Source organism: Idiomarina sp. 017G, from assembly GCF_004362265.1.
Classification (GTDB): Bacteria; Pseudomonadota; Gammaproteobacteria; order Enterobacterales; family Alteromonadaceae; genus Idiomarina; species Idiomarina loihiensis.
This window is the reverse complement of record NZ_SNWT01000005.1, coordinates 1-113,778: the sequence shown is the minus strand read 5'-3', so window position 1 is coordinate 113,778 and position 113,778 is coordinate 1. Positions and strand designations below refer to the sequence as shown.

Annotated in this window: 118 protein-coding genes, 11 tRNA genes, 1 pseudogene and 1 other annotated feature (1 of these 131 only partly in view); of the genes and pseudogenes, 81 read left to right on the top strand and 49 right to left on the bottom strand. The window is 46.9% G+C overall.

Annotated features, from left to right (window positions below; all coding sequences use genetic code 11):
- The 4 genes in view from hisB to hisG are tightly spaced (at most 2 nt apart) and all read right to left on the bottom strand, a layout consistent with a single transcriptional unit that may run on beyond the window.
- On the bottom strand, positions 1-218 hold the 5' end (the start) of the coding sequence (hisB, locus tag DEU30_RS08495; RefSeq protein ID WP_110014266.1) for a bifunctional histidinol-phosphatase/imidazoleglycerol-phosphate dehydratase HisB. It extends 859 nt beyond the left edge of the window; 218 of the gene's 1,077 nt are visible here — the first part of the coding sequence; its start codon is at positions 216-218; its stop codon lies beyond the left edge, outside the window.
- Positions 215-1,288, bottom strand: coding sequence for a histidinol-phosphate transaminase (gene hisC / locus DEU30_RS08490; protein ID WP_114981994.1), 1,074 nt, complete (start codon positions 1,286-1,288; stop codon positions 215-217). The genes hisB and hisC overlap by 4 nt, the downstream gene beginning before the upstream one ends.
- On the bottom strand, positions 1,285-2,613 hold the full coding sequence (hisD, locus tag DEU30_RS08485) for a histidinol dehydrogenase (RefSeq protein WP_114981993.1): 1,329 nt from the start codon (positions 2,611-2,613) through the stop codon (positions 1,285-1,287). The genes hisC and hisD overlap by 4 nt, the downstream gene beginning before the upstream one ends.
- Positions 2,614-2,615: 2 nt before the next feature.
- Entirely contained in the window at positions 2,616-3,509 is an 894-nt protein-coding gene (hisG, locus tag DEU30_RS08480; RefSeq protein WP_114981992.1) for an ATP phosphoribosyltransferase, read from the bottom strand.
- Between the two features lie 337 nt (positions 3,510-3,846).
- On the opposite strand from hisG, the gene DEU30_RS08475 reads away from it, so the two are divergent.
- The 11 genes from DEU30_RS08475 to DEU30_RS08425 all read left to right on the top strand — a co-directional run bounded on the left by DEU30_RS08475 (position 3,847) and on the right by DEU30_RS08425 (position 13,306).
- A complete protein-coding gene (locus tag DEU30_RS08475; protein WP_114981991.1) occupies positions 3,847-4,119 on the top strand; it encodes a hypothetical protein in 273 nt (90 codons plus the stop codon).
- Positions 4,120-4,168: 49 nt separating this feature from the next.
- Positions 4,169-6,121, top strand: coding sequence for an ATP-dependent DNA helicase (locus DEU30_RS08470; RefSeq protein WP_114981990.1), 1,953 nt, complete (start codon positions 4,169-4,171; stop codon positions 6,119-6,121).
- A complete protein-coding gene (gene tsaB, locus DEU30_RS08465; RefSeq protein WP_114981989.1) occupies positions 6,099-6,782 on the top strand; it encodes a tRNA (adenosine(37)-N6)-threonylcarbamoyltransferase complex dimerization subunit type 1 TsaB in 684 nt (227 codons plus the stop codon). The genes DEU30_RS08470 and tsaB overlap by 23 nt, the downstream gene beginning before the upstream one ends.
- Positions 6,783-6,848: 66 nt before the next feature.
- Positions 6,849-7,148 carry a hypothetical protein gene (locus DEU30_RS08460; RefSeq protein ID WP_114981988.1) on the top strand — a complete coding sequence of 100 codons (300 nt, stop codon included), beginning with the start codon at positions 6,849-6,851 and terminating at the stop codon, positions 7,146-7,148.
- Positions 7,149-7,160: 12 nt separating this feature from the next.
- Positions 7,161-7,739, top strand: a complete 579-nt coding sequence (locus DEU30_RS08455) for a Slp family lipoprotein (RefSeq protein WP_011235061.1) — start codon at positions 7,161-7,163, stop codon at positions 7,737-7,739.
- 11 nt (positions 7,740-7,750) lie between these two features.
- A complete protein-coding gene (locus DEU30_RS08450; protein ID WP_114981987.1) occupies positions 7,751-8,620 on the top strand; it encodes an alpha/beta hydrolase in 870 nt (289 codons plus the stop codon).
- An 88-nt stretch (positions 8,621-8,708) separates the two neighbouring features.
- On the top strand, positions 8,709-10,379 hold the full coding sequence (gene fadD / locus DEU30_RS08445) for a long-chain-fatty-acid--CoA ligase FadD (RefSeq protein WP_114981986.1): 1,671 nt from the start codon (positions 8,709-8,711) through the stop codon (positions 10,377-10,379).
- Positions 10,376-11,551: a ribonuclease D gene (gene rnd, locus DEU30_RS08440; protein ID WP_114981985.1), complete on the top strand. Its 1,176-nt coding sequence runs from the start codon at positions 10,376-10,378 to the stop codon at positions 11,549-11,551. The genes fadD and rnd overlap by 4 nt, the downstream gene beginning before the upstream one ends.
- Positions 11,552-11,573: 22 nt before the next feature.
- On the top strand, positions 11,574-11,834 hold the full coding sequence (locus DEU30_RS08435) for a YcgL domain-containing protein (RefSeq protein ID WP_114981984.1): 261 nt from the start codon (positions 11,574-11,576) through the stop codon (positions 11,832-11,834).
- Positions 11,821-12,858: a lytic murein transglycosylase gene (locus tag DEU30_RS08430; RefSeq protein ID WP_114981983.1), complete on the top strand. Its 1,038-nt coding sequence runs from the start codon at positions 11,821-11,823 to the stop codon at positions 12,856-12,858. Before DEU30_RS08435 ends, DEU30_RS08430 begins: the two co-directional genes overlap by 14 nt.
- 16 nt (positions 12,859-12,874) lie before the next feature.
- On the top strand, positions 12,875-13,306 hold the full coding sequence (locus tag DEU30_RS08425) for a YcgN family cysteine cluster protein (RefSeq protein WP_114981982.1): 432 nt from the start codon (positions 12,875-12,877) through the stop codon (positions 13,304-13,306).
- 18 nt (positions 13,307-13,324) lie between these two features.
- Here DEU30_RS08425 and dsbB read toward each other — a convergent pair whose 3' ends face one another.
- Entirely contained in the window at positions 13,325-13,870 is a 546-nt protein-coding gene (gene dsbB, locus DEU30_RS08420) for a disulfide bond formation protein DsbB (protein ID WP_114981981.1), read from the bottom strand.
- A 143-nt stretch (positions 13,871-14,013) separates the two neighbouring features.
- On the opposite strand from dsbB, the gene fadR reads away from it, so the two are divergent.
- The 4 genes from fadR (at position 14,014) to DEU30_RS08400 (ending at position 17,287) form a co-directional block, all read left to right on the top strand.
- The gene (fadR, locus tag DEU30_RS08415; RefSeq protein ID WP_114981980.1) at positions 14,014-14,724 is read left to right on the top strand and encodes a fatty acid metabolism transcriptional regulator FadR; all 711 of its coding nucleotides are present in this window, start codon (positions 14,014-14,016) and stop codon (positions 14,722-14,724) included.
- Between the two features lie 416 nt (positions 14,725-15,140).
- Positions 15,141-15,629, top strand: a complete 489-nt coding sequence (locus tag DEU30_RS08410; protein WP_114981979.1) for a hypothetical protein — start codon at positions 15,141-15,143, stop codon at positions 15,627-15,629.
- A gap of 123 nt (positions 15,630-15,752) precedes the next feature.
- Positions 15,753-16,082 carry a hypothetical protein gene (locus DEU30_RS08405; RefSeq protein ID WP_114981978.1) on the top strand — a complete coding sequence of 110 codons (330 nt, stop codon included), beginning with the start codon at positions 15,753-15,755 and terminating at the stop codon, positions 16,080-16,082.
- A 98-nt stretch (positions 16,083-16,180) separates the two neighbouring features.
- Positions 16,181-17,287, top strand: coding sequence for a hypothetical protein (locus DEU30_RS08400; RefSeq protein WP_114981977.1), 1,107 nt, complete (start codon positions 16,181-16,183; stop codon positions 17,285-17,287).
- Between the two features lie 379 nt (positions 17,288-17,666).
- Here DEU30_RS08400 and DEU30_RS08395 read toward each other — a convergent pair.
- Positions 17,667-18,242, bottom strand: a pseudogene (locus tag DEU30_RS08395) (hypothetical protein).
- 125 nt (positions 18,243-18,367) lie between these two features.
- Here DEU30_RS08395 and DEU30_RS08390 point away from each other — a divergent pair.
- From DEU30_RS08390 to DEU30_RS08325, 13 genes are all read left to right on the top strand, one after another.
- Positions 18,368-18,928, top strand: a complete 561-nt coding sequence (locus DEU30_RS08390) for a hypothetical protein (protein ID WP_110014280.1) — start codon at positions 18,368-18,370, stop codon at positions 18,926-18,928.
- A gap of 140 nt (positions 18,929-19,068) precedes the next feature.
- Positions 19,069-19,857: a hypothetical protein gene (locus DEU30_RS08385; protein WP_051018808.1), complete on the top strand. Its 789-nt coding sequence runs from the start codon at positions 19,069-19,071 to the stop codon at positions 19,855-19,857.
- A 143-nt stretch (positions 19,858-20,000) separates the two neighbouring features.
- Positions 20,001-20,255 carry a type II toxin-antitoxin system ParD family antitoxin gene (locus tag DEU30_RS08380; protein ID WP_034822973.1) on the top strand — a complete coding sequence of 85 codons (255 nt, stop codon included), beginning with the start codon at positions 20,001-20,003 and terminating at the stop codon, positions 20,253-20,255.
- Complete coding sequence (locus DEU30_RS08375; RefSeq protein WP_034822972.1) at positions 20,255-20,551, top strand: type II toxin-antitoxin system RelE/ParE family toxin; 297 nt, start codon at positions 20,255-20,257, stop codon at positions 20,549-20,551. The genes DEU30_RS08380 and DEU30_RS08375 overlap by 1 nt, the downstream gene beginning before the upstream one ends.
- Positions 20,552-20,614: 63 nt before the next feature.
- Positions 20,615-20,962 carry a DUF3024 domain-containing protein gene (locus DEU30_RS08370; protein ID WP_034822971.1) on the top strand — a complete coding sequence of 116 codons (348 nt, stop codon included), beginning with the start codon at positions 20,615-20,617 and terminating at the stop codon, positions 20,960-20,962.
- 58 nt (positions 20,963-21,020) lie between these two features.
- Complete coding sequence (locus DEU30_RS08365; protein WP_034822969.1) at positions 21,021-21,245, top strand: DUF6429 family protein; 225 nt, start codon at positions 21,021-21,023, stop codon at positions 21,243-21,245.
- 62 nt (positions 21,246-21,307) lie between these two features.
- The gene (locus tag DEU30_RS08360; RefSeq protein WP_133493656.1) at positions 21,308-21,598 is read left to right on the top strand and encodes a hypothetical protein; all 291 of its coding nucleotides are present in this window, start codon (positions 21,308-21,310) and stop codon (positions 21,596-21,598) included.
- Positions 21,599-21,804: 206 nt separating this feature from the next.
- Positions 21,805-22,149: a hypothetical protein gene (locus tag DEU30_RS08350; protein WP_114981976.1), complete on the top strand. Its 345-nt coding sequence runs from the start codon at positions 21,805-21,807 to the stop codon at positions 22,147-22,149.
- A gap of 127 nt (positions 22,150-22,276) precedes the next feature.
- Positions 22,277-22,873, top strand: a complete 597-nt coding sequence (locus tag DEU30_RS08345) for a DUF5610 domain-containing protein (protein ID WP_114981975.1) — start codon at positions 22,277-22,279, stop codon at positions 22,871-22,873.
- 177 nt (positions 22,874-23,050) lie between these two features.
- The gene (locus tag DEU30_RS08340) at positions 23,051-23,371 is read left to right on the top strand and encodes a hypothetical protein (protein ID WP_114981974.1); all 321 of its coding nucleotides are present in this window, start codon (positions 23,051-23,053) and stop codon (positions 23,369-23,371) included.
- Complete coding sequence (locus DEU30_RS08335; protein WP_114981973.1) at positions 23,368-23,604, top strand: hypothetical protein; 237 nt, start codon at positions 23,368-23,370, stop codon at positions 23,602-23,604. The genes DEU30_RS08340 and DEU30_RS08335 overlap by 4 nt, the downstream gene beginning before the upstream one ends.
- Entirely contained in the window at positions 23,601-23,915 is a 315-nt protein-coding gene (locus DEU30_RS08330; RefSeq protein ID WP_114981972.1) for a hypothetical protein, read from the top strand. Before DEU30_RS08335 ends, DEU30_RS08330 begins: the two co-directional genes overlap by 4 nt.
- Before the next feature lie 41 nt (positions 23,916-23,956).
- Positions 23,957-24,724 carry a M90 family metallopeptidase gene (locus DEU30_RS08325; protein ID WP_034822957.1) on the top strand — a complete coding sequence of 256 codons (768 nt, stop codon included), beginning with the start codon at positions 23,957-23,959 and terminating at the stop codon, positions 24,722-24,724.
- 33 nt (positions 24,725-24,757) lie between these two features.
- Here DEU30_RS08325 and DEU30_RS08320 read toward each other — a convergent pair whose 3' ends face one another.
- Positions 24,758-27,118 (bottom strand): DUF748 domain-containing protein, encoded by a 2,361-nt coding sequence (locus DEU30_RS08320; RefSeq protein ID WP_114981971.1) that lies wholly within the window; start codon positions 27,116-27,118, stop codon positions 24,758-24,760.
- 216 nt (positions 27,119-27,334) lie between these two features.
- Between DEU30_RS08320 and blaOXA the strand changes: the two genes are divergently transcribed.
- The 5 genes from blaOXA to DEU30_RS08295 all read left to right on the top strand — a co-directional run bounded on the left by blaOXA (position 27,335) and on the right by DEU30_RS08295 (position 31,662).
- Positions 27,335-28,138, top strand: a complete 804-nt coding sequence (gene blaOXA, locus DEU30_RS08315; protein ID WP_114981970.1) for a class D beta-lactamase — start codon at positions 27,335-27,337, stop codon at positions 28,136-28,138.
- Positions 28,139-28,185: 47 nt separating this feature from the next.
- Positions 28,186-28,560, top strand: coding sequence for a hypothetical protein (locus tag DEU30_RS08310; RefSeq protein WP_114981969.1), 375 nt, complete (start codon positions 28,186-28,188; stop codon positions 28,558-28,560).
- A gap of 23 nt (positions 28,561-28,583) precedes the next feature.
- Positions 28,584-30,041: a hypothetical protein gene (locus tag DEU30_RS08305; protein ID WP_114981968.1), complete on the top strand. Its 1,458-nt coding sequence runs from the start codon at positions 28,584-28,586 to the stop codon at positions 30,039-30,041.
- A gap of 7 nt (positions 30,042-30,048) precedes the next feature.
- On the top strand, positions 30,049-30,543 hold the full coding sequence (gene lepB / locus DEU30_RS08300; RefSeq protein WP_114981967.1) for a signal peptidase I: 495 nt from the start codon (positions 30,049-30,051) through the stop codon (positions 30,541-30,543).
- A 123-nt stretch (positions 30,544-30,666) separates the two neighbouring features.
- Positions 30,667-31,662, top strand: a complete 996-nt coding sequence (locus DEU30_RS08295) for an alpha/beta hydrolase (RefSeq protein WP_114981966.1) — start codon at positions 30,667-30,669, stop codon at positions 31,660-31,662.
- 51 nt (positions 31,663-31,713) lie between these two features.
- Here DEU30_RS08295 and DEU30_RS08290 read toward each other — a convergent pair whose 3' ends face one another.
- Positions 31,714-32,295, bottom strand: a complete 582-nt coding sequence (locus DEU30_RS08290) for a Fe-Mn family superoxide dismutase (RefSeq protein ID WP_034821902.1) — start codon at positions 32,293-32,295, stop codon at positions 31,714-31,716.
- 201 nt (positions 32,296-32,496) lie between these two features.
- Here DEU30_RS08290 and DEU30_RS08285 point away from each other — a divergent pair, with 201 nt between their 5' ends.
- Positions 32,497-32,835: a Grx4 family monothiol glutaredoxin gene (locus DEU30_RS08285; RefSeq protein ID WP_011235037.1), complete on the top strand. Its 339-nt coding sequence runs from the start codon at positions 32,497-32,499 to the stop codon at positions 32,833-32,835.
- Positions 32,836-32,994: 159 nt separating this feature from the next.
- Positions 32,995-33,600, top strand: coding sequence for a peroxiredoxin C (locus tag DEU30_RS08280; RefSeq protein ID WP_011235036.1), 606 nt, complete (start codon positions 32,995-32,997; stop codon positions 33,598-33,600).
- 67 nt (positions 33,601-33,667) lie between these two features.
- On the opposite strand, the gene rnt is transcribed toward DEU30_RS08280, so the two are convergent.
- Complete coding sequence (rnt, locus tag DEU30_RS08275; RefSeq protein ID WP_011235035.1) at positions 33,668-34,315, bottom strand: ribonuclease T; 648 nt, start codon at positions 34,313-34,315, stop codon at positions 33,668-33,670.
- A gap of 128 nt (positions 34,316-34,443) precedes the next feature.
- Between rnt and DEU30_RS08270 the strand changes: the two genes are divergently transcribed.
- Positions 34,444-35,340 carry an OmpA family protein gene (locus DEU30_RS08270; RefSeq protein ID WP_011235034.1) on the top strand — a complete coding sequence of 299 codons (897 nt, stop codon included), beginning with the start codon at positions 34,444-34,446 and terminating at the stop codon, positions 35,338-35,340.
- 5 nt (positions 35,341-35,345) lie between these two features.
- On the opposite strand, the gene nth is transcribed toward DEU30_RS08270, so the two are convergent.
- The 7 genes from nth to rsxA are packed head-to-tail and all read right to left on the bottom strand — an operon-like array spanning position 35,346 to position 41,205.
- Positions 35,346-35,981, bottom strand: coding sequence for an endonuclease III (gene nth, locus DEU30_RS08265; protein WP_011235033.1), 636 nt, complete (start codon positions 35,979-35,981; stop codon positions 35,346-35,348).
- A 25-nt stretch (positions 35,982-36,006) separates the two neighbouring features.
- Positions 36,007-36,687, bottom strand: coding sequence for an electron transport complex subunit E (locus DEU30_RS08260; RefSeq protein ID WP_011235032.1), 681 nt, complete (start codon positions 36,685-36,687; stop codon positions 36,007-36,009).
- Positions 36,684-37,325 (bottom strand): electron transport complex subunit RsxG, encoded by a 642-nt coding sequence (gene rsxG, locus DEU30_RS08255; protein WP_011235031.1) that lies wholly within the window; start codon positions 37,323-37,325, stop codon positions 36,684-36,686. Before rsxG ends, DEU30_RS08260 begins: the two co-directional genes overlap by 4 nt.
- 1 nt (position 37,326) lies before the next feature.
- Entirely contained in the window at positions 37,327-38,379 is a 1,053-nt protein-coding gene (gene rsxD / locus DEU30_RS08250; protein WP_011235030.1) for an electron transport complex subunit RsxD, read from the bottom strand.
- Positions 38,376-40,046 (bottom strand): electron transport complex subunit RsxC, encoded by a 1,671-nt coding sequence (gene rsxC, locus DEU30_RS08245; RefSeq protein ID WP_011235029.1) that lies wholly within the window; start codon positions 40,044-40,046, stop codon positions 38,376-38,378. Before rsxC ends, rsxD begins: the two co-directional genes overlap by 4 nt.
- Complete coding sequence (gene rsxB, locus DEU30_RS08240) at positions 40,043-40,624, bottom strand: electron transport complex subunit RsxB (protein WP_011235028.1); 582 nt, start codon at positions 40,622-40,624, stop codon at positions 40,043-40,045. The genes rsxC and rsxB overlap by 4 nt, the downstream gene beginning before the upstream one ends.
- On the bottom strand, positions 40,624-41,205 hold the full coding sequence (gene rsxA, locus DEU30_RS08235) for an electron transport complex subunit RsxA (protein ID WP_011235027.1): 582 nt from the start codon (positions 41,203-41,205) through the stop codon (positions 40,624-40,626). The genes rsxB and rsxA overlap by 1 nt, the downstream gene beginning before the upstream one ends.
- A gap of 194 nt (positions 41,206-41,399) precedes the next feature.
- Here rsxA and DEU30_RS08230 point away from each other — a divergent pair, with 194 nt between their 5' ends.
- Together DEU30_RS08230 and DEU30_RS08225 are read left to right on the top strand one after the other, a co-directional pair.
- Positions 41,400-41,909, top strand: a complete 510-nt coding sequence (locus DEU30_RS08230) for a phosphatase PAP2 family protein (RefSeq protein ID WP_011235026.1) — start codon at positions 41,400-41,402, stop codon at positions 41,907-41,909.
- Positions 41,906-42,937, top strand: a complete 1,032-nt coding sequence (locus DEU30_RS08225; protein ID WP_011235025.1) for a glycosyltransferase family protein — start codon at positions 41,906-41,908, stop codon at positions 42,935-42,937. The genes DEU30_RS08230 and DEU30_RS08225 overlap by 4 nt, the downstream gene beginning before the upstream one ends.
- 17 nt (positions 42,938-42,954) lie before the next feature.
- On the opposite strand, the gene DEU30_RS08220 is transcribed toward DEU30_RS08225, so the two are convergent.
- The 3 genes from DEU30_RS08220 to DEU30_RS08210 all read right to left on the bottom strand — a co-directional run bounded on the left by DEU30_RS08220 (position 42,955) and on the right by DEU30_RS08210 (position 45,036).
- A tRNA-Asn gene (locus DEU30_RS08220) sits at positions 42,955-43,031 on the bottom strand.
- Between the two features lie 22 nt (positions 43,032-43,053).
- Positions 43,054-43,130, bottom strand: a tRNA-Asn gene (locus tag DEU30_RS08215).
- Between the two features lie 718 nt (positions 43,131-43,848).
- Complete coding sequence (locus DEU30_RS08210) at positions 43,849-45,036, bottom strand: pyridoxal phosphate-dependent aminotransferase (protein ID WP_011235024.1); 1,188 nt, start codon at positions 45,034-45,036, stop codon at positions 43,849-43,851.
- A gap of 133 nt (positions 45,037-45,169) precedes the next feature.
- On the opposite strand from DEU30_RS08210, the gene DEU30_RS08205 reads away from it, so the two are divergent.
- From DEU30_RS08205 to DEU30_RS13670, 5 genes are all read left to right on the top strand, one after another.
- A complete protein-coding gene (locus DEU30_RS08205; protein ID WP_011235023.1) occupies positions 45,170-46,528 on the top strand; it encodes an MATE family efflux transporter in 1,359 nt (452 codons plus the stop codon).
- Positions 46,521-48,554 carry an excinuclease ABC subunit UvrB gene (gene uvrB / locus DEU30_RS08200; protein WP_011235022.1) on the top strand — a complete coding sequence of 678 codons (2,034 nt, stop codon included), beginning with the start codon at positions 46,521-46,523 and terminating at the stop codon, positions 48,552-48,554. Before DEU30_RS08205 ends, uvrB begins: the two co-directional genes overlap by 8 nt.
- Positions 48,555-48,653: 99 nt before the next feature.
- Positions 48,654-48,872, top strand: coding sequence for a DUF2061 domain-containing protein (locus DEU30_RS08195; RefSeq protein WP_011235021.1), 219 nt, complete (start codon positions 48,654-48,656; stop codon positions 48,870-48,872).
- Positions 48,802-49,308: a DUF2919 family protein gene (locus DEU30_RS08190; RefSeq protein ID WP_081423227.1), complete on the top strand. Its 507-nt coding sequence runs from the start codon at positions 48,802-48,804 to the stop codon at positions 49,306-49,308. The genes DEU30_RS08195 and DEU30_RS08190 overlap by 71 nt, the downstream gene beginning before the upstream one ends.
- A 72-nt stretch (positions 49,309-49,380) precedes the next feature.
- Positions 49,381-51,645 carry a GGDEF domain-containing phosphodiesterase gene (locus DEU30_RS13670; protein ID WP_227016349.1) on the top strand — a complete coding sequence of 755 codons (2,265 nt, stop codon included), beginning with the start codon at positions 49,381-49,383 and terminating at the stop codon, positions 51,643-51,645.
- Here the strand turns inward: DEU30_RS13670 and DEU30_RS08180 are convergent.
- The 7 genes from DEU30_RS08180 to DEU30_RS08150 form a co-directional block, all read right to left on the bottom strand.
- Positions 51,642-52,019, bottom strand: coding sequence for a YchJ family metal-binding protein (locus DEU30_RS08180; RefSeq protein WP_011235017.1), 378 nt, complete (start codon positions 52,017-52,019; stop codon positions 51,642-51,644). The two genes, DEU30_RS13670 and DEU30_RS08180, sit on opposite strands and share 4 nt — an antisense overlap.
- 44 nt (positions 52,020-52,063) lie before the next feature.
- Positions 52,064-52,669 (bottom strand): DUF502 domain-containing protein, encoded by a 606-nt coding sequence (locus DEU30_RS08175; protein ID WP_011235016.1) that lies wholly within the window; start codon positions 52,667-52,669, stop codon positions 52,064-52,066.
- Between the two features lie 51 nt (positions 52,670-52,720).
- Positions 52,721-53,434 (bottom strand): SIMPL domain-containing protein, encoded by a 714-nt coding sequence (locus DEU30_RS08170; RefSeq protein WP_016341372.1) that lies wholly within the window; start codon positions 53,432-53,434, stop codon positions 52,721-52,723.
- A gap of 157 nt (positions 53,435-53,591) precedes the next feature.
- Positions 53,592-54,209: an outer membrane beta-barrel protein gene (locus tag DEU30_RS08165; protein WP_011235014.1), complete on the bottom strand. Its 618-nt coding sequence runs from the start codon at positions 54,207-54,209 to the stop codon at positions 53,592-53,594.
- Positions 54,210-54,305: 96 nt separating this feature from the next.
- Complete coding sequence (locus DEU30_RS08160; protein ID WP_011235013.1) at positions 54,306-54,989, bottom strand: DNA-3-methyladenine glycosylase I; 684 nt, start codon at positions 54,987-54,989, stop codon at positions 54,306-54,308.
- A gap of 13 nt (positions 54,990-55,002) precedes the next feature.
- Positions 55,003-55,692: an aspartate/glutamate racemase family protein gene (locus DEU30_RS08155; RefSeq protein WP_011235012.1), complete on the bottom strand. Its 690-nt coding sequence runs from the start codon at positions 55,690-55,692 to the stop codon at positions 55,003-55,005.
- 87 nt (positions 55,693-55,779) lie between these two features.
- Positions 55,780-57,060, bottom strand: coding sequence for an acetyl-CoA hydrolase/transferase C-terminal domain-containing protein (locus tag DEU30_RS08150; protein WP_011235011.1), 1,281 nt, complete (start codon positions 57,058-57,060; stop codon positions 55,780-55,782).
- Positions 57,061-57,247: 187 nt separating this feature from the next.
- Between DEU30_RS08150 and DEU30_RS08145 the strand changes: the two genes are divergently transcribed.
- Positions 57,248-59,086 carry a methyl-accepting chemotaxis protein gene (locus DEU30_RS08145; protein WP_011235010.1) on the top strand — a complete coding sequence of 613 codons (1,839 nt, stop codon included), beginning with the start codon at positions 57,248-57,250 and terminating at the stop codon, positions 59,084-59,086.
- A 64-nt stretch (positions 59,087-59,150) separates the two neighbouring features.
- On the opposite strand, the gene fghA is transcribed toward DEU30_RS08145, so the two are convergent.
- Positions 59,151-59,987 (bottom strand): S-formylglutathione hydrolase, encoded by an 837-nt coding sequence (fghA, locus tag DEU30_RS08140; protein ID WP_011235009.1) that lies wholly within the window; start codon positions 59,985-59,987, stop codon positions 59,151-59,153.
- A gap of 11 nt (positions 59,988-59,998) precedes the next feature.
- Positions 59,999-61,117, bottom strand: a complete 1,119-nt coding sequence (locus DEU30_RS08135) for an S-(hydroxymethyl)glutathione dehydrogenase/class III alcohol dehydrogenase (protein ID WP_011235008.1) — start codon at positions 61,115-61,117, stop codon at positions 59,999-60,001.
- A 131-nt stretch (positions 61,118-61,248) separates the two neighbouring features.
- Between DEU30_RS08135 and DEU30_RS08130 the strand changes: the two genes are divergently transcribed.
- Positions 61,249-62,160: a LysR substrate-binding domain-containing protein gene (locus tag DEU30_RS08130; protein WP_011235007.1), complete on the top strand. Its 912-nt coding sequence runs from the start codon at positions 61,249-61,251 to the stop codon at positions 62,158-62,160.
- Between the two features lie 13 nt (positions 62,161-62,173).
- On the opposite strand, the gene DEU30_RS08125 is transcribed toward DEU30_RS08130, so the two are convergent.
- A tRNA-Val gene (locus DEU30_RS08125) sits at positions 62,174-62,249 on the bottom strand.
- A gap of 35 nt (positions 62,250-62,284) precedes the next feature.
- Positions 62,285-62,360: transfer RNA gene (locus DEU30_RS08120), tRNA-Val, on the bottom strand.
- 192 nt (positions 62,361-62,552) lie between these two features.
- Here DEU30_RS08120 and gltX point away from each other — a divergent pair.
- The 6 genes from gltX to DEU30_RS08090 all read left to right on the top strand — a co-directional run bounded on the left by gltX (position 62,553) and on the right by DEU30_RS08090 (position 65,234).
- Positions 62,553-63,959, top strand: coding sequence for a glutamate--tRNA ligase (gltX, locus tag DEU30_RS08115; protein ID WP_011235006.1), 1,407 nt, complete (start codon positions 62,553-62,555; stop codon positions 63,957-63,959).
- 65 nt (positions 63,960-64,024) lie between these two features.
- The gene (gene can / locus DEU30_RS08110) at positions 64,025-64,675 is read left to right on the top strand and encodes a carbonate dehydratase (RefSeq protein WP_011235005.1); all 651 of its coding nucleotides are present in this window, start codon (positions 64,025-64,027) and stop codon (positions 64,673-64,675) included.
- A 141-nt stretch (positions 64,676-64,816) separates the two neighbouring features.
- A tRNA-Ala gene (locus DEU30_RS08105) sits at positions 64,817-64,892 on the top strand.
- A 47-nt stretch (positions 64,893-64,939) separates the two neighbouring features.
- Positions 64,940-65,015: transfer RNA gene (locus DEU30_RS08100), tRNA-Glu, on the top strand.
- 32 nt (positions 65,016-65,047) lie between these two features.
- A tRNA-Glu gene (locus tag DEU30_RS08095) sits at positions 65,048-65,123 on the top strand.
- Between the two features lie 35 nt (positions 65,124-65,158).
- Positions 65,159-65,234: transfer RNA gene (locus DEU30_RS08090), tRNA-Glu, on the top strand.
- Positions 65,235-65,279: 45 nt separating this feature from the next.
- Here DEU30_RS08090 and DEU30_RS08085 read toward each other — a convergent pair.
- Positions 65,280-65,897, bottom strand: a complete 618-nt coding sequence (locus tag DEU30_RS08085) for an arylesterase (protein ID WP_011235004.1) — start codon at positions 65,895-65,897, stop codon at positions 65,280-65,282.
- Positions 65,898-65,900: 3 nt separating this feature from the next.
- Between DEU30_RS08085 and DEU30_RS08080 the strand changes: the two genes are divergently transcribed.
- The 6 genes from DEU30_RS08080 to DEU30_RS08055 all read left to right on the top strand — a co-directional run bounded on the left by DEU30_RS08080 (position 65,901) and on the right by DEU30_RS08055 (position 72,113).
- Complete coding sequence (locus DEU30_RS08080) at positions 65,901-66,581, top strand: ABC transporter ATP-binding protein (RefSeq protein ID WP_011235003.1); 681 nt, start codon at positions 65,901-65,903, stop codon at positions 66,579-66,581.
- A complete protein-coding gene (locus DEU30_RS08075) occupies positions 66,571-69,075 on the top strand; it encodes an FtsX-like permease family protein (protein ID WP_011235002.1) in 2,505 nt (834 codons plus the stop codon). The genes DEU30_RS08080 and DEU30_RS08075 overlap by 11 nt, the downstream gene beginning before the upstream one ends.
- A 22-nt stretch (positions 69,076-69,097) precedes the next feature.
- Positions 69,098-69,988, top strand: a complete 891-nt coding sequence (locus tag DEU30_RS08070) for a TIGR01777 family oxidoreductase (protein WP_011235001.1) — start codon at positions 69,098-69,100, stop codon at positions 69,986-69,988.
- 63 nt (positions 69,989-70,051) lie between these two features.
- The gene (locus DEU30_RS08065) at positions 70,052-70,459 is read left to right on the top strand and encodes a septal ring lytic transglycosylase RlpA family protein (protein ID WP_011235000.1); all 408 of its coding nucleotides are present in this window, start codon (positions 70,052-70,054) and stop codon (positions 70,457-70,459) included.
- A 105-nt stretch (positions 70,460-70,564) separates the two neighbouring features.
- Complete coding sequence (locus DEU30_RS08060) at positions 70,565-71,047, top strand: hypothetical protein (RefSeq protein WP_011234999.1); 483 nt, start codon at positions 70,565-70,567, stop codon at positions 71,045-71,047.
- Positions 71,034-72,113 (top strand): MBL fold metallo-hydrolase, encoded by a 1,080-nt coding sequence (locus DEU30_RS08055; RefSeq protein WP_011234998.1) that lies wholly within the window; start codon positions 71,034-71,036, stop codon positions 72,111-72,113. Before DEU30_RS08060 ends, DEU30_RS08055 begins: the two co-directional genes overlap by 14 nt.
- 47 nt (positions 72,114-72,160) lie before the next feature.
- Here DEU30_RS08055 and DEU30_RS08050 read toward each other — a convergent pair whose 3' ends face one another.
- From DEU30_RS08050 to DEU30_RS07995, 12 genes are all read right to left on the bottom strand, one after another.
- A complete protein-coding gene (locus DEU30_RS08050) occupies positions 72,161-73,288 on the bottom strand; it encodes a DSD1 family PLP-dependent enzyme (protein WP_011234997.1) in 1,128 nt (375 codons plus the stop codon).
- 25 nt (positions 73,289-73,313) lie between these two features.
- Positions 73,314-74,576, bottom strand: a complete 1,263-nt coding sequence (locus tag DEU30_RS08045; RefSeq protein WP_011234996.1) for an MgtC/SapB family protein — start codon at positions 74,574-74,576, stop codon at positions 73,314-73,316.
- Between the two features lie 41 nt (positions 74,577-74,617).
- Complete coding sequence (locus DEU30_RS08040) at positions 74,618-75,466, bottom strand: alpha/beta fold hydrolase (protein ID WP_114981965.1); 849 nt, start codon at positions 75,464-75,466, stop codon at positions 74,618-74,620.
- An 18-nt stretch (positions 75,467-75,484) separates the two neighbouring features.
- Positions 75,485-75,787 carry a YciI family protein gene (locus tag DEU30_RS08035; RefSeq protein WP_114981964.1) on the bottom strand — a complete coding sequence of 101 codons (303 nt, stop codon included), beginning with the start codon at positions 75,785-75,787 and terminating at the stop codon, positions 75,485-75,487.
- Complete coding sequence (gene ispZ, locus DEU30_RS08030) at positions 75,787-76,329, bottom strand: septation protein IspZ (protein ID WP_011234993.1); 543 nt, start codon at positions 76,327-76,329, stop codon at positions 75,787-75,789. Before ispZ ends, DEU30_RS08035 begins: the two co-directional genes overlap by 1 nt.
- 20 nt (positions 76,330-76,349) lie before the next feature.
- Entirely contained in the window at positions 76,350-77,159 is an 810-nt protein-coding gene (trpA, locus tag DEU30_RS08025) for a tryptophan synthase subunit alpha (protein ID WP_114981963.1), read from the bottom strand.
- Positions 77,156-78,379: a tryptophan synthase subunit beta gene (trpB, locus tag DEU30_RS08020; RefSeq protein WP_011234991.1), complete on the bottom strand. Its 1,224-nt coding sequence runs from the start codon at positions 78,377-78,379 to the stop codon at positions 77,156-77,158. Before trpB ends, trpA begins: the two co-directional genes overlap by 4 nt.
- Positions 78,376-79,830 (bottom strand): bifunctional indole-3-glycerol-phosphate synthase TrpC/phosphoribosylanthranilate isomerase TrpF, encoded by a 1,455-nt coding sequence (gene trpCF / locus DEU30_RS08015; RefSeq protein ID WP_011234990.1) that lies wholly within the window; start codon positions 79,828-79,830, stop codon positions 78,376-78,378. The genes trpB and trpCF overlap by 4 nt, the downstream gene beginning before the upstream one ends.
- On the bottom strand, positions 79,823-80,836 hold the full coding sequence (gene trpD / locus DEU30_RS08010; RefSeq protein ID WP_011234989.1) for an anthranilate phosphoribosyltransferase: 1,014 nt from the start codon (positions 80,834-80,836) through the stop codon (positions 79,823-79,825). Before trpD ends, trpCF begins: the two co-directional genes overlap by 8 nt.
- Positions 80,833-81,468, bottom strand: a complete 636-nt coding sequence (locus tag DEU30_RS08005; protein WP_011234988.1) for a gamma-glutamyl-gamma-aminobutyrate hydrolase family protein — start codon at positions 81,466-81,468, stop codon at positions 80,833-80,835. Before DEU30_RS08005 ends, trpD begins: the two co-directional genes overlap by 4 nt.
- Positions 81,468-83,066 (bottom strand): anthranilate synthase component 1, encoded by a 1,599-nt coding sequence (locus tag DEU30_RS08000; protein ID WP_114981962.1) that lies wholly within the window; start codon positions 83,064-83,066, stop codon positions 81,468-81,470. Before DEU30_RS08000 ends, DEU30_RS08005 begins: the two co-directional genes overlap by 1 nt.
- Before the next feature lie 52 nt (positions 83,067-83,118).
- Positions 83,119-83,223 (bottom strand) — a sequence feature (Trp leader region).
- Between the two features lie 115 nt (positions 83,224-83,338).
- On the bottom strand, positions 83,339-84,874 hold the full coding sequence (locus DEU30_RS07995; protein ID WP_011234986.1) for a carboxypeptidase: 1,536 nt from the start codon (positions 84,872-84,874) through the stop codon (positions 83,339-83,341).
- A gap of 122 nt (positions 84,875-84,996) precedes the next feature.
- Between DEU30_RS07995 and DEU30_RS07990 the strand changes: the two genes are divergently transcribed.
- The 8 genes from DEU30_RS07990 (at position 84,997) to DEU30_RS07955 (ending at position 92,562) form a co-directional block, all read left to right on the top strand.
- Positions 84,997-85,695 (top strand): hypothetical protein, encoded by a 699-nt coding sequence (locus DEU30_RS07990; RefSeq protein WP_016341371.1) that lies wholly within the window; start codon positions 84,997-84,999, stop codon positions 85,693-85,695.
- A 70-nt stretch (positions 85,696-85,765) separates the two neighbouring features.
- Positions 85,766-87,787: an NADPH-dependent 2,4-dienoyl-CoA reductase gene (locus DEU30_RS07985; protein WP_016341370.1), complete on the top strand. Its 2,022-nt coding sequence runs from the start codon at positions 85,766-85,768 to the stop codon at positions 87,785-87,787.
- A complete protein-coding gene (locus DEU30_RS07980; protein WP_011234983.1) occupies positions 87,787-88,614 on the top strand; it encodes a PHP domain-containing protein in 828 nt (275 codons plus the stop codon). Before DEU30_RS07985 ends, DEU30_RS07980 begins: the two co-directional genes overlap by 1 nt.
- An 18-nt stretch (positions 88,615-88,632) precedes the next feature.
- Complete coding sequence (locus DEU30_RS07975) at positions 88,633-89,256, top strand: L-threonylcarbamoyladenylate synthase (RefSeq protein WP_011234982.1); 624 nt, start codon at positions 88,633-88,635, stop codon at positions 89,254-89,256.
- Positions 89,257-89,283: 27 nt separating this feature from the next.
- Entirely contained in the window at positions 89,284-90,099 is an 816-nt protein-coding gene (locus tag DEU30_RS07970; RefSeq protein WP_114981961.1) for a ScpA family protein, read from the top strand.
- Entirely contained in the window at positions 90,080-90,652 is a 573-nt protein-coding gene (gene scpB / locus DEU30_RS07965) for an SMC-Scp complex subunit ScpB (RefSeq protein WP_011234980.1), read from the top strand. The genes DEU30_RS07970 and scpB overlap by 20 nt, the downstream gene beginning before the upstream one ends.
- On the top strand, positions 90,652-91,512 hold the full coding sequence (rluB, locus tag DEU30_RS07960) for a 23S rRNA pseudouridine(2605) synthase RluB (protein ID WP_011234979.1): 861 nt from the start codon (positions 90,652-90,654) through the stop codon (positions 91,510-91,512). The genes scpB and rluB overlap by 1 nt, the downstream gene beginning before the upstream one ends.
- The gene (locus tag DEU30_RS07955; protein ID WP_011234978.1) at positions 91,513-92,562 is read left to right on the top strand and encodes an agmatine deiminase family protein; all 1,050 of its coding nucleotides are present in this window, start codon (positions 91,513-91,515) and stop codon (positions 92,560-92,562) included.
- On the opposite strand, the gene DEU30_RS07950 is transcribed toward DEU30_RS07955, so the two are convergent.
- A complete protein-coding gene (locus DEU30_RS07950; protein WP_114981960.1) occupies positions 92,559-94,403 on the bottom strand; it encodes a diguanylate cyclase in 1,845 nt (614 codons plus the stop codon). The two genes, DEU30_RS07955 and DEU30_RS07950, sit on opposite strands and share 4 nt — an antisense overlap.
- Before the next feature lie 71 nt (positions 94,404-94,474).
- Positions 94,475-95,194: an SIMPL domain-containing protein gene (locus DEU30_RS07945; RefSeq protein WP_011234976.1), complete on the bottom strand. Its 720-nt coding sequence runs from the start codon at positions 95,192-95,194 to the stop codon at positions 94,475-94,477.
- 50 nt (positions 95,195-95,244) lie between these two features.
- On the opposite strand from DEU30_RS07945, the gene DEU30_RS07940 reads away from it, so the two are divergent.
- The 9 genes from DEU30_RS07940 to DEU30_RS07900 all read left to right on the top strand — a co-directional run bounded on the left by DEU30_RS07940 (position 95,245) and on the right by DEU30_RS07900 (position 102,555).
- Positions 95,245-95,712: a regulatory protein RecX gene (locus DEU30_RS07940; protein ID WP_011234975.1), complete on the top strand. Its 468-nt coding sequence runs from the start codon at positions 95,245-95,247 to the stop codon at positions 95,710-95,712.
- 81 nt (positions 95,713-95,793) lie between these two features.
- The gene (alaS, locus tag DEU30_RS07935) at positions 95,794-98,391 is read left to right on the top strand and encodes an alanine--tRNA ligase (RefSeq protein ID WP_011234974.1); all 2,598 of its coding nucleotides are present in this window, start codon (positions 95,794-95,796) and stop codon (positions 98,389-98,391) included.
- 147 nt (positions 98,392-98,538) lie between these two features.
- On the top strand, positions 98,539-98,727 hold the full coding sequence (gene csrA, locus DEU30_RS07930) for a carbon storage regulator CsrA (RefSeq protein ID WP_011234973.1): 189 nt from the start codon (positions 98,539-98,541) through the stop codon (positions 98,725-98,727).
- A 162-nt stretch (positions 98,728-98,889) separates the two neighbouring features.
- Positions 98,890-98,982 (top strand) — tRNA-Ser (locus DEU30_RS07925).
- 21 nt (positions 98,983-99,003) lie between these two features.
- Positions 99,004-99,080: transfer RNA gene (locus DEU30_RS07920), tRNA-Arg, on the top strand.
- Between the two features lie 21 nt (positions 99,081-99,101).
- Positions 99,102-99,178 (top strand) — tRNA-Arg (locus DEU30_RS07915).
- Positions 99,179-99,354: 176 nt separating this feature from the next.
- On the top strand, positions 99,355-99,618 hold the full coding sequence (locus DEU30_RS07910) for an oxaloacetate decarboxylase subunit gamma (RefSeq protein WP_011234972.1): 264 nt from the start codon (positions 99,355-99,357) through the stop codon (positions 99,616-99,618).
- Positions 99,615-101,426 carry a sodium-extruding oxaloacetate decarboxylase subunit alpha gene (oadA, locus tag DEU30_RS07905; RefSeq protein WP_011234971.1) on the top strand — a complete coding sequence of 604 codons (1,812 nt, stop codon included), beginning with the start codon at positions 99,615-99,617 and terminating at the stop codon, positions 101,424-101,426. Before DEU30_RS07910 ends, oadA begins: the two co-directional genes overlap by 4 nt.
- A 1-nt stretch (position 101,427) precedes the next feature.
- Positions 101,428-102,555 (top strand): sodium ion-translocating decarboxylase subunit beta, encoded by a 1,128-nt coding sequence (locus tag DEU30_RS07900; protein ID WP_011234970.1) that lies wholly within the window; start codon positions 101,428-101,430, stop codon positions 102,553-102,555.
- On the opposite strand, the gene DEU30_RS13585 is transcribed toward DEU30_RS07900, so the two are convergent.
- Together DEU30_RS13585 and DEU30_RS07895 are read right to left on the bottom strand one after the other, a co-directional pair.
- Positions 102,552-102,725 carry a hypothetical protein gene (locus DEU30_RS13585; RefSeq protein WP_011234969.1) on the bottom strand — a complete coding sequence of 58 codons (174 nt, stop codon included), beginning with the start codon at positions 102,723-102,725 and terminating at the stop codon, positions 102,552-102,554. The genes DEU30_RS07900 and DEU30_RS13585 overlap by 4 nt on opposite strands.
- 9 nt (positions 102,726-102,734) lie before the next feature.
- On the bottom strand, positions 102,735-105,335 hold the full coding sequence (locus tag DEU30_RS07895; RefSeq protein WP_011234968.1) for a response regulator: 2,601 nt from the start codon (positions 105,333-105,335) through the stop codon (positions 102,735-102,737).
- A 168-nt stretch (positions 105,336-105,503) separates the two neighbouring features.
- Here DEU30_RS07895 and gshA point away from each other — a divergent pair, with 168 nt between their 5' ends.
- Positions 105,504-107,117 (top strand): glutamate--cysteine ligase, encoded by a 1,614-nt coding sequence (gshA, locus tag DEU30_RS07890; protein ID WP_011234967.1) that lies wholly within the window; start codon positions 105,504-105,506, stop codon positions 107,115-107,117.
- Between the two features lie 128 nt (positions 107,118-107,245).
- Complete coding sequence (locus tag DEU30_RS07885) at positions 107,246-107,884, top strand: hypothetical protein (protein ID WP_011234966.1); 639 nt, start codon at positions 107,246-107,248, stop codon at positions 107,882-107,884.
- Here the strand turns inward: DEU30_RS07885 and DEU30_RS07880 are convergent.
- On the bottom strand, positions 107,881-109,179 hold the full coding sequence (locus tag DEU30_RS07880) for an HlyC/CorC family transporter (RefSeq protein ID WP_034821761.1): 1,299 nt from the start codon (positions 109,177-109,179) through the stop codon (positions 107,881-107,883). The genes DEU30_RS07885 and DEU30_RS07880 overlap by 4 nt on opposite strands.
- Before the next feature lie 68 nt (positions 109,180-109,247).
- On the bottom strand, positions 109,248-110,042 hold the full coding sequence (gene ccsA / locus DEU30_RS07875) for a cytochrome c biogenesis protein CcsA (protein WP_011234964.1): 795 nt from the start codon (positions 110,040-110,042) through the stop codon (positions 109,248-109,250).
- Positions 110,043-110,199: 157 nt separating this feature from the next.
- Between ccsA and ffh the strand changes: the two genes are divergently transcribed.
- From ffh to rplS, 5 genes are all read left to right on the top strand, one after another.
- On the top strand, positions 110,200-111,564 hold the full coding sequence (gene ffh / locus DEU30_RS07870; RefSeq protein ID WP_011234963.1) for a signal recognition particle protein: 1,365 nt from the start codon (positions 110,200-110,202) through the stop codon (positions 111,562-111,564).
- A 119-nt stretch (positions 111,565-111,683) separates the two neighbouring features.
- Entirely contained in the window at positions 111,684-111,932 is a 249-nt protein-coding gene (gene rpsP / locus DEU30_RS07865) for a 30S ribosomal protein S16 (RefSeq protein WP_011234962.1), read from the top strand.
- A gap of 28 nt (positions 111,933-111,960) precedes the next feature.
- Positions 111,961-112,485, top strand: a complete 525-nt coding sequence (gene rimM, locus DEU30_RS07860; RefSeq protein WP_011234961.1) for a ribosome maturation factor RimM — start codon at positions 111,961-111,963, stop codon at positions 112,483-112,485.
- 11 nt (positions 112,486-112,496) lie between these two features.
- Entirely contained in the window at positions 112,497-113,243 is a 747-nt protein-coding gene (gene trmD / locus DEU30_RS07855) for a tRNA (guanosine(37)-N1)-methyltransferase TrmD (protein ID WP_034821906.1), read from the top strand.
- A 32-nt stretch (positions 113,244-113,275) separates the two neighbouring features.
- Entirely contained in the window at positions 113,276-113,635 is a 360-nt protein-coding gene (gene rplS / locus DEU30_RS07850) for a 50S ribosomal protein L19 (protein WP_011234959.1), read from the top strand.
- Positions 113,636-113,778: the final 143 nt, after the last annotated feature.

Below are 113,778 nucleotides of genomic sequence, written 5' to 3'. Positions count from 1 at the left end.
GGCGCGTCAAAATCAGCCTGCGGAAAGCTGTCTGTACCCAGACCGTCCTGGTTGGACACCATCACCAGCTGATAACCCGCCTGTTGCAGTTTCAGCAAAGCCGGTACCACGTTCGGTTCAAACACCAACTTTTCAACGCTGTCCAGCTGTTTGTCAGTGGCTGGTTCTTCAACCAGGGTGCCGTCACGGTCAATGAATAAAATAGGCTTCTGGCTCATGAAAAATAGTCCTTCAACTGTTGAATCAGTTCGTCATTTTCGGCGGCGCTGCCAATGGTTATGCGAACAACGTTTTCCAGCCCCCGCTGCGCCGACTGATTACGTATTAATAAGCCGTTATCGGCAAGTGATTTCACTAAACCAGCGGCATCTTCACACTGATACAGTAAAAAGTTCGTGTCACTTTCCGATACCAGGGTCAGTGGTGTTTGTTCTAAGGCTGTTTGCACCCGATCGCGCTCGGCTAATAAGGTTGCTACCTGTTGCTGCAGCCGTTCAAGCGAGCTTGTCTGCAAAGCCTGAACCGCAATTTGCACTGTCGGGTCTGGCAAAGGGTACGGCGCCAGAACTTTCTGCAGTAACTCAATAATGTCGTCATTCGCCAGCAAAAAACCGCAGCGAATGCCGGCCAGAGCAAAGGCCTTCGATAAGGTGCGTAACACCACCAAGTTCGGATAACGTTGCAACCAACTGACAACGCTGTCACCAGAGCTGAACTCAATATAGGCTTCATCAACTACCACCATAGAACGTGGCGAGTGTTGCAGCACCTGTTCAATATCATCGGTATTTAGCGCATTGCCCAGCGGGTTTGAAGGCGAACAGAGAAAGATGACTTTGCACTCAGCAGCAGCTTCTATAACCGACTCCGTATCCAACTGCCAGTTGTTCACCTCTCTGCTATTTAGTAAGGGAACCTCAGTAACACCAACCGCAAAGGTTTTAGCCGAAATAGCGTACATACCGTAAGTGGGCGGGCAAATCAGTACCTTGTCCTGCGCCGACTCACAAAAAGCTCGTATCAGTAACTCGATACCCTCATCCGAACCTCGGCTGCTTAACACCTGTGAGGCATCAACTCCGGCGTATTCAGCGTAGGCCTGATTCAGCGGCTTAGACTGAAACTCCGGGTAACGGTTAAGTTTGCTGTCATCAACGGTGTACGAGTTACTGTACGGAGACTCGTTAGCGTTCAGCCAGATATTGCCACCGCTCATACTTCGCCGTGCAGAGGCATAGGGTGTTAGCTGTTTCAGGTGCTGGCGCTGTAACTGCTCAACAATGCTCATAGTTTGCTCTCCGTACTTTTAGTTTCCGTACGAATAGTCACAGCACGTTTGTGCGCATCTAAACCTTCAACGTCAGCCAAAGTAGTAATGGCTTCTGCTAACTGGCGTAGTCCGTCGTGACTGGCTTCCTGGACCGTATAACGACGGTAGAAGTCGACCAGCCCAAGGCTGCTGTAATTGCGGGCATAGCCATACGTTGGCAAAACGTGGTTGGTACCGGTGGCATAATCACCGCCGGACTCTGGTGTGTAGTGTCCGACAAAGACAGAGCCTGCACGGGTTAACTGTGGCAGCAGCTCACGCGCGTTATCCGTCTGAATAGAAAGGTGTTCGGGCGCATAGGTTTCGCTAATGGCTATGGCTTCATTCATATCGGCAACTACCAGCAGACGACTGGCCTGTAAGGCCTGCTCGGCAATATCGGCGCGACTTAGTTGAGCGCATTGTGCCATCAGCTCCTGCCGTACGTTTTCTGCGACCGTCATTGACGGCGTAAGCAAAATAACCTGAGAGTCCGGCCCGTGCTCAACCTGCGAGAGTAAATCCGCCGCCACATAAGCCGGGTTTGCACTGTCATCAGCAATAACCAACAGCTCTGAGGGGCCTGCCGGTAAATCCATGGCACAGCCGCTGTCATTCTGGCTAACCTGTTGCTTGGCTTCGGTAACAAAGCTGTTACCCGGGCCAAAGACTTTACCTACAGCAGGCGATGACTCTATGCCGTAGGCCAGCGCGCCAATTGCCTGAGCGCCGCCACACAGCAGAATATCGGTTACGCCGCAACGCTTTGCAGCGTAGAGCAGGGCGGCTGGTAATTCGCCCTGTTTATTAGGCGGGCTGACCATAACCACACGCTGACACCCGGCAATTTGCGCGGGCACACCCAGCATTAATGCGGTGGAGGGCAAGGTTGCGCTGCCACCGGGAATGTATAAACCGACGGCGTCTAACGGCGCATAACGCAATTCACACTGCACGCCTGGCGCGGTTTCAATGCTTAAATTCTGCGGACGTTGCGCTTCGTGAAAGCGATAAATAGTTTGATACGCGGTATCTATAGCGCGTTTTACTTTGTCATCTAAACTAGCAACGGCGGATTCCACCTGGTCATCACTCATTCGCAGTGAGGTCGCATCCGGGTTATCGAACTGGCGGGTATAATTCAGTACCGCGCGCTCACCGTTATCACGAACGTCACTTAGAATTACCGCGACTTTTTCACGTAAAGATTCGGCCTGAGCCCGTCCGGGGCGCGCTAAGCGTTGAGCTTGCTCCGCTGACGACAGGCTCTGCCATTGTTCAATGGGTATCCGTAATTCACTCATGATCACCCCATCATTTTTTCAATAGGTAATACAAGTATTGAACTGCAGCCCATAGATTTAAGATCTTCCATGGTTTCCCAGAATAGCTTCTCGGTGCTGACCATGTGCACGGCAACCTGCTCGTCGGTGTGGCTAAGCGGCAAAATGGTTGGTGTTTCTGCGCCGGGTAATAGCTCTACTACCTGCTCTAATTTGTTCTTTGGCGCGTGCAGCATAATGTATTTGCTTTCCCGTGCCATTTGCACGCCGTCTATGCGTGGCAGCAACTGGTCTATCATGGCTTGTTTTTCTTCCGACAGGCTGTCAGCGCGTTGTATTAGCTGCGCCTGAGAACGGAATATCACGTCTTTTTCGACTAACCCGTTTGCTTCCAGCGTAGCACCGGTGGAAACTAAGTCACATATTGCTTCGGCAAGGCCCGCACGGGGAGCAACTTCCACAGAACCGGTCAGCATAACCGTACGCGCATTCACGCCGTTGTCTTTCAGGTAACGCTTTAGCAACTGCGGGTAAGTGGTCGCGACTCTTAAACCCTCTAAATCTTGTAGCGACTGGTACTGGCTTTCTCTTGGCACCGCCAGCGACAAGCGGCACTGACCAAACTCAAGTCCGCGTAATGGCTGATAGGCCGCGACAGAATCGGTTGCAATGCGCTCTAACCGGGCTTCTTCCAGCACGTTTTCGCCAACCAGGCCTAAATCAACCACGCCGTCCATAACCAGACCCGGGATGTCGTCATCACGTACGCGCAGCAAATCGATAGGGTGACTGGTGCTGTGCGCAATTAAGCGTGCTTCGTTAACACTAAATTTCACACCGCAGGCATTCAGCAATGCCATAGATTCTTTACTCAGTCGTCCCGATTTCTGTATCGCAATGGTTAAACGGTCAGTCATAACAGCTCCTAAAATGAAAAACCCCCGAAGGTATATGCCTTTCGGGGGTTGTATAGTCAATCGAAAGGCTAGCGTTTATACGGCTAGCCCAAACATTAAGTTCACGGCTAGGCCATACAGTTCCAATGATGATGGTGGTGGCTGTGAACAAAACGCATAATTAACACTCCAATAAAAATAGTTTTACTTCGTAAAGTTGTATAGCACTATAACAGCTGAGAAATGTAATGCAAGAGTAAACTTATTGGTTATTTAGTCGATATAAGCTTATTATTTAACCAGTGGTTGTATAGTCAAATAACAGAATTCATTCTCTGCGAGGCGAAAGACAACAACAATGGCTAACTTTGATGCAATGGTTCCGTTGATCCCCAAAGACACTCGCGTGCCTGTGGACTTCGCCCGTGAGCAGATGAAAATAAACCAGATTGAGAAGATACACGAACTCAACGCTGTAGATGAAGACGAAGGGGCTACCATCGAAGATGATCAAAAAAGAGAAAGTAGCCAACAGCATCAGCATCAACAATCGTCGGCTCAAACGGACGTTGAAGAGGTTGCTGATAACGATGAAACCTTATCTTCAGGACATATAGACACCTACGCCTGAGCAAACATCTATGTCATAATACGTGCCTATTTCTTCGGCGGTATAGGTTATGGCGACGGTTTTATCAGTATTTAAGCCAACAGGCGAGCTCGCACAAGCAATTACAAACTTCCAGCCACGAGCCGCTCAGCAGCAAATGGCAGAAGCCATAGCCGCTACCGTTAAGAAAAAAGGTGAGTTAGTGGTTGAAGCCGAGACCGGCACCGGCAAAACTTTTGCGTATTTGGCTCCTGTGCTACTGGGCAAAGGCAAAGCGATTGTTTCTACCGGCACTAAAAACCTGCAGGAACAGCTGTTCCACCGCGACTTACCCATGTTAAGAAAAGTGCTGGCGCCGGAAAAAGTTGTCGCTTTATTAAAAGGCCGTTCAAATTATTTGTGTCTGCACCGCATGGAGCAGGCAACCCAACAGGCCGGACAGTTCAGTAAAGACATTCAAAACCAGCTTATTACGGTAAAGCGCTGGGCGACATCCACACGCAGTGGTGACGTAGGCGAGATGAACGCCTTAGCAGAAGACGCCTCGGTATTACCGCAGGTAACCAGCACTCAGGACAACTGCCTGGGGCGGGACTGTCCGGTGTACGAAGACTGCCACTTAGTCAAAGCCCGCAAAGAAGCTATGGAAGCCGATATTGTGGTGGTCAACCATCATCTTTTCTTTGCCGATATGGCGCTAAAAGACACCGGTTTTGGTGAATTGATTCCCAGCGTGGATACGGTGGTCTTTGACGAAGCTCATCAAATTCCGGACATTGCCAGCCAGTACTTTGGCGAAACGGTTTCCAGTCGGCAACTGACAGAAATGTGCGAAGAACTGCAGCGCTTGTGTATGACCGAGCTGAAGGATTTGTCGCAGGCCAGCGCAATGGCACGTACGTTATTGCAAACGCTGAAAGACTGGCGCTTGTTGTTTCCGCGGGACCCTATGCGCGGCAACTGGAGAGACTGGCGCAAAAAGCCCGACGTTGCCGAGGTGGCTGAACGGGTGCAGGAGCGTTTAACCCTGCTGACCGACGTTATGAAAACCGCTATAGGCCGTAATAAAGATTTTGATAATTTACACGAACGCGCTGAACAGCACCTTTATATTTGGCGTCAACTAATGGATGTCGACCGTACCGGTTACAGTTTTTGGTTTGAAACGACGCCCCGTCACGTCAGCTTGCATCAAACGCCGCTAAGCGTTGCCAAGACTTTCGGTGGCTATATTAAGCGCAACAAAATGAGCTGGGTATTTACCTCGGCTACTTTGGCGGTTAACGGTAAGTTTGACTACTTTACCAAGCGTTTAGGCATAGATGACGCCGATACCTTGTTGCTGGAAAGCCCCTTTGACTTTGCGAAGCAGGCCAAGCTGTGTTTACCGCGTTATTTGCCCGAGGCGAACGACCCGAACCGGCATCAGATGCTGACCGAAATTGCGGAGCAGTGCGTTAAGGTGAACCGGGGCGGCACTTTTCTGCTGTTTACCAGCCACCGAATGTTGCAGCAAATGGCGGCAATATTACGCGATCGGCTGGATCGCGACATTTTGGTGCAGGGCGAGTCCGGGAAAACAGAGTTACTGGAAACCTTCACCAAAAAAGGTAATGCCGTGCTGTTGGGTACTTCTTCCTTTTGGGAAGGGGTAGATGTGCGGGGTGAAGCCTTGCGTTGCGTTATTATCGACAAACTGCCGTTTGCCTCGCCGGACGACCCTTTGCTGAATGCGCGTGTTGAAGATGCCCGCTTGCGTGGTGTCGATGCGTTCAGCACGATACAATTACCGCAGGCAATAATTGCGCTGAAACAGGGCGCAGGACGATTAATTCGCGATAAAGACGACTCCGGTGTGTTAATTGTTTGCGACAGTCGTTTAGTAACGCGCCAATACGGTAAGCAATTTTTATCCAGCTTGCCTGCTATGTCACGAACCCGGGATTTAAATGAAGCGCTGAGTTTTTTAGCGCAGGTTGCAGAGAAAGATGAAACCAATAATGACGAACTTATTAGCAGTTGATACGTCGACTGAAAATTGCTCAGTGGCTATTCGCTGGCAGGATAATTTCTTTAGCGAAGCAATAGAAAGCCCGCGGGAGCACTCGCAGCGTTTACTGCCTTTTGTTGAACAAATGCTGCAGCAGGCAGAAACCGAATTAAGTCAGCTGGACGGGCTGGTCGTTGGCGTAGGGCCCGGCAGTTTTACCGGTGTACGCATCGGGGTATCCATGGCGCAGGGTCTTGCTTTTAGTGCCGAGTTACCAGTATATCCGGTCAGTAGCCTGCATGCGTTAGCGCAGCAAGCCATTCGTAAACACAATGCAGAAGCGGTTGTGGCCTGTATTGATGCGCGCATGGGTGAAATTTATTACGCCTTGTACCGTAATAATAATGGTCTTGCCGAACAAATAACGGAGCCCGCCGTTGCTGAACCCTCTGCCAGTTTATTCGCAAAGCATAATGTCCAGGGCTTTCATACTGCGGGAACTGGCTGGGACAACTACGCCGGTACCCTGGACCCTAAGCAGGAATTAAAGCACAGCATGGATTGCCGGTTACCGCTGGCGGAAGACATGCTGACAATAGCAACTAAAGGTTGTGTTTCTGCGGTCGATGCAGAGAACTTAGAACCTTTGTATGTTCGTAATGAAGTGACCTGGAAAAAATTGCCGGGTCGATAACTTGTAGAATGGCACTGAACTCGCCATAATAAAATCAGTCTTACTAACAGATGAGTCATCGTTGACGTGCGAATTAATCCGCAAGCGGTTCAGCCGCTAAACAGCCAACAGCAAGGACCTCAAAGGTCTGCGCCGGAAGATCAGCAACGTCAGGAGCAGAACCCGGCGAAAGTTGCTGATACCCGGCAGGTAGTGCCTGATGTCCGGCAAAGTCAGCGGCGCGCAGAACGGTGGGAATCACTTAATACGTTTTACGATGAGCCACCACAACGTTCTCAAAAAGCACTTAATGCTTATCAAAACATAGCGTTAAGCGAGAAAAGAGAGCAAATTACGTCAATGTTTGGTGTTGATGTTTACGCCTGAGTGAGGTCTGTTATGAAAATGATATTTGCAGTATTAAGCGCAATGGTGCTTGCTGGTTGCACTTCGGTTCCGGATGAGCTTGCCACTGATAATGAAGAGGCTTTGGTGAGTTACAAGGTTGCCAAGCATCAGGGCGATGAAGTAGCCGGTGAACCAGCCCGTTGGGGCGGTGTCATTGCCGATGTTCGCAACGCCGAAGATCATACCGTGTTGGAAGTTGTCAGCTTCCCGCTAAAACGCTGGGGACGCCCTGAGGTTAGTGATAACAGCGACGGGCGTTTTTTAGCGGTAGTTAATGACTTTGTTGATCCCGATGTATATCAGCAAGGCCGGTCAATCAGTTTTGTTGGTACGATAGGTCAAACCCAGCAGGGCAAAATTGACGAATACGTTTATACCTACCCGGTTATTGAAGCAACGGGTTATCACTTGTGGAAGATTGAAAAACAAAACAACCAGGTAGAAATTGACTATTCGCCATTGTGGTTCCGTCATAACTTCTATTCGCCTTATTATCCTTACCGTTATCCGGTTCCGGTGCGCGTTCGCGTACAGGACAACTCGGGTACTCCGGCTAAAAACCGCAACTAATTCGTTCTTTAATGGATTATAGAGAAACAGCAGAGCAGGCTACCCCAGTCAGTTATCAGCTGGACTGGGGTTCCGTTCGGGGGTTGTGCTGGGGCGATCCTAACGACATAAGAGTTGTTGCAACTCATGGTTGGTTAGACAACAGTCACAGCTTTTTACCTATAGCCCGGTACTGGTCACCTGAAAAAGGTGGTTTTTTAGCGCTTGACTGGCCCGGTCACGGGCACAGTGATCACCGTCCGGTGGGCAACTATTATCATTTTATCGACTATGCTTATGACTTATGGCAGCTGATTCAACAGCAGGACTGGCAGAATTTAACCTTGCTCGGTCACTCTATGGGGGGCTTTGTCAGCAATGTGGTTGCAGCATTATGTCCTGAGCGTATTCAGCAACTGCTATTAGTTGAAGCCTTTGGGTTACTGGTGTCTGACGGAACGAATGCGCAGGAGCAATTGAAACAGGGCTTTTTAAGTCGCAAAAAACTACACACACCACGCTGGCGAAGCTACGCGAATTTCGACTCGGCGGTAGAGGCCAGAGCCGCTCAGGCTGACTTCTCAGCCAATTTAGTCCGGTTAATTGTTGAGCGTGGCTGCGAGCATGGTGAAGATGGCCGCTGGCACTGGCGAGCCGATGCCAGGGTAAAAACAACATCGGCCTACAGGTTACCGAGTTCGGCAGTGGATGACTTGTTTGAAAAGTTGACCATGCCAGTGACCGTTGTGCGGGGAAGCCGGGGTTATGATCAGTTAGATAGCGCATTTAAGCGATGGCAGGATAAAGTTTCTGGCTTAAGTTGCAAGACATTGGAAGGTGGACATCACGTACATATGGAACAACCTGAGAAAATAGCTGAACTGCTTAAATCGTACGTTTAGCGGCTGGTAACGACTAGGATTAACTGGTCGGATATGCGATGATTGCGCCACTGAAAATAACTATAAATAGTGAGAGGCGGAGCCTTTTATGGATAAAATTTGGTTGGAAAACTACCCAGCGGGAGTACCGGAAACAATTGACCCGGATCACTTTGCGTCGTTGGTTGATATACTTGAACAGTCCATTGAAAAGTACGGCGAGAAAACGGCTTTCGTAAACATGGACTCAGAAATGAGTTTCAAAGAACTGGGTCTGAAAACTCGCGACTTTGCCGCTTACTTGCACAGTACCGGCCTTAAAAAAGGCGACGCTGTTGCGGTTATGATGCCAAATTTGCTGCAATACCCTGTGGCGTTATTCGGTATTTTACGAGCCGGTATGACTGTAGTGAACGTCAACCCACTTTATACTCCGCGCGAGTTAAAGCATCAGCTGGTAGATTCTCAGGCAAAAGCTCTGGTTATTTTAGAAAACTTTGCTCAAACCTATGAAAAAATAAAAGAAGAAGCTCCGCTCGATTTAGTTATTACCACACAAATTGGCGATCAGTTACCTTTGCTTAAACGCTATCTGGTTAACTTTGTGGTTAAGTATATAAAACGTATGGTGCCTTCTCATAAGCTAAAAGGTACTGTTAGTTTTAACCAGGCGCTGGCCAAAGGAACTATGGTTGACTATAAACGCCCTGAAGTGACCGGCGATGATATTGCCTTTTTACAGTACACCGGTGGAACAACGGGTGTGGCCAAAGGCGCTATGCTGTCGCACCGCAATATGGTTGCTAACCTCGAGCAAGTTTCCTCGGTTATTACTCCTATAATGAATGACGGCGAAGAGACCATTATTACTGCGTTGCCGCTTTATCATATCTTTGCGTTAACCGCGAACTGCCTTACCTTTATTAAGCACGGCGGCAAGAACGTCTTAATTACCAACCCGCGCGATATGCCTAACTTTGTGAAAGAGCTGAATAAGTATCCTTTCTCAATGATTTCAGGGGTTAACACGCTGTTTAATGGTCTGTTGAACACTAAAGGCTTTAAAGACGTTAACTTCTCTAATTTAAAAATTGCCCTGGGCGGCGGTATGGCGGTTCAGCGTGCAGTGGCCGAAGAGTGGGAGCGGGTAACCAAGTCTCGTTTGCTGGAAGGTTATGGTTTAACCGAGTGTTCTCCGGTGGTTACCGTTAACCCTTACGATATTGAACATTACACGGGCAGTATTGGTTTGCCGGTACCAAGTACCGACATGCGTATTGTTGACCCTGAAACGCGCGAAGAAGTGGCTTTAGGTGAACCGGGCGAGCTGGAAGTGAAAGGCCCGCAAGTTATGGTGGGTTACCTGAACCGTCCTGACGCGACAGCAGAGTCAATTAAAGACGGCTGGTTTGCAACGGGTGATATGGCCACTGCTGATGAGCGTGGTTATTTCAAAATTGTGGACCGCAAAAAGGACATGATTTTGGTTTCGGGTTTTAATGTTTATCCGAATGAAATTGAAGACGTGTTAGCTGAGCATCCTAAGATTCTTGAGTCGGCAGCCATAGGCGTGCCGCATGAATCGTCCGGTGAAGCGGTAAAAGTCTTCATTGTGGCAAAAGATAAGTCATTGACCGAACGTGAAGTTATCGACTTTGCGCGTGAAAACCTGACCGGTTACAAAGTACCTAAACTGGTTGAGTTTCGTGACGAATTGCCTAAATCCAACGTCGGCAAAATAATTCGCCGTGAATTACGCGATGAAGAGGACGACGCTTGACTCTGCCGTTAGAATTACCCGAGTCGGTACAACAATACCGGCTCGTTACCACCACTCACGATTTACAAGACCTCTGCCAGCAAGCAAAACAATGCGGCTGGTTCGCTATCGACTCCGAGTTTGTGCGCGAACGCACTTACTACGCTCAGCTAGGCTTATTACAAATTCACGCTAACGGTACAACGGCTGTTATTGATCCGCTGGCGGATATTGATTTAGAGCCTTTATGGCAGCTGATTTCCGGCGATGAAGTCGAAACCGTATTGCATGCCGGTGGCGAAGATATTGAACTGTTTTTCCAGCAAAGCAATGGCCGCCAACCCAAACAAATTTTTGATAGCCAGATAGCCGCAGGTTTTTGTGGTCTGGGTGACTCAATGGGTTACGCTCGCCTCGTCGACGCGTTGTTTGACGGAGTTGAGCTGGACAAGAGCTTGTCACGCACCAACTGGCTGAAACGCCCGTTAAGTGACGAACAATTGGACTATGCCGCTGCCGATGCCAGTTATCTGGCGATAATGTATCCGTACCTTAAAGCTCTGTGTGAAGAAAAAGGTGTGCTGGATATTGTGTACGAAGAGTCACAAATTCAGGTGCGTAAACGCACACAAAGCTGGCCGGATGATCTGCTCTATTTAGGCGTAGGCAATGCCTGGCAGCTGAACCCGCGGCAACTGGCGGCGCTGAAAATTCTGACGCCCTGGCGTTTACACAAAGCGCGTGAGCGCGACATCCCGCTGGGGTTTATTGCCAAAGACGGGGTCTTGCTTGAGCTAGCCCGAAGAATGCCAAAAAGCGACGACGAGCTAAGCCGAATTCCCGATTTAGCGCCTATGTCACGTAAGTATTCAGGGCGGGACATTATTCGCTGTATTCAGCAGGCTGAACAAGTGCCTGAAACGGAACTGCCGAAAACTCTTGAGCGCCTGGACGATATGGACGGTTATAAACCAACCTTTAAGGCTATAAAAAAAGCGGTTACCGAACTTGCCGAAAGCCTGCAGGTCCCGGCGTCGTTAGTGGCTTCGCGTAAGCAAATTAACGACATTATTAACTTTCACTGGCAGTATTCAACGCAACAACAGCAACGTTTGCCGCAACCTGACTTAATGGTGGGTTGGCGCAAGCAGGCAATTGGGGCAGAATTACAGGCTATTGTTAGTCAGGCCTAAGCCCATATTCAGGAGAACAGCCATGCTGTGTGATGTTTATCGCAGCTCGAAGAAAACGGATACCTATTTGTACCTGCCTCACGGTGACGAATTTACCGAAGTACCTGACGTTTTGCGCGAGCAGTTTGGTCGCGCAGAAAAAGTTCTGACATTAAACCTGGCGGGCCGTGAACAGTTGGCTCGTTTAACGGTCGAAAAGTTACAGGAACATTTGCATAACGATGGCTACTACTTGCAGTTGCCGCCGAAACGAGAGGAACTTCAATTCAATGTTAACAAATAAAATAAAAGTGGCAGGGCTGGCCTTTTGTCTGGCTTCTTCATTTGCGCTCAGCGCGACGGCTTCTGCGTATCAGGAAGCTGAGGATAATGCGAAGAAAGAATCCAGCGAAGAAGTTAATCAACAGTTTGCCACCTACGTTGAAGCTCTGAAAGCCGAAGCCATTGAAAGCGGCTATAAGCAGGACACACTGGATAAAGCGTTTGCTAAAGTTAAGTATTACGAGCGGGCAGTTGAGCTGGATAAAAACCAGCCGGAATTTAAGCTAACTCTGGATACCTACCTGCCACGTGCAGTACCGGACTGGAAAGCCGAAAAGGCACTGGAAAAGTACAACGAACACAAAGAGCTGCTGGAAGAAATTGGTAAAGAGTACGGTGTACAGCCGCGCTTTATTGTGGCGCTGTGGGGCATTGAAACCAACTTTGGTTCGTTCACTGGTGGTTTTGATGTGGTTTCTGCATTAACTACGCTGGCTTTTGACGGGCGTCGCGAAGAGTTCTTTAAAAAGCAATTGTGGGAAGCTTTAACCATTATTGAAGACGGCCACATTGAACCGGAGCAAATGAAAGGTTCATGGGCTGGCGCTATGGGTCAGACTCAGTTTATGCCCAGCTCTTTCATGAGTTACGCCGTAGACTACGACGGCGACGGTAAAAAAGACATTTGGGGCAGCTACCCGGACGTATTTGCGTCAGCCGCTAACTACCTGAGCTCGGTTGGCTGGAAAGACGACGTAACCTGGGGACGTCAGGTACAACTGCCTGAAGGTTTTGATGAGTCATTAGCCGGGCTGGACACTAAGAAAAAGCTGGGCGAGTGGGCTGACTTAGGCGTTACACGCTTTGACGGCTCTGAGTTGCCATCGCGCGGCGATATCGATGCATCAATAGTGATTCCGGATGACAAAGAAGGCCGCGTTTACCTGGCTTATGCCAACTACGACGCCTTAATGCGCTGGAACCGTTCACATTACTTTGTGGCTGCCGTGGGTTATTTGTCCGACCGCATTCGTTTTCCAAGGTAATGACTTGTCGGTATTAATGAAATGGTATGAGCAGCCGCTGCATACGCTCAGCCATGCACAGTGGGAAGCCCTGTGCGACGGCTGTGGGCAGTGCTGCTTAAACCAATTGCAGGACGAAGAAGACCACCTTTATTCCACCGACGTTGCCTGTCGGTTATTAGACACCGATACCGCGTGTTGCAGCGACTACGCTCACCGCAGTGAACGTGTACCCGCCTGCGTAACCTTAACTCCTGACAACCTCGACGAGGTTTACTTTATGCCAGCCAGTTGCGCGTATCGGCTGCGGGCAGAAGGGCAGCCTTTGCCTGAATGGCATCCGTTAAGGCACGAAGGAAGCAAAGAGCCAATGAAAAAAGCCGGCTATCATGTAGCCGGCCATTGCGTTAGTGAGACGAAGTTTAAGGGCGACTTAGAAGACAGGATAGTGACCTGGCCTTTGTCTTAGCCCTGGCATTAAAACGGATTATTTGTGGTAAAGCACCAGCCCGTCTTTTTTTGTGAACGATGAAATAATGTGGCAAATAGTCACAATAATACCGATGAGCAATAAGCCTGCAAAAATTACCGTCATCCAGCCCGGCATACCTAACCCCAACCATTGCCAGTCAATGTCGCCGCATAACCCCGGTGCCGCAAAGAGCCCCGGCATCCATTCGTGCAGTGGAGCCCAGTCAGGAAAATTAGGCGCACTTTCACACACCGCAAAGAACGCGTTTTTCGAGGTTTGGAGATCCCAGTGGTCGTAGGCAATTAATAAGCCCTGATAACTGCTGTAAAGCCAGCCAATTAAAGCCGCCCAGCGCGTTAACCAAAGCCCCGAACCAAACAGGCCGACAATAGCAAACAAGCCAATACCGACAACCGCCATACGTTGATAAACACACTTTACGCAGGGCTCTAAGTTAAGAACCATCTGGAAGTAAAGCGCGGCGCCCAACAGGCCTGAACATCCTAAAAATAACAGTAACCAGGCAAAAGGTTTGTTAGGCCACTGACCCACAGACAGCATGATGATTTTCCTTAAGAAACTGTAAAAACGTAGAAACCATACCCAAATAGCGTGGTGTTGTCGATATAAAGCCAGAAGTTATCTTGTCCGACCTCACACAAGGCTGCTAGAATCCTTTTATTAGTTAGTTCACAGGCGGGAATATGATAATAAAAGCTAAAAGTCCGGCGGGTTTTGCCGAGGAGTACATCGTAAAATCTATCTGGAACGGGCATTTTGCACCGGGCACTATTCTACCCGCTGAACGAGAACTGTCAGAACTCATTGGCGTAACGCGAACCACTCTGCGCGAAGTGCTGCAGCGTCTGGCGCGCGACGGCTGGTTGACCATTCAGCACGGCAAACCCACTAAGGTGAACAACTTTTGGGAAACCTCAGGCCTGAATATTTTAGAAACCCTAGCGCGCCTCGACGAAGACGGCATGCCGGAGCTAGTCGACCAGCTGTTGTCTGCACGCACCAATATTAGCGCTATTTATATTCGCGCCGCCATTCGCCATAACCCTAAGCGAGTTATGGAGCTACTGGAACCCACCAGCGAGCTGGAAGACAACAAAAAGACCTTTGCCGAGTTTGACTACCAGTTAAACCACGACTTAGCTATGGCTTCGGGCAACCCCATTTATGTGCTGGTACTAAACGGCTTTAAAGGCCTGTACTCGCGTATTGGACAATATTACTTTTCGTCGTCTGAAGCCCGCCAACTGGCCCGCGATTACTATGAAAACCTAATAGCCGTAACCCGCGAAGGCGACTACAACGAGTCCGTTAACTTGATCCGCCGCTATGGCTACGAGTCTGCTGAAATTTGGCATAGCCTGCGTGGTGATATGCCGGATGATTTGGTGGGTTGATTAAGCTGGTTTTCCGGTTTTCTCGATAGAATTAAATTTAGTTTGTTAATTAAAACCTGATGGCTCTTTTCGAGTTATCAGGCTTTTTTTTGTGCGCTTTGTTTCTAATGGGCCACAAGGAGCTCCCTTGTTTTCATCGATAGATATGGCTCGCTTTTGCCTGCTAAATTGCATGTTTTATTGTTGCTTTTAGTTTTTAACCCGTTTAGTGTCAATTACATACGTAAATTGTAAAGACTGATATTGTGCACTTTAAAATAGTTAAATGAGCACGCTTACTTTGTTTTTGCCTTTTACTGCTATTTTTTAGTGAAAATATTTTATTTATTAAATGATTGCGAAAGAAAATGCTGCCATTTAATGAATGACAAATTGCGCATGCACAATATATAAATGTTATATGCCAAGGGGGAATCATGCTTTTTAAGAAAAAGTTAGTTGCATCCGCACTAGATGATGCCGACTTTAAGTCATTTTCAAAGAAGTACGGTAGATCGCTTTGCAAGGATCTTGCGGAGTGGGTGAGACTGATAGTGGAAGAGGGAGTGTCTGAAGCGGGTTTCAAGCGGCTACACAATTTGGCATGGTATATATTTGTTGAACGTCAGGGGGCTCATTTTGGAGAGAAGAAACGATTTACCGTTGACGATAAGATGGTGGCATACCAAGAACTAATATATTCGTTAAATGTTTTTGAAACTATCGGCGTTCCGTATAAAGAATGGCACCCAGTCGTAGAAGCACTTTTTGATGCTTTGCGGGTGTCAATAACGAAGGGTGATCTCGATTTACAGAAAGAACATTTCAAGGCTGTGCAATTAATGTCACAGGATTTTCTGGGGCGCATTTCCAACGATCCAGTTTATCAACATCAATACACCGACTATTTAAATGGCGCTCTTTAAAATTGCATATAACAAGTTGCTCAACCACCGCTCCGGCCAAAAAGCGGCCTCCACTGGACAGCCAAACCTGCGGTTCGTCTGCCGGTTAGCAAGGCGTTATGCACTTAGAAAAGTGAGAAGAAAATGGAAATAGAATCAATAGGTGCAATTCAAGATTGCATGGAAGATCTTGGCTTTCATCCGAGCGAGGCTCGAATGTTTGATGCGCAAGCAAAAATTGTGAACCTCCTCAACGAAAGAAAGAGAGGGCGCATAAAGGTCACCTTCCAAAGCAACTGGCATTCAGGGGATGGACCCTATATAGAAATGGACGAGGCGATCAAAGGGTTTGGCATTCAATATTCATGCTTTAAGCCTAAGTGGCAGAGGTTTAAGTATGAACCTTCTTGCCGTACTCTAAAAGTGGAAGGTGATGGATATAGCTTCACTTTAGAGTTTAATAGTGGCGCATAACAAGGCCATCAAAAATCGCCCACAAAAAACTGTGGGCTGGACGCTCGCAAGCTCGCGCCTCTTATGGCGACGTTATATCAAATATCGAGTAAGGGTTAATGAATAAAGACCAGATCGAGTTTAATAAAACTCTGGCTAAGAATAGGAAAGAATCTGCAGTAAAGTTGTGCCTATGGGGAGATGATGGGAATAGCGAATGTTCTAATAAAATTATCGCTGCACATTCTATCCAGCGTGGAAAAATTTTATCTTCCATTGCTGAGTCAGGACGTGTCTATTATCTGGGGCTAGAACCAAGTGATGATATGACAGGATTAGAGCCGATTTTCAAAAAAGAGGGCATTAAGAAGTTTAGTACATTTAGCGGGTTCTGTGGTGAACATGACAAGAAAATATTTCTGCCTATTGAGGATAAACCTTTTGATGGTACAAATGAGCAGATGAATATTTATGCCTATCGTGCCACTACAAAAGAACTTCATGCCAATCTTGAATCTTGTCAGCTAATAAAAAACTTGCTGGGTGATAAATTGGAAGAAAATGATTTCCCCCCACATTTTGAGGCAACGCTCCCGGATATCATTGAGGGAGAAATAGTTGTGCCTGACTTCATTAAAGAGAGAATGATTGAAGGCTATAAGAATGAACAATTGAGAATCAGGCTAAAAAGCGTAGATCTGAGTATTTCAGAGCTTCGTCTTCTATCCAATCATTTAAAAAGCGTAATAAAAAAAGAATGTGATTCCGAGATTGAACACAAATATTATCAATTTAGTTCAGAATATCCTATAGCTTGTTGCTCTAACTTTATCCCGTATTTCGATCATGATGGCAATCAAATCCTAGATCAGAAAGTAATAGTCAGGCTAGCTCATAGCGAAACTCAAGCTATTGCTGATTCAAAAAGCGTTTCGCTAAATATTTTCCCTGAGAATGAATGTACTCATGTAGTATTTTCTTTTTCAGAGAACAATGCCGAATTCAAGAGTGCAATTGTGAAGCTATTCGACAGCGATATAGATTCTATAAAAGTTGGGCTATCAAACATGATTTTCAATCATGTAGAGAACATTGCGTTAAATCCTACCTATGTTGAAGATAGATTTGATATTCATGAACATGATTCCATAAAACAAGCTTTTGCGAACAATATTGTCGAAACCGACTTGTATACAAAGGTTGGGATTAATCTATTTAGGCAATGATATAACAAGCGCATGTTGTCGGACTGGTTTTCCGCTGCGCTCCAAACCAGCCGCAAATGCAGGCGTTGGTATGACTCCCTTTGTCAACTCTGAACGCGTGCAGCCCTGGCTCTTTTCAACCATAATCAGTTCTTTCTATTCTCAAATAAATTGAGCTAACGCACCAGATGAGGCAGTAATGTCGTCGGTTGCTATGCTGGTATCCGTGGATTATTTATCTTGTGATAAACAGCGCCTACCTTACTCACTCCGCCGTAGCTCCTTCTCATCAGTCTATGCTCGTGGGTCAATAACGAATTAGGTTATTGCCATCATAACGCCGTCGTAGGTTGTGCCACGTCCGCGGCCTGATCCGAATGCGTTAGCTCAAACTCGTTTATCATGCGGGTACCCGACTTAATCGAAGCTTTGGATTAACTGGCGTGAGTACCACTTCTCTGGCAATGGCCCAGAGATAAGCTGCCATCTCCCTTGCTATGGCGGTGATGATAAGATTGTAATGTTTGCCTTTTTTATTCATACGTTGATAGCGCTTGCACAGCCTGAGCTGAGTTTTCCAGGCGATATCTACAATATCTTTGGGTAACCCTTCCTGGCTAAGTTGTAAGTCCTTCGACACGTTGGCGGGGTAGCGATAACTGTGCGCTCCTTCAACCAGTTCGCCGTGCCCTCATAATTAATATTTTTTCTGAGCAGCAGAGCTTTCAGTTGGTATTTCGCGTTCTTTAAGTCTTTCATCGCCGTTTCGCGAACCCGGGATAAATCACGGACGGCTTCGTCTTCAGGCACAGGCACACAAATCGGGGTGAGATCCTCTGAATTTAAAAGCTTCACCAACTTCAGCGCATCACGGCGGTCGGTTTTAAATCGCTCCCCGTTGCTCTTCACAATAGGCGACTTCGTGAAACTCTTTATGAGTATCCAACCCTAGAAAAATCATGCTATGTTTGTTCATGCTAGCCTCCAAATGATTTAGTCTTGAACAAACTAATTATGGCACTGGCTTTTAGCTAACCTAGGAAAATGCGGAGGCTAGCATTTGGCAGGGAGTCATTGTGTCTATACACAAAAGGAGATTCAGTGCATTTTCCACACTGGCAGCATTTTTTATCGTTAGAAAGAGATTTCATCGAAACGATTGAGTTTGTTGAGCTTAACCAATCAAATGATGGCGCTTTCTCGGTAGCATATACAAAGCTATTCCTAGCCATATGCTCGGAGATCGACGTTGTTGCCAAGCTGGTTTGCAAGAAAATAAATGCTTCATCGTCAGCAAGAAATATTGGTGATTATTGCTCGGAAATTATTGGAAAGTATCCATCATTTCATACAGTGGAGTGCATGATTCCTCGCTACGGCATCAATATTCAGCCTTGGGCAAGTTGGTCAGGCTCTAGCAACCCTTCTTGGTGGCAAGATCACAACAAGGTTAAGCATCAGCGCGATACTCATTCGACATTAGCAAATCAAAAAAACGTTAAAGAGTCGCTGTGCGGATTATTTTGTTTGCTCTTGTACTTGTATCAGCCGGAGCTGTACTCGGCAACATTAAATCCGCTTCCTGTACTTTTGGATTATGAGCGCATGCCGGGGCATTTATCGGTAAACCCGGGGGCGGTTCTCCCCGATATACCAAGGTAAATGCGTATATAACAAAGTTATCAACCCGACCTCCACTGCGTTGCTTCGTTTGCGCTTAAACGCTACGCTAGCGCAAACAAACCAACTCCGTTTAGGCGGGTTATAACGGCGCTAGCAGCGCAAGAATCGAAGAGAATCGTATGATCAAGTTACACAATATTGGCGATGATGAGTGGGTTTTTGAGGACAGCCTAGTTGATTTCTCTGTGCATGAGAGGTTAGATGATGCAATAGACCTGTGGCATTCAGGAAAGCCAGATAAAGCTGAAAGCTTAATCAAAGATATTATAGAGAAAAATCCCTATCACATAGATGCCTACCATCATGCATCAATGATATATGAGGAAAATGGGCTCGATTTTGAAGCTTACCTTTGCTGTAGAGAGGGCGTACGAATAGGTTTGTCTGCGGTTCCTGAAGAATTTTCATGGGCAACGTCAAAAATGGAATGGGGTCACCTTGAGAATCGTCCTTTTTTAAGGGCCTATCATAATCTCGGTCTTTGGTTGGAAAAACGAAATGAAGTCAATGAGGCCATTAAAGTGTATTCAAATATGCTTTCTGCATGCCCAAATGACAACATTGGGGTTAGGTATGTTTTGCCTAAGCTATGGATGGAAACTGGTGATTTTCTTTCTATTGTGCGTCTTAATAAAGAATATCCAGACGACTACTCTCCAGAACTCATGTATACGCATTCGTTAGCGTTAATTATGCTAGGTGAAATTGATCAAGCAAGAACACTACTTAATGATGCCAAGACTGCTTTTCCTCTGGTAGCAAAAGAACTAAAAAGGAAGCGTCACCCAAAGCCAAAATCGAGTTTCTCAGAGGGCATCATTGTCGGAGGCGCTGATCAAGCTTATGAATATTGGAAGCAATATGGCAAGTATTGGAGCAATTCAGAACAAGCCATGAGTCTGTTGTAAACCGTGAATAGGCAGCTAACAAAACCATTCAGCGGACGCGCCAAAGGTGCTCTGCGCTGATGGGTGGCAATAAATGAGGTATTGATTCAGTTTAAGAAAGCGGTATGATATTTTCATACTGCTCTTTTCGAGAGGCACTATCTATGAGCATGCACAGGAAAACAATCACGCTGACTGAGCAGCAGGACGACTGGGTGAAAACTCAGATTGAAAGCGGTCATTTTGGCAATGATAGTGAGTATATCCGCGATCTCATTCGAAGAGACCAGCAAGCCAAGGAACGTCTTGCCGCCCTAAGACAGGCACTTACTGATGGTGAGTTAAGCGGAAAACCTAAACCATTGGATATATCTTCTATCAAAGCGGCTGGGCGTAAACTGATGAAGGCGGCTGATTAGTGCTGAAGCTAAGCGTTACACCGAAGGCAGAATCTGACCTGACCGCGATTTGGCTGTACACCTACGAAGAGTGGGGAGCTGAGCAGGCTGATAAATACTTAGATCATCTTGAGGCAGGCATGAAACAGCTTCTTAGCCATCCGTTGCTTGGCGCTGACTATGCTCATGTACTTGTCGGCTATCGCAGATTGTACGTAGAGCATCATGCGGTTTTCTATCAAGTGTTGAAGTCAGAGGTGCTTATTGTTCGTGTTCTGCACGAAGACATGGATGCGCCCCAAAGGCTTTTGGATTAGCGGGCGTTGGTATGACTTCTTTCGCTAACTCTGAGCGAGTACAGTTCTGAACTGGAGGAATATATGGCTCTAACTGAATTTGAGGTCAAAAAAATAGAGAAAGCCGGAGAAGCATTTCTTGCTAAACACCGGCCACCGCCAAGTATAAGAAGTGATCTAGATATTGGTTGGCGCCTGGAAAAGCAATCTATTTATATTTTTGAAACTCGACCAGTTTGGAATAATCCATCTGAATATCAGAATTTGGATATCGCAAAATCTACCTTTGTTCGCAGTCAGGGTGTTTGGAAAATTTACTGGATGCGGAGTGATTTAAAGTGGCATGCCTACGAGCCTAAAAGCCAGGTAAAAACAATTGACCAAGTTTTTAAAGTTGTAAGTGAAGATGAGTTTTGTTGTTTTTTCGGATAAGCCGTATAGGAAACCGCTAAGTTCTCCATTAAACAAAGCCATCATTGGAGGATGATCTATGGCAATTGACGAAGATAAAATCGATGAGTCCGTTTTGGCTTTGCTATATCTAGCATTGCATGATGACAGTCGGGCTTGGAAGTCTTTTGACTGGGATGCAATGAACCGACTTCACGAAAAAGGACTCATTGGTAACCCGGTCGGTAAGGCAAAGTCTGTTGTGTTCACCGAGGAAGGATTAAAAGAGTCAGAGCGCTTGTTTCGGGAGTTGTTTACCACTTGATTACTAAATGTCCACTAAGTGTCCACCCGTATGTTCAAAGGTTATGAGTTAAGGAGCTATTATTGAATTCAATGGATCTTAAACGGGCGGAAAAACTGTCTTTCAACTTACTCATAGCATCCGTAGCGCTGGCCGTGCTTATTTTTCTAGTAGTAAGTTTGACTGGTGACGGTTGGGCTCAAATTGCTGGTTTTTTTATGGGATTTTGCGTTGGCGGCTTTTTGGCTGTAGTTCCTGCACTATATTCTGGTTATATTCTAATAAAAACGAATGCGAGTTCAGCTAACCTAAAGTCAGTTTTAGCACTCTCAGTTGTGTGGTTTATGACAGTATGCGCTTTATATGTCTTTTAGAAGATAACAAATTATGACAACCCTTATAACCGTAATTGCCGTTTTGCTACTCGCAGCAGTATTAAACTTCCGGAGGTTTCGGTGATTGTCAGGAAAATGGAAGAGAGGGATCTTGAAGCTGTAAGCGCCATCTGCCTAGCCTCGTTTCTTCAATCTGTAGCTGATAGCTTGTCTGATGAGAGCTACAAAAAGAAAAGGAGTATCGAATGGAGTATTTTTACTTACTAAGCTTATTAGGGCCGCTTTCATTAGTTGTTGTTCTTTTTATGCTTCGCTCATCGCGTTTAAATAATCCCGAACATGTTTTGCAAGAAACGGGAGATTCTGTACGGATTCTTCATACTCCTTTGGCCAGGGTCGTGCCCTCTCTGGGGAAACTCATTAACAAACACAAGGTAGCTCGTATTCAGAAAGCTGACAGAATTGTGACTGTTTTCAATCAGAGCTCAAATGCAATTGATATCACTCTGTCGAAAAAGCACCCCGACGTGGTGTTTAACCGAGCTGGTTCGTTATTTCCAAATGCTGAGAAAGTGGTTATCAATAGCTAGTAATGAGCATACTTGGGCTGGTCAATGCTGCTGTGGAAAAAGATTAAACTTTAACCAGTAGCTGCCGTTAACAAGTTACGGGCTATACTAAAATTAAGCTATAGCCGAACTTTTCAGGAGCAATATTATGTCAATTACTACAGGTAATAGCACCTCCGTAACGGGTTCTGGCAAGCAGAACAGTCCGGCAAAAACCGACGACAACCGTAACAGTATGAAAGAGATGGCGGCGCAGTCTAAGCAGGCAAACAATGCCGGTATTTTGCGCGCTCATGAACGGGTATCGCTGAACAGTAATAATGATTCGCTCAGCTTATTGTACAAAACGGCGCTGGAAGGCATTAACGCCGAGCTGGAACCGGTAATGGGCAAAAACGCCACGCAGAAAATTTACGACTCCGGCGTTGATACTTCTCCTGAGGCCACGGCTGATCGCATTGTTTCTTTTGCGACCAATTTTTATGGCCGCTACAAGGAAATGAACCCGGGCGAATCGGAAGAAGAAACTCTGAATAATTTCATGGAAGCTATTACTGGCGGTATCGAAAAAGGCTTTGATGACGCCAAAAATATTCTTACAGGCTTGCAAGCCTATCAAGGCGAAGTCGAAAGTGGTGTCGACAAAACCTACGATTTAGTCATGAAAGGCCTGGACAGTTTCCGTGAAAAAATGCTGGAACTGGCAGCCGAATCAGAAGAGTCTGAAAATAGTGCTGAGGACTAACCTCAGCGCTTTGCTCCCCGAATACACCTCGGCTAAGTACTTTCGATAAGTTCAGCATCTAACCTTTGAATTGTTGATGTATAGAGTCATCAAGTTAAGTAAATGTGCTGGTAATGTTTTAATTTCAAAAGGTAGTATAGTCTCCTCAATACCCTATGGAATACAAAGGACAAACTGTTGGCTCCCCCTGATCACAACACAGATATTGTAGGAAAGTTTATTGATGTGTCTTTGTATCGGGAGCTTGCAGAGACAATACCGGATGAAAATCTGGAAATTATTGAACAGATTCCCCAGAAAGATAAAGAGCAGATAGTTAATGCTTACAAACCCTACCTGAATGGCATGGAACTCAGCCCTTTTGCCGTCACCTTAGGCGATAACGTGCTTTTTACAAATTCTGTTGGTACTGTCTACTACGTTGATTTTGACTTTGGTGTTTTCGATATGGGTAGATCTCTCGATGAGTTTGTTGCTGAGTTGAAGAGTGGGTTATGAAACACGAACTATGGACTGAAGGTGAAAAATCACAGACGTTTTGTCTTTCCGGCCCTCGGGGTGATAGTGCCCGGGGTTTGTTAGGGCCTGGAGCGAAACTAGCCTGGACCTGCGAAGCTTCATCTTACTTTGAAGCTATGACCAAATATTACGAGTATATGGGTTGGGGAGAATACAAAAGTGGCTTCCCGGAGCAGGATAAAAAAACATATAAAGAGCTGGGCTGGGAATGAAACTGAGTATTGGAATAATCATCGCTATTTTCCTGGTGATATCGGGTCTATGGGCTGCCGATATTGCTAGTGATCGTGGCAATAAAGTAAAAATTACGGAAGCTGTGTCGGCATACAGCAATTGGGAATGTGGCTACTCCAATAAGTCGGGGTGCAGCGTTGTATTCGATGTTCCGGCCGGAACTGACCATGACGTTAAACGGATACGATACGGCAAAGACTTTATGGCCATTCAGATTAACCAGGATGGTTTAAGCGGCTGGGTGTTTTCAGGGAAAGGAGTGCAAACTCTTGCGAAACCAAGTAGTTAATCAACTTCACTATTGCGTTTCTGTTCAACGCCGAGGACGTTATGTTTAAGCGATTACGCAATTGGTTTGAGAACAGACGCATTAGAAAAATGGGGTTCACGATAAGTGAGTGGGAGTCAGCGGTAGCTGACTGGCCGGTAATGGCGCGCTATCAAGGCGCGGAGCGCGATGCTCTGCGAGATATGGCGTTCCGTTTTCTGGTTCGTAAAAACTTTGCGTCAGGCGGGGATTTTCAGTTCACCGATGCGATGTGCCTAAAAATAGCAACCATGGCTTGTGTGCCCGTTTTGCACCTTGGGTTAGATTGGTACGATCATTTATACACCATTATTCTTTACGAAGGGGACTTTGTTCCTAATCGTCCGTATCGTAGCGACGACGGCGTTGTTCACCCTCAAAGCCCTGGGTTAAGCGGTGAAGCATGGCTGCGCGGTCCGTTAATTCTCTCCTGGCAGTCGGTTTGCCAAACCGGGCCTCATGCTCGTCATGGAAAAGCCAGTAATGTTGTTATTCATGAGTTTGCCCACAAACTCGATATGTTGCGCGATGGTGCTAACGGTGCGCCGCCTATGCATCCGGATATGAAGCCCGGCGAATGGCACGATATTTTTTCGGCTGCCTGGGAAAGGCTGCAGAGCGATTCTATCCATCATAGGCCGTTACCGCTTGATGGCTATTCGTTAACCAGCCCGGCTGAATTTTTCGCGGTATGTAGCGAAACCTTTTTTGAAGACCCTCAGAACATGAAAGAGCACATGCCCGAGGTTTACCGGTTGTTATGTCAGTTCTATCGACAGCGTCCTTGCTGACGAATATTGCTGTGCTCCAACAGCGCGGGCGGCTTAATCCGTTGTAACAGCAAGTTCCATGGCAATCCGTTCGCCTTCTACTGAATCGACTTCCTGAGGCTCTTTAATACGCACCCGCCCAGAGAGTATACCGCTCTCCGAACTGTTGACCAAGGCGTCGCGTACGGCCTCTGCACGTGCATTTGCAATGGCTTTGAGTTCCTCATTTGTAATCGATTGTGCGGCTATTACCTTTTCAGCTAAGTTATTGCGATAGGCCAGAGCGTCGAACTTCGCTTCATTGGATGCTTCACTTGGTTTTTCAGTGAAGCGGTCTTTCAGGGCTTCGAGTTCTGTGTCCGGGTAATGAGAGGAGAATATTGCTTCCATAGCGGCCTGATTCGACTCGCTTGTCAGGCTTGGCTCCTCTATCTCGCGTCCTTCTTCCGCCAGACGTTGTTGTAATACTTTCATCGCTTTATCTTCTTTCAGAGCAGGAGCATCGAAAGCCCGGTTGAATGGACCTGCTAGCCCCAGAGCAAGAGCTGGCCGCTTGTTGAGCGCCTCGCGAAGCTTAGCGATGCGTTCGCGCTGGGGAGGGAGTAAATTGGTACGTCCCTCCGGAAATTCAACTTTACCCATTTCTTCTGAGTCCGCGCCTACAAGATTAGCTAAAAAGCTGAAAGGTGCGGTAACGACAGACTTAATAGCGTCTCCCACAGCCTGTTGGATAACTTTGCCAAAGTCGAACTGCGGGTTGCCAACATCTCCACTCACCGGCAGATTTAGGTCAATGACACCGTCGCTGTCCTGCAGCAATGCAATGGCGAGGTCCAGCGGTAGATCCATAGCGTCGCTGGATTCCATTTTTTCGCCGAGTTTCAGGTCATGTAGCACCAAGTTATTCTGTCCGTCTAGCTTTTCCTCATTAACGGTGTAATCGAGATCAAGATCCATCGTGCCGTCTGCTATTTTTCGGCCAGCGAAGTTCACAGTGTAAGGAGAGTATTCCGGGATCTGAAGGTTACGGAATCTAACATTAATAGTAGTCTGGCGCGTTGGATGCCAGGCGTGAACGGTGCCGTTTACCTGTGCCAGGCCAAATTCTGCTACCTCACCTTCAAGCTTCACCCGTGCAGCCTCAGACGAATCTGAACTCAAAGTAGACACTTCTCCGCTTAGCGTATGAATACTTGTAGAGAAGGGCAGCGGCAGAGAGTTATCGGAAAACTGAACGTCTCCGTCAGAGAGCTCAACACCTTCTATAGTGATACCGAACGGTTCGGTTTCCTCGCTTTTATTTGTATCGCCTTTTGTGTCGGCTGGCGCATGAACGACAAGTTGTCCGAAGTTAGTGGTTTTGTCCTGGTTAATGACCACCCGGCCAGACAAGCCTTTAACGACAATGGGCGCTGTTTCAATCTCTTTGCTTGCTATGTTCAAATCAAACTGTTCGGTTTGAAGGCTATCCCATCCAAGGAGAGTCTCGTCGTTAGAGGCTTCTTTGATATTCAGCGTGTTAATACTGGCAGAGCCTTTAAAAGTAAAAGGTTGTTGTGCATTGGTACTCATTTGCCCATTCAGAGTCAGTGTTCCGTTTTCGAGTTGCACGTTCATAAACTGCTGTAGGTAAGGGGCTGCCTGCTTAAGCGCCAACTCATTAATTTCGGCATTTCCTTCCAGAGCTGGGCTCGGCAATAATTGAAAAGTTCCGTCGAAGGCGAGTTTACCGCCCTTTGTAAGTTGACCATTCAGGCGCAGCGGGAAGCTGGCGTCATTTTGCAGGGTGAAATCTTTTACCCAGAGGCCGATGTTCTGCAAAGCCAGTGATACCTGTTTGGGCTCAGCGTCGTCAGCAGCTGTTACGTCTTTTAGATTGTCAGCAAAACGCAGAACGCCGTTTTCCAACTTAAAGTCTCTGATGCGTAAGGCAGACATTTTCGCAGACTCTTCTTTCCCTGATTCTTTTTTCTCCGATTCTGGATCAGAGCTTTCGGCGGCGAGACGGGATAAGCGCGTTTCACCTGAGATAAAGCGTTCTTCCTGAATCATTAGCTTGTCTATGCGAATTGCGTCGAAAGTCCAGGTTTGGTCAATAATGCTCGACCATTCCAGGTTGACGAACAGATTGCCCCAGCCAAGTAACCGCCGGTCATCTTTGTCATTTAGCGTAACGCCGTTCATTCTAAGCGTTAGTGTATACGGGTTGGTTTGCACCGACTCTATGCGCAACTCACGGCCAAAATCTTCTTTAGCCGTATTCACCGCAACGTACTGGATTACCCAGGGTAGGGCAAAAAAGCCCAGCAAGGTGTAGAGAATAATCAGTACCAACAGCCAGAACCGAACGCGACGCGGGGAGGCCCATTTTTCTCGCAGATAGTTGCCGAATTGACCAAGTGAGCTGCCGTGCATAATAGAGCCTCCGTTAAAGCGAGTAATAATGCACAGTGTAGCCGCCCGAGCGGCCAGCGTCACTTTCGTGTAACGTAAATTTTATTGCGGTACTCTTGCTGGCTATGGTGTAGTAAATAGTTGTGGAACCTAAGGACTGTCGAAGCACCATTTCCACAGATGCCAGTAAAGTAAGCCATAGAATCAAAACGTAGCGCCAGACCTTTTGGAGACAACATGAAATTTAGCTTAATCATGCTTTTTATATTGAGCTTTGCCGCTCCCGTGTGTGCGGAGACTCAGGAGCGCTCTGATTGGGGAAGCGTATTCGAAGAATATGAAGTTCAGGGCACTATTGTCGTAGTCGATGGACGTGAAAATGACCAGACGACATTTGTGTTCGATAAAGAAAGAGCTGCAAAACGGTTTTCACCTGCGTCAACATTTAAGATCCCACACACGCTTTTTGCCCTTGATGCAGGCGTCGTTCAGGACGAGTTTGAGGTGTTTAAGTGGGATGGAGTGGAACGCAGTTTTGCAGGACACAATAGTGACCAGAACCTGCGCTCGGCTATACGTAACTCAACTGTTTGGGTTTATCAGCAGTTCGCAGAAGGCATAGGAGCCGAAAAAGCGAAAAGCTATTTAAAGCGCATTGATTATGGAAATGCAGCTCCGTCTGACGATATCCGTAATTATTGGCTGGATGGGAAGTTGGCTATTTCTGCCAATGAACAGATTGCCTTTTTGCAAAGGCTTTACCGTAACGAATTGCCTTTTGCGGTAGAACATCAGCGGCTAATAAAAGATCTGATGATTGTTGAAGCTGAGCGGAACTGGATTTTGCGGGCAAAAACCGGCTGGGAAGGCAGTTTTGGCTGGTGGGTAGGCTGGGTCGAATGGCCTGAAGGTCCGGTATTTTTCGCATTGAATATCGACACGCCGAACCGCATGGCGGATCTTGGCAAACGTGAAAAAATCACACGTGAGATTTTGACTTCTATTGATGCCTTACCGGGCCGTACAGCTGAAAAGAAATAGTCAACGTCGTTGAAGTGGCGCAACAGAAAAAGTATAAGAAATGAAATATGAACATTGAAATTGAAAGTTACTATGAGTTGTTGGCCTTACATAAGACGCTAATGGCCGTTAAGTTCGACGAATACTCTTCTCTCAAAGACGCGCAAGGTAGCCCTTTGACGGCAAGTCTGGCTTTTAAGGTGTTCGATTTACTCGTCTCATCCAGTTTCGACGACGGCCAGAAAAATCGAGCTCAAGACTGGCTCGATTGGCAGCGCGCCGACAGGAAACGACTGGAAACAAAGTTACTTCTTAAGCATATAGCTGACTCAGCTTGGTGGGGCGAGGCCGCTCCCCAGGAACGAGAAGAGTACGTACGGGACTTCATGGCTCCGCTGATATTGAGCGATGACGCATTTAATGAAATTCTCAAACATGAATAACAACCCTTTGAGGCTTGCACTTAATGGTATTCGAAAACTTTCTTGAGGCAGTTGAAGGCCCTGATCGAGACTTAAACTTTGCGATTAAGTCCGGTAGCAAAAAAACATTAGGCATTATTGGTAAGCTCTCGCAGAACGTGAATGCTTATGATGATGAAGCAAAGCATATACTCGTACGCCAGTTGTTCTCATTGGCTGCCAATATTGACCTTCGTGACAAGAAAAGTGGTCAGCTTATTGCGGCTATTGGAACCTACTTTTTAAAAGCGGCTAAATCGGCAGAGAGTGCGAAATTTATATTTAACGAGTGGTCTAGGCGACTGCTTTATCTGGACTATAACAAGAAAGAAGAGTGTCAGGCGGCGTACCAATGGTTGCTGTTACTAAACCAAAGCGACGGAAGCGCACCGAGCCCGCGTGAGCTGGTAAAAGTATTTGATGAGTCGCAACCTATTCTCAGCGAAATCTACGAGAAAATATCAGCGGTTTCTAATGCCGAAGGTTTGCTGGTTGATAAATCAGGCCTTCAGCCGGGTTACAAGCTCGTCGAAACCTTTTTAACGACTTGTTTTTATCATTCAGACAACTGCCCCTCCAATTATGAGTTATGGGTGCTTAGCTGTGTCGAAAGAGACATTAACTTCGGTAATGGCTTGATTCTGTCTGTATTACAACGCTCCGATGAGCATCCTCAGGTTGTGGCACGGCTCATTGATTTATATATAACCTCTATGGTTGATGAAAACGATGGTGGCATGGCCTGGCGGCTTTTCTTTGATTTATTCGATTCTGAGGAATACCCGGCTCAGCAGCTAAATCAAATAATCGTTTATCTGGAGCCTAAAGTCAGACAGTGGACTGATGAGCAAAACGAGCACGCAATTAATTGTCTATTTGCTCCTGAGCAGGACGAAAATGACTCGGCTAAAAAATTACTCACTGGCTCAAAAGGGGCCGGGAAGCTGGCGAAATTACTGACCTCCAATGGAAGCGGTAGTGGAGCTAAGCAATTATCGGGTCTGCTGGCGCGGGATTTGAGCCCGGCATACAAGCTTCCTACCGGCGGTGAAGCTCAGTTCGAAGATTTGAATTTTAAATTAATGGTTATTGATGAGCTCATGTACATTCATAAGTTGTTGTCTCCTGAATTTAATTTAAGAGACTTCGCTAAAGCCTATGACGCGAGAGAAATTTCAGTTTCAGGTTATGAAAGCATACCTGAGGCTCTGGATTACATGAGGGGGCTGGCTATTCCGAAGGAGCTACTGTCCCGTATTACTCATTTAAGTTATGACGCTTCAAGAGAAATTTACGGTCAGCTAGTACCTTTCTGGGATGGTGAAGATGACCGTTTTGGGGTGTCCTCATTAAGCGACTTAGATAAGTTGGAAAATATTCAGAAAATAGAAGGTTTCAACGAACAGCTGGTTGATTCATTTTCACCAGTTATTGAAAGCAAAAATATAACAGTTATTAAGTAGCTTAAAGATGAGAAAAAATGTTCTTTTAATAATTACGATATTGTTTAGTGTATCTGCTTTTAGCCGTGAATTCGTTCAAAATGGTTCCTCAATGGAGCCGACAATAAAAGCCGGGCAGACAGTTGAAATAGGGATTCTTTCGTCTTTCGGCTATGAACCCAGCCGCTGGGATGTGGTTGTCGTGAAAAATCCTCAGCAATTTAATCTTTTGGTTTTCAGAATTGTAGGTCTTCCTAATGAAACGATTCAGATCGAAGAAGATGGTGTCTATATAAATGATGAGAAAGTAAAGCTACCAGATAAGCTGATTGAGTCTGGAGTGCAGTATTTGCCGGCATCTGCAGTGATAAAAGATAAAAAATATTCTAATAGCTTATATACAACAGGCGAAGAAGAATATTTCCTTCTTGGTGATAACACGGTTAATTCCAACGATAGCCGCTTTGAACTTGGTATTATCCATCGCAGCTTGATACTTAATAAAGTTGAGGGTGATCTCTGATACTGACCTATTCCGCTAGCTTGGAGTGTACTCTTGAGTTTTGCAGATGTCGTAGAAAGGAACTATCGTGTCTAAATGCTGACCGAGATAGTAACGACTATAAGTTAAACTAAGGATTTGCACATGCGTACCTGGATTTATACCGTGTTTACCGTTTTTCTTTTGGGAGCAATAGCTCCTGCTTCTGCTGACGACCATTCGCCGGAATATGATGCCCGCTTAAGTGGCTATTCTTACCCTTTTGAAGTTCATACCTTTGAATTTGACAGCCAGCGACAGAAACTGGAAATGGCTTATATGCACTTACCGGCGAAAGGCGAACAGCCGACGGTTTTGTTGCTGCATGGAAAAAATTTCGCAGCCGACTACTGGGAGAAAACCGCTAACTATCTTCACGAAAAAGGCTACGGGATACTTATGCCGGACCAAATCGGTTTTGGGAAGTCCTCCAAACCGAAGCATTATCAGTTTTCCTTCGAAGCTTTGGCAGATAACACTAAAGGGTTAGTGGAGTCGCTTGGAATCGATAAGCTTGTTGTGATGGGTCATTCTATGGGCGGCATGCTGGCTACCCGCTATGCCCTGAACCATGCCGACAATGTCGAGAAACTGGTGCTGGTTAACCCGGTAGGCCTGGAAGACTATCTGCGTTATGTGCAATACAAAGATCCGGCCTTCTTTTATGAGAACGAGCAGGGCAAAACCATTGATAAAGTCCGGGCCTACCAGAAGAAAAATTACTATGACGGTAAATGGTCAGAGGATTACGAAGCGTTAATTAAAATTCACGAAGGCTGGATAAACGGCGATGACTGGAGCTTGGTTGCCTGGAATAACGCGTTGACTTACGACATGATTTTTACCGGTAATGTATCTAACGAGTTTGACCAATTAACGGTACCAACGCATCTAATTCTGGGAACCCGGGACACCACCGGCCCCGGGCGTGGTTGGAAAAAAGACGGCGTAGACTATGAGCTGGGCCGCTACGACCAATTAGGCGAAATAGTGGTTGAGCAAATTCCTGATGGTTATTTGTATGAGCTGGAAGGCCTTGGTCATATGCCGCAGTTTGAAGCGTTTGACCGTTATCGCGAGCAGTTGGATAATATATTTTAGTAACAAAAAAGGCGCCAAACGGCGCCTTTTTTAATCATTCACAAGTTTGCCTTAAGCAAAGTTCTTGTTCACGAAGTCCCAGTTTACCAGCTTCCAGAAAGCTTCTAAGTAGTTAGGACGAGAGTTACGGTAGTCGATGTAGTAAGCGTGTTCCCACACATCAACAGTTAACAGTGGCTCTACGCCATCGTGCGCGACTGGGGTATCTGCGTCGTCAGTGTTGAACAAATCAACAGAACCGTCAGATTTTTTCACCAGCCATGTCCAGCCAGAACCGAAGTTGCCGGCAGCGCTTGCGTTGAACTCTTCTTTAAATTTCTCGAAAGAGCCAAACTTTTTGTTAATAGCTTCAGCTACTGGGCCTGTTGGTTCGCCGCCGCCGTTCGGGCTTAGGCAGTTCCAGTAGAAAGTGTGGTTCCATACCTGTGCAGCGTTGTTGAACAGGCCGCCTTTTTCAGACTTAATAATGTCTTCCAGAGACTTGCTTTCAAGGTCGGTACCTTTAACCGCATCGTTCAGTTTGCTCACGTAAGTCGCGTGATGCTTACCATAATGGTATTCCAGAGTTTCTTCTGAAATGTGCGGTGCCAGAGCGTTTTTCTCGTATGGAAGAGCCGGTAGTTCAAATGCCATAATTTTTTCTCTCCGTTCTTTATGAGTGCAAATGTGCGACCTGCACGTTAACTTGTGCAGGTTCTTTCTTGTTATACCTTACGATATATAGGGCTGACTGGATTGCTTTTCAAGGAAATCTTCCAATTTAGGACAAAACTTTATAGGCTGTGTTAAAATACCTGAGTGTTTTAATCAACCATTATATTAAGCAGAGGTGTTATGGAAACGGTTGACAGAATTAAGCAGCAAATCGAAGAAAACCCAATCCTGTTGTACATGAAAGGCTCTCCGAAGTTGCCTAGCTGTGGTTTCTCTTCACAAGCATCACAAGCCTTAATGGGCTGTGGGCAGGCGTTTGCTTACGTCGATATCCTGCAAAACCCGGATATCCGTGCAGAATTGCCTAAATACGCAAACTGGCCGACTTTCCCGCAGCTTTGGGTTGAGGGTGAACTGGTTGGCGGTTGTGATATTATTATGGAAATGTTCCAGAACGGCGAACTGCAAGAATTGGTTTCTGAAGTTGCAGAGCGTCATCCGGAGCCTTCGGCTGAATAAAGAGCCTTCAGCGGAATAAGTAGCCTTCAGCTGAATAGAATTTAAGCAAATAGTAGACAGTCTGTAGTGAATGTCGTGAGTGACCTTGTTTTTTCGTTGAGGCATCCCCATCACTACAGGTGAAGATTTAACACACTCAACATTAAATGGAGAGAATCGATGTCTGTATTAGTAGGTCGTAAGGCACCTGATTTTACTGCAGCAGCAGTATTAGGTTCAGGTGAAATTGTTGAAGATTTCAAACTGTCAGATGCCATCAAAGGCAAAAAAGCAGTGGTTTTCTTCTATCCGTTGGACTTCACTTTCGTATGTCCTTCAGAGCTAATTGCTTTTGACAAACGTTTAGACGAATTCAAAAAACGTGGCGTAGAAGTCATCGGTGTATCAATTGACTCTCAGTTTACTCACAGCGCATGGCGTAATACGTCAACCGACGCTGGTGGTATTGGTCAGGTGAAATACCCGTTGGTTGCTGACGTTCGTCACAGCATTTGTAAAGCGTACGACGTTGAACACCCACAAGCTGGCGTTGCGTTCCGTGGTTCATTCTTAATTGATGAAGAAGGCATGGTTCGTCACCAGGTAGTTAACGACTTGCCATTAGGCCGTAACATCGACGAGATGCTGCGTATGGTTGACGCACTGAACTTCCACGAGAAGCACGGTGAAGTTTGCCCAGCAGGCTGGGAAGAAGGTAAAGAAGGCATGAAAGAAAACGCAGAAGGCGTTGCTTCTTACTTGTCTAAAAACGCTGACAAACTGTAAGCGTTTACTGAATTGAGAAAGCCGCTCGTTTGAGCGGCTTTTTTATGTCTGAATTTCGTATGTAAAGTTAACTTTTATCCTGACGCGATTCCGGCGGCCAGCCACCCAATTCCTTCCAGCGGTTAATCATCCAGCAATAGAGCTCTGCGGTGCGTTCGGTGTCATACAAGGCTGAGTGTGCTTGTTTGCTGTCAAACTCAATACCGGCTGCCTGGCATGCTTTAATCAGTACAGTTTGCCCTAAGGTCATTGCCGCAAGCGACGTGGTGTCAAAACTGACAAAAGGATGAAACGGGTTACGTTTTAAATTGGCACGCTCAGCGGCGGCCATCATAAAGCCGTGATCAAAGTTTGAGTTATGTCCCACTAAAACACTCCGCTGACAACCTGCAGCTTTCTGCGCTTTTCGTATAGGCTTGAAAAGCTCACGCAGCGCTTCACCTTCCTCTACGGCGCCGCGCAAGGGGCAGTGCGGATCAATGCCGTTAAAGTCGATAGCTGCCTGTTCAATGTTGGCACCTTCGAAAGGTTTTACGTGGTAATGAACCGAGTCGACCGGCTTGAGTATTCCGTCGTCATCGAAATCCAGCAAGACTGCAGCTATTTCCAGTAACGCATCGGTTTTTGCGTTAAACCCCGCTGTTTCGACATCGACGACTACCGGCATGTAGCCGCGAAAACGTTGTTTCATAAGCGAGTTAGAGCTGTCTGACATAGAATTTCCGTAGTGAATAAAACATAACGCCATTATGCCAAAGATAACGGAGTTCTGCTTGCAGAAATACTAAAGCAACCGCAATGCTTGCCGATAACAGACGTATCAGAAATAAATCAGGGGCGCTTATGAAAAATTGGCCGATGTTGACTGCTGTTTCAGCCTCGCTGCTGCTATTAAGCGGGCAGGCACAAGCAAACTCAGTCAGGCACTACAGTGCAAACCTGGATAACTCCGCCTGGCAGATCAGTGAAAAGAACCGCTTAGCCTGTGAGATGGAACATGAAATTCCTCGTTACGGTAAGGTGCGGTTTCAAAGTGAAGCCAGCAAAGAGCTCAATTTGCGCATGAAAATGGAGATGCAGAAGTTACCGGACAGCTATGGTGTGTCTGCTATTGAGTCGGTGCCGCCGCGCTGGCAGCCCGGTGAGTCCAGTTACCGCATTGGTAATATGCAACTGTATAAGCAGTTTGATGGTGAGCTGCAAAAACAACTGGCATGGACTTTGTTAAGCGAGCTGGAGAAAGGGCGGTATCCCACGTTTTTCTATGATGACTGGTACAACAACCGTGATCAGGTGGCAGTGTCTTTGTCGTCGGTGAATTTTCGTCGTACTTATGATGACTTTATGAGCTGCGTAAATGCGTTATTGCCTTTCAGCTTTGATGATATTGCGTACACGGTGCTTAACCATGAAGCCGACAGCGAAAAGCTGACTTTGTCCTCGCAGCGAAAGCTTAAACAGATTAGCGATTATCTTCAGGTGGATAATGAGCTGGAACTGGTTCTGGTGGATGCCTATACTGACTCGCTTGGTGCGCGTGGGCCGAACCAGGAATTAACCGAACAGCGCGCGAAAGAAATTCAGCAGTTTTTTGTTGAGCGTGGTATAGACGCCGAGCGGATTAAAACCGTTGCTCACGGTGAAGATCGTCCGGTTAAATCCAATGACAATGAGATAAACCGTCAGATTAACCGCCGCGTTATTGTGCAACTGACAAAACCGTCGTCGATTGAGCTGTAATAAGCTCAATCGCTGGTTTTTTCTTTAAACTCGCACAAGTCTTCAATAACGCAGGAACCACAACGTGGCTTGCGGGCTATGCAGGTGTAACGGCCGTGCAAAATTAACCAGTGGTGCACATCGACCTTAAACTCAGCCGGTACCACTTTTATCAGTTTTTCTTCTACTTCTTTGACGTTTTTTCCCGGTGCCAGTTTGGTGCGGTTAGACACGCGGAATATGTGCGTGTCTACGGCAATAGTCGGCCAGCCGAAGGCGGTATTTAACACCACGTTTGCGGTTTTACGACCAACACCAGGCAGGGCTTCCAGTGCAGCTCTGTCTTCCGGTACTTCGCCGCCATATTCTTGAACCAGAATTTTGCAGGTTTTGTAAGCGTTTTCGGCTTTGGAATTAAACAGGCCGATGGTTTTTATGTATTCTTTTATGCCATCCACACCCAGAGCTAGCATTGTTTCTGCGGTAGGTGCTGCGGGAAAGAGCTTACGAGTGGCTTTATTAACACCAACGTCGGTAGCCTGAGCGGATAACAAGACCGCAATCAGTAACTGAAAAGGTGAGTCATATTCCAGTTCTGTGGTTGGGTTGGGGTTGTTGTCCCGTAGTCGGCTTAAAATTTCGTAACGCTTGGTTTTATTCATAATAAGTCATTTGTTGTTATATTTTTCAGGCAGTAACCCGTGCACGGGTAACGGTTTTCTTTTCAGCGCGGGCGCTGCGTACTGCATCAATTTTATTTTTCAACGCAATAATAAAACCCATACCAATAAAGGCTCCGGGTGGCAGTATCGCCAGCAATAATGGGTAATTCACCGTGAATAGCTCAATTCGCAATTGTGCAGCCCAGTCACCTAACAAGAGTTCTGCGCCATTAAACAGCGTGCCGTTACCGATAATTTCGCGCATTGCGCCCAGCACAACCAGTACTAAGGCAAAGCCTGCGCCCATTGCCAACCCATCGAAGGCGGCCCGTTGCCATGGGTTTTTCGAAGCGTAAGCTTCGGCGCGGCCAATAATGGCACAGTTGGTCACAATGAGCGGAATGAAAATACCCAGTGACTGGTAAAGCTGAAAGACATACGCATTCATCAACAACTGAATAATGGTGACAAAAGTGGCGATAACCATAACAAAGACCGGAATACGAATTTCCGATGGCACAAATTCGCGTACCAGAGACACGGTAATGTTAGAGCCAACCAGAACAAACAAGGTGGCCAGCCCAAGACCCAGCGCATTGGTCACCGAAGCGGTAACTGCTAATAAAGGGCATAAGCCTAATAGCTGAACTAATGCTGGGTTATTGTCCCATAAGCCTTGCTTGGTTAAGTGTTTGTATTCATTCATTCCTGAACCTCCTGACAGTGAGGTAAGTCGGCATTAAATAGAACGTCAGCTTGTTGCTGAAGTTCTAAAGTCGCACGTTTTACTGCCGAAACCACGGCGCGAGGCGTAATGGTGGCGCCGGTAAACTGATCAAACATGCCGCCGTCGCGTTGCACCGCCCAGCGGTCATCGTCTGCGCCGCGAACTTGCTTCTCAGCAAAGCTTTTTATCCAGTCGCTTTTTTCAACTTCAATTTTGTCGCCTAAACCGGGGGTTTCCTGATGGCGCAGAGTTCTCACGCCCAGGACTTCCCCGCCGGGTTTAATGGCCACTAATAAACGAATAGCGCCGGAGTAGCCGTCGGGTGCAATAACTTCTGCTGCCAGCGCAGTTGGCTCTTCGTTAACCCAGGCGCGGTACAAGGGTTGCGGCTTGCTGCTGCCTAATGCCGGATTCTCCAGTAAACGACAGGACTGATACAAGTCGTTGTCGTGCATGGTCGGTGGTATCAGCTGGTTCAAGGTGCGCAATACCTGCTGTTGCTGCTGCATGGCAATTTTGTCTTCGGTCAGCACCTGCACACCAATAACCAGAGACGTGGCAACAACTGCGAATGCCGCCAACAATAAACCGTTTTTTTGCATACTGTTCAGCGTCATTTCAGTCTCCGTGTCCGTATACAACAGGCCGCGTGTAACGGTCTATAAGCGGTACACACATATTGGCAAGCAACACAGCAAAGGCGACTGCATCCGGGTAGCCGCCCCAGCTGCGAATAACAAAAATTAAGAAGCCAATAAGCAAGCCAAATATAACCCGTCCACGATTAGAGGTAGCCGCAGATACCGGATCAGTGGCAATAAAGAAGGCACCTAACATTGTTGCTCCGCTTAAGGCGTGAACGATAGGTCCGGGCATCAGGTCCGGGGCGAAAATATGCGCGATAAATGCGGGTATACAAAGACCACCAAGAAAGCCGAGTGGAATGTGCCAGCTGATAATACGTTGCTGAATTAAGAGTAACCCACCGACGAAAAAGCCCAGGTTTATCCACTGCCAGCCGGCACCGGCAAAGTAACTGAATTCTGGGCGCTGATAAATTTCAGTTAGTGTATAACCCTGAGTCAGTCCGGTTTTTATACTGTCGAGAGGGGTTGCCATGGTGACGCCATCGATACCGGAACGGAGCTGCTCAACGCTGTAGCCTGCTGGCGTGTATTCAAACAATATGGTGTGCAACGTTTGCCATAAGTTAAGCGAATGCTCACTAATAGCTGAAACCGGTAACCAGTTGGTCATTTGTACCGGGAATGACACCAGCAGAAGCACATAACCAGCCATGGCCGGGTTAAATAAGTTTTGCCCCATGCCACCATAAACATGTTTGACCACGACAATGGCGAATAACGTCCCTATAACGATGATCCACCAGGGCGCTAATGACGGAATGCTAATTGCCAGTAAAACGGCGGTAACTATGGCAGTATTGTCGCGCAAGGCTGAAAATGCCGGACGCTCCCGGGCTACGGTGCAGGCCATTTCGGCGGCAATTGCAGTAACCACGGCCAGAAGAATTTGAAACCAGATACCGGAACCAAAAAAGTAGCTGTGCAACAGTACGCCGGGAACCAGTGCATAACAAACCCAGCGCATCATCTCGCTGGTGTTGCGCTGGTTATGCCCATGGGGTGACGATGCAATTCTGAAACTCATGACTCACTTCCTTTGGCTGAGTTGCTTTCTTCCGGGCTTTCTTTAGCAGCCTGAGCGGCCTTTTTAGCTTTAGCACGGGCAATAGCGGCTGCAACCGCAGCTGATTTACCGGCTGGTTTCTCAGTGCTTTCTTCCGCTTTACTTCCCGGTTCGTCGCTGTTTTTCTGCTGCGCTTCTTGTTGCATTTCCTGCTGCATTTTCTTGCGCTCTTCGGCGGCTTTTCTGTGACGCTCTAAGCGTTCTTCTTTTTCACGCTCCAGCCGTTCCTGTCTTGCTTCGAAACGCTTACGGGCTTGTTCCGCCTTAGCTTTTTCCCGGGCAATATTACGCACTTCGGCTTTGGCCTTACGGTAGTAATGCACCAGTGGAATTTCGCTGGGGCAGACATAAGCGCAGGCACCGCATTCAATGCAGTCGAACAAGTTGTGTTTTTCCAGTGACTCGTAGTCTTTGGCTTTGGCCAACCATTGCAACTGCTGCGGCTGTAATGTTGCCGGGCAGGCATCGGCACAGGCGCCGCATCGAATACAGGCCAGTTCAGGTCCGGGAGAAGGAAGTTCCTTCTCAGTAGGTGCCAGAACACAGTTAGTGGTTTTTATGACCGGCACTTCCGTAATAGGCAGGGTAAAGCCCATCATTGGCCCGCCCATAATAATGCGTTGCTTTTTCTCCGGGGTAAAACCTGACTCATCCAGCAAGTGTTGAATTGGCGTTCCTAATAAGGCCCACACGTTGCCCCGTTGTTGCAGAGACTCGCCGGTCAGGGTAACCACGCGCTCTAATAATGGTTCACCATGGATAATTGCCCGTTTAACGGCATAAGCTGTGCCGACGTTTTGCATCAATAAACCGATATCCATCGGCAACTTGCCACTCGGTACCTGATGCCCGGTAAGCAGTTCAATCAGTTGTTTTTCCCCACCCGAAGGGTATTTGGTGGGCACTACCTTAAGCTGTATTTGCGGGTTGTCGTCAATGGCTTCTGCCATGGCCTTTATGGCCTCAGGCTTATTATCTTCAATAGCTAGCAGAACCGAGTCGCAACGGGTGATGTACTGTAAAATACGAATGCCGGCAATAATGTCATCGGCGTGTTCCTGCATTAAGCGATCGTCTGCGGCAATGTAAGGTTCGCACTCAACCCCGTTTATAATAAGGTGTCTCAGAGGCTTTTGTTGTGCCAGCTTTTGAGCGGTAGGAAAACCTGCACCACCTAAACCAGCAATACCAGCTTCCTGAATCAGTTCCAGTAAGCGTGAAATTTCAACGTCATGATAATCGGGCAGTGCGTGCTTATTTCCCCAGCGGTTTTCGCCGTCCGGGTGAATGACAATAGCCTGTTCCGGCAAGCCCGATGCATGTGCTGTAGGGCGCTCTTCAATGGCGGCAATGGTGCCAGAAGTTGGAGCGTGCAAGGGTAATCCTTGACTTAACCCTGCTTCAGTTAAACGCTGGCCTTTATCGACGCGCTCGCCGACCTTAACCAAAACCTTACCGGAAGGCCCAATGTGCTGGCGCACCGGCAAAATCAGCTCTTGCGGTAACTTAAGTTTACGAATGGGCTGGCTGCTGGCCGGGTGCTTGCGTTCAGGAGGATGAACGCCGCCCGGGAAGTGGCCTATCACATTGGCGCTAAAGTCATGTTTGTTTGCCTGCACGTCGCTCATTCCACCACCTTAACCGGAATGCTATTGGCTTTTATGTTCTCTTTCACTGTATCCAAATCCCATTGCCAGGTTTCGGGTCTTGCTTTTACTTTTACCATGTCGATACAGTCGACCGGACAAGGTTCAACACAAAGGTCGCAGCCGGTGCATTCATGTTCGATAACCGTGTGCATTTGTTTCGCTGCACCTAAAATGGCATCGACCGGACAGGCTTGAATACATTTAGTACAACCAATGCATTCGTCCTCGCGGATAACAGCGACTTTTTTAACGTCTTCTTCGCCATGGGCATCATCCAGCGGCTTGGCTTCTACGCCCATTAAATCGGCTAACTGCTTTATGGTCGCTTCGCCACCCGGCGGACATTTGTTAATGTCGTCACCGTCGGCAATGGCTTGTGCGTAGGGTCGGCAACCGGGGTAACCGCATTGACCACATTGTGTTTGTGGCAGAATTTCATCAATTTGGTCGACAATAGGATCGCTTTCGACGCGGAACTTAACCGCGGCAAAGCCAAGAATCACTCCGAATATCAGCGCTAATATACCCAGCGCGATAACTGCTCCGAATAAACTCATTAAGCGCTCACCAATCCGCTAAAGCCCATAAAGGCAAGAGACATAAGCCCTGCGGTTATCATCGCAATAGCTGAACCTTTAAACGCTACCGGCACGTCGGCGGCAGCTAAGCGCTCACGCAGAGCTGAGAACAAAATAAGTACCAGCGAGAAACCAATAGCGGCTCCCAAGCCATAAACAATGGACTGCACAAAGTTGTGTTGCTCGTTGACGTTAAGCAAAGCCACACCTAATACAGCACAGTTGGTGGTAATAAGTGGCAGGAAAATACCCAGTAACCGATACAGCGTAGGACTGGTTTTGTGTACCACCATTTCTGTAAATTGTACGACCACAGCAATAACCAGAATAAAACTGAGCGTTTGCAGCGACATTAAGTCGAGCGGCTCAAGTAGGTATTGGTTAACCAGGTAGCTACAGACCGAGGCCAGGGTCAGCACAAAGGTGGTCGCTGCTGACATGCCTATTGCCGTGTCCAGCTTGCCGGAAACGCCCATAAAGGGGCATAAACCCAGAAACTTCACCAGTACAAAGTTATTAACCAGCACGGTGCCTATCAGTAGCAGTAAGTAATCGGTCATTTACCTTTCCGGATACTGTGTTTAACAAAGACCGCATATTATCGGTGTTTTGGCCGCCATAAACAACAGACAGAGGGCATGTGTTTTGGAGAAAATTTGTGCATTGTCATACTTTCTTCACGAAACTGCTCATTTAGTGTCATAAAGGCTAGGCAAGGTAGCTACAACTGAAGCCAAAATGGGTTTTAAACCACATGGTACTAATCAGTTATTTACAACGTTTTGATCGCTATTGCTATTGTTTATTTTCTGGTTTGCGGGCTAAGGATTTGCCCGGACAGATTGCACTGCTGACGTCGCGCAGTGGTGACGGTTACGGTTACCTGGTTATTGCATTAATGGCCTGGCTTCTGGACGAATCCGGCGACGACTATTTTGCCCACCTGTTACTTGCCTTTGCTTTTGAGCTACCGGTTTACTGGATAATGAAAAACAGTTTTCGGCGCCAGCGACCCAGTGAGTTAAATTTATCCTTTGCCGCTTTGGTTGTCGCCAGTGATAAATTCAGTTTTCCCTCTGGCCATACCGCAGCTGCGGTTCTGTTTTCTACAGTAACCTATCAGTACTACCCAAATCTTGGCTTAGTCTGTTTTGGCTGGGCTGCCGCCATTGGTGCCTCCCGAGTTGTGGTTGGTGTCCATTACCCCAGCGATATTGTTGCCGGCGCTTCGCTGGCTATTGTCGTATCGGAGTTCGTTATATGAAAATTCTTTATGGTATACAGGGCACGGGTAATGGTCACCTGAGTCGCTGTCACACCATGGCAAAGTCTCTTGCAAAATATAATGTTGATATTGATTACCTGATATCGGGGCGTGATGTTGCCGGCTTATTCGATATGGACGTTTTCGGCGATTATCAGTGGCAGCAGGGTTTGTCTTTTGTCACTGAAAAAGGGCGGTTACGAAGACGTAAGACGTTGCTGAACAACGACTGGAGTCAGTTTTGGCAGGATGTAAAAAAGTTACCGGTAAAAAATTACGATTTAGTGATCACAGATTATGAACCCGTAACCGCCTGGGCGGCTAAGAAAGCCGGAGTACGCTGTATTGGCTTGGGTCGTCAGTATGCGTTTCAAGAGCCTGAATTGTTCCGGCGTTTGTCCTGGTGGCAGAAAAAGCTGATATCTTCATTTGCGCCCTGTTCAGAGCCTGTCGGTATGCACTGGCTTTCAACCGGTAATGCGATTCCCCCTGTGGTCAGGCATGAAGAAAATAACTGTGGTGGCTTAATGCAACGTGTGGTTGTGTATTTACCCTTTGAAGACCCACGGCATGTGATTGAACAATTGCAGCCTTTAGATAATTACGAGTTTTCTTTTTTTCATCCTTTGGCAAAGCGCGAATCTTTAGGTCATATTGAGTGTTACCCTCCCTCGAGAGCGGAGTTTGCCGCTCACTTCAATAAGGCGTCGGCTATTTTGTCTAATGCGGGGTTTGAAACCAGTTGCGAGGCTCTGAGTCAGGGCAAAGCGCTTGCAGTAAAACCTTTGACCGGTCAGTTTGAGCAAAAATGGAATGCGCAGATACTGCAGGAGCAGGGGTTGGCGCATGTCCTTAAGCGAATCGACAGTGTGTCAATTGATAGCTGGTTAACCCAACGTAATCCGCAACGGTTATATTGGCCTAGTGTTGCAGATGAATTAGCTCAGTGGATATCTAAAGGCGCTGAGCAGCCGGTTACTGAACTGAGTGCAGGGCTGTGGTCCAGAAACGAAAAAACCGCCGTATAGGCGGTTCTCTCTAAATGTGGCTCCCCAGGTTGGATTCGAACCAACGACACATGGATTAACAGTCCACCGCTCTAACCAACTGAGCTACTGGGGAATTGAACAGGTTGGATGTTGCTTGGCTCCCCAGGTTGGATTCGAACCAACGACACATGGATTAACAGTCCACCGCTCTAACCAACTGAGCTACTGGGGAACAACATTCAACGGCTGCGAATATTAAAGCTCATACGCAGGGGTGTCAACTATTCTGCGAAGGTTTTTAAAGGAAAACGGTTCGGTTGTCGAAAAAGTCGACAAAATAGCTTTTTTAATCATATTAGCGCTAAAACATACGCCAATCGCTGTCGATGACAATGTCAAGTAACTGTAAAATATTCATCTATAACATAAGTGCTATGTTTATCGCTGATCTCATTATCCACAGATATCTGAATGTCGCAGTAGATAACGGCTACATGATCTTATCCACGGAATCTGTGGATAACCTTGTGTTTAACTCTGTTAAGTCGTAAGACTCATGCGGGTTTGAAGGCATTTTTAGGTCTGGTTAAAAAATAACGCAGTGATTTAATTTCTATAAAATACAATGGGTTATGTTATTTTGATGAATAAACACTCATGTTGGTGATTACGTCACCAACCAATGCCTGAAGAATCAGCAACTTGTGTATTTCTTAGTGAATTTGACTAAAAAACGCGCCAAAAAATCTTTCTAAAAATAAGTTGATCGGGCTTGACATTGCTTAAATTGATCGGGATCTGATTGACTTTATCTGAGGTCAACTTTTAGTAATTTGTAATAAAACTATCAAAATAGAAAAGGGCAATATTGGCGTGATTTGAGCTGGAATGACTGTTCAATTAATAGGGTTTTGGCGCTCATTCAGGAAAATGGCGCCAAAACCTTTATTTTATAAACTTTCTGAGAAGTCTTTAATTCTCTTAACCGCTTCTTTTAATACATCCATGCTGGTCGCAAAGGACAGGCGGCAATAACCATCGGTACCGAAAGCTGAGCCCGGCACTAGGGCCACGTTTGCTTCGGTAAGTAGTTTTTCGCAAAGTTCAACGTCACTGCTGACCTTAGCTTTAGCCATTAGTTCGTCAACCTGTGCGAACGCGTAGAAGGTACCGTCACCGGGCACACAGTTAACGCCGTCGATACTATTTAAGGCATCTACCAGGTAGTCGTGACGCTCTTTAAATGCACTTACCATTGTGTCAATGCAGCTCTGGTCACCATTTAATGCCGCCGCCGCTGCATACTGACTGATGCTGGTTGGATTTGAAGTACTTTGTGACTGCATTTTTTTCATGGCTGCAATAATAGGTTTAGGTCCGGCAGCATAACCGATACGCCAGCCTGTCATTGCATAAGCTTTGGATACTCCGGTCAGGATAACGGTGCGATCTTTAAGATCCGGAGCCACCATAGGGAAGTTAGCAAAAGCCGAATCACTCCAGAGGATATGTTCATACATATCATCAGTGGCGATAAGTACCTTTGGATAGTCACGCAATACTTCAGCCAAAGCTTTTAGTTCGTCTGCTGTGTATGCCGTTCCCGCCGGGTTAGACGGGCTATTAATGAACATTAACCGGGTTTTATCGGTCAAGGCTTCGCGCAGTTGTTCTGGTGTGATCTTAAAACGCTGATCAATACCGGCTTTAACAATAACGGGCTCTGCGCCAACTAGTTTGGTCATATCCGGATAAGAAACCCAATAAGGTGCGGGGATAATGACTTCATCACCCGGGTTTAACCAGGCACTGAGCAAATTAAAAATACTGTGTTTGCCGCCGGCAGAGACAATAATTTCTTTGCGCTCGTAGCTCAGGTTATTGTCGCGCTGCAGCTTTTTAATGACTGCATCTTTTAGCTCGTCGATGCCATCAACTGCAGTATATTTTGTTTTACCATCGCGAATCGCCTGAATAGCCGCTTCTTTGATAAAATCTGGTGTATCAAAATCTGGCTCGCCGACGCCCAGACCAATAACATCTTTGCCTTGTTGGCGTAATTCATTGGCTTTTTGAGTAACCGCCAGAGTCGGCGATGGTTGAATCGCATTGATACGATCAGAGAGTTGATAATCCACGTTCAGATCCTGTTTTTCGCAAGGGTTGAAATGCCCATTACTATACGGATCGCAGTGGCTAAAGTCTATTCTCCGTAGCCACAAAGCACAGTCTCATGTACACTATTCGGCTATCGAACTGAGGAGGGATTGAATGGCAGCTGCCGACGCATCAAGAAGTCTTATCAGCGCGCCGGTAGGACAAAAACTCTGGGAAATGACCTGGCCGGTTATTTTCGGTGTGGCTACTCTCATTAGCTTCAATGTTGTCGATACCTTCTTTATCAGTATGCTCGGAACAGACCCTCTTGCGGCTGTCAGCTTTACCTTTCCCGTTACTTTCACCGTTATAAGCCTGGCCATAGGTTTAGGCATAGGCACTTCTGCCGTCATTGCCCGTAAATACGGCTCCGACAGGCCGGAAGAGGCTCATTTTGACGGTTTTTCTGCGCTTTCAGTATCCGCCATACTAGTTGCTGCATTGGCGCTTATTGGCTACCTGCTGATGGATCCGGTTTTCAGTTTATTGCAGGCACAGGAACGGCTAATGCCATTGATACGGGAGTATATGACGCTCTGGTATCTGGGCTGCGTGATGTTGGTTACGCCTATGGTTGGGAATGCGGTTCTGCGAGCCGCCGGTGACACACGAACACCATCGCTTATTATGGCTTCCGGTGGGTTGGCGAACGCCATTTTCGATCCAATTTTAATTTTTGGGCTAGGGCCTATTCCTGCCATGGGCATTGAAGGTGCTGCTCTTGCTAGTGTTATTTCCTGGTTTAGTGGTGTCTTTTTAGTGTTTTGGTTGCTGCGCAGAAACAAGCTGGTTTCTTCTAAACCGCCGGCCGGACGACCTTTTTTTCAGGCATGGGTTAAGTCAGCCCGCGGTATTTTAAAAATAGGTATGCCGGCAGCCAGCGCCAATATGCTGACGCCATTAGCTATGTCAGTGATGACTGCTATTGTCGCATCTTATGGAGCTCCAGCCGTGGCAGCGTTCGGTGTCGGGTCCCGACTGGAGTCACTGGCCAGCGTCATTATACTGGCGTTGTCTATGTCGTTGCCGCCATTAATTAGCCAGAACTACGGCGCGGATCGTATTGATCGGGTGAAAGAAGCCTATCGAACCGCGTTAAAAGCCGTGCTGGCCATTCAGGCGATCATTTATTTACTGATGCTGGTAACCGCACACTGGATAGCTCAGGTATTTGCCGAAGAGCAGGCGGTTGCCGACATTGTTAAGCTCTTTATTTATATTATGCCGTTGGGTTACGGGTTGCAGGGCATTATTATACTGACCAATTCCAGCTTTAATGCTGTGCACCGGCCAATGAACGCGTTGTGGTTAAGTATCATTCGGTTATTTGTTTTATTCGTACCGCTCTCTTATTTGGGGAGTGTACTCGCTGACTTAACCGGTTTATTCATTGGCGGGGTGGTCGCTAATCTGTTTACTGCTGTTATTGCGTATTGGTGGTTTTCACGCGAGTTGAGGAGAGAACGTGGCTAAGAAATTTGAACTGGTTTCTAAATACAAGCCGGCGGGTGACCAGCCCAAAGCCATTGAGTCGCTGCTCGATAATCTGGACGCCGGTCTGGCGCATCAGGTGCTGTTGGGGGTAACTGGTTCAGGTAAAACCTTTACTATGGCGAATGTCATTGAACGTTCGCAGCGTCCTACCTTGATACTGGCACACAATAAAACCCTGGCAGCGCAGCTTTATGGTGAGATGAAAGAGTATTTCCCCAATAACGCGGTGGAATACTTTGTCTCTTACTATGACTACTATCAGCCTGAAGCTTATGTGCCGACAACCGATACTTTCATTGAGAAAGACGCCTCAATTAACGACCACATAGAGCAAATGCGCTTGTCAGCTACCAAAGCTCTGATGGAACGCCGTGATGTGGTTCTGGTTGCGTCGGTATCAGCCATCTACGGTCTGGGTGATCCCGAGTCTTACATGAAAATGATGTTGCATTTGCGTCGTGGCGACATTATCGATCAGCGCGACGTTCTGCGGCGTTTGGCTCAGTTGCAGTATAAGCGAAACGACGCAGCCTTCGAGCGCGGTACTTACCGGGTTCGTGGCGATGTGATAGATATCTTTCCGGCGGAGTCGGAAGAAATAGCGGTGCGTCTGGAGCTGTTTGACAGCGAAGTTGATCGGATTAGCTTTTTTGAACCTTTAACCGGACAGATTACGGAAAAAGACGTTGCGCGCGCCACTATTTATCCGAAAACGCATTATGTAACACCGCGGGAAGTGCTGGTTAAAGCCATTGAAAAGATAAAAGATGAACTGAAAGATCGTCGCGATATTCTGCTTAAGCAAAATAAACTCATAGAAGAGCAGCGGATTAATCAGCGTACGCAGTTTGATATTGAAATGATGCTGGAGCTTGGCTATTGCTCGGGCATTGAAAACTACTCACGCTATTTATCCGGTCGTGCGCCGGGCGAGCCGCCACCAACCTTAATGGACTACTTACCGGATAACGCACTGCTTATCATTGATGAGTCACACGTTACTGTGTCGCAGATTGGCGCTATGTATAAAGGCGACCGCTCGCGTAAAGAAAATCTGGTGGAATACGGTTTCCGTTTACCGTCAGCACTGGATAACCGGCCGCTTAAATTTGATGAGTTTGAGGCTATAGCGCCACAAACCCTGTATGTGTCAGCGACACCGGGCAAGTATGAATTAGAGCGCAGTGGTAATGAAGTGGTTGAGCAGGTTGTCAGGCCGACAGGATTGATTGATCCGCAGATAGAAGTGCGTCCGGTTGCCACCCAGGTGGATGATTTAATGTCTGAAATACGCTTGCGGACAGAGGTCGGCGAGCGGGTGCTGGCGACAACTTTGACCAAAAAGATGTCGGAAGATTTAGCCGACTATCTGGATGAACACGGCATAAAGGTGCGTTATCTGCATTCAGACATTGATACCGTTGAACGTATGGAGATTATCCGCGATTTGCGTCTGGGTAAGTTTGATGTGCTGGTCGGTATTAACTTGCTGCGGGAAGGTCTGGATATGCCGGAAGTGTCGCTGGTCGCGATATTAGATGCGGATAAAGAAGGCTTTCTGCGCTCCGATCGTTCGTTAATTCAGACGATTGGTCGTGCGGCACGTAACGTTAACGGCCGCGCCATTTTATACGCCGACCGTATTACCGGCTCTATGCAACGCGCTATGGATGAAACAGACCGTCGCCGCGAGAAGCAAATTGCTTACAACAAAGAGCACGGTATTACCCCGCAGGGACTGAATAAAGACATTACCGACGTGATGGACTTGGGGCAGGGGTCAGCTAAAGCTCGTAAGAGTAAAGCTGAAAAAGCGCTGGCAGAAGTGGCCTCCGGGTATGATGCCCGCACGGTAGTGGTTAAAGACGCGAAAGCGGTGATGAAAGAAATCGACGCTAAAGAGAAAGAGATGTACAAAGCGGCGCAGAACCTTGAGTTTGAACAAGCAGGTAAACTGCGCGATGAAGTCGCTGAACTGCGCGAACAACTTAAACGAGCGGTTTAAAGATAAATACCCTGCAGCGAACAGGGTTATCGCTTTTATCAATTGGCTGTAACAATCTTAATCGGCAACAATCAATAAAAGTCGACGCGGGAGATTGTTATGAAAGACGCAGTAAAGACAGTATCATTTGGTATCATGCATTTTACCATCGCCTTTGGCGTAGTCTGGTTAATGACAGGCGATGTCGTGCTTGGTGGTGCTATTGCTCTGATTGAACCTTTAGTGAATACAGTAGGTTATTATTTCCATGAAAAAATCTGGCAGCGAGGCGACAAGCGCCGGGCAGCGATTGGTAGAGAGAGCACGATACCTGGATAAAGAGGGCCGGGCGAGTATACCGCTCTCGCTCCTGCTGGTGCTTTTATTTGAAATGCGTGGCTATGTCGCCGCCATTATATCTCTGACTTTTTCTGAAGACCGAACTCGATTACTGAAGCTTTTCTACACCAGTTCAGAGCAGTTCGGGCTGATGTTACTGATTGGTCTGCCTGCTTTAATTGTTTTGCTGGCAACCACCTTTGTCGGTGAAGACAAAGCTAACTGGGCAAATAGATTAATGCGTTTTGCTCAACCTCTGTTATTACTCTCTTTAATTTTTGATGCCGTACTTATTTTCTGGCTATTCATTGAACAACATGGTGCTTTTTCATTTGGTCGCGCCGCAATTGTTTTTGGTTGGTTTGTTTGTGGCTGGTATTTAATAAACTCCAGACACTGGCGTTTTTATCGACAGCACCTGATTAATATAGAGTAACTTGAGTAAAGGTAGTTGATTTTTAAGGTTTAACGTTCTTTAATGGCTGTCTGAGAACTGATTCGGGCCAGCATGAACTTCTTAAATAACTTTTTTCTGCTTAAAGACGAAGGAACGTCAGAAAATGGTGTTCCCAATTGGCGAGTCAGCGCACTAAGAATTATTCTTTTCTCGGGAGCTTTCCTTTCATTAGCTGTTTTTATTGATACGCTTGTCCCTTTATTAGAGTTGCATTTAATTTTCACTATAGGCGTTACCTCCACATTTTTGGGAGTGATGCTGACCCTATTTTGGTTAAGTACTCGATACTATCATTTTTGTGCTCATTCTCTGCATGTCATGATTATTGCCGCGAGTTTGTCCTGTAATCTTTTATTAGTCGACTTGAGCCTTGCACAAGTTAGCTCAATGTTTATGTATGCTTCACCACTTATAGCGTTGATGCTTTTAGGTGGACGTGCTGCATTATTCTACGGCATTCTTAATATTGTGCCGTTTTATATTATTCTTAACGATATCGACTTATCAGAATTGACAGGAATTAACGAACAGTTACCTGATGCGTCTCTATATATTTTGGGACTTATTTTTCTGTTTTTTAACATCTGTATTCCTCTCGCAGTGGCTCGTACAATAGTCGCTGCAAAACGTCTGAATCAGGAAACTCAAAAGTCTAACGATTACTTAAAAGGTAAGAACTCGCTTTACCGGGTGTTTTTTGCCGAGTCGAGAAGACCCAAAGTTATTGTTAATGAAGACGGGTTAATTACAGATTTTAATAAACAGGCCGGTGATATTTTTGGTTTAGATGAGTCGACGAGAAGTGGTTGTCAGTCTATTTCTAACTGGTTTCCCGATATTAATCATGCCAAATTACCCACGGGTGGCAAGATTATCCGTCATGAGCATACATACCAACAAGTTGTCAGATTAGAAGTTCCGGAAGCCAGCTCTTATGTTTATGAATTTGTCGATTGCACACAAGAGAAAACGCTGGAGAGTAACCTGACGTTCTTAGAGCAGGAAAACCGCCGTTTGCGTTACCTGGATACTCAGACAAACTTGCCGAACAGCGACTGGTTTGAGTTGCAATGCAATAAATTAATTTCTAAGTCAGATCGTGAATTCTTTGTGGTTGTTGCACAAAGTGAAAGCGAGGACTACCTCAGGTTAAAGTATGGTGAAAGTGTTATCAGAAGACTTTTAGCGTCTTCATACAGCCGGTTGAAGAAGCACCGGCAGCATCCGCGCTTAACTGCGACTATTGCGTTAAATAAGCTGGTGTTTATTTTGCCAAAGACGGTAGAGAACGAATTAAAAGACGTTTTACTGGATATTAAAAACTCTCTCGATAAAGAATACACCTTTCAGGGTATTAAATGTCAGCAGTCTTTTCAGTTCGGTGTGGCCAGGTTTCCTAAGCATGGTGAAACCGCCGACGTTGTTGTTTCCCGTGCGTTGGAAGCAAAGAAGTTTGCTTCTGTGAACCAGTTTTATCATCTTTATGATACTGAAAACTCGGAAGAGTTTATGGAACGCCATGAAATCTCAATTCTTTTGGATGAAGCCATACAGAACGACGAGTTGGATGTTTGTTTTCAACCGAAAGTGACTGCCGATGGCACTTGTGTCGGGCTTGAAGCACTTGCCCGCTGGGACAGCCCTGTACTGGGTTCCATTTCTCCGGCTATTTTTATTCCAATTGCAGAAGAGTACCGAATGATAAGTCGTTTAACCGACTTAATTGTTCAGAAAGTCTGTGCTCAAATATCGCTGTGGAAGAAAAATGATTTTCCGCTGTTACCCGTAGCCATCAACATTTCACTGCTTGACTTTTCTCAGCCCGATTTTATTTCGAAGCTGGTCAAATATCTGGCCGATTTTTCGGTTAAACCTTCACAGATAGAGCTGGAGTTAACAGAAACCTGTCTGGAGTCGGACAGGGTCAACTCATTAGAGCTTATGAATGAATTGAAGTCCTGGGGCTTTAAGGTATCGGTTGATGACTTTGGAGTCGGCTATTCCAGTGTTACCCGCTTGGCTTATTACCCGATTGATAAGTTAAAACTGGACAGAGCGCTGCTTCGTGGCATAAAAACATCCGGGCGACAATACAGCTTAGTTAAGGGCATTTTTAATATTTGCTCTGAATTGAAAATTAAATGTGTCGTTGAAGGTGTAGAAGAAAAGTCTCAGTTAACAAGATTAACCGAAATTGGCTTTTCAGAGTTTCAGGGTTTTTACTTTTCTAAGCCGTTAACAGTAACTCGTTATGAGAAGCATGTTAAAACCCACGGTCTGGTATTTTTAGATAAAACCGGTCAGCAGCTGTCTTAAGTTGTCTGGCCGGTTAAGTAATACCATTTGCCGTCTTCGAAAATAAAATCAGATTTTTCTTCCATAAAAGCAATATCATCTCCGTCGCGATAAAATGCGCGGAAATGCACCTGCCCTTTATTCTGATCTACGCTGGAAGAAATAACCTGCAATTTAAGCCAGTTTGGTGAGTCGCTTAAATCGAGAAAGGCGGGGCGGTAGCTGCTATGCCATGTTGCTTCTAAGTAGCCTGCTAAGCGTCCGACAAAGGCACTGTAGCGTGAACGCATTAAGGCTTCAGGCGATGACGCAAGTGATTCTCCATTATGATATGGATAGCAACAATGTTGATAGGTTTTATCGAGGCCGCAAGGGCAGGGTTCAGATAGTTTCATAGCGCGAACTTTACCAGCACGCGCGCTGATTTCAACTGCAGTTTTTAATCTGTTTTGCCGGAGTGATTTTTGCCCAGGCCCCCACTTATTGTCAGCTGCAGGGCATCGGCAGGTTTCATAGTCAGTGACTCGATACAATCCGCCGGCACAATGACCATATAGCCGCCGACGTTATAACTCATGGGCAAAAATACCGCCACCTGGTCATCTTTCATCAATTCCGACAGGCGGTCACCCTTAATTCCGCTTTTCTTGGTGACAATACCAATAAGCCGCAGTTTGCTGCCGGGAAGTGTGACTAATACAACAGATTCTTCAGCGAAGTTTTTGCCCGACATCATTTCAAAGACATCGTTAATGGTACCGTAAAGACTGCGCAGCAGTGGCAGCCGGTTGATAAGTTTTCCGGGAAGCTGCCAGAGAGAATCAATGAAATTCCAGCGGGAGCTAAAACCAATAAGCAAAGCAATAGCTAAAAAGCTAATAAAGGCGAGCCCCGGAAAATAGGAAGACTCACCCAGTAAGGTTATCCATATAGGCTTAAGCCAATTTTCGATGGTAACTAGCAGCCATTGCAGTAACGCAAAGGTCACAACAATGGGCAGTAAAATGGCTAACCCTTTAAACAAATACTGCAGCGTTCTTTTCATTATTTAATAAGCCTTTTGGCAAAGAGTTAGCCGCATTGTGAAACGAATAAATCAATCGGACAAGTAATATTCTATGGTGGATACAACCCGCACATTTTTCAGATGAGGATTGTGTCGGTCGCGAGCACTGATACTAAACTGCCCCTGACGTGCCTGTTTGATTTTACCCAACTGAGAGTTCGAGTCTGTCGCAAATTTTTCTGCTACTTCCCGGGCTTTCTTAGTGGCCTCTTCTATCATTTCGGGCTTTACCTCATTCAACCGGGTAAATAAGTATTCAGGTTGCGCCTGATAATCGTCGCTGCTGAGAACAATCCCCTCTTTACCCAGCTCGGCAAGGTCTCCCATGACACTGCGAACCTGCTCTACGTTACTGGAATAGACAGTAATAGCTTGTGTGGCGGTATAACGAAATTCTGCGGGTTGAGAAGAGCCGTAACGCTGTGCAGATTTGTCTGTAATGGAAGGGGCAGATGAGGATATTTCGTCCGTCTCAATGCCTTTCTCCCGTAAGAAGGCGATGACCTTTTTATTGGAGGCTTCCATAGTTTCATAAATTTCTGATAAATCGTTGCTTGCCGCGGTAAATTGAATAGGCCAGATAACTGTGTCGGCAAGATATTCTCGTTCGGATAACCCTTTTACGGTCACACTGCGCTCCATAGACTTGTGCTCAAGCACTGCATTTGAACCGATAATGCTAACGATCGCGAAGCTGATGATAAGAGAAATGCTTATTATCAGAGTATTCTTAGTTGAGTTCATCAAAATCCCCATAGTTTTTAGAAAGAGTGGCTTATGGCAACGGGAGTTAATGTGTGCGTACACTCAACTATTTATAGGCGATAGAAGGGAATTTATCCAGAGTTTAATTTGGCCCTGCTGCGGGTTAGCAGCAGGGGGGAAAGCATAGTTAAGTTTATTAAAATGAATAGCGTACGGTAGCACTTAGGCTATCAACATCGAGGTACTGGACTTCACCGTATGTCTCATAGCCAAGACCAAACGACAGGTTTGCTGTCGCGTGATAGAAAGCAGATACACTAAAGCGAAAAGTATCTTCGTCAAACGCGATATAGTCCACCTTAGCATCGACCTCAACTTTTGGAGCTATCATAGAGCGAAGTCCGACTCCAACACCCCAGGCATTCTCGGATGCCGATGTCGACAGTCCCTGGCCAGAACCTGAAAATTTTGCTCGTTCAAACGATACTGTCGAGTATAAATCAGTGGTGTTAGTTAAGTGCTTATATGAACCGATACCTGCTGACAGAAAGTCGATATCTAAATCGAAACCTGAGTCGTCATTGGAGACAGAGTCGAAATCTGCAAATACGAAAAGGTTATCTAAAACGACGAGGTCCGGATTAATAGCGGCCGAACCGCCGACTCTGAATCCGTCGAAAGAAAGATCGCCAGCTCCGTCAACGCCAACATCGGTATCAAGATAGGACGCATCAACTTTATTCCAGTTAGGGGTCTCAGCTAGAACTGCGCCAGGTAAGGTCAGCATTGCCAATGCGATAACAGCTTTTCTCATAAGTCTCTCCTTGGTTGAGAAAAGCGGGCAATATACCTTTAATAGCTAAGTGCTTCAATTGCTTTATATTTAACCTGACAAGAGATTGACGAGCGTCTATTCTCCTACGCTGTAAGACAGAATTCGCGACAAATGACTGTAAGGTAACTGGGTCTGCTGATGCCAGTGGTTAAACGCACTTTGAGCTTGTTTTAACCCTTTTTGACTGGTGGGAGAAGCGTCTATCAGCTTGTAGTTGGTCAACGCGGTGATAACATCATTGGAAAGAATAAAACCGTCCCAGCCAAGCTCGCGCAAAACATACTGTGGGGTAACGCCGCCTAATCGCGAACCGTTCTTTTTAAGATAATGCAACAACTCCGCTTGTTGGCTCGATGGCCATTGAGCCAGAAACTGACCAAAACTGCCGTATTCTTCGGCTACTTCCACAATCATTCGTGCGTTAGCGGGCACGGTGTTTATTTTTTGCTGGTTGCGGACAATACGTTCATCTTTGGAAAGTGCCTCTAAGACTTCTGGGGGCACTTGTTGCCAGTAAAGAGGCACAAAGCCTTTAAAGGCTTCTTCAAAACCCGGCCACTTCGCTTCAATAATGCGCCAGACAAAACCGGCGCGGAAAATACAACGGGTAATGGTTGATAAAATGACCCGGTCATCCAGCTGTTTCAGCTCGCTTGCAGGTGTAACTTTTGGCATGCGTGAAAGCATAGCGTTTTCGCCGCCTTTGCGTTGACAAGCGCGCTCATAAAATTGAGAAAAGTCTGTGGTTAGGTCTGTCATGGTTAACCTGCTGTTATTTCAACATCCAGTCGGCAATAGCCCGGCAGTGCAGTTCCGTGGTATCGAATAATGGCAAAGCCGAATGCTCCTGCTGAACCAGTAAACCTATTTCTGTGCATCCCAGAATAACACCTTGTGCACCCCGTTCGGCTAGCGAATCAATAACGCGAAGATAATGCTCCCTGGCTTTTTCAGTGAACTGGCCGTGACAAAGTTCTTTAAAAATGATGCTGTCGACGGTAATGCTGTCCTCTTCCTCGGGGACCAGAACCTGTACATTGTTTTGTTCCAGGCGCTCTTTATAGAAAGGTTGCTGCATGGTGAAACGGGTACCAAGCAGCCCAACGTTATGGACACTATTTTGTTTGAGATGAGCGGCTACCGCGTCAACAATATGCAGTAAGGGTATGGTTACAGCGGTTTCAATCTGAGGTGCCACTTTATGCATTGTATTTGTCGCTATAACAATGCATTCGGCTCCCGCGGACTCAAGTTGTCTGGCTTTACCGATAAGAGCCTGCGCGGCTGCGTCCCAGTCGCCCTGACTTTGCATTTTTTCAATAGGCGCAAAGTCAACGCTGGCAAGCAGGAGCTCTGCGCTATGCAGGCCACCAAGTCGTTCATTGACTAGCTGGTTCAGGCGTCGGTAGTAAGTGCTGGTTGATTCCCAGCTCATGCCACCAATAATGCCGACTGTTTTCATTAAGACCTCCGCTCCGCAATAGGCTATTTAAAAATAGCCTAGCGCAGTTTGGACGTTAAGTTAACGGCGATATTAGATGAAAACAGTCTAGCTTATGTTCAGACCCCAGTCGTCGTAGGCCGCTTTAGCCAGTTCTTCACGGAATTTAGGGTCGGCTATGTGGATAAGCTCCCGTGCGCGTTCACTCATGCTTTTGGCTCGTAAATTCGCGATACCATGCTCGGTCACAATGTAATGAACGTGCGCGCGAGTTGTTACGACTCCGGCTCCCGGTTCCAGCAGAGAACTGATGCGGGAAACGCTTCCGCCACAAGCCGTTGACGGTAGCGCAATCACTGAGCGACCACCTTCGGATAAGCTGGCGCCGCGAACAAAATCCATTTGCCCACCAACGCCGGAATAAATACGGGTACCGATTGAGTCGGCGCAAACCTGACCGCTTAAATCAACCTGCAGTGCGCTGTTAATAGACATAACCTGTTTATTTTGGCGAATAACGGACGTGTCGTTAGTGTATTCAACATCAAGGAAAAACACTTCCGGGTTGTCATCTACAAAGTCATATAATGCCTGAGATCCCATCGCAAAGGTGGTGACAATGCGTCCTCGGTGTTTACGCTTGCGACTGTTATTAATAACGCCACGCTCAACTAAAGGCAGCACACCATCTGAAAACATTTCGGTATGAATACCTAAGTCTTTATGATGATGCAGACAAGCCAGAGTCGCATCGGGTATCGCTCCAATGCCCATCTGTAAACAGTCACCGTCGTTAATGAGCCCGGCAACTTGCTCACCAATTTTCTGAGTAATAGGGTTCTGTTGCGGTTGCTTATGCTCGGGAATCGGTGCCGCTTCTTCAAAATAGCGATCGAAGCGCTTAAGTTGAACCAGTGCATCGCCATGGGTGCGTGGCATATTCGGATTTATCCAGGCTATAACCTTCTTTGCAACTTGCAGGGCGGCTCGCGTTGCTTCTACCGAGATACCTAAACTGCAGTTACCGTGTTTATCTGGCGGCGATACCTGAATAATAGCTGCGTCCAGCGGTTGTTCGCCTGAACGAAACAGCTTTGGAATTTCAGACAGGAAAATAGGAACGTAGTCGGCCAGACCCTGATTAACGGCCTGGCGGGTTGATGCTCCGACAAAAAATGCTCGTTGCCTGAGATGCCCGTTTAATTCCGGGTCACCTAAAGCTTCGCTGTATTCCGTATGCAATTGCAATAGCGTTAAGTTTACACGCTGTTTGGCAACTTCCTTCAGACCCTCTAATAATTTGTAGGGAGTGGCCGCCATCGACTGACACCAAATAACATCTCCATCGTTCAGAATTGATAACGCTTGTATTGCCGAATTAACTTTCATTACTGCATCCTGTTTTGAGCTTGGTGCGATTATAACTGGTTCTGAAATAAGGGTATTTACCCAGTAAGTGATACCTCTTACTTTGACATAGCGTGTCGCTTAGCTAAAGTTGTTAACAAAATAGATCATTGCAGAACATTTGTTCAATGACTATTATTTCGCCAGTTTCTAAACATGGGCTTACCTTATGTCAATTCGCAATAAACTTCTCTCTGTCGGTGCGGTAACAACGGCTGCTTTTATCATACTACTAATGCTGATGATGTTTTTTCAGTCTCAAATTAGTCAGCTGCATCGCGCCAGTGAATTGCGGGAATCTGTACATAACGGTTTGTTACAAGTGCGTCGTGCCGAAAAAGATTTCCTTTTGCGAATGGATGAAAGTTACGCGGATAAACTACAGCAAGAAGTTAGTGTAACGATTGAAAGGTTAGAACAGCTTAACCAACTGGTTGCTGATGAGGGCTCTACGCGACTTATTGATGGTCTTGCTGAGCAGGTTTCAAAATATGAAGAAAATTTTAATAGTTTAGTTGCTGCGTTTAAGCAACGAGGACTGGATGAAAATAGTGCGGCCTATGGCGCGCTGCGGGCGGCGACGCATGAGCTGGAAGAAGCTATTGATACAGCCAACCGAACCGAATTGTTGGTAACTCTGTTGCAGATACGCCGTAGCGAAAAAGACTTTATGCTGCGTTTTGACGACAAATACCTCGGCCGAGTTAACAATTTACTGGATGAGTTGAAAGCCGAGCTATCGGCATCGCCGAATCTGGCTTCCAAAGTTGACGCTTATCGTCGTGACTTTGGCCGTTATGCCAGCTTGTCGAAAGAAATTGGCCTGGATGAAGAGTCCGGCATTAAAGGTGAAGTCAGAATTATTGCCGGTAATATGGAGAGTTCGTTAGCTGAGTTAGATGAGAATCTAAATGAGTTGCTTCAGTCACGTCAGGCAACCATGAAATGGGTTCCTATTGTGGTTTTTGCAGCAATTGCATTTATTGTTGTAGCCATGCTGTTCTGGGTTGTTCGCTCCATTAATCAGCCGCTAACTCAGTTACGCGAAGACATGAAAAAAGTCCAGAGTAGCAATGACTTAACTCTGGTATCAGAAAAGTTCCGTAGTGATGAATTAGGTGATTTAGTCGATAGCTTTAATGAACTTCTGAGATACTTCCGTAACGTTATTAAGCAAATTAATGAGTCAGTTGAGACGGTTAACGGGTTAACCCAGCAGGTGTCGGATACCGTCACTCATACGTCTGAGAATCTGGATATGCAATCGCACGAAGTTGATCAGGTTGCAGCCGCTATCAATGAGATGGGCAGCACTGCTCATACTATTGCGAATGATGCAGAAGACACTGCCGAGCAGGTGAACAGTTTGTCCGATCAGGCTAAGCATGGCAGTACTTCAGTACAAGCTGGCGTTGAAAAGGTTCGGTATCTGGCAGAGCGTTTAAACAGTAGTGTGAGCGAAGCAAATACCTTAGCGGAACGCAGTGCTTCAATTACACAAATAGTGACGGTTATAAATGGTATTGCAGAGCAAACCAATTTACTGGCACTGAATGCGGCTATTGAGGCTGCCCGAGCTGGTGAGCAGGGGCGTGGTTTCGCTGTTGTTGCTGATGAAGTCCGGACACTGGCTTCACGCACGCAAAAATCTATTGGTGAAATTGAGTCTATTACCAGCCAGTTGAACCAGCAGACGCAGATTATTGTCACCACATTGCAGGAGTGTAATGAACTGGGTGAGGAGAGTGCTCAGCATTCATCGGAGTCCGATGAGTTATTTAATCGCATCCATATGGAGCTTTTAAAAATTAACGACCGTTCGGCATCTATCGCGACGGCAGTTGAAGAACAATCGGCGGTTGTGGATGAAACCGCCAGAAATATAACCCGTGTGCGGGATGCCGGTGTGGAAGCAGCGAATGATGCGCAGTCAAATGCCGATGCCGTTGCTCAGGTTCGCAATCAAACAGAGCAATTACGCCAGGCGGTTATCAAATTCCGCGTGTAGCCTGATGTTCACATCAGGGGAGATATCTCACCTGACATAAATGTCAGGCTACGTCGGCGGCGTGTTACGCGTTTAAATACTTCGCATGGAAGCGAAGCTGGGCTTCGATAAACGAGGATATAAAATAGTAGCTGTGGTCGTAACCGTCGTGTAGGTGAACGGTGCCACCACCCTCTACTTCAGCAATGGCTTCTTTCAGGTTTTCAGGTTTTAGCTGTTCTTCTAAAAAGCCATCAGCTAAGCCTTGATCTACCCGAATTGGCAATGTCTGACCTTTCGATTTAATAATCTCAACAGCGTCGTATTGCTTCCACTGTTCGCGATCATCGCCTAAATAAGCACTAAAGGCTTTTTCACCCCAGGGGCACTGTGTTGGATTAGTAATAGGCGAAAAGGCAGAGATACTGCTGTAACGGTCGCTGTTACGCAAGCCAATAACCAAAGCACCATGGCCACCCATGGAATGACCCGCAATAGCGCGTTTATCGTTAATTGGCAGTTCCGCTTCGACCAGCTTCGGAAGCTCCTTAACGATGTAGTCATACATCTGATAATGATTTTTCCATGGCTCCTGAGTAGCGTTGACGTAAAAGCCGGCGCCTAAGCCTAAGTCGTAAGCCCCGTCTGGATCATCAGCTACGTTATCTCCACGCGGGCTGGTATCCGGTACAATTAAGGCAATACCGAGCTCCGTTGCTACCCGTTGCGCACCGGCTTTAGTGGAAAAATTTTCGTCGGTGCAGGTTAAGCCGGAGAGAAAATAAACCGCTGGCACCTTGGACTTTTCTGCTCTTAGGGGCAAAAAGACACTGAACTGCATAGCGCAGTTCAGTACTTCAGAGTCATGTTCAAAGCGTAACTGGCGTCCGCCGAAACAGCGGGTTTCGCTAACTTGTTTCATTACAGACTCCATTAATAATGAATAACTGAACGAATCGACTTACCTTCATGCATTAAGTCGAACGCTTCGTTAATCTCTTCTAACGGCATGGTATGAGTGATAAAGGTGTCTAAATCAAATTTCCCGTCCATATATTGTTTTACATAGTCAGGCAGTTCGGTACGGCCTTTAACGCCACCAAAGGCACTACCACGCCATACACGGCCAGTAACCAGCTGGAAAGGGCGGGTAGAGATTTCTTCACCGGCACCGGCAACACCAATAATTACGGACTCGCCCCAGCCTTTGTGGCAGCACTCTAGCGCGGCGCGCATAACGTCGACGTTACCAATGCATTCAAACGAGAAGTCGACACCACCGTCAGTCATATCGACAATAACTTCCTGAATAGGCTTGTCGTACTTGGTTGGGTTCACGAAGTCGGTTGCGCCTAGCTCTTTGGCAATCGTTTGTTTGTCGTCGTTTACATCAATGGCAATAATGCGCGAAGCTTTGGCTTGTACGGCACCAATAATAACGGCCAGACCAATACCACCTAAACCAAATACCGCAACTGTGTCGCCTTCCTGGACTTTGGCGGTGTTTTTAACCGCGCCCATGCCGGTGGTGACACCACAACCTAACAGACAGACTTTTTCTAAAGGAGCGTCTTTGGGAATTTTAGCCAGTGAAATTTCTGGTAAAACGGTGTATTCAGAAAAAGTTGAAGTGCCCATGTAGTGATAAATGGTCTCGCCGTCTTTTGAAAAGCGGCTGGTACCGTCCGGCATTAAGCCTTTACCCTGAGTGGCACGAACGGCCTGACACAGGTTAGTTTTACCCGAGGTACAGAATTTACACTCACCACATTCCGCGGTGTACAGAGGAATAACATGATCACCCACTTCAACTGAGGTGACACCTTCGCCGACGGATTCAACAATACCGCCACCTTCGTGACCTAGTACAGAAGGGAAAATGCCTTCAGGATCTTTACCGGAAAGTGTGTAAGCATCGGTATGGCAAACACCTGTTGCTATAATGCGAACCCGCACTTCGCCTTTTTTCGGCGGCGCAACGTCAATAATTTCTTCTTTCAGTGGTTCGCCCGGGCCCCAGGCAACCATAGCGCGTGACTTAATGGTTTCCATAATAATTCCTTATAGTCTTGGATTTTCATTTTATTAGGTAAAAGCGTAGCGTAAGTTTAACTTTTTCTCATTAGCAGGTAATCTACTGTTTTTACAAATTACTTTTTCATAAATGAAATAATGGGTGTGAGATGAAGCCATGGCAGGGGATCAGTGAGTTTGCGGCAGTGGCTGAGCAACAGAGCTTTACTGCGGCAGCCCGGCAACTCAGGTTATCTGTGGCGCAGGTTAGCCGTAATATAGCAGCGCTTGAGCACCGGCTGCAGATGCAACTGCTGTACCGCTCAACCCGCAGTGTCAGTTTAACGGAAGAGGGGAAGCTTTATTTACCTCATTGTCAGCACTTGGTTGCCAGCTTAAGAGACGCCGATCAGGCCATTCAGCAGCGAACGCAGCAGCCGCAGGGGCTGATTCGCATTACGGCACCGGTCTATTATGGTGAGCGTTTCATAGCACCTCTGTTGAATGATTTTTTACACATTTACCCAGAATGCCGGCTGGATTTTCAATTAACCAACGAGCAGGTCGATTTAATAGAGGGCAGTTACGATGTTGCCATTAGATTAGGGCAGTTGGGTAATCCGCGGTTACGGGCCAGAAAACTAGGCTCGCGCCGACATTTCGTCGTCGGCTCTCCTGCTTATTTTGAAGAGTTTGGTCGGCCGCAAGATATTAACGCACTGGATGCGCACCGCTGTTTTACCGGAACGGTCAGGCAATGGCGCTTTCAGGTTGAGGGTAAACTGGAAACGGTTCGTCCGGAATCCTACCTGCATTGCAACAATGGTCTGGCGCTTCGTGACGCCGCTATGAAAGGTCTGGGGCTGGCTATGCTGCCGGACTATTATGTAACGGACTCATTAGCTAACGGGCAGCTAGAGGAAGTATTAGCGGACTACCGGCAACCCGATGATGGTATATGGGCATTGTATCCGGAAAACCGTCAGGTGATTCCAAAAGTACGGGTATTACTAGACTATTTGTCAGGGAATTTATCAGGAAATTTATCAGGAAAATTTAATACTGGAGAAATAGAGAACTGAGAGAGTAAAAAAGTGGTGGTTGCTACTGGGCTCGAACCAGTGACCCTCGCCTTGTAAGGGCGATGCTCTCCCAACTGAGCTAAGCAACCATCCTGAAGGTCTGCAATTGACGGAAGAAGAGAAGTGGTGGTTGCTACTGGGCTTGAACCAGTGACCCTCGCCTTGTAAGGGCGATGCTCTCCCAACTGAGCTAAGCAACCATTTTCACTGTGACACTTCTGCGTCGTTGCGAGGTGGCATTATAGGGCGCAGATCTAAACTGTCAAATAAAAATTGCCAACTTGTGTTCGTTTGCTGACATTTTAATCATTTCGAATAGCAGATGCGTCAGGCGCTCAGTCTTGATAAACTTGCGCCCATAAAATTGACTGGTTTTAAAGAAAGGAACAAACATGAGTGTGGTAACGCGTTTTGCCCCCAGCCCGACTGGGTATTTGCATGTTGGTGGTGCCCGTACGGCATTGTATTCATGGTTAGTCGCAAAAGCGCAGGGCGGCGAGTTCGTACTGCGTATAGAAGATACGGACCGTGAACGTTCAACTCAGCCTGCTATTGATGCCATTTTAGAGGGCATGGAATGGTTAGGTTTAAGCTGGGATCGCGGGCCTTATTACCAGACTCAGCGTTTTGAGCGCTATCAGGAGTTAATCGACAAATTACTGGAAGAAGACAAAGCCTATAAATGCTATTGCTCAACCGAACGCTTAGAAAAAATGCGTGAAGAGCAAATGGCTGCCGGTGAAAAGCCTCGCTACGATGGCCATTGTCGGGACAACCCGAATGTTGGCGGTGATAAGTACGTCATTCGTTTTCGTAACCCGCAAGACGGCAGTGTGGTTTTTGATGATCACATTCGCGGGCGCATTGAGTTCGCTAATACTGAACTGGATGATTTGATCATTGCCCGTACTGACGGTACGCCGACTTATAACTTCTGTGTGGTGGTTGATGACTGGGACATGGATATTACGCACGTGGTGCGTGGTGAAGACCACATTAATAATACCCCGCGTCAAATTAATATTCTGAAAGCTCTGGGTGCACCAGTACCTCAGTACGCTCACGTGTCGATGATTTTAGGTGACGATGGTAAGAAGCTGTCGAAGCGTCATGGTGCAGTCAGCGTTATGCAATACCGCGACGACGGCTACGTACCGGAAGCGGTTGTAAATTACTTAGCGCGTTTAGGCTGGTCTCATGGTGATCAGGAAATATTCAGCCGCGATGAACTGGTGGAGTACTTCAAGCTGGATGACGTGAATAAAGCAGCCTCTGCGTTTAATACCGAAAAACTTAACTGGCTAAACCAGCACTACATGAAAACCTTGCCTGCGGAGCAAGTTGCACCGCAATTGCAATGGCAGTTTGACCAAATAGGTGTGGACACCAGTAATGGTCCAGCGCTAGAGCAAGTTGTGTCGTTGCAGGCTGATCGGGTAAAAACCTTAAAAGAAATGGCTGCCATTAGCCGTTACTTCTTTGAGTCATTCGATGAGTTTGACGAAAAAGCGGCGAAAAAACATTTACGCCCGGTAGCCAAAGAGCCGCTGGTAAAAGCCAAAGAACTGCTCGGAGCAATTAGTGACTGGAATGCTGCTAATATTCAGGCGGCAATTAACCAGACAGCTGCCGATTTGGATGTTGGTATGGGCAAAGTGGGCATGCCACTGCGTGTTGCCGCGACGGGTGGGGGCAACTCTCCATCATTAGATGTGACTCTGGAATTAATTCCGCAGCAGACCGTTCTGGCACGTATAGACCTGGCGTTGGAATTTATTGCTAACCGCGAAAACGCGTAATTTGATGCTAATAAAAATTACGCCTGGCCTGATAACGCCAGGCGACCGCCACGATGGGATGAGTAATGGCAGATATAAAACATTTGATTGCAAACAACAAAGAGTGGGCGGAGCAACAGGTAAAGAACGATCCTGATTTTTTCAAACGCTTAGTAGGGCAGCAATCCCCGCAATATCTATGGATAGGCTGTTCCGATAGTCGGGTGCCGGCGAACGAGATTGTGGGGATGGCTCCGGGTGAATTGTTTGTACACAGAAATGTCGCCAATCAAGTCATCCAGACTGATTTTAACTGCTTGTCGGTTATTCAGTTTGCCATTGAAGCGTTGAAAGTTCGGCATATCCTTGTGGTGGGTCATTACGGTTGTGGGGGTGTAAAAGCGGCACTTGAGAGTAAACCTCACGGGCTGGTTGATCACTGGTTGTATCCAATTCGTGATGTGTACCGCGAGCATGCCGAAGAGTTAGAGCAACTGGGCGAGACCGAGCAGATTGATCGTTTGTGTGAACTGAACGTGATTGAACAGGTTAAAAACCTGGCCAAAACCAATATGGTGCAGGAAGCCTGGGACAAAGGTGAGTCACTGACAATACACGGTTGGGTCTATCGTTTAGATAATGGTTTGGTTAATGATATGAATGTATCGGTTTCAAGCCGGGAAGGCATGGAGCAGGTGTACCACGTTTACCACCAAAAGTTGCCGAAAGGCGGTTAAAGTCAAGATTTGATGAATTACTGAGCAAACTGCCATAAAAACGCTCAAACAGAAGTATTTTTAGAAAAAATAGTTGACACATTAGCTCAGGTCACAATAGAATGCGCCCCGCTGTCAAGGCAGTCTGCGACTGTCAGGTGCGGGGCTATAGCTCAGCTGGGAGAGCGCTTGCATGGCATGCAAGAGGTCAGCGGTTCGATCCCGCTTAGCTCCACCAAGTTGTTTTGGTAAAGCATTATTTGGCAGTAAGTATTTGGTTGTTGCGTCCCCTTCGTCTAGTGGTCCAGGACACCGCCCTTTCACGGCGGTAACAGGGGTTCAAATCCCCTAGGGGACGCCATTCAAATACAAAATGTAAAAAGTAATTTCTGCGTCCCCTTCGTCTAGTGGTCCAGGACACCGCCCTTTCACGGCGGTAACAGGGGTTCAAATCCCCTAGGGGACGCCATTACTTTTCTGCATATATTAAATTAAGTTCCATGGGTCCCCTTCGTCTAGTGGCCTAGGACACCGCCCTTTCACGGCGGTAACAGGGGTTCAAATCCCCTAGGGGACGCCACTTAAATCAACCGCCCGCAGGCGGTTTTTTTGTTTCTGGCTTTCGCTACTGGGCCAACTTCAGTAAATAAGGTTCCAGAAAATCAGCTATCTTTGGCTGGGCTTCCGCGGTGGGGTGAATGCCATCATCCTGCACATAATCCGCATTTGTTGCTATTTCTTCCATAAAGAAAGGTATGAGTGTCACATTTTTTTCTTCTGCAACTTCCTCAAACATTTTCTGGAACTGTTCAGCAAAACGCTGGCCATAGTTTGGTGGCACCATAACCTGACTCAAACCGACTTTAACGCCTTGTTGCTGCGCCTGGTCGATGATTTGTTTCAAATTTGAACGAACTGTGTTTAGGTCGAACCCACGAAGTCCGTCATTACCACCCAGCTCAATAAATAATGCGTCGGGTTTATGACGCTCTAAAACGCCTTCTAAGCGGCGCAAACCACCACGAGTGGTCTCGCCACTAATGCTGGCGTTAATGATGTTAATATCGGGATGAGAGCTCTCCCAGCGTCGATCTAACTCGGCAACCCAGGTTTGTTCCTGAGAAAGCCCATAACCGGCGCTTAAGCTGTCACCTAAAACGACAAGTGAGACATTTGCGGAAACGCTGCGTATAACCAACAACAGCGCTAAAAATAAACACGTTTTCAAAAGGAAGTTTTTCATTTTATGCTCATTCAAGCTCAACAACTGGAAAAAACCGTAGACACCTCTGAGGGTCCATTACAGATTCTGCAGCCAATTAACGTCAGTATCAATGCCGGTGACACCGTAGCCATTGTCGGCGCTTCCGGCTCAGGTAAGTCGACGTTATTGTCACTACTGGCGGGTTTAGACCTCGCATCCTCCGGAGAGGTTCTTATAGAGAACGAAAAATTAAGCGAATTGGATGAGGAGCAGCGCGCAAAAGTTCGTGCTGACAAAGTCGGCTTCATTTTTCAGTCGTTCCTGCTGGTACCTAGCTTAAGTGCCTTAGAGAACGTTATGCTGCCGGCAGAACTGGCCGGACATAAAGGCGCAGAGAAAGAAGCCAGAGAATTACTGGCGAAGGTTGGGCTGGAAGATCGCTGGCACCATTATCCTAACCAACTGTCTGGCGGTGAGCAGCAACGCGTAGCTATTGCTCGGGCTTTTGTTGGACAACCCAAAATTCTGTTTGCTGATGAACCTACCGGTAACCTTGATGCAAAAACCGGCGGCAAGGTTGAAGAGCTGCTATTTGACTTGAATAAGGATTATGGCACCACACTTGTTGTGGTCACTCATGATCAGCGACTTGCTGCGCGTTGTCAGCGCGTGTTGCAAATGGAAGCAGGCCAGCTATCGGAGGCAGATCAGGATGTGGCATAAGATTTCATTTCGTCTGTTAAAGCAGGAGCTGAGGCGCGGTGAACTGACCATTATGGCACTGGCTATTATTTTGTCGGTGACCGCAGTGCTTTCGTTGTCTATTTTCAGTGATCGTCTGCAAGCAGGATTAACTGAACGTAGCAGTGAGTTTCTGGCTGCCGACAGAGTACTAAGTTCCAGACGCGATATTCCGCAGGAGTGGCTTGAGCAAGCCGGGCAAATGAACTTGAAAACCGCCTGGAAAGTGGTTTTCAATTCCATGGCTTTTGCTGACGGAAACATGACCCTGGTGGATGTTAAAGCGGTGAGTGACGGTTATCCTCTGCGCGGTGAGCTGGAAATAGCGGATCAACCTTTTGGACAAGGTTACGTTGCCAAGGGGCTCCCCGCAGAAGGTGAAGCCTGGGTGGCATCGCAGCTGTTTCAGGCGCTGCAATTAGATATTGGCGATGATATTGAAGTGGGCAATAGTAGCTTTAAAGTCACTAAGGTGGTTACTTACGAGCCTGACGTTGGCTTTTCAGTTTTTACCGACAGTCCTAACGTATTGATTCGCCATTCGCAGCTGGAAGAAACCGGTCTGATTCAACCCGGCAGCCGGGTTCGTTTTAATGTGCTGATGGCTGGTAATAACAGTGATATTGATGCTTACGAAGAATGGCTGTTACCACGCCTGAATGACGATACGCACAGCTGGCGTAGTATTGAAGATGGCGACAGTCCGTTGTCACGGTCGCTGAATCGTGCCGAGCGCTTTATGATGCTCGCAAGCTTACTTGGTGTGGTTCTGGCTGCAACAGCTGTTGCGGTTGCAGCACAGCGTTATTGCCAACGAAATTACGATGTGGTCGCCATATTCAAGACCTTAGGTGCCAGTCGTCAGCAAATCCGTCGTATTTTTATGCTGCACCTGTTGCTATTAACCGCTGCGAGTGTGGCCATCGGTATGGCGCTTGGCTGGGCTCTTCAGTATCTGGTTATTGAGTGGGTCGCACAGAAACTGGATGCGACTTTACCTCAGGCGGGCTGGCAGCCTTATGTTTTAGCCGGAGCCACCGGTGTTATCAGTGCCGTTATGTTTACACTGTATCCGTTATTCCGACTGGTCTCTATTCCGCCGCTGCGCGTGCTGCACCGTCAGTTAACGGCGGGTAACGCGGTACGCTGGCTACAATGGGTACTAAGTGGCGGAACCATTTACGCATTGCTGGTTATTTACAGCCAGCAGTGGTGGTTATCGACAGCCTTATTTGCAGGCGGTGCAGTCGCCGCTGTGCTGCTGCTTGGATTAGGCCGGCTGTTTATTTCTGCCAGCCGTAAGGCGGGTATGCAAGCAGGCAGTAGCTGGCGCCTGGCTATGGCGGGCTTACAAAGAAGAGCAGCCGCCAACAGTGTTCAAATGCTGAGTTTTTCAACCGCCATTATGCTGTTGTTGCTCGTTATTGTTTTGCGTAACGACTTACTGGAAGACTGGAAAAGTCAGTTACCAGCGGATGCGCCAAACTATTTCGCCATCAATATAGCCGAAGACAAAGTTGATGACATGCAGACCATGTTTGAGCGAGAGAACATTCCGTCGACGGATCTGTACCCCATTGTACCTGGGCGCTTAACCCATATTAATGGCGAGAAGCTGCTAGACGAAGTCACCAAGGAAGATCGTGATGACGATGATGCTGAAGGCCGCGAAGGTATAGGAAGAGAGCTTTCACTGACCTGGCGAGACACCTTGCCACCTAACAACGAACTTACTGCTGGAGAGTGGTGGGGCGACAACGCTGAACCTCAGGTCTCTGTCGAATTAAATGTCTCCGAACGACTGGATATAAAAGTGGGTGATGAACTACGCTTTAACTTAGGTGGCGAAGAGTTCACTGTGCCAGTAACCAGTTTGCGTAAAGCCGACTGGAATACCCTGCAGCCAAACTTTTACATGATCTTTAATACCTCGACACTGGAAGATTTTCCGGCAACTTACATCACCAGTTTTAGACTGGGTGAAGACCGAAAAGATGAATTGTACCAATTGTTTAAACCTTTTCCGCAGACGTCGTTGATTGATCTGGACGCTATGATCAATCAGATTCGGGAAGTGATTGGACAGGTCAGTTTAGCCATTGTTTTTGTATTAGTGCTGGTCATTATTGCCGGAGCTTTAGTGTTGGTTGCGCAGGTGCAGGCCAGTATGGAAGAACGGCAGAAGGAACTGGTGATTTTACGAACCCTGGGAGCGCCGGGTAAATTATTGAGTCGCAGTATTACTTATGAGTTTCTGGTGCTTGGGGCAATTAGCGGGCTAATAGCAACCTTAGCCATGGAAGTCTCGCTATTTATATTGCAAAACCAGGTATTCAATATGACGCCAGTGATTCATTGGAAACTTTGGTTGTTAGGACCGGTATTTGGTGCTGTTGTGGTGGCTGTTTTAGGTCGTTTATCCTGCCACCGGCTCATTCAGAGAAATACGGCGCAGCTTATACGTAAGCTGGCCTGATGGAACATAAAAGAGGTGACCGATGAACATTTTAATGACAGGTGGTACTGGGCTTATTGGCTCAGCGTTTATTCATAAGTACCAGGACACGCATCAGTTTACGGTCACCACTCGCAGCAAGGAAAGGGCGAGAAAAAAGCTGGGCGACAATGTAACTTTGCTGTCTTCGGTCGATGAAATTGTGGATATTGGTCAGTTTGATGCGATTATAAACTTACAGGGCGAGGGTATTGCGGATAAACGTTGGTCTGATTCCCGTAAGCAAGCCCTGAAAGACAGTCGTTGGCAGGTGACAGAAAAGCTCGCCGCCATGATTAATAAAGCAGAAAAGCCACCTAAAGCCTTTTTGAGTGGCTCGGCCATTGGCTATTATGGTCCGCGTGATGCAGAGCCGGTTAATGAAGACCATGTCGCTGAACATAAGGACTTTGCTGTTACTTTGTGTCAGGAGTGGGAGCGACGGGCTTTGGCAGCAAAAGATGCAACTCGTGTAGTTTTGCTGCGTACCGGTGTCGTTTTGGCAAAAGGAGAGGGAGCATTAGCAAAAATGCTGCCGCCTTATAAGTTTGGTTTAGGTGGTCCGTTGGGTGAGGGCAATCAGATGATGTCCTGGATCCAGCTGGACGATATGATTCGAGCCATTGAGTATCTGTTGGAGCACGATAATTTGTCCGGGCCCGTTAATATGACGGCTCCCGGACCAGTGACTAACGAAGCCTTTAGTCGTACCCTGGCATCGGTTATGAATAAACCGCACTTTATGAGAGTACCGGCGTTTGTCCTTAAGTTAGGCTTGGGTGAAATGTCGTCGATGCTACTTGAAGGGCAAGCTGTGGTGCCGGATAAACTGCGTAATCATGGCTTTCAGTTTGAGTATCCGACAGTACGAGAAGCTTTTAAGGCAAGTGTTTAATTCTTTACACGTCTTTTTGTTTTCTTAACGGACAGTGTTTTCGGAACTCAGTAAAATTGAGGGATGAAAACAAAAAACCAGTATCCACTTAAACAATTAACCCTTGGCGTTGGCATTTTTATGCTGGCGCTTACCGGGTGTACTTCTATTCCCGCTGAAAGCCCTCAAAACGTAGTTGGTACTAGAGAATCTGGTAAAGCCTCTTACTACGCCATGAAGTATCAATTCAGAACTACCGCAAGCGGTGAGACTTATAATCACTTTTCCAGCACCGCGGCTCACCGAACCTTGCCGTTTGGAACCAAAGTTCGAGTCACCAATATTGCTAACAACAAAAGTGTTGTGGTGAAAATTAATGATCGTGGGCCGTTTATTGATGGCAGAGTGATTGATTTGTCACGCTCCGCTTTTGATAAAATAGCTGATCTTGACTCAGGGGTTATTGAAGTGGCGACTGAAGTGGTTGATTAGATTTAATATTTTGGTTGATATGTTACAAAGTTTAACAATTTGAGGCGTGACCTACTGCCTCATTAAGATTAGTCTCCTTAGATACGTTTAATTTAGGGAGCTAATATGTACTTTTGGAATATTGATGCGCTGAAAAGGGACTTTCTTCAGGGACGCTTCAGTCAAACTCAAGCCTTTTACTATTTGGTAGTGATGTTGGTTTTATTTACCCTACCAATAGCCATTGTGGGTGAAAATACGTCGGTGTGGGATAAAGCTCTGTTCTGGGTTGAGTTAGCCTTTGTTGTACTCGGAACGACATTTATTTATAAGTCTAATGGAGGGCGTGACGGTAGGGAGTTTCTTGAGAGATATGTTTCACTCAGCTGGGTGGTATTTATACGGTTACTTCCACTCATAATACTCTTTGGCATTATTGTTTCAATTTCTCGGGATATTTTTATCGGTGATGCAGACTATTCGTTTACGGTTTATGACTTTGCCGCTGTTATCCTGATAGATTTTATTTACTACTGGCGCTTAAGCCATCACATGGCTGATTTGAGTCAGGCTAGCGTTTCCGGAGTACAGCTCAGTGGTGAAAATTAACGAGCTAATGCTGGTTACTGCTTATGCATTGCTCTCCTTAGTTTTAACTGGGTGCAGCGCAAACTTAGTAACGACAACGAACAAAAAGACTCAACTGATTAATGAGGAAACCGGGCGCTTTCAAAACCTGGACGCCGGTGAGAAGAGCTATCCGTTAACCTGTAAACAAGATTGCTATAAGCCTCGTAGCGATATTCAGTGTGGTAGCGATGGGTTGTGTCAGTACACTGGAAATAAGAAGGCTTTCCTCGGGGGAACGGATTTCTCTGTTAAATGGCTGGGTCACGCAGCTTTTGTCATTAAAACCTCAAGCGGAGAGACGTTTTTAACGGATCCAGTCTTCAATGACTTTGACTGGCCAGTTAACTGGCTGTTTTCACTTGTTGGAGGTGAACAGCGAAAGGTGAATGTGGAGCCAGATCCAGAGCTGATTGATGCCACCGATGCGGTATTATACTCCCATATTCATTACGATCATTTTAATAAGAGCGATATTGAAACCATAGGGCGCAAGCCCGGATACTTAGTGCCATTGAATCTGGCCGATCACTTTCCATCCATTGGAGCAAATATAACTGAACTCGGTTGGTTTTCTTCGAAGAAAATAGGTGACTCTCTGGTGACTGCGGTGCCTGCTCACCACTTTAGTAGCCGCACCTTGGTGCCCTTTATTTACGAAGATAACAATAAAGACTCCTGGAATGCCTGGTTAATCGAAAACAAGGGGAAGACGTTGCTTTTCGCCGGAGATACCGGTTATTCAGAACACTTTAAAGTAATAAACAAGCGTTACGGTGATATTGATGTGTGTCTGTTGCCGATAGCGTCTTATTACAGTGAAGAGTCGCCTGAATGGTATCGCTATGTTCACATGACGCCGGAAGACGCCCTGGCGGCAGCCGCTGATCTTAATTGCAAAGTATTTATCCCCTGGGGATACGGCAATGCAAGCTGGGGTCTGGGAGATCTATCCTCTCACTCGGCACTAACTCGCTTTTTAAATATGGCAGAGAAAGTTGGGACATCAGCTGAAATCGTGATTTTAAACGAAGGGGAAAGCTTGTAGCTTTCCCTTTTGCTTGTAACCTGGCAACTAAGAAGCGGTGCAGTTGATTACCAGCCAGTAATGCGTTGCCAGGTGTTATGCGAACCGTCACTCATTAGCACATGGTAAACGGGATGCATGGCGGCAGTGGCACAGGCATGGTTGGGCATAATGCGTAGTTGATGACCAACGGGAAAGTCTTCTAATTGGTAAGCGTCGCTTAACTCTATAACGCCGTGCTCTTGCGAGGTACTATTAACACAAAGGCCATCAAGCACAGAACCGTCTATTTTACATACTTGTCCATAGCCAAAATCACGGTTCTGACCCGCTGTTCCACTATCACGCGACAATGCCATCCAGCCGCTGTCAGTCAGCAGCCAATTCTTCTCTTTGTTGTGGCCGATTACTGTGGTGACGACGGACATGGCTATGTGCGAGAAGTCGCATACACCGATGTTTTTCATGACTAAGTCAAAGGTGGTGTAAACGCCGGCTCTGACTTCACTAATGTCACTAAAGTCTTCGCCAAAATGAGCTGTCGGCGTTGAACCAACGCTGGTTATAGCGCAGTGAATACCGGCGGTTTCCAGGTTGTTTCGTGCTATTCGAACGGCATCGCATTCTTGTTTGGCGAAGTTTTTTAAGCCTTGTTCCGTATTGCAGGCGTATGAGCCACCGGCATGGGTCATTAAACCGGTGAAATGCTCGCCAAGTGTTTTTGCAATGGTTAACAATTTTGAATCGCTTGGCTTAATACCACCACGGTGATCGTCACTGTCTATTTCAATAAAAACGGAAAAGTCTTGCCCAAACTCAGCAGCATAATCAACAACCGCTTGTGCCTGCGTTATATTATCTAAAAGAATATGCAGATTAATGCCTTGCTGTCTTAGTGCGGCTACACGCTTTAGCTTTGCCGGCGCTATGCCAACAGCATAAAGTAAATCGGTATAACCTGCCTTCGCGTAGGCCTCGGCCTCAGCTAACGTTGATACTGTGGCCGGAGCACTCTTACTATCGAGTAGATACCCAGCCGCCTCCAGAGTACGCAGGGTTTTTAAGTGCGGGCGTAAATGACTGCCAAGGGACTCAACCCGTTGCTTAAGATAGTTAATGTTACTCTTCAATTTAGCTTCATCGATGAGCAAATAAGGTGTATCCGGATGTGCAATCCAGTCAGGAGCTGATTTCATAATTGTTGTCCTGCGTTTGTGATAATTAAAACTGCCAAAAGGCGTAAAGCAAGCCGGGAATAACGCTTAAAATCATGTAAACAGCGTAACGATAGTGCAATTTAATACCGGCGACAGAAGCGAACATAATGCCTTTAAGCAGAGTATTACTGACACAGGCTAAGATAATTCCCGTAGCGGCTACCTGGCGCGAGAGTTCGCTCTGAGCTGAGCGTGATAGTGACAAGGTAATAGCGTCAACATCCATCAGACCGGATATTATGGAAAGGCCGTATATCCCGGCATCACCAAACCAGTTTTTCATTGCCTCTGCCAATAACAAAATAACTGCTAATAAAATACCAAACTGGATAGCAGTGGTCAGTTGCAGTGGGTTATTGATGGTAATCTCTCCGGTTTCGGAGGGAGGATTACGTTTATGTTGTCTGTACATGAGTGTTATGACAGTTAATAACCCGGCGAACATGAGAAGAATAGGCGGCCACAATAATGGTAAAAGTTCACGGTTAACCACAAAGACCTCAATAAGAACTCGCGGGAACATAATGCTACAGGCGAGCAGCATGCCGCTGGCGTAAATTACGCTCTGAGAGTTTTTTTTCGCAAAACGAGCCATAGTTAGGGTAACGGCTGTGGATGATGCGAAGCCTCCGGCGATTGCGGTAATCAAAGTGCCGCGCCTCTCTCCCAGCAGTTGGGTAAACAGATAGCCAATAAAAGACAGACCCGAAATTAAAACGACCATCCACCAAAGCCAGTAGGGGTTCAACGCCTGCCAGGGGCCGTAGCCTTCATTTGGCAGCAAAGGCAGAACCACCACAGATATCAATAGTAGTGTGATACCTGAGTAAAAGGCCTTAGGTGAAATGCATTTAAGCAATTTGTGCAGACTTTTTTTATGGCCGAGAAGAGCAACAACTACCGCACCGCAACTGAGCGCAGGTAGAGGATCACCAGAGGCAGCCCAAATTGCCAGTGCAAAAGTCAGCAGCATTGAGAATTCGGTGGTAATACCTGCGTCATCGGAGAGCTTGCTATAACTTATATAAGACGATGCAATGAGTATGGCAACAACAATGAAACCGGTAACGATAAGCCATACGCCCCATTGTTGAGCTAAAATAGCAAAAACACCGCCGCTAAGACCTATTAGGCTGAAGGTTCGTACGCCGGCAACACGAGTGCCCTCATCACTGTCCCTGCCGCTCCAGCCGCGTTCAATGCCTATCATCAAGCCTAACGCCAGAGCTGCCAGTAAAGATAACGCCAGTTCGATTTGGTAGTGCATTGCGAAGCGCCCTTATTAATTAGACTGATTCTATAACGACTTTAATTGACCTGCAGTGCGTCTAGCAAGCTTTTACGCCAGAGAGACTCTTTGAATTGACTGCGAAAGAAGTTGAAATGCCCGATACCTTTGCTTTCGGTTATTTCCGGTTGCAAGTCTTTTAATACCTTCTCTGCGTTAGGGTAGTGCGCCAGCAGGTTTTCGATGTTGGAGCGTTGCAACAATTCGTCGTCAGTAATATGAAAGGCGCTGATGGGTGCAGAAAATTCATCGTAACGGACTTTTTGATCAGTACTGATGTTATCAAACAAATAGTCTTTACTGCGGCACCAGCGACTCCATTGCTTCATGGCTGCCGCGGGCATATCACCAACCATATTCAAACGCTTGCCGGGAAAATAACCTGCAATGGGCGTGCTGATTGGCACGGCAAAATACCACAATAACCAGGAGGTGCGACGAACCTGTTTACTGGCTTTTAACCAGTATCCGGTGCCACTGGCAATGGTCACCATCTTGTCAATTTTGTGGCTGTTATGTGCCATGGCGACAATTTGGCCACCCAGGCTGTGAGCCAGCCAAATCAGTGGTTCACCTTTCTGGCTGGACTGTGCATAGTCAATCACGGCGGTCATATCGAGCTCGGCCCATTCGATAATATCAGACTTGATTTGTTTCAACGGCTTATCAACGGACTGGCCAATACCATAATAGTCAAAGGTAATGACGCGGTAACCCTGTTTGCTTAACCAGAGGGCTATGGGTTGATAAAAACGCTGTTTCACACCTAACGCAGCAGCTATAACAACAGTGGCCTTAGCAGTTGACTCAGGTTCAAAACGCACACAATGCAGGTAGCGATTGTTAGCGGTAAGTTCGACGCTCTGCATAGTCACTGATTAACCTGATTAGTTCGGTAAAACGGCGTTGAATGGCTTCACCGTCGCTTTTTTGTAGACACCGGCTTGCCAGTAGGGGTCGTCGTTAGCCCATTGTTCCGCTTCTTCCTGAGTCTCAAATTCAGCAATGACCACAGAGCCGGTAAAACCAAGCACGCCCGGGTCCAGCTCCGCAATAGCCGGACAAGGGCCTGCGACGAGCAGGCGGCCGTCATTTTGTAACGCTTTTAAGCGTTCAAGATGAGCAGGACGTGCCTGCTTACGACCCTCCAGAGAGTTCTCATGGTCTTCTGCAAAAATAACAAACCACATTAGTCCTGGGTCTCCTCATCAATGGCGTGATGATACATATAGAATCCGGTACCAATTGTGAATACGAGTGAAATACCCAGTATGCCAAAGACTTTAAAATTAACCCATGCCTCCTGGCTCCAGAATTCCGCAATGTAAAGGTTTACTGCTGCCAGTGCCAGGCAGAATATGATCCAGGCATAGGTTAAGCGCGACCATGCTGTATCTGGCAGCTTAATATCTTTACCCATCATAGCCTGAATTGGACTGCGTTTTTTCCATATCAAGCCGCCTAAAAGCATTAGCGCTATGGCCACGTAAACGACGGACACTTTCATTTTAATGAACCAGTCGTCGCGCAATAAAAGTGTTACTGCGCCAAACAGCATTACTACAGCCAATATTACCCAATGGCGAGTGGTTATCGGCTGCTTAAGTAGTTTTAACGCCAGAATTTGCAACACAGTACCAACCATAAGCACGCCAGTAGCGACGTAAATATCCGCTAGTTTGTAAAACACGAAAAAGGCGATTATGGGTAAATATTCTAACAACAGGGCCATTAACTACTCCGGAGGCAACTCTACGACAATTGGGTTGCGGCCTTCATGCTTTTTACAAAAGCCTTTAAGTCCGCTACTTGCTGCGCGTTATTGTCGAGGTTTTTCTCGATAAGCGCAACCACAGCCGAACCACTAATGGCACCGTCTGCACCTGCTGCTAGCGCTCGCTGAACATGTTCCGGCTGGGATATACCAAACCCAAGCAACGTTGGCGGGGCACCTGCTTCTTTCAGTTTATTAATCAGTTCCGAAGCGGGGGCCTGCATTTGTGTGTCAGCACCGGTAACCCCTGAACGACTCAGTAGGTAGACATAACCAGCACATTGCTTAGCGATATCAACTAACAACGCATCACTGGCATCAGGCGGCGCAATAAACACTGCTTCAATACCAATTTCATTGGCAATGTCGGCAAAGCGTTTAGCTTCTTTTGTAGGAACGTCGGCAATAAGCACTGAATCTACGCCTGCATCTTTCATTTGCTGGTAAAAGTTGCGAACACCTTTCGCGTAGATTAAGTTTGCGTAAACCAATAAGCCTATGGGTATCTGCGGTGAATAGTCTCTAATTTCTTTTAAAATCTCTAAAATATGCTTAAAGGTTGTTCCCGACTCTAAGGCTCGTAAATTTGCCCGCTGGATCATGGGACCATCAGCAACCGGGTCTGAAAATGGCAGACCCAATTCCAGCGCATCGGCACCACCATCAATAAGAGCCTTGATAACGTCCACACTTTGCCCCGGAGTTGGGTCTCCAAGTGTCACAAAAGGAACGAAAGCACCCTGGTTATTAGCTTTTAATTGTGCGAAACAGCTTTCATACCGGCTCATTTTTGTTCTCCTTTCGCGCTAACTTCAGCATTTTCCTGAGCACTAAAAATACGACGTACGTGGTCAATGTCTTTATCACCGCGGCCGGATAAGTTAAGTAGTAATATTTCCGGAGCATCTGGTTCTGCGGCTCGTTTTAGCGCGTAAGCCAGCGCATGGGCAGGTTCCAGCGCAGGAATAATGCCTTCATGGCGGGAGAGCAGCTTAAAGGCTTCCAGTGCTTCTTCATCGGTTACTGATTCGTATCGCGCCCGACCAATAGCTTTTAAATGCGCATGTTGAGGGCCCACGCCGGGGTAGTCCAGACCGGCTGATACTGAATAGGACTCCTCAATTTGTCCTTCGTCGTTTTGCATTAAAAACGATAGACAACCATGCAAAATCCCGGGTTTACCCGCAGCCAGCGTAGCGCCGTGCTGCTTGGTTTCAACACCTTTACCTGCAGGCTCAACACCTACTAAATCAACACCTTCCTCGTCGATAAAGTCGGCGAACATGCCAATGGCGTTGGATCCGCCGCCGACACAGGCAATAACTTCGTCCGGTAAGCGACCAGCTTGCTCGATAATTTGGGCTTTAGCTTCTTCACCAATCATGCGGTGAAATTCACGCACTATAGTCGGGAAGGGGTGTGCGCCTGCAGCTGTTCCTAATAAGTAGTGGGTGTTGGGATAACTTGCTGTCCAGTCACGCAGAGCTTCATTGACCGCATCTTTTAGAGTACCGCTACCGGTATCCACAGGTACCACTTTTGCGCCCATTAATTCCATACGGAAGACATTGGGCTGCTGGCGCTCAACATCTTTTTTGCCCATATAAATAATGCATTCCAGGTCCAGCAGTGCGCAGGCCAGGGCTGTTGCGGTGCCGTGCTGCCCTGCACCAGTTTCTGCAATAATGCGCGTTTTACCCATGCGCTTAGCCAGTAACGCTTGTCCCAGCACCTGGTTGGTTTTGTGGGCGCCGCCATGAAGTAAATCTTCACGTTTAAGATAAATTTTGGTTTTATTTGGGCTGTTCAGCGGCAGGTTACGGCACAAACTCAGTGGTGTCGGTCTGCCTAAGTAGTTTTTCAACAATCCGCGAAATTCAGCCTGAAAGTCATCGTCCTGTTGTGCCTCTATAAAGGCCTGTTCCAACTGCTCTAGTGCGGGTAGTAAGATCTCAGGAACGAACTGGCCGCCGAAATCGCCAAAATAAGCGGGTAATGACTGACTCATACAGCCTCCTGTTGGGTATTCTTATTTGAAAGATGTTTTTCTGAAAAACGACCATAATGGCGGATTTTCGTGAATGTTTGAGCTACTTTTTGGCTATTTTTAATGCCAGGTTTCCATTCGGCTTGAGAGTTAATGTCCACTCCGGCAAAGCCTAACTCTATTGCACTGCTGATGCTTTCAGGGCCAATGCCTCCGGCTAACAGACAACGTTGACGCTCCTCTGTACTTAATGGTTCCAGCAACTCCCAGTTAAAAGCCTTGCCGCTGCCACCACCGCGGTTATCCAGAACAAATGCATCAACCGCAAGATCCGGCAACTGTGCCGGGCTTTCAATAGCTAAAGCTTTCCATATTTTTACTGCTTCCAGACCTGCCTGACGCAATTGCTGACGTAATTGAACAACATAGTCGATATCTTCATGGCCGTGCAGTTGAATAGCAGAGAGCCCGACGTATTTTGCCGTGTCGATAAGGCTCTCTAACGGTTGATCAGCAAAAACACCCACATACTCAAGTCCGTTTGCTTCAGTTGTTATTTGCTTTGCCTGCTTCAGTGTCACACAACGAGGTGAACGCTCAACAAATATTAGCCCGCCGAATACCGCACCCTGAGAACGTGCGTTTATGGCATCTTCAGCGCGAGTCAGACCGCAAACTTTATTTTGTCCATAAAGCAGTTTGCGGCAGGCTAAATCAACGTCCGGCTGGGCGCTCAATGCGCTGCCGATAAGAAAGCCGTTAACAAAAGGGGCAACCCGGCGAATGTCGGCGTGCTCAGCAAAACCTGACTCTGCAATGAGTAAGGCATTTTGGGGAGCCAGCGGAGCTAACTGCGCACTGCGGTTCGGCTCAATGCTCAAGTCTGTTAAATCGCGGTGGTTAATGCCAATGATGTTTGCGTCCAGTTTCGCGGCACGTTTCATTTCTTCTTCGTTGGCAACTTCGGTGAGTACATCCATCGCAAGTGACTCAGCTATATCGCGCAGGGCGATATATTGCGCATCATCCAGGACTGATAACATAAGCAAAATAGCATCCGCACCAAAGTAGCGGGCGCGGTAAACTTGCTCTTCATCAATAAAAAAGTCTTTGCATAAAACCGGCTGGGTAACCTGCCGGCGCACGGCTGTCAGATAGTCCAGTCGCCCCTGAAAAAACTCAGGCTCGGTTAATACGGAAATAGCTGCGGCATAAGGCTGGTAGCTTTTTGCCAACTGTGGTGCGTCAAAGTCAGCACGAATTAAACCTTTTGAAGGAGAGGCTTTTTTACACTCCAGAATAAAACCTGCCTGCTCACCGCTTAATGCTTCATATAAGCTACGGTCACTGGGTCTGAGCTGAGACTTTATTTCACTCAGGGGCATGAGCTCGGCCTGAGTTTTGTTCTGCTCAACCTTGCGCTCAACGATCGTTTTCAGCACGTTCTTTTCTAAACGAATGGTGTCAGACATGATAGGTCTCCTGAGCATCCTGCACCCGACGTAAATGCAAGAGTGGCTGGCCGGTGTCTAAATGCTCCATTGTTGCTGCGGTTGCGGCTTTCATATCGTTGTATTGTCCACTTAAATACAGCAAAGCGGCAACGTTCATTGCAACCGAGTGGCGCTGAGCCGGGCTGCCGCCTCCGGCAAGAATGTCTTCCAGAATACGAGCGTTAAAGTCAGCGTCACCGCCTTTCAGTTCATCAAGCGGGGCGCTGGGAACCCCAAAGTCATTAGGTGTTACATGGTAGTCATTGAGCTCGCCGTTGCGCAGTTCAATAACTCGCGTTGGCCCATGCAGAGCCAGTTCATCCAGCCCGCTTCCGTGTACGACCATAGCACGTTTAACCCCCAGTCGTTGCAGGGTTTCAGCCATTGGCCTTACCCATTCCTCGCTATAAACACCGAGCAGTTGAGCATCAGGACGCGCAGGGTTAACTAAAGGACCAATCAGGTTGAATAAGGTGCGTGTTTTCAGCGTTTGCCTTACCGGCATCGCATGCTTAATACCCGGGTGATAATGCGGAGCAAATAGAAAGCAAAAACCATTATCGGCTAACTGAGTCGAGGCATCCGACGGATCCAGATTAACGCGAAGTTTGAGTGCTTCGAGTACATCAGCTGAGCCTGAACGTGAAGACACACTGCGATTACCATGTTTGGCCACAGCCAGACCCATACTGGCGGCAACTAAAGCCGCCGTCGTAGAAATATTGATGGTATTACTGCCATCGCCGCCGGTACCACAACTGTCAATAACCGTGGTGTCGGAGCGTAAGAATGGCTTCGCTGCGGATAATATGGCTTCAGCGGCACCGGCTAACTCGGCTGGGGTCTCGCCCCGCATTTTCATGGCGATAAGTGCGGCGGATACCTGAATGTCGTTGAGCTCGCCTTTAATTAAGCGCTGGAAAAACTCACGGGTTTGATCTTGTGTCAGAGACTCACCAGACATCAGAGTTTGTAGGGCTTTCATGGCTTTGCTCCTGTTAATAAGTACTGAATACTGTTGCTAAGTAATTGTTTTCCCTTTGGCGTTAGAAGCGATTCAGGGTGAAACTGAAAACCAATGGCATTGGTGTTGTTTTCTTCTTTACCGAAGAATTCAGCAGCCATAGGAATACTACCGTCAGGGCCATCCAAACTGGCAATTATGCTCACTGTGGAGGGCAGGTCATAACCGCTAAGCGAGTGGTAACGAGCCACAACGCATTGGTTGTTGTCTGTCGCGCTGACAAACACCGGGTGTGGCACGGTGTCTATTTTTGCGGTTTTACCATGAACAATCTCACCACAGGTATCCACGCGGCCACCGGCGTGTTCAATGAGCGCCTGAAAGCCGAGGCAAATACCCAGCATGGGTATGCGGCCACCGCAGTATCGGATCACTTCCATTAAGTTGCCTGCGTTTGCTGGGTGCCCGGGGCCGGGTGAGAGGCAGACCAATTGAGGGCCACTGTAACTTTCCAGCTGTTCGATCACATCGGCTGCGGCCAGCTGGTTACGGTAAACGACCAGTGGAAAGCCTAACTGGCGCAACTCATCCACCAGGTTGTACGAGAACGAGTCGACGTTATCTATCAGTACGATACGAGCTGACTGAGTCATTATACCGCCTCCTGGTCAGGTAAAGTGTGAGCCTGCTGAATTGCCAGAATAACGGCCTTAGCTTTGTTTTCGGTTTCGGTTACTTCGCTGGTCGGGTCTGAGTCATGCACCACGCCGGCACCGGCTTGCACTATGGCTTGGTTGTTTTTAACGAAAGCGGAGCGAATAACAATACAGGTATCCATGTCGCCATTCCCGGCCAGATACCCAACAGCGCCGCCGTAGCTGCCGCGGCGTTGCTTTTCAACCTGACGAATAAGCGTTGCAGCGCTTACCTTCGGCGCACCAACCAGAGTCCCCATGTTCATGCAGGCACGGTAAGCGTGAAGGGCATCGCAATCGTTTCGTAGTTTTGCTACTACGCGTGATACCAAATGCATCACATGAGAATAACGGTCAACCTGAAGTAGATCGGCAACGTAGCGAGTGCCAGTTTCGCTAATACGGGCTAAATCGTTGCGGGCTAAATCAACCAGCATTAAATGCTCTGCCAGTTCTTTTTGGTCAAGCCGCAGTTCCAGTTCCATGCGGCTGTCGAGATCAGGGCTAATGCTGCCGTCGGCGCTCTTACCGCGGGGGCGGGTACCTGCAATAGGGTAAAGCTCTACCTGATTGATGTCCTGCTGGTATTTCAATGCAGATTCAGGCGAAGCACCGAACAGACAAAAGTCCGGATGACTCATAAAAAACATATAGGGCGAGGGGTTGTTCTTTTTCAATTGCTGATAAGCGGCTAACGGGTCAGGGCAGGGCATTTTAAAACGCCGGGACGGTACCACCTGAAAAATATCGCCCGCGACAATGTTTTCTTTTAGCCGGGTCACAATGCGTGCAAATTCTTCCGCTGAGGGCGTGGCCGTTACTTGTACATCAACCGGCTGCGGCTGAGGTTCTATTGCCGGTAGCTGACAACGTGCGGCCAGTTCTCCAACACGCTGGCTTATAGTCTGATAACGTTGGTCGTGGCTCTCTCCGCTGAACACGCTGCCAAGCAGCTCAGTGGTCTGCTGTTGGTGATCAATAATTAGCAAGGTTTCCGCCAGGTAAAAGACATAGTCAGGGCAGTTGTTCTCGCCTTCATCAACTTGCGGTAGTTGCTCGTAGCTGGCGACAAAGTCATAAGCAAAAGCACCGCCAAGAAAAACCGAAAACGGATGCTGTTTTGCTGTGTTGTTGGCTTTATTGAGCTTTTGTTGGAGTACTCGCAGCGGCTCCATGTTACTGATTTGACGTAAGCGGGAGTCTTCGTCAATCGGTGTATTTGCTGCACTGAAAGTTAACCTCAGTTGTTCAGGCGTTCTTTCAATGGCGGCACTATCTTTGAGCTGCTCTTCAATCCAGCTGAGCAGAACAGCACCATTATCGGTCAGGGCAATAATAGTGACTTGCTGGTCGTTACAGGTAATTCGTAACGCCGCATCAATCAGTAGCAAGCTCTTTACTTGTTGCTTGGTGCCGATATCAGCTGAGTCCAGCAGTAAATGTTCACCTTGTGTGCTGCAGGTATTCTGAAATACTTTTAGTGGCTCCGCCTGATAGGGCAGCGACACTCGCAGTGTTTCTAAATTGCCGTTTTGTTCTGTTGTCAGGTTTTTCACCTCAGACCTCGTTTTCTCTTGTTGTTTTTCAAACCTGCTCCAGTGAAACGGCAATAAAAAACCCGCTCAAAGGAGCGGGTTTCTCAAAGTGAAGCTATTTACGTTACACGCACAACTACACCACCCGCTCATTTGGGAAGTGCCACCACCAATGTTGTGTTGTTGTACGTAAAAACATAAGTTGTATAGCTCTCTTAATGCAATTTAATGCTGACAAACTAACGCTTGCGCGAAAGTCTGTCAATAGTTGTTTTTCTTTCAGTTTATACTTTCTATTTATATTCTGCCGGTTTGCCTTTTGAATCAGACTTACGAATAAACTCGCGTAAATCATCATTCGCCTTCTCCAGGTCAGCACGACGCAGATACATCATATGACCACTACGGTAACCTTTAAAGTCAATGCGATCAGTCATCTGAGTACTTGGATCCAAATGCCAGGTTGTGTACTTCGCGTCGAAATAGTTGGTTGCACCGTCAAAGTAACCTGACTGTACTAACACGTTCAGATAAGGGTTTTGTGCCATGGCCTGGCGCAGTTGCTTACCGGTGTTGTTGTTCGTGCGATCCCACGGGTGAACTGGGCCAAACATGTTGTATTTAATGTCGGTCACAAAGTTTAATTCTTCACGCAGGTAGTAGTTAATGGCTGGCGTGAACGAGTGTAACCAAGAAGTCAGTTCGGCGTTAAAGTCCGGACGGTCACCAGCGCGCTTTTCATCAAGTCCAAGGTAGCGCGAGTCTAAACGGCCAATGGTACGGTCACGGTCACGCAGTAACTCCTTCCAGAAGTACCAGGTGCTTGGCGCTAAGTTGTTATCCAGTACAGCCTGCTTCGAAAGGCCTGAATATTTAGCGACTTGTTCTGCCATTTGTTCACGTGCGTCATCTGGTAGCATGGCGCCTTTGGCTAATGCAGGTAAATACTCGTTCAGAGTGAAGCTTTCTACTTCAGGCAATAATTCGTCTAAATCTTTACTCTGTAAAGCCTCTGGCAGTGCGTCGTGATACCAGGCGGCGGCTGCAAAGTAAGGTAATTGGTTCGCTTGTTTTACCGGTCCGTCACGGTCAATGCCGATATCAGTTGGTGAAACTAAAACAACACCGTTCAAATACATCCACTGGCTATTCTGAAGCTCTAGTGCAAGGCCAGATACACGGGTTGTGCCATAGCTTTCACCAATTAAGTACTTAGGCGACTGCCAGCGGTTCATGCGTGAAGTAAAAGTATTCATCCATTCGGCCAGGTATTTCACGTCGGCATTAACGCCAAAGAACATGTCTTTTTGCTTCTCGCGAGACGGCATTTCACCTTCTTCATTCGGCAGTACGCGTGAATAGCCGGTGTTAACCGGGTTAATGAAAACAATGTCGGCAACATCGAGAATGGAGTGCGGGTTGTCCTGCACGCCATAAGGCTGAACCGGGTAACCTTCATCGCTCAGGTTTAGCACTTTTGGACCGGTGTAAGCAATGTGCATCCAGACCGATGCCGAACCCGGGCCACCGTTAAAGGAGTATACAATCGGACGAGATTCGCGGTTATCAACGTCCTGACGTTCATAATAGGTGTAAAATAGTGATGCGGTCGGATTGCCTTCGTCGTCCCACACGGGTTGAGTTCCTGCGGTGGCTGTGTAGTCGACAGTTTCGCCCTTAATTTCTACGCTGTGTTCGGTAACGACTTCGGTGTCGACCGGCAGCATACGCTTGTGGTTATTCGGGGCTTCTTCTGCAGTAACGGGCGCAGAAACGATTGAGCAGCCCATTAAAGTTAAAGAGGCAACTAAAGCGAGACTCTTGTGCATAAGATTGTTCTCCGTTTTTATAATCTTGCCTCAGATTAACAAATAATTACTTTAAAGAGTCAAAGGTTATGCGATTATTGGGTTTATTCCTGCGACTGGAACCTATTTGAATAAGGTCATCAATGAAATTTACAACTATAACGCGGGCGGCTTTTTGGTTGTTCTTACCCCTGCTGAGCTTCTCCGTTGCGGCTCAGAATTTGTCTGATGCGATGAAAGAGGGGTTACAGACAATGGCCTCGGAGCAGTTAAATGCGGATCTGGATGTAGGCGAACTTGAGGTTAACTCATTAACCAATGGCCTGACCGCAAATAATGTTCGTTTTGCGACCCGGGTCAAAGCCTTGTCGGAGCCTGAAAATCAACTTCTACTGGCTAAGCAATTAATGCTAACCGGTGACTGGCAGGCACTTGGCAGCAGCCGTGTGGATATTTCTAAAATTGAGATGTCCGGCGCTCAGTTAACCGTCGCATATTACGATACCGGACGCTCAAACTTGCATGAATTTCTAAAGCAAATGAGTGGTGTTAAAGTTCAAAAGGTGAATTCGGTGCCTTTAAACTGGCGGGTTGATGAGTGGTTGATGGAAGACGTTACCATTAACTTATTTGATAAAGGTGAGCCAATTTTAAGTGTGCATGTTGACCAGCTTAAATTGAAAGACCTGCAGTCAATGCAAGATGCGAATGATCAGGTGCAGGAGCTGTTGTGGCCGATTTTTGAGCAGGTTTCGAAACAAGTGCGTAACGGAAACCCTAACGTACAAGTCGATAGCATGGCGCTTTCAAGGTTCTTATTGCGTGAAGCGATGGCGTTCTGAGCTTGAGTTAAACGGGTTTAAGCAGTAAAGTTAGAAAAAATTAAACACCCGTTTAAAATAAGAGGTTGGCGTGGAAAAATCATACCCAAATTTACTGAAACCCCTGGACCTTGGTTTTACGACATTGAAGAACCGGGTCTTAATGGGCTCAATGCATACAGGCCTGGAAGAAGAAAAAAATGGCTTTAGTAAATTAGCCAGCTTTTATGAAGAGCGCGCCAAAGGTGGTGTTGGCCTTATTGTCACCGGCGGTATCAGCCCTAACTTTCGTGGGCGTCTTGCGCCTTTTGGCAGTGAAATGTCTAAGCCCTGGCACGTGGGTAAACACCGTCAGGTAACCGATGCCGTTCACAAATATGGCAGTAAAATATGCCTGCAGCTATTGCATGCGGGGCGTTACAGTTATCATCCTTTTTCACTGGCTCCCAGCGCGATAAAAGCCCCGATAAACCCGTTTAAGCCAAAAGCCATGTCGGAGCGCCAGATTAAAAACACCATAAAGCATTACGCCCGCGGCGCAAAGCTGGCGCAAAAGGCTGGCTATGATGGTGTTGAGATCATGGGTTCGGAAGGTTATTTAATTAACCAGTTTTTGTGTCCAAGAACGAATAAACGCGATGATAAATGGGGCGGCAGCTTCGAAAACCGTATGCGTTTTCCACTGGAAATTGTAAAAGCTGTGCGCGCGGCTGTGGGTGAAAAATCGATTATTATTTTCCGGTTGTCGATGCTGGACTTAGTTGAAGACGGTCATCAGCTGGATGAAGTTCTGCAACTGGGAAAACTGCTGGAGCAGGCGGGCGTTACCATTATTAATACGGGTATTGGTTGGCATGAGGCCCGGGTACCAACCATTGTTACCTCGGTACCACGTGGCGCCTTTAGCTGGATAACCGAGCGCGTACGCAGAGAATTGTCGGTTCCTGTGGTTGCCGTTAACCGTATTAACACGCCGGAAATTGCCGAGCATATTTTAGAAAGCAACCAGGCTGACATGGTTTCTATGGCACGACCGCTACTGGCTGACCCGGAGTTTGTGAAAAAAGCGGAACAAGGCCAGTCTGAACGTATTAATACCTGTATTGCCTGTAATCAGGCCTGTCTGGATCATGTGTTTGAGAATAAAAGGGCGTCCTGTTTAGTTAACCCCCGAGCCTGCTTTGAGCAGGAGTTGGTAATGAAGCCGGCTGAACAGAAAAAGCGCATTGCGGTCATTGGTTCTGGCCCTGCAGGGTTGGCCTTTGCCTGTAATGCTGCAGAGCGCGGTCATCAGGTCGATTTGTACGATAAGTCCGAAGAAATTGGCGGTCAGTTTAACTACGCTAAACAGATTCCGGGTAAAGAAGAGTTTTATGAAACCCTGCGCTACTTTAAGTACCGCATTGAAGACACCGGTGTTAATTTGAAGCTTGGAAAAGAGCAAACTTGCGAAGGGTTGCTGGCAGAAAAATACGATGATGTGGTTCTGGCAACCGGAGTCAGCCCTCGCCAGGTCGATATTCCGGGTGTTGATTTGCCGCATGTGCTGGGTTACTTAGATGTTTTACGTGACCACAAAGCTGTGGGTAAAAAAGTGGCTGTGATTGGTGCCGGTGGTATTGGTTTTGATGTCTCTGAATACCTGACCACCGAAAAGTCACTGACACTGGATGAACCAGAGTGGTCAGAGCGTTGGGGTATTGATAAAAGCTACACTGATCGCGGCGGTCTGAAACCGCAGCAGCCAGAGCAAAGCCCGCGTCAGGTGTGGTTGCTTCAGCGAAAAGAGAGCAAAGTCGGTAAAGGCTTAGGTAAAACCTCTGGCTGGGTTCATCGTAACGAACTAAAAAGTAAGTCTGTGAATATGTGGAATGGGGTCACTTATCACCGCATTGTGCCAGAAGGTATTGAAATAGAACGTGAAGGTGAAAAACAATTGCTGGAAGTCGATAATGTGATTATTTGTGCGGGGCAGGTACCACAGCGGTCATTACACGACGCGTTGCAGTCGGCCGGCCAGACTGTACACCTAATTGGTGGGGCCGATGTTGCTGCCGAACTCGATGCCAAACGCGCGATTCGTCAGGGTACAGAACTGGCGGCGGAGATTTAATGTCAGTTTACGATTTGCATTGTCACAGCACCTGTTCTGATGGCTCTTTGTCAGTGTCGGAGCTTGTGCTGCGCGCCTGCGAACAGAACGTCGATGTACTGGCGATAACCGATCATGACTGCGTTGACGGGCTGGCAGAAGCGAGTCGTCTTATTGAACACGAGAATTTGCCAATAGAGCTGGTGAACGGAGTTGAAATTAGTTGTCGTTGGCACAGTTTTGAAATTCATATTGTTGGACTTAATATTGACCCAGATGCGGAACCCTTAAAGGTTTTATTGAGCGAACAACAGCAACGTCGCTATGATCGCTTTGATGCGATGCTTGAAAAGCTATACCAGCGCGGTGTCAGTTTATCGGCAGAAGAATGCGAAACGGAGGGGTTGCCAACACGTAAGCACATTGCTGACGCTATGGTACGAAAAGGTATTGTCAGTAACCCTCAAAAAGCTTTCGATCGCTATATTGGCAAAGGTAACAGCGCCTATGTCAATCCCGAATGGTGCGATATTCCCACTGCGATAGAAGCCATCCACGGCGCCGGGGGGAAGGCGGTACTGGCGCATCCCCACGGTTACAAAATGTCGAATAAATGGCTGCGCAAGCTTTTAATACAGGGTAAAGAGTGGGGGCTCGATGCCATGGAAGTCAGTTTGTGTCAGCAGTCTCCCGGTCATCGTGATGCATTAGCGAAAATGAGTCAGGAATATGGTCTGCTAGCCTCGCAGGGGTCGGATTTTCACTATCCGGGGAATTGGCGCGAACTTGGTAAAAATCTTTGTCTGCCAGCGGACTGTGTGCCAATATGGGAGCATTGGTCACAGTAGAAGGATTGAGGTGAGATTATGAGTCAATATTTTGAAATTCATCCGGAAAATCCTCAAGCACGTTTAATTCAGCAATCGGTTCAAATTATTCGTAAAAGTGGGGTGGTGGTTTACCCTACTGACTCGGGTTATGCCATTGGTTGTCAAATTGGCAATAAAGCAGCAGCTGATCGTATTTGCCAGATTCGTGAAATAGACAAAGAGCACAATTTTACTCTAATGTGCCGTGATTTATCTGAGCTTGCGACTTATGCCCGGGTTGACAACGATGCCTTCCGGTTACTGAAAAACAACACTCCCGGACCTTACACTTTTATTCTGAAAGGAACGAAAGAGGTTCCCAAGCGGCTGTTGAACCCCAAACGTAAAACTATTGGTATACGGGTTCCGACTAATCGTATCGCAATGGCTCTGCTGGAAGAGTTAAATGAACCATTAATGTCGACCAGCTTGATCCTTGGCCAAGGAATGCTGGCTGAATCTGATCCGGAAGAGATTCGGGATAAGCTGGAAAAGCTGGTGGATTTAATTATTGATGGTGGTCATAAAGGTGAAGAGCCAACGACGGTTGTGGATTTATCTGAGGGAGCACCGACCATTCGTCGCGAAGGTTCCGGAGACGTAGAGCCTTTTGATTTTTAGTCAGTTAGACAGGCACTCGGTTTAATTATGGCGGAACAACAGTCACTGCCTTTAGGCTTTGTTCGCGGCGAACCGGTTATAGAAAAGCCTGAAGACCTCTATATACCACCGGATGCGCTGGAAGTTATACTCGATACTTTCAGTGGTCCGATGGATCTCTTGTTGTATTTAATTCGCAAACAAAAGCTCGATATTGTGGACATGCCTATTCTGGCTATTACCCGGCAATATGTTGAGTATGTGGACATGATGCAAGAGCTGAAGCTGGAGCTTGCCGCCGATTATTTAGTGATGGCGGCCATTCTGGCCGAAATAAAAAGCCGTTTGCTGTTGCCGAAACCGCCTCAGGAAGAGGATGAGGAAGAAGACCCTAGAGCGGAACTTATAAGACGCCTACAGGAATATGAGGCGATACGCCAGGGTGCTGAATATATTGATCAGCAACCGCAGGTGGGGCGGGACATTTTATTGAGTGAGGTTGGCAGTAATGCACGCGAGTGGTTAACGGCTGCACCTCCGGAAGTGACTCTTGAAGACTTAACTCTTGCTTTTAGTCGAGTGTTACAGCAAGTGGAGTTAAAAGCTCACCACCAGATAAAGCGCGAGCAACTATCGACACGAGCGAGGATGAGTCAGGTACTGGAGTTGTTGAGCCATAAAAAGTACGTTTCTTTTAGCCAGCTCTTTACCCGAAAAGAAGGTCGCGCCGGAGCTGTGGTCAGTTTTTTAGCAATTTTGGAACTTGTGAAAGAATCAATGGTAGAATTGTCACAAGTAGAGCCTATGAGTGATATTCTCCTGAGTTTGAGACAGCACAATCAAGATGAATCCGTTACAGCTTAAACAACTTATTGAAGCGGCCTTGTTTGCGCATCCGCAGCCGTTATCGGCTGAGCAGCTGTATCAGCTGTTGCTGAATGAAGGCGAGGCCTCGCTGGCGGCCATAAGGCAGCAACTTAAAGAGTTGCAGTCAGACTATCAGGAACGTGGTATTGAGTTGGTAAAAGTGGCTTCCGGCTACCGTTTTCAAACCCGGGCCGAGCTGGGTCAGAGGTTAGCCGGGCTTTGGCAGGAAAAACCGCCTCGTTACTCAAACGCTTTGCTGGAAACTTTGGCATTAATTGTTTACCGGCAGCCCATTACGCGTGGTGAAATTGAACAAATACGCGGTGTAAGTGTCAGTAGCCAAATAATGAAGACACTGCAGGAACGAGGCTGGGTTAAGGTTGTAGGGCACAAAGAAGTGCCGGGAAGACCTCAGCTTTATGCCAGCACTAACGATTTTTTAGATGATTTTAATTTAAGTGACTTATCAGAATTACCTGATATCGACACACTTAATGAAGATGATGAACGTACCGCTGAGACAGCGACTAACGAGAGAGATGATTCGTAATGACCGAGAAATTACAAAAGGTTTTAGCCCGATCTGGACATGGTTCGCGCCGCGAAATTGAAACAAAAATTTCAGCCGGCCGAATTCGTGTGAACGGCAAAGTAGCACAATTGGGTGAGCGTATTGATGCCGACGCAAAAGTACGCATTGATGGCCACGAAGTTCAGATTAAACCTGAAGAAGAGGTCATTTGCCGAGTTCTGATTTACCACAAGCCCGAGGGTGAATTGTGTACGCGCAAGGATCCGGAGGGACGGCCGACCGTTTATGACCGCTTGCCAAGAATGAGCGGTGCGCGTTGGGTCGCTGTGGGGCGGCTTGACGTGAATACCTCGGGTCTGTTGTTATTTACTACCGACGGTGAGCTTGCTAATCGCCTGATGCACCCCAGCCAGCAGGTTGAACGTGAATACGCGGTACGGGTGTTTGGTGACGTGGATGAAGCCATGATGCAACGCCTGAGAAAAGGTGTGCAACTGGAAGATGGCCCTGCGCATTTCAATAGCATAAAGCCTGCCGGTGGTGATGGCATGAACCGCTGGTTCCACGTGACCATCAGTGAAGGGCGTAATCGTGAAGTTCGCCGCTTGTGGGAGTCGCAGGAAGTGCAGGTCAGTCGTCTTATCCGTGTTCGCTATGGCGATATTCCTCTGGAACCCGGTTTACCGCAAGGTGGCTGGGCGGAAATGTCATTGCCTCAGGTCAATGCGTTAAGAGCTCAGGTTAACTTACCGGCGGAAAAAGAGTCGTTTCTCGACCCTCGTCATGAAGAGTCTAAACAGCGTCGTTTTGCGAAAATTCGTAAAGCCACCGCCCGCCACAGACTGGATAAAAAACAGAGTAAACGACGGGGTAAGTAAGTGACCACTACTGCCCGCTGGTTACCTGATTTTATGGAAAACCAGCGCTTGTTGCTGGCCTGGCCATACCGGAGTGATGTCTGGCGTAAGCATGCGGATCCAGCTCGAGACGCTCTCATAAAGCTAATAAAACAATTGCCTGATAACACGCCGGTTTCGCTCGTTGTTCCTGCGAGCATAAGCGACAGTGTACCCGAGGCACTTAAATCCGTTCAGCGCATAGAGCTGGATTATGACGATATCTGGCTACGCGATACTACACCACTGTGGCAGTTAAATAGCGACGGTCAGTTGGCGGCATTGTCTTTTGATTTTGATGGCTGGGGTGGTGTCCAGAATGTTATTGCTGCTGATAAAGCCTTTAGTCAAAGCCTGTGTTCTCGCTTGATGTGTCCAGTAACAAATAGCCTGCTTATTGCTGAAGGCGGTGCTTTTACGCACAACGGCCAGGGTGACTGGCTAATTGGTCTGGCCTGTATTAAGCAGCGAAACCCGGCAATGACAGAGCCGCAGATAAAGTCGTTATTAGGTCAGTTGTTGCCCGGGCAACGTTTGCACTTTTTTGATGGTGGATTGGTTGCTGATGAAACGGGCGGGCATATTGATAATATGGCGTTATTCGTTGACGCAAATACTGTGCTTTATGCTGCCACTGATAATACAGCGCATCCGGATTATAAAACCTGCCAGGCGCTTAAAAAACAACTGGATAAACTGCCTGCTTACATTCAAACCATTCCTTTACCTTTGCCGCCTCCACAACTGCCAGCTCGTGAAGAAAGAGCGGGGGTTGAACTTACATCGTCAAGCTTAAAACGTACCGTTGAACTGCCTTTACTGTGCAGTTATGTGAATGTTTTGCAAACGAGTAAACTGGTTGTGGTACCTCAATTTGGGTTAACCACAGACGCTCAAGCCGTGCGGACTGTTCGCGAAGCTCTTCCGGAGCGAAAGGTTATTGCCATTGATGCTCGCGAATTTGTTTTAGGGGGCGGTGGTTTGCATTGTATCAGTCATAACCTGCCTAAATTTAAGACAGATGAGCTTTAATCAGTGATGACTAGGCGCTCCCGGCCTTTATCCTTAGCTTCGAATAAAACATCATCCGCACGTTTATAAAGAGAATCAAAACTATCTTCCGGGTGAGCGTTAGTAAAGCCCATACTGAAGGTAATGCGGTAATCTTCCGGCAAACCGCTAATGGGCTTGCTGTTCATTTCCTTGGTAATGCGCTCGAAGATGTTTTTCGCGTCCTCTTTACTGACATCGAAAAAGACCAACAGCCATTCTTCGCCTCCCAGGCGACCGAAGTTGTCCTGATCACGCAGGCTGAGTTTGGCAACTTCTGCAAAACGTTGTAATACGCGGTCACCAACGTCGTGACCGAACTGATCATTTATTGCCTTAAAGTAATCGAAGTCGACAACGGCCAGGGCTAACTGACGTTGTTGTTCGCGAGCTTGCTCCAGACCTTTTTTGCATATACGGACAATGGCACGTCGATTCGGCGCGTTAGTTAAATCGTCTTTTAATGCCAGTTCGGCGAAGTTTTTACGAGCCCGCCATTGCTGATACAGAAAAGCCGAAACAATAATAACCACCAAAAGGCCTGAAATAATAATCCACACCAGCAGGTAATAGGAGGTTTGCTGCTCCTGCAGTTCTAACTGCTGCAACTGATTTTCTTTTTTAAGTAATTCATTGGTGGTCTCCTGCTCTTTAATTTCCAGGCGCACCATAATTTCTTGTACTTGTTTATCCTGAGTTTGCTCCTGCACTTTCTGCATATAATTGACAGAAGTTTTGTAACGCTCCAGAGCAGCCTTGTAATTTTCTTTACTCTGATAATACTCAGACCAGCGCTCATTCAGGGTCTGATATAATTGATTATCAGCTAATGTGTTAATAACCGAACTGGCAGCTTCTAGTTGAGCGAAGGCTGTTTCAAGTTCGTTGGTACCTAAATAAGCCGACACCATAGCTAGCCGACTCTGTGCTTCCATAGGGTGGGCGCCGGCCGACTTAAATTGCGGCATAGCTCTGTTGAGGCGTTCTAAGGCCCGTTGATAATTTTCGTTTTTGATATCAATTGAGGCCATTTGGAAAAGGGCATAAGCGACGCCAAGATCATCGTTAATGGCTTTACTGATTTCTAAAGCCGTCTCGAAATGCTGTCTGGCTTTTTCATCATTTTCGGCGGCTTGATAGGCTGTGGCTAAATTGTACTCGAGTACCGAAACATCCCATTGACCTAAATGTTCTCTGCTGATGTCGAGCGCATTCTGAATGTGCTCTAAACCAATATCGTTTGCCCCAACATCAAGATAAATAGAACCAATTAAAGCGTGAAATTCTACCTGCAACCTGGGGTGTGCCGTGTAGGCATTACGATTGAGCTGCTCAAGAGTTTGCAGTGCATGGGCTATATCCCCTGTATTCTGCATCACTTGCGCGTGAAGTATGTCTGCTTCTATTTGTAAATCGCTATTACCTGAGGCCTTGGCGTTTTCTCTTGCATAGATAACGCTGGTGTTGGCCTGGCGAAGTTGACCTCGTTGTAAGAAATACCATGTTTGGTTAATTCTCAGCAGAGTTTTTGCTGTTTTTGAATCGGCTAATTCAGCAAAGCGCAGACCTTCATCTATGGCTGCATGCGCTTTACTCTCGTGGCCGGAATATCTATAGGCTTCAACTTGCAGTGCGTAAGCCATTGCCAGTTCTTCATACTGGCGCTGGTTATCGTACTGCTTTATTAATTCAGAGGTCTTTTTTATCCAGGCATCCGGGTTGCTACTGGCATCTATACGTTGCTGCTGCCACTCCTGAGCCGAAACTAATGAAGTGACAGCTAGCAAGGTAATCAATAAAAAACTCTGAAATTTTCGGAACAAAATGACTCTTTCTGTTATAAAAACGTTAATTAGCAAGCCATTTTACTCCGAGTACTCAACATAGCAACGATTTAATTGTCAGAATCCGACTGAGTTTTGGTTGAGAATATAACCTCTACTTGTGCCTCAATAGTTTGCTGACCAGGTAATGACACTTTATCTGAGCGGCTGCTCATTTCTGCCATTTGCATAACCACCGGGCGTGACATAGAGCGTTCAGCGATACTTAATGTTCCCGTCAGCTCGAGACCCGCAGCCGTGGCCAGGCGTTCGGCCTTATTTTTTGCTTGTTCATAAGCGTTAATCAATGCTTGTTGATACAAACCCTGCTGATCACTAATTTCAAACTTAACCTGGCCTACGCGAGTGACGCCGCGCGCAAGCGCCAGATCGATAATACTGTCGTAGTTCTCAGGCTCTAACAAAGTGACCTGAACTTCGCGTTGAACCACAAAGCCATCTTGCTCTGTTTTCCCGTCATCGTTTTGTTCATAGCGAGGGTAAATTTGTAATTGGTAAGAACGAATATCTTTATCTTCTATACCTTTACTATTCAGATCTTTAATTAAGCGGGTAGTGGTGTTATCGACTAATGTTTTTTGTGAGCTGAGTTTATTCCCGCGTTCTTCTATCCAGAAAGTCAGTGACATCTGATCAGGAATTGCAGAAACACTGCCGCTGCCGGATATTGATAAGGTACGCTCGTCTGCTTGAGCGAAAGTGGTAAATCCTGCCGTGAGAAAGACAAGACAAATGAAGAGAAACCTTGATTTTGAATTACTCTGAGTCATATTAAGCATCCTTAGACCAAATTCCATAGTTAGGTGTTGGAGTATAGACCATGGACGAAAGTTCAGAGTATGACGAAAAAGCACTGCGTGACAGTGCTTTTCGGTTGCTGGCAATGCGGGAGCAAAGCAGAACTGAATTAAAGCGTAAATTAATCCAGAAGCAATGGCCTGCAGAAATGGTTAACCGCGTTGTTGACGAACTTAAACAGGAAGGCTGGCAGAGTGATGAACGCTTTGCCGGTAGCTTTATTCGTGAAAAAGTAGGGCAAAAACAGGGGCGATTAAAAATCATGGCGCAGGCCACTCAACAAAAAGGCGTTGCTACGGAAATTGTTGAGGATGTGCTCGAATCCATGGAAGTCGACTGGTTTGAATTGTGTGCAGAGCTGAAGCAGAAAAAGTTTGGCGATGATGACCCGGCCGATGAAAAAGAGTGGAGTCGGCAGGTTCGCTTTTTGCAGCAGCGAGGCTTTACCCCGGAGCAAATTTTCGCTTGCGTCAATCGACCACGACGCTAGGCTAGAAGGCTACTTCGTGATAGTCTTAGAGCATTAAAACATTGACCTAAAGTCACTCAGTTAAGAAAAGTAGGACTCAATATGAGCATGAACAGTGCCCAAATTCGTGATGCATTTTTAAATTACTTTGCTGAGCGAGGACACGAAAAAGTTCCGTCAGCATCAATGATCCCCGGTAACGATCCCACCTTGTTATTTACCAATGCGGGTATGGTTCCATTTAAAGACGTTTTCCTGGGTACTGATAAACGTCGTTATGATAAAGCCACGTCGGCGCAGCGTTGTCTGCGTGCCGGTGGTAAACATAACGATTTAGAAAATGTTGGGTATACAGCCCGTCATCATACTTTCTTTGAAATGATGGGTAACTTCAGTTTTGGTGACTACTTTAAGAAACAAGCCATTCAGTACGCCTGGGACTTTTTAACCAAAGAGTTGAAACTGCCTGCTGAAAAGCTCTGGGTTACGGTGTTCACCGAAGATGATGAAGCCTACGACATCTGGGTCAAAGATATTGGCGTACCGGAAGACCGTATTTCGCGCATTGGTGAAAAAGATAACTTCTGGTCTATGGGTGATACCGGGCCTTGTGGGCCATGCTCTGAAGTGTTTTATGACCACGGTGAAGAAGTATGGGGCGGCCCGCCGGGAACCCCTGAAGAAGACGGTGATCGGTACATCGAGATTTGGAACCTGGTCTTTATGCAGTATAACCGTCAGGCTGACGGTACCCTGGAACCCTTGCCTGATCCCTCCATTGATACGGGTATGGGGCTGGAGCGTATTTCTGCCATTATGCAGAACGTTCACAGTAACTATGAAATTGATTTGTTCCAGGCGCTGATTAAAGCGGCAGCTGAAATTATTGGCACCAATGACCTGGATAATAAATCATTGCGAGTTATTGCCGATCACATTCGTTCATGCTCCTTCTTGATTACCGATGGTGTTATGCCATCAAACGAAGGCCGTGGTTATGTTCTGCGCCGTATAATACGTAGAGCTGTGCGACACGGGCACTTACTGGGCGCTAAAGACACTTTCTTTTTCCGTTTGGTAGACGAACTGGCTCGCCAGATGGGCGAAGCGTATCCTGAGCTGGAGCAGAAAAAGCAAATTATTAAAGACGCCCTGGAACGCGAAGAGCAGCAGTTTGCGCGCACGCTGGAGCGTGGTTTGGCGATTTTGTCAGACGAAATTGGCGAGCTAAAAGGTAATGTTATACCGGGCGACGTGGTCTTCAAACTCTATGACACTTATGGCTTTCCGGTTGACTTAACCGCGGATATTGCCCGTGAGCAGGAATTGACAATTGATGAGCAAGGCTTCGAACAGGCGATGTCAGAGCAACGTCAGCGGGCTCAGCAGGCTTCTCAGTTTGGCATGGATTATAATCAACAGCTTAAGTCTGACAATAAAACCGCATTTACCGGTTACGATGACGTTGTCGGGCAGGCAAAAGTGGTCGAGTTATTTAAAGATGGTAAGCCAGTAGAGCAGTTGCAGGCGGGCGAAAACGGCATTGTGGTTTTATCAGAAACTCCATTTTATGCAGAAAGTGGTGGTCAAATCGGTGACAAAGGTGTTTTGGTTGCCAACGGACCAGCATTTGAAGTGACCGATACTCAGTATATTGGTAAAGCTATAGCGCACCACGGCGTAGCGAAAGCTGCGGTTAAGCTCAGCGACAGCGTAAAAGCCGAAATTGATTCTGAGCGTCGTGAGAATATTAAACGCAACCACTCGGCAACGCATTTGCTGCATGCAGCGCTTAGAAATCTGCTGGGCGAGCACGTTACACAAAAAGGTTCTTTGGTCGAAGCGGACAAAATGCGTTTTGATTTCTCGCACTTTGAACCAGTGACGACAGAGCAATTGGCTCAGTTAGAGCGTGAGGTAAATGCTCAAGTTCGCGCTAATCTGCCACTGCAAACACAGCTTATGGCCATTGATGAAGCAAAAGAAGCGGGCGCAATGGCCTTGTTCGGCGAAAAGTATGACGAGCAAGTACGAGTTGTACGCATGGGAGACTTCTCCATGGAGCTTTGTGGCGGTACTCATGTCAAAGCTACAGGCGATATCGGCTTATTCAGAATAACGTCGGAGGGCGGTATCGCTTCGGGTGTGCGTCGTATTGAAGTGGTAACCGGAGAAGCAGCCGTACGATATACTCAACAACAACAAAGTGTATTGCAGCAAATTGCCGGAGAGTTGAAAACAGAACCAAGTTCTGTGGCCGAAAAAGTCCAGCAGTTACAGCATAAGTTCCGTGAATTAGAGCGTAAAAACGAGCAACTGCAACAAAAGCTGGCACAGCAGGCCGGTGGTGGATTAATCGCTCAGGCTGTTGATATTAATGGGGTTAAAGCAATCATTGCAGAGTTAGATCAGGCAGACCCGAAATCTTTGCGCGGATTAGTTGATGATCTGAAGAACCAAATGGGCTCAGGTATCGTATTATTGGGAACTGCAAACGGTGATAAAGTCAGTTTAATTGCTGGCGTTACTACCGATTTAACGTCTAAAGTTAAAGCAGGAGATATCGTGAATCAGGCTGCAAATGTCGTTGGAGGCAAAGGCGGAGGTCGTCCTGATATGGCGCAGGCAGGTGGTTCACTCCCGGAACAGCTAAATGAAGCGTTGGCTACTGCGACGACTTGGTTACAGCAACAGCTTTAGCTGTCTCTGTAAGCGATTAAAACACAACGAAGAAATATGCGCTTCGTTATAGTGTAATCACTCTCAGTGTTGGTAGACTGCTTACGCCAATCAGGGAAAAGTTCGATATTCGCGGTAAGAATCGGAACAGTATTGAAGGAGCAATCTATGCTAATTTTAACTCGCCGTGTAGGTGAAACATTAATGATAGGTGATGATGTTTCGGTCACCGTTCTCGGCGTTAAGGGAAACCAAGTACGTATTGGTGTTAATGCCCCGAAAGACGTTTCCGTTCATCGCGAAGAAATATACATGCGCATTCAGTCTGAGAAAGACGATGAGCAAGACAAAGAATAAGTGATTAGACAAGACCGGCGAAAGCCGGTCTTTTTTTATGTTTTTGAGCATTCTGAAGAAAAATCACGCGAGATGGTCAATTATCCCACACTTAAACCCTAGTTTTTAAAAAAGCGATTGACATTATTGCCAACATCGCTAGAATTCACGCCACAACGATTTGGAGAGGTGGCCGAGTGGCTGAAGGCGCTCCCCTGCTAAGGGAGTATAGGGTTTGTAGCCCTATCGAGGGTTCGAATCCCTCCCTCTCCGCCAGTCGTTTACAGTAACAATTACGCGCTCGTAGCTCAGCTGGATAGAGTACCTGGCTACGAACCAGGCGGTCGGAGGTTCGAATCCTCCCGAGCGCGCCATATTGTTACTAACCTGAATACGCGCTCGTAGCTCAACTGGATAGAGTACCTGGCTACGAACCAGGCGGTTGGAGGTTCGAGTCCTCCCGAGCGCGCCATTCTTCTTTATATCCCCCTTAATTATCTTTTTTGCACATTAATCCCTTTGAATATTTTTTAATCTCATTTAAATCCTGAATACCCACTATTTACTGCTGTATCTCCTTGCGTGACTTGCTACCATGGTATTTAATAATTTTATAACAATACCTTAGCAACCAATCAGGAGTGCTTCGTGTCAGAATTGCTCAGTCAAGCTGCGCAACTCATGCTGGTAGGCATGGGCGCAGTCATCATCTTTCTTTGCTTACTGGTCGTTGCCATGAGCGTTATGAAACGCCTGATCCCAACACCAGAGCCTGTTGCCAGTACTCAGCCTTCAGTCGAAAGTAATAGCTCTGATGCAGCAAGTCCTGCGGTACTGGCTGCAATTTCTGCTGCGGTACACCGTTATCGTCAAGGCAAAAAAGCAGCGAATAACAAGGAGAAATTACAATGAGTAAACCCCTGTTACTAACAGAGTTGGTGCTTCGTGACGCACATCAGTCACTACTCGCAACGCGTATGCGTCTGGACGACATGCTTCCCATTGCTGAAAAGCTCGACAGCATCGGCTACTGGTCAATGGAGTCCTGGGGTGGTGCGACTTTTGATTCTTGTATTCGCTACCTTGGTGAAGATCCCTGGGAACGCATTCGTGAACTGAAAAAGGCTATGCCGAATACTCGTCAGCAAATGCTGCTTCGAGGGCAAAACCTGCTGGGATATAGGCATTACGCCGATGATGTGGTGAAGCGTTTTGTCGAGCGTGCAAAAGAAAATGGTGTTGATGTTTTTCGTATTTTTGATGCGATGAACGATGTTCGAAATTTAAAAACAGCAATAAAAGCGGCAAAAGACGTTGATGGCCATGCGCAGGGCACTCTCGCTTATACTGTCAGCCCGGTCCATACGCTGGATAAATGGGTAGCAATGGCACAGGAATTGGAAGATTTAGGCTGTGACTCGTTATTCATTAAAGATATGGCTGGCTTGTTAAGGCCTAACGACGCCTATGAACTCGTTAGCGCGTTGAAGGAAAAGACGGACTTGCCAATTGCTATGCAGTGTCATGCAACAACGGGCTTAAGTGTGGCAACCTACCAAAAAGCCATTGATGCTGGTATCGATATGCTGGATACCGCCATTTCGTCAATGAGTATGACTTACGGCCATTCGCCAACAGAAACCCTGGTTGCAATGACAGAGAATACCGACCGGGACACAGGCTTGTCATTACCTGACTTAGCTGAAGTAGCCAGCTATTTCCGCGATGTGCGTAAGAAATACGCTAAGTTTGAAGGTTCTCTCAAAGGGGTTGATGCGCGCATTCTTCTGGCTCAGGTACCGGGAGGTATGCTGACCAATATGGAAGGACAGTTAAAAGAGCAGGGTGCGCTGGATAAATTTGATGAAGTTTTAAAAGAGATTCCGAAGGTACGTGAAGATCTTGGATTTATCCCTTTGGTTACGCCAACCTCACAAATTGTAGGAACCCAGGCGGTTCTGAACGTGTTGAGCGGTGAACGTTACGAGAATATCTCTAAAGAAACTGCTGCGGTTCTTAAAGGTGAATATGGAGCAACCGCTGCAGAAGTTAATAAAGACTTGCAGAAGCGCGTTCTGGACGGTGAAGAACCTATTACCTGTCGCCCGGCGGATTTACTGGATAACGAACTGGATGCGCTGACCAAAGAGCTAAAAGATAAAGCGACAGATGAAGATATTCGTTTAGCGGATGATGTTGTTGATGATGTCTTAACTTATGCACTGTTTCCGCAAATTGGGCTTAAATTCCTGAAGAACCGTGATAACCCGGATGCTTTTGAGCCGGCGCCCGGAGAAGAGCCTGAAGAGCAAACGGAATCTAAAGAGCAGGCAGCTCCAAAAGCAACCGGAGATGTTGAGCAATACGAAGTTGAGGTTGAGGGTAAGCGTTATAATGTAAAAGTTGGCCCAGCGGGTCAGCTCGACTCTGTGAAGTCATCATCCTCAGCAGAGTCTTCGCAATCATCACCTGAGCCATCGCAGGACTCATCAGGTGGATCAGGCGAGGGTGAAACCATAAAAGCGCCATTAGCCGGTAATATTTTTAAAGTTGTAGCCAAAGAGGGTGCTGCAATCAAAGCCGGCGACGTCGTCTTAGTAATGGAAGCGATGAAAATGGAAACCGATATTAAAGCGCCAAAAGACGGCACTGTTCAGTCTCTTCATGTAAAAGAAGGTGACGCAGTGACCGTGGGTGATGCTCTGGTGACGGTAGGCTGATATGGAAAAGCTGCAGATTTTATGGGAAACCACCGGCATTGCTGCAATGACATTCGGCCAGTTCAGCATGATTCTGGTGGGGGGATTGTTGTTGTATTTAGCAATCTCAAAGAAATTTGAACCTCTATTACTATTACCTATTGGTTTTGGCGCAATACTGGCAAATATCCCCTTAGGCGGCTTCACTGAGCCAGGCGGGGTTCTTTATTACGTGTATAGCGTTGGTATCGATACCGGTGTGTTCCCTTTGCTTATTTTTATGGGAGTTGGAGCGTTAACCGATTTTGGTCCCTTGCTGGCAAACCCTAAAATGTTGTTTTTGGGTGGGGCGGCTCAGTTCGGTATCTTTGCTACCTTGTTTGGAGCTATTGCTTTGAATGGCATACCGGGCATTGAGTTTTCGATGTCCGATGCGGCAGCTATTTCAATTATAGGCGGCGCTGATGGCCCCACTGCTATTTTCCTGGCGTCGAAGCTGGCACCGGATTTATTGGGAGCTATTGCTGTTGCAGCGTACTCATATATGGCGCTGGTGCCTATTATCCAGCCGCCAATAATGAAACTGCTGACAACTCAGGCCGAGCGTGAGATTAAAATGGAGCAGTTACGGCCGGTAGCTCGTCGTGAGAAGCTTTTCTTCCCGTTAATAGCTATGGGGTTAACGCTGCTGTTTTTGCCTTCAGCAACGCCCCTGGTAGGCATGTTCTGTCTGGGTAACTTAATGCGTGAATCTGGCGTAGTGGAGCGCTTAACGAAAACCACTCAGAACGAGCTGATTAATATAGTGACCATCTTTCTCGGTTTGGCTGTGGGTTCTAAATTGCAGGCGGAGCAATTTCTCAGCTTCCAAACGCTGGGTATTTTGGTATTAGGTGCCGTTGCATTTGCGATAGGAACTGCCAGTGGTATTTTAATGGCGAAATTAATGGGGAAATTCAGCAAAGACCCGATTAACCCGTTAATTGGTGCTGCTGGAGTATCCGCTGTACCTATGGCAGCACGGGTGGTTAATAAGGTTGGTTTACAGGCTAATCAGCAAAACTTCCTGTTAATGCATGCGATGGGACCTAACGTAGCCGGAGTATTAGGCTCAGCAGTTGCAGCGGGGGTTTTACTGGCATTGGTTTAACGCCCGGTCAGAAACATCATCGCCGTGTAAAAAGCGGCGATGACAGCGCTTATAACCGCAATATACACAAAGCCTTTGTAACCTTGTTTGATACTCCAGCCATTAGCGCGTAAATACAGCAACCAAATCAGACTGAGCAGCAGCGGAATAATAAAAAAATAGCGGATCATAGTAATTCCTCAAGACTGATGTTGTTGAATGGCTTCTAAGTCGACAGCCGCCTGATGCGCATAGCGTAAACGTTTTTCCAGTTCAGTGATCTGGTCAGCGACTTTATCGATATTACCCTCTGCCATAAATTGCTCTAAGTCGGCGGCTTTGCTTTGTAACTGAGTAAAGCCAAGATTCGCGGCAGCTCCCTTTAACGAATGAAAATAGCGGCGCGCACTTTCATGCTGCCCCCGGGTAATAAAGTCAGAGACTTTAGTAGCGCTACCCTGGTAGGTTTCATACAGCTGCTCTACTAATTTCAGATAAAGCTCAACATTGTACTGTAAACGTTTTAATGCCGTTTCAAACTCAATGCCCTTCACTTGTGGAATACGAACCGGCGGTTTATTAACCTCATCCTGTTTAGATTCTGGTGGTACTTCTGGTTGTTGGTTATTGGTGTAGTCACCCGGGACAGCCCATTTAATAATGGCTTTAATCAGTTGTTGTTCATCAATTGGTTTAGCAATATGTCCTTGCATACCTGCGGCAAGTGAACGCTCCTCGTCGCCACTCATTGCATTGGCCGTCATTGCCAGAATAGGAAGCTGCTGATAATTGAAGTCGGCGCGGATTGTTTGCGCCGCTTTCAGCCCGTCCATGACCGGCATTTGAATGTCCATTAATACCAGCGAATAATTTTTGTTATGAACGGCTTCTACTGCTAGCTGCCCATTTTCCACTATATCCACTTTAAACTTGTGGCTTGAGAGAATTTCTCTGGCGACTTGCTGGTTAATCTCATTGTCCTCTACCACCAAAATAGGCGCTCGCAAAATACTTTCCGGGATGCCGTCACCACTGTCAGCATCGTCCGCATCGGAGAGCTCTCGCTGAAATAATGTTGAGGTCAGGCTTCTACCTAATGTTGACGCGGTAAAGGGTTTTGAAATGATGTCATTGACGCCTGCTTGTTTCGCCTTTTCTGATAATTCTTCAGCGTAATATCCCGTTGCCAGAGTCATTTTCGGCCGAATGTCTTCTGCATAACGTTCGGTTATCTTCTGGCAAAATTCCAGACCATCCATACCCGGCAAACGCCAGTCAACCAAAACCAGTTGATAAGGATTGTTGTCCTCGACAGACAGCTGAAACACTTGCAAGGCTTGTTCCGCTGTTCGACAAACTTTTACGTCAACCTGATAACTGCGCAGCATTTCATAGAGCATTTCGCGGGTACTTAAGTTGTCATCAATGGCGAGAATTCGAACACCTTTAAGTTTCTGCAAAAGATACTGATGATGACTGTTGTCCTGCTCTGTCTGTAACGGCAGCTCTACTTCGATATAAAATGTAGAGCCCTGACCGGCGGCGCTGGTTACGCCGATATCGCCGCCCATTAATAAAATAAGACGTCGGGAAATGGCTAAGCCAAGGCCGGTACCCCCATACTTACGGGTTGTAGAAGTATCTGCCTGAGTAAAGGCTTTAAAGAGGTTGGCGCGCTGTTCTTCATCCATACCAATACCGGTATCGGTAACCGATATCCGTAATAAAACATTATCCCGGGAACTGTCCAGCAGGTTAACGGCAACATTGATTTCACCGTCTTCGGTAAACTTAATGGCATTACTAATTAGGTTAACCAGCACCTGATTTAAGCGCAGTGGGTCACCAATTAAACGCGTTGGTATATTGGCCGGTAAGTTAATAATAAACTCGAGGTCTTTATCGTAAGCCCGGTACGCAAACATATCCGCCAGTGAGGTCAATACGTCCTGCAAGTCGAAAGGAATGCGCTCGACAGTTAACTTACCCGCGTCAATTTTCGAAAAATCGAGAATGTCATTAATAACGCCTAGTAAAGCTTGCGAAGAGGAGTCGATGACTTTGATGTAGCGTTTTTGTTTTTGCGTAAGTTCGGTTTTCAGGCAAAGGTTTGCCATACCGACGATAGCGTTAATTGGTGTGCGAATTTCATGGCTCATATTCGCCAGAAATTCACCTTTTGACTGATTAGCACGTTCGGCGGTTTCTTTGGCTTTTTCCATTTCTTCAGCGACCGATTTAATACCGGATATATCGTAGTAGCTACCGAGGATGCCGATAATATTGTGGTCGTCATCGTAAAGTGGAACACTGGAATGCTCGACCCATTGACTCTTACCGCTCACTTTTAGTTCGATTTCTGCATTAACGGAAGGTGCCTGCTGACTAAAGGTTTTTCTGTCGCGCTCCAGTAATACGTCATTACTGGCAAGGGAATCGATTTCAGCATCCGTTTTACCGGCCAGAGACTCAGGATCAATACCAAAGTCATTGGCAAAAGCGCGGTTTCCCCCTAAAAGTTTTAACTCAGGATCGCGCCAGTAAACCCGGGTTGGCAGGTCATTAAAAACTTGTTCAAACAGTTGTAACGAGTCTGACGATAAAAAGGGTTGCCGAAAAGGCGCAGTCAGTGCGTTACGTCGGGACCACCACCAAATGACAATGCCAATAATTAAACTGAACAGAATCATCGCGACTAATACAGTGTCACTCCAGGGGGCAGGTAACAGGGCATATAACGCAAGACTGGTTACCTGAAGAATGACAAAAATGAGCTGTAAAAAAGTCCAGAATGAATTCATGGTTGATCCGTAACCGAAAGGTTAGATAAACAGTAGCTAGTCTGCCACGTTGAGCCGTAATCGCCAAGTTATGTGGTCAAATTAAGGGTGACAACCATAGACCTTTTAGCGAATTACCAGTAAGCTTAGCGGCAGAAAACCTTCCGTCTCAGTGAATGGAGTTGTCTTTTGCAAGCAACATTTCAAGCAGTTATCGAAAAGCTTAAGCAATCGGGTAAAACAGCAGTTTGGCAGGGCATTAAGCGTGGTATTGAACGTGAAGCTTTGCGAATAAAAGAAAATGGAACGCTGGCGCCGGGTGACCATCCCCAGGAACTGGGAAAAACCCTGACCCATCCAACCATTACAACCGATTACTCAGAAAACCTACTTGAGTTCATTACTCCGGTTGCCTCCGATATTGACACAACGCTGTCACAACTCCGGGATATTCATCGGGTGGCTTATAACGCCATTAATGACGAGTTGCTGTGGCCTATGAGCATGCCTTGCTATATTGGCTCAGATGACGATATTCGTATCGCTAAATATGGTGACTCGCACTCGGGACGTATGAAAAGCCTTTACCGGCGTGGTCTGACATATCGCTACGGCGCCACTATGCAGGTTATTGCCGGGGTGCATTACAATTTTTCTGTGTCCGATGCGATGTGGGAAGAGTTAGCAGAGATTGAAGGCGTTAGTAATAATCAGAGCTTCCGTACGGAACGCTATTTCGCTCTCATCCGTAACTTCAAGCGCGTTGCCTGGGTTATTCCTTACTTGTTTGGCGCTTCACCCGCTTTGTGTAAATCGTTTTTCAGTCAGACAAAAAACGAAGAGATTCTGCAAAAATGGGATTTTGATACAGTAGGTAAAGGCACGGTATTTTTGCCTTATGGTACGTCGTTGCGAATGAGCGACTTAGGTTATACCAATAAAGAACAGGCAACGCTGAAAATCACGTATAACTCATTGGATGAGTATGTGACAGGCCTGCGTCGCGCAATTACAACTCCTTCTACACAGTTTTCGAAAATCGGTGTAAAAGTGGGCGACGATTATCGTCAGCTTAACGATAATATTCTGCAGATAGAGAATGAATTTTACTCGCCAATTCGTCCTAAACAGACAGCACGCGATGGTGAAACGCCAAGCCAGGCTCTAGAGCGGGGCGGAGTAGAATATGTCGAAATTCGCGCGCTGGACGTGAACCCGTTTAGCGATGTTGGTATCACAGCACAACAAATGCACTTTCTGGACTTAATGCTTCTGCATTGTTTATTACAGCCAAGCGAAGAAATGAGCTGGGAACAGCAGCAGCAAGCCGATAAGAACTTTACTAAAGTGGTTATGCAGGGGCGTGATCCGCGCCTAAGCTTGCAGCAAAACGGCATTGACCGCCTAATGGCTGACTGGCTGGAAGAACTGTTTGCAGATTTCTCTTCAATTGCTAAAGCACTGGATAACAGTTCAGGCAATAAAGTGTATCAGAATCATTTAGCGGATTTGTACGAGTGGGTATTAAATCCGGAAAGTACGTTATCGGGCCAAATTTTACGATTGCTCAAAGAAGAAGACCGCGATAACAGTAATTTGGGTATGCAGTTGGCTAAGCAATACCGTGAGCAATTGAAAAATGAGCCGCTCAGTTACTACAAACAAGATGACTTTGTTAAATGGGCGGCCGAATCAGAGCAAGCGTTTGAAGAACGTTATCAGCAAGACAATAACGTTGACTTTGATACGTTTCTGGCAAATTATTTCAAACAGGCGGAACGCTCTGGCCAGGTAGCTGACTGATAAACATAAAAAAACGCAGCCCAAATTTGGACTGCGTTCAATAAAACGTTCAGGGGATGAACATGAATGCATTTATCAGCTACAACATGTGTTCAATTACTGAGAGTTTAACGAGTGAATAAAGTTCAATGGCGATAAAACTTTTTTTTCCTATTCAACCGAAAGTACTGGTAAGTGCTTTGTTCGTAGCGACGCTCAGTGGTTGTGCAACGCCACCGCCGGCAAACCCTGAAAATGTCTGTCATATTTTTGAAGAACACCGAGACTGGTATCATGCGGCCGCCGATGTGCGTGAACGCTGGGGCGTGCCTATTCATGTGCCAATGGCGATGATGTATCAGGAGAGTTCCTTCAAGCATAATGCTTTGCCGCCCAGAGACTACCTTTTAGGTTTTATTCCATGGGGTCGGGTGAGTTCGGCTTACGGTTACTCGCAGGCGAAAACGATGACCTGGGAAGATTACCAGCGTGAAACGGGTAACGGTTGGGCCAGTCGCGATGACTTTGAAGATGCAATTGATTTTATGGGTTGGTTTATAGCAAAAACCTATAAAATTAATGGGGTATCTAAATGGGATGCTTACGGACAATATCTTAACTATCATGAAGGCTGGGGTGGCTATCAGCGCAAGTCTTATTTAAAGAAACCCTGGCTGGTAAAAGTATCCAGGGTTGTAAAAAGCCGCTCTATGACATACGCCGCGCAATTGAATAAGTGTGAGGAAGATTTAAAGCACGGCTGGCTATGGCGTTTATTTTTCGGTTAGTCATTGGTCTGGTTATCGGGTTTTTGGTAGAGCTCAGGAAACACTCTAATTTGTTTTATCATGGTGTCACCAATTTCAACAAGCTCTACCGGATAACCGCCTAAACGCAGCGACAACCGGGCATCAGGAATATCTCCGAACTGTTCAATAATAAGGCCGCTTAAGGTTTTTGGACCATCAGTCGGAAAATCCCAATTCATTTCTTTGTTCAATTCACGCAAGTTAGCTGAGCCGTCGACTAAAAAGCTGCCGTCAGTTTCCAGTGTGACAGATTCGCTGGGAGCCGGCGCCATAGAAGTCGTGAAGTCACCAACAATTTCTTCCAGAATATCTTCCAGAGTAACGAGTCCCTGAATGTCGCCGTATTCGTCGACAACCAGTCCGATGCGTTCTTTACGACGCTGGAATTTTAGTAGCTGCACATTTAATGGTGTGCCTTCGGGAATAAAATAACTGTCCCGCGCAGCACGCACTAAAATGGACTTATCCGCAGTAAACTGATTTTTACTCATCAGGCGCATGATATCGCGTGCATGCAAAAAGCCGATAGCGTCATCTATTTCATTACGATAAAGCAGTACGCGGGTGTGTTGACCATTTGAGAGTTGCTTAACAATAGACTTCCAGTCGTCACTAATATCGATGCCAACGATTTCATTACGGGGCACCATGACGTCTTCTACCGTAACTTTCTCGAGGTCCAGAATGCTGACCAGCATTTCCTGGTGCGAAGTCGGAATTAAATTCCCTGCTTCATTTACTACTGTACGCAGCTCGTCGGAGCTTAACGCATCAGCCATTTGTGACTGCTTGGGGTTAACTCCCAGCAGGCGCATAAAAGAATTGGTGATGAAGTTCATACCAATAACGATAGGGTACATGACCTTTAGCAAAGGCATTAAAATTAAGGAGCTGGGAAAAGAAATACGCTCCGGATGCAGTGCTGCAATGGTTTTCGGCGTAACTTCAGAAAAAATCAGAATAATTAAGGTTAAACCAAAAGTAGCGATAACAATTCCAGCGTCACCGAACCAGCGCAGACAAAGGATAGTTGCGATAGCCGATGCACCAATGTTGACCAGATTATTGCCAATAAGGATAAGACCAATTAACCGATCGGGACGATCAAGCAGGTACTGGACACGCTTAGCTCCGGGATGATTGTTTTGTACCAGATGGCGCAGACGGTACCGGTTGATAGACATCATGCCAGTTTCGGAGCCAGAGAAGTATGCGGATAAAAATAACAGTACGGCTAAAATCACGAGCAACATGCTCGTTGATATCTCGTCCAACGGTTTATTCCTTAATTATACTGTGAATGTGACAATGTAGAGTTCTCAGCTATGAAGTCAAGTGTCATTCAGGATAAGAGAAAATCTTTCACGAACCGACTGCCAAAATATCCTAAGGTTAATAGGGTGCTGGCAAGTACGGTAATGACCACAATAATGCGGCCACGTAAGCCTGACGTCCGGTGCAAAACCACGGCCAAGAGATAAAGCAGAGCTGCGACGCTGGTTAAAATGGTTTTGTGTGCTTGCTGTTGAGCAAGCATGTCATCGAGGAAAAGAAAGCCCGAGCCCAGAGCGAGAAACAGTACAAAAGTCCCCAGCGCCAGAAGATTAAAGAAGTATTTTTCGACAGTCATTAATGGTGGTAGTTTGCTCAGCAGACTATGACCTTTGCGGTTTTTTAATACACGGTTTAAATAACTGGTTTGTAACGCGTAAAGTGTGGCTAAGGCCAATATTCCATAGGCGACCAGTGACAAGGTAATGTGAAAAACTAACCCATGTCCGATGCTGATGTCAGCACCCCAGTTAACCGGGGTGAACACAAGTAACAGTGTGGTAAGCGCAGAAAACAGATAAATAACCGGCTTCAGGAATAAGTTACTGGCCTGGTTATTTTTCACTACGGTTAAAGCGGCTATCAGAAAAGCCACAATAGCCAGACTGGATGAGATATTAATGTGATCGAAATCATCGTTGGAAAGTTGTATTAAAATGAGCCAGCCATGCGCAGCAACCGCCAAAGCAGCTGGTACAATCTGATAAGCTGGGTGAAGCACTTTGTTTTTTAAGATATTTTGTAGAATAACAAAAGCGCTGGCACTGTAACCCAATAAGCTGATTAGCAACAATAAAGAGAGCATCACGCGCCCGACTTCCCTGATTCCTGTTGTTCGTGCCCTGAGTATACGACGTCAGTCGGTTAAACCCAATACTTACGGGGCGAAACTTTCTTGCAAATCAGATATACTGCCCCCATTACTATTAACGTCAGAAATCGCAATATAAGAGACGATCGACATGTTTGAGAATTTATCGGAACGCTTGTCGCAAACGCTGCATTCTATTGGTGGCCGGGGGCGACTGACCGAAGACAATATTAAAGAAACCTTGCGCGAAGTTCGCATGGCGCTGCTTGAGGCCGATGTTGCCTTGCCTGTGGTAAAAGACTTTATTGCTAAAGTTAAAGAACGGGCAGTGGGTACAGAGGTCAACAAAAGCCTGACGCCAGGTCAGGTTTTTGTCAAAATTGTCCAGTCTGAGCTGGAAGCGGCAATGGGTGAGGCGAATGCACCTCTGCAATTAAATACCCAGCCGCCAGCTGTTATTTTGATGGCAGGTTTGCAGGGTGCGGGTAAAACCACCAGTGTGGGCAAGCTGGCTAAATATTTAACTGAGCGCCAGAAGAAAAAAGTCATGGTGGTTAGTGCCGACGTTTATCGTCCGGCCGCTATTAAACAGCTGGAAACTCTTGCCGAGCAGGTAGGCGTTGAGTTCTTCCCGTCTTCAACTGATCAAAAACCAGTTGATATTGCTAATGCTGCTATTGCCCAGGCACGTAAGCAGTTTATTGATGTGGTATTAGTGGATACCGCCGGTCGTCTCGCTATTGACGAAGACATGATGCAGGAAATTCAGCAACTGCACTCAGCCATCAATCCGGTTGAAACCCTGTTTGTCGTTGACGCGATGACGGGTCAGGACGCGGCAAATACCGCCAAAGCATTCAGCGAGGCTTTGCCTTTAACGGGTGTTATTCTGACGAAGACCGATGGTGATGCTCGTGGTGGTGCGGCTCTGTCTATTCGCCATATTACCGGTAAGCCTATTAAATTCCTGGGTGTTGGTGAGAAAAACGATGCGCTGGAGCCGTTTCATCCTGACCGCGTAGCCTCCAGAATTCTTGGCATGGGCGATATGCTTTCTCTGATTGAGGAAGTCGAACAAAAAGTCGATAAAGAAAAAGCGGAGCGAGTGGCGAAAAAAGTCATGAAAAAAGGCCAGTTCTCACTGGAGGATTTTCGTGATCAGCTCGTACAGATGCGTGAAATGGGCGGCATGATGGGATTAATGACCAAAATGCCGGGCATGGGTAAAATGACAGAACAAATGAAAGGTCAGATGGATGACAAAATGACCTTGCGCATGGAAGCCATTATCAACTCCATGACTCCTAAAGAACGGCTACGACCCGACGTAATAAAGGGCTCGCGTAAGCGCCGTATAGCAACCGGTTCAGGTACTCAGGTGCAGGACGTGAACAAGTTGCTTAAACAGTTTACTCAAATGCAAAAAATGATGAAAAAAATGAAAGGTGGCGGCATGCAGAAAATGATGCGCGGCATGGGCGGAAAGATGCCACCAGGAATGTTCCCCGGACGCTAGGAAAAAGCGCGTCAAGCTTGCATTTGCAGTAAAAATCAGTAGAATTGCCGAGCCTTCCGACTCTGTCGGAGGGCTTTGCTATTTTTTACATTTACAAAACAGTTATATTGAGGAACGCAATGGTAACCATTCGTTTACAACGTGGTGGCGCGAAAAAACGCCCCTTCTACCAAATGGTAGTTGCTGACAGTCGCAATGCTCGCGACGGTCGTTTCATTGAGAAAGTAGGATTTTTTAACCCTGTAGCTCGTGGTCAGGAAGAAAAACTTCGTGTTGATGTTGACCGCATCGAGCATTGGGTAAGCAAAGGCGCTCAGTTATCTGATCGTGTTGCTAAATTAGTTAAAGATGCAAGCGCTGCGGCGTAAGCATTAACAGATTCAGGTAGGTAAATTAATGCAGCAATCAGAGCAAATCGTCGTTGGTCGCATCGGTGCGGTGTATGGCGTAAAAGGCTGGTTGAAAGTGCAGTCATTTACCGATGATCCAGAATCGATATTTGAATACAGCCCTTGGTTACTCAGCCAGAAAACTGAGCGCGAAATGAAAGTTGTCGAGTGGCGTCGCCACAACAACGGACTTATCGCCAGGTTAGAAGGCATATCCGATCGCGATGAGGCTGCGCGCCTTACTGGTGCGGATATTTGCATTACGGCAGATGAGTTACCGGCATTAGCTGACGATGAGTTTTACTGGCGCGACCTTATTGGTATGCGTGTAGTGAACACCAACGGCTATGATATGGGTGTGGTTGAACAAATTATGCCCACCGCATCGAACGATGTGTTGGTCGTAAAAGCAAACAGCAACGATGGGTTCGGAAAATCTGAACGTTTAATTCCTTTTATCCAAAGTGAATATGTCACGGCGGTTGATAAGGAAGCCAAACAGATTCAGGTTGAGTGGCCATCGGACTTTTGATGGGCAAGCCTTTGCAGGTTGGCGTCATCAGTTTGTTTCCTGAAATGTTTTCGGCCGTCACCGATTACGGTGTTACCGGCAGAGCAATAAAGGAAGGTTTGCTGACAGTGAGTGTCTGGAATCCTCGTGATTTCACTCATGATCGCCACAGGACTGTTGATGACAGGCCTTATGGCGGTGGTCCGGGTATGTTGATGATGGTGCAGCCACTTGTGGATGCTATCAACGCAGCAAAACAAAGCCTGGGTGAGGATACTCCTGTTATTTATTTGTCACCGCAAGGGCAAAAACTTGATCACAGCGGAGTGCAACAGCTCTCCGGCAATGATCGAATGATTTTGATTGCTGGCCGTTATGAAGGCATTGATGAACGCGTTATTAAACAATACGTTGATGCAGAATGGTCGATAGGGGATTACGTATTAAGCGGTGGTGAGTTGCCAGCAATGGTACTTATTGACGCGGTTTCACGGTTAATTCCCGGGGTGTTGGGACACCAGGATTCAGCAGCAGAAGATTCTTTTGCTAGCGGGTTACTGGACTGCCCTCACTATACTCGACCAGAAACTTATAATGAACAGCAAGTACCGCCGGTTTTATTAAGCGGTGATCATGAAAAGATACGTCGCTGGCGTTTACAGCAGTCTTTGGGTAAAACCTGGCTGCAACGACCAGAGTTAATTCATAGCCTAGCTCTGACTGACGAGCAGGAAACATTGTTGAACGAGTTTATCGCACAACAATCATCCGGCGAATAAAGTACAGTTTACCTAGGATAGGAGATACGAAAATGGCAAAAGTTAGCCAAAGCATCATTAAGGCTCTTGAAGAAGAGCAGATGAAACAAGATTTACCTGAGTTTGCACCAGGTGACACTGTTGTTGTAAATGTAAAAGTAAAAGAGGGTAACCGCGAACGTCTTCAGGCGTTTGAAGGTGTTGTTATCCGTGTTCGTAACCGCGGTCTGCATTCAGCGTTCACAGTACGTAAAGTATCGAACGGTGAAGGCGTAGAGCGTACTTTCCAAACGCACAGCCCATTAGTTGACAGTATTAAAGTCAAACGTCGTGGTGCGGTTCGTCGCGCGAAACTGTACTACTTGCGTGAGCGTTCTGGTAAGTCTGCACGTATCCGCGAGAAGCTGTCTTAAGCTTTTAGCAAACAAACGAAATAGCAAAGAAAAACCCAGCCTTGTGCTTAATGCCGATCAGTTAAGAAAAATTTTAGCGATCGGTTGACCGATCCGGCAGAGACTTCAAAATCCGTAGTTAGGTTTTCTAACTACGGATTTTT

Bases quoted from the DNA above. Each gene is read 5' to 3' on its own strand.
- DEU30_RS08270 (WP_011235034.1), top strand. From the start codon at position 34,444: ATGAAAAATTGGCCGATGTTGACTGCTGTTTCAGCCTCGCTGCTGCTA.
- DEU30_RS08280 (WP_011235036.1), top strand. From the start codon at position 32,995: ATGTCTGTATTAGTAGGTCGTAAGGCACCTGATTTTACTGCAGCAGCA.
- DEU30_RS08425 (WP_114981982.1), top strand. From the start codon at position 12,875: ATGAAATGGTATGAGCAGCCGCTGCATACGCTCAGCCATGCACAGTGG.
- DEU30_RS07980 (WP_011234983.1), top strand. From the start codon at position 87,787: ATGTCAGTTTACGATTTGCATTGTCACAGCACCTGTTCTGATGGCTCT.
- hisD (WP_114981993.1), bottom strand. From the start codon at position 2,613: ATGAGTGAATTACGGATACCCATTGAACAATGGCAGAGCCTGTCGTCA.
- DEU30_RS08330 (WP_114981972.1), top strand. From the start codon at position 23,601: ATGAAACTGAGTATTGGAATAATCATCGCTATTTTCCTGGTGATATCG.
- rluB (WP_011234979.1), top strand. From the start codon at position 90,652: ATGACCGAGAAATTACAAAAGGTTTTAGCCCGATCTGGACATGGTTCG.
- DEU30_RS07990 (WP_016341371.1), top strand. From the start codon at position 84,997: ATGAAATTTACAACTATAACGCGGGCGGCTTTTTGGTTGTTCTTACCC.
- blaOXA (WP_114981970.1), top strand. From the start codon at position 27,335: ATGAAATTTAGCTTAATCATGCTTTTTATATTGAGCTTTGCCGCTCCC.
- DEU30_RS13585 (WP_011234969.1), bottom strand. From the start codon at position 102,725: ATGATCCGCTATTTTTTTATTATTCCGCTGCTGCTCAGTCTGATTTGG.
- DEU30_RS08075 (WP_011235002.1), top strand. From the start codon at position 66,571: ATGTGGCATAAGATTTCATTTCGTCTGTTAAAGCAGGAGCTGAGGCGC.
- DEU30_RS08285 (WP_011235037.1), top strand. From the start codon at position 32,497: ATGGAAACGGTTGACAGAATTAAGCAGCAAATCGAAGAAAACCCAATC.
- rsxD (WP_011235030.1), bottom strand. From the start codon at position 38,379: ATGAGTTTCAGAATTGCATCGTCACCCCATGGGCATAACCAGCGCAAC.
- DEU30_RS08165 (WP_011235014.1), bottom strand. From the start codon at position 54,209: ATGAGAAAAGCTGTTATCGCATTGGCAATGCTGACCTTACCTGGCGCA.
- csrA (WP_011234973.1), top strand. From the start codon at position 98,539: ATGCTAATTTTAACTCGCCGTGTAGGTGAAACATTAATGATAGGTGAT.
- DEU30_RS08150 (WP_011235011.1), bottom strand. From the start codon at position 57,060: ATGAAAGTTAATTCGGCAATACAAGCGTTATCAATTCTGAACGATGGA.
- rsxG (WP_011235031.1), bottom strand. From the start codon at position 37,325: ATGACGCTGAACAGTATGCAAAAAAACGGTTTATTGTTGGCGGCATTC.
- DEU30_RS08295 (WP_114981966.1), top strand. From the start codon at position 30,667: ATGCGTACCTGGATTTATACCGTGTTTACCGTTTTTCTTTTGGGAGCA.
- DEU30_RS07885 (WP_011234966.1), top strand. From the start codon at position 107,246: ATGGCGATAAAACTTTTTTTTCCTATTCAACCGAAAGTACTGGTAAGT.
- nth (WP_011235033.1), bottom strand. From the start codon at position 35,981: ATGAATAAAACCAAGCGTTACGAAATTTTAAGCCGACTACGGGACAAC.
- DEU30_RS08350 (WP_114981976.1), top strand. From the start codon at position 21,805: ATGGAGTATTTTTACTTACTAAGCTTATTAGGGCCGCTTTCATTAGTT.
- DEU30_RS08260 (WP_011235032.1), bottom strand. From the start codon at position 36,687: ATGAATGAATACAAACACTTAACCAAGCAAGGCTTATGGGACAATAAC.
- DEU30_RS08365 (WP_034822969.1), top strand. From the start codon at position 21,021: ATGGCAATTGACGAAGATAAAATCGATGAGTCCGTTTTGGCTTTGCTA.
- DEU30_RS08305 (WP_114981968.1), top strand. From the start codon at position 28,584: ATGGTATTCGAAAACTTTCTTGAGGCAGTTGAAGGCCCTGATCGAGAC.
- DEU30_RS08325 (WP_034822957.1), top strand. From the start codon at position 23,957: ATGTTTAAGCGATTACGCAATTGGTTTGAGAACAGACGCATTAGAAAA.
- DEU30_RS08005 (WP_011234988.1), bottom strand. From the start codon at position 81,468: ATGACTCAGTCAGCTCGTATCGTACTGATAGATAACGTCGACTCGTTC.
- DEU30_RS08475 (WP_114981991.1), top strand. From the start codon at position 3,847: ATGGCTAACTTTGATGCAATGGTTCCGTTGATCCCCAAAGACACTCGC.
- DEU30_RS08290 (WP_034821902.1), bottom strand. From the start codon at position 32,295: ATGGCATTTGAACTACCGGCTCTTCCATACGAGAAAAACGCTCTGGCA.
- lepB (WP_114981967.1), top strand. From the start codon at position 30,049: ATGAGAAAAAATGTTCTTTTAATAATTACGATATTGTTTAGTGTATCT.
- DEU30_RS08470 (WP_114981990.1), top strand. From the start codon at position 4,169: ATGGCGACGGTTTTATCAGTATTTAAGCCAACAGGCGAGCTCGCACAA.
- oadA (WP_011234971.1), top strand. From the start codon at position 99,615: ATGAGTAAACCCCTGTTACTAACAGAGTTGGTGCTTCGTGACGCACAT.
- DEU30_RS08400 (WP_114981977.1), top strand. From the start codon at position 16,181: ATGAATAAAGACCAGATCGAGTTTAATAAAACTCTGGCTAAGAATAGG.
- DEU30_RS08230 (WP_011235026.1), top strand. From the start codon at position 41,400: ATGGTACTAATCAGTTATTTACAACGTTTTGATCGCTATTGCTATTGT.
- DEU30_RS08130 (WP_011235007.1), top strand. From the start codon at position 61,249: ATGAAGCCATGGCAGGGGATCAGTGAGTTTGCGGCAGTGGCTGAGCAA.
- DEU30_RS08225 (WP_011235025.1), top strand. From the start codon at position 41,906: ATGAAAATTCTTTATGGTATACAGGGCACGGGTAATGGTCACCTGAGT.
- trpA (WP_114981963.1), bottom strand. From the start codon at position 77,159: ATGAGCCGGTATGAAAGCTGTTTCGCACAATTAAAAGCTAATAACCAG.
- rsxB (WP_011235028.1), bottom strand. From the start codon at position 40,624: ATGAGTTTATTCGGAGCAGTTATCGCGCTGGGTATATTAGCGCTGATA.
- DEU30_RS08145 (WP_011235010.1), top strand. From the start codon at position 57,248: ATGTCAATTCGCAATAAACTTCTCTCTGTCGGTGCGGTAACAACGGCT.
- DEU30_RS08345 (WP_114981975.1), top strand. From the start codon at position 22,277: ATGTCAATTACTACAGGTAATAGCACCTCCGTAACGGGTTCTGGCAAG.
- rnt (WP_011235035.1), bottom strand. From the start codon at position 34,315: ATGTCAGACAGCTCTAACTCGCTTATGAAACAACGTTTTCGCGGCTAC.
- DEU30_RS08335 (WP_114981973.1), top strand. From the start codon at position 23,368: ATGAAACACGAACTATGGACTGAAGGTGAAAAATCACAGACGTTTTGT.
- DEU30_RS07995 (WP_011234986.1), bottom strand. From the start codon at position 84,874: ATGCACAAGAGTCTCGCTTTAGTTGCCTCTTTAACTTTAATGGGCTGC.
- trpD (WP_011234989.1), bottom strand. From the start codon at position 80,836: ATGAAAGCCCTACAAACTCTGATGTCTGGTGAGTCTCTGACACAAGAT.
- DEU30_RS08050 (WP_011234997.1), bottom strand. From the start codon at position 73,288: ATGAAATCAGCTCCTGACTGGATTGCACATCCGGATACACCTTATTTG.
- dsbB (WP_114981981.1), bottom strand. From the start codon at position 13,870: ATGCTGTCTGTGGGTCAGTGGCCTAACAAACCTTTTGCCTGGTTACTG.
- tsaB (WP_114981989.1), top strand. From the start codon at position 6,099: ATGACGAACTTATTAGCAGTTGATACGTCGACTGAAAATTGCTCAGTG.
- rsxA (WP_011235027.1), bottom strand. From the start codon at position 41,205: ATGACCGATTACTTACTGCTACTGATAGGCACCGTGCTGGTTAATAAC.
- alaS (WP_011234974.1), top strand. From the start codon at position 95,794: ATGAGCATGAACAGTGCCCAAATTCGTGATGCATTTTTAAATTACTTT.
- rimM (WP_011234961.1), top strand. From the start codon at position 111,961: ATGCAGCAATCAGAGCAAATCGTCGTTGGTCGCATCGGTGCGGTGTAT.
- DEU30_RS08135 (WP_011235008.1), bottom strand. From the start codon at position 61,117: ATGGAAACCATTAAGTCACGCGCTATGGTTGCCTGGGGCCCGGGCGAA.
- ccsA (WP_011234964.1), bottom strand. From the start codon at position 110,042: ATGCTCTCTTTATTGTTGCTAATCAGCTTATTGGGTTACAGTGCCAGC.
- DEU30_RS08450 (WP_114981987.1), top strand. From the start codon at position 7,751: ATGGATTATAGAGAAACAGCAGAGCAGGCTACCCCAGTCAGTTATCAG.
- DEU30_RS08455 (WP_011235061.1), top strand. From the start codon at position 7,161: ATGAAAATGATATTTGCAGTATTAAGCGCAATGGTGCTTGCTGGTTGC.
- DEU30_RS08205 (WP_011235023.1), top strand. From the start codon at position 45,170: ATGGCAGCTGCCGACGCATCAAGAAGTCTTATCAGCGCGCCGGTAGGA.
- DEU30_RS08380 (WP_034822973.1), top strand. From the start codon at position 20,001: ATGAGCATGCACAGGAAAACAATCACGCTGACTGAGCAGCAGGACGAC.
- DEU30_RS08085 (WP_011235004.1), bottom strand. From the start codon at position 65,897: ATGAAAAACTTCCTTTTGAAAACGTGTTTATTTTTAGCGCTGTTGTTG.
- DEU30_RS08065 (WP_011235000.1), top strand. From the start codon at position 70,052: ATGAAAACAAAAAACCAGTATCCACTTAAACAATTAACCCTTGGCGTT.
- DEU30_RS08080 (WP_011235003.1), top strand. From the start codon at position 65,901: ATGCTCATTCAAGCTCAACAACTGGAAAAAACCGTAGACACCTCTGAG.
- hisC (WP_114981994.1), bottom strand. From the start codon at position 1,288: ATGAGCATTGTTGAGCAGTTACAGCGCCAGCACCTGAAACAGCTAACA.
- DEU30_RS08195 (WP_011235021.1), top strand. From the start codon at position 48,654: ATGAAAGACGCAGTAAAGACAGTATCATTTGGTATCATGCATTTTACC.
- DEU30_RS08320 (WP_114981971.1), bottom strand. From the start codon at position 27,118: ATGCACGGCAGCTCACTTGGTCAATTCGGCAACTATCTGCGAGAAAAA.
- fadR (WP_114981980.1), top strand. From the start codon at position 14,014: ATGATAATAAAAGCTAAAAGTCCGGCGGGTTTTGCCGAGGAGTACATC.
- DEU30_RS08175 (WP_011235016.1), bottom strand. From the start codon at position 52,669: ATGAAAAGAACGCTGCAGTATTTGTTTAAAGGGTTAGCCATTTTACTG.
- fghA (WP_011235009.1), bottom strand. From the start codon at position 59,987: ATGAAACAAGTTAGCGAAACCCGCTGTTTCGGCGGACGCCAGTTACGC.
- DEU30_RS07895 (WP_011234968.1), bottom strand. From the start codon at position 105,335: ATGAATTCATTCTGGACTTTTTTACAGCTCATTTTTGTCATTCTTCAG.
- trpCF (WP_011234990.1), bottom strand. From the start codon at position 79,830: ATGTCTGACACCATTCGTTTAGAAAAGAACGTGCTGAAAACGATCGTT.
- DEU30_RS08405 (WP_114981978.1), top strand. From the start codon at position 15,753: ATGGAAATAGAATCAATAGGTGCAATTCAAGATTGCATGGAAGATCTT.
- DEU30_RS07975 (WP_011234982.1), top strand. From the start codon at position 88,633: ATGAGTCAATATTTTGAAATTCATCCGGAAAATCCTCAAGCACGTTTA.
- DEU30_RS13670 (WP_227016349.1), top strand. From the start codon at position 49,381: ATGAACTTCTTAAATAACTTTTTTCTGCTTAAAGACGAAGGAACGTCA.
- DEU30_RS07945 (WP_011234976.1), bottom strand. From the start codon at position 95,194: ATGACTCAGAGTAATTCAAAATCAAGGTTTCTCTTCATTTGTCTTGTC.
- DEU30_RS08045 (WP_011234996.1), bottom strand. From the start codon at position 74,576: ATGCACTACCAAATCGAACTGGCGTTATCTTTACTGGCAGCTCTGGCG.
- rsxC (WP_011235029.1), bottom strand. From the start codon at position 40,046: ATGAGCGACGTGCAGGCAAACAAACATGACTTTAGCGCCAATGTGATA.
- DEU30_RS08180 (WP_011235017.1), bottom strand. From the start codon at position 52,019: ATGAAACTATCTGAACCCTGCCCTTGCGGCCTCGATAAAACCTATCAA.
- trpB (WP_011234991.1), bottom strand. From the start codon at position 78,379: ATGAGTCAGTCATTACCCGCTTATTTTGGCGATTTCGGCGGCCAGTTC.
- DEU30_RS08410 (WP_114981979.1), top strand. From the start codon at position 15,141: ATGCTTTTTAAGAAAAAGTTAGTTGCATCCGCACTAGATGATGCCGAC.
- DEU30_RS08435 (WP_114981984.1), top strand. From the start codon at position 11,574: ATGCTGTGTGATGTTTATCGCAGCTCGAAGAAAACGGATACCTATTTG.
- DEU30_RS08170 (WP_016341372.1), bottom strand. From the start codon at position 53,434: ATGAACTCAACTAAGAATACTCTGATAATAAGCATTTCTCTTATCATC.
- gltX (WP_011235006.1), top strand. From the start codon at position 62,553: ATGAGTGTGGTAACGCGTTTTGCCCCCAGCCCGACTGGGTATTTGCAT.
- DEU30_RS08035 (WP_114981964.1), bottom strand. From the start codon at position 75,787: ATGTGGTTTGTTATTTTTGCAGAAGACCATGAGAACTCTCTGGAGGGT.
- DEU30_RS07900 (WP_011234970.1), top strand. From the start codon at position 101,428: ATGGAAAAGCTGCAGATTTTATGGGAAACCACCGGCATTGCTGCAATG.
- scpB (WP_011234980.1), top strand. From the start codon at position 90,080: ATGAATCCGTTACAGCTTAAACAACTTATTGAAGCGGCCTTGTTTGCG.
- can (WP_011235005.1), top strand. From the start codon at position 64,025: ATGGCAGATATAAAACATTTGATTGCAAACAACAAAGAGTGGGCGGAG.
- DEU30_RS08070 (WP_011235001.1), top strand. From the start codon at position 69,098: ATGAACATTTTAATGACAGGTGGTACTGGGCTTATTGGCTCAGCGTTT.
- DEU30_RS07940 (WP_011234975.1), top strand. From the start codon at position 95,245: ATGGACGAAAGTTCAGAGTATGACGAAAAAGCACTGCGTGACAGTGCT.
- ispZ (WP_011234993.1), bottom strand. From the start codon at position 76,329: ATGGCCCTGTTGTTAGAATATTTACCCATAATCGCCTTTTTCGTGTTT.
- DEU30_RS08160 (WP_011235013.1), bottom strand. From the start codon at position 54,989: ATGACAGACCTAACCACAGACTTTTCTCAATTTTATGAGCGCGCTTGT.
- DEU30_RS07970 (WP_114981961.1), top strand. From the start codon at position 89,284: ATGGCGGAACAACAGTCACTGCCTTTAGGCTTTGTTCGCGGCGAACCG.
- DEU30_RS08155 (WP_011235012.1), bottom strand. From the start codon at position 55,692: ATGAAAACAGTCGGCATTATTGGTGGCATGAGCTGGGAATCAACCAGC.
- hisG (WP_114981992.1), bottom strand. From the start codon at position 3,509: ATGACTGACCGTTTAACCATTGCGATACAGAAATCGGGACGACTGAGT.
- DEU30_RS08060 (WP_011234999.1), top strand. From the start codon at position 70,565: ATGTACTTTTGGAATATTGATGCGCTGAAAAGGGACTTTCTTCAGGGA.
- rpsP (WP_011234962.1), top strand. From the start codon at position 111,684: ATGGTAACCATTCGTTTACAACGTGGTGGCGCGAAAAAACGCCCCTTC.
- fadD (WP_114981986.1), top strand. From the start codon at position 8,709: ATGGATAAAATTTGGTTGGAAAACTACCCAGCGGGAGTACCGGAAACA.
- DEU30_RS08430 (WP_114981983.1), top strand. From the start codon at position 11,821: ATGTTAACAAATAAAATAAAAGTGGCAGGGCTGGCCTTTTGTCTGGCT.
- DEU30_RS08310 (WP_114981969.1), top strand. From the start codon at position 28,186: ATGAACATTGAAATTGAAAGTTACTATGAGTTGTTGGCCTTACATAAG.
- DEU30_RS08370 (WP_034822971.1), top strand. From the start codon at position 20,615: ATGGCTCTAACTGAATTTGAGGTCAAAAAAATAGAGAAAGCCGGAGAA.
- DEU30_RS08040 (WP_114981965.1), bottom strand. From the start codon at position 75,466: ATGCAGAGCGTCGAACTTACCGCTAACAATCGCTACCTGCATTGTGTG.
- ffh (WP_011234963.1), top strand. From the start codon at position 110,200: ATGTTTGAGAATTTATCGGAACGCTTGTCGCAAACGCTGCATTCTATT.
- rplS (WP_011234959.1), top strand. From the start codon at position 113,276: ATGGCAAAAGTTAGCCAAAGCATCATTAAGGCTCTTGAAGAAGAGCAG.
- DEU30_RS08190 (WP_081423227.1), top strand. From the start codon at position 48,802: ATGAAAAAATCTGGCAGCGAGGCGACAAGCGCCGGGCAGCGATTGGTA.
- DEU30_RS08385 (WP_051018808.1), top strand. From the start codon at position 19,069: ATGATCAAGTTACACAATATTGGCGATGATGAGTGGGTTTTTGAGGAC.